We start from the raw sequence: 115343 nt of genomic DNA, 5'->3' as shown, positions 1-115343 counted from the left end.
GCTCGTGCTGATGCTCGTGGAACCGGAGCGGCTCGCGCTGCCCGCCGCGCTGCTGATGGGCGCGGGCATCGGCGCGCTGTTCCCGCTGTCGCTGATCGTCACGGTCGACCATGCGGCGACGCCGGCCGACACGGCGCCGCTGACCGGTTTCGTGCAAGGTATCGGCTACCTGATTGCGGGGCTGTTTCCGTTCGCGGCGGGGATCGTCCGGCAGCATCTCGCGGACCTGACGCCCGCGTGGATCGCGATGGCGTGCCTGTGCATCGCGCTGTTCGCGCTCGCGGCCGGCTTCGCGCCGCAGGTTGCGCGGCGCGTCGCGCGCGCGTGAGCGGAGGCGCCGCGCCGGTGCGTGAATGACGGCCGGCGCTGCCCGGCCGCCGCCGATCATTGACGGGACGCTGCTTCAGCCCGCGCTTGCGTACAGCGTCGAATCGGCAAAGCCTTCCGCATCGAGCACCCGGCCAATAAGAATCAGCGCGGTGCGCTCGATGCGCGTGCCCGCGACCTTGCCGACGATGTCGGCAAGCGTGCCGGTGACGCGCTCCTCGTCGGGCCAGCTTGCGCGGTAGATCACCGCAACCGGGCAATCGGGCCCGTAATGCGGCAGCACCTCGTCGACGATGCGCGCGAGATGGCGCACGCCGAGATGGATCGCGAGCGTCGCGCGATGCGCGGCCAGCGCGCCGAGCGCCTCGCCTTCCGGCATCGTCGTCTTGCCCGCGTAGCGCGTGAGGATCACCGTCTGCGCGATGCCGGGCAGCGTCAGTTCGCAGCCGAGCGTTGCCGCGCACGCGGCGGTGGCCGTCACGCCCGGCACGATTTCATACGGAATTCCGAGCACCTTCAGCCGGCGGATCTGCTCGCCGATCGCACCGTACAGCGACGGATCGCCGGAATGCACGCGCGCGACGTCCTGCCCTTTCGCGTGCGCGTCGGCGAGCAGCGCGACGATCGCGTCGAGATCGAGCTCCGCCGTGTTGACGACCTGCTCCGCGCGATGGCCGTCGAGCACGGCCTCGGGCACGAGCGAACCCGCATACAGGATCACCGGGCACGTGCGCACGAGGCGCTGGCCCTTCACTGTAATCAGCTCCGGGTCGCCGGGACCCGCGCCGATGAAATACACCGTCATCGAAAAAACTCCGTCAATTCGTTTGCGACCGCTTGCGCGGCATCATGTGCGGCGTCATGTGCGGCGTCATGCGCGTGCCGCCGGATCGAGCGCCTCGAGCAGCGCGGCGGGCGAGTCGAACGCGCGGTCGACATCGGGCAGCGGCGGCCGGCGCAGCATCACCACCGGCAGCCGGCGCTCGCGCGCGACGTCGAGCTTCGCTTCGGTCGCGCTGCCGCCGCTGTTCTTGCTGACGATCACGTCGATGCCCGCGAGCGCGAACAGCGCGCGCTCGCCGTCGAGCGTGAACGGCCCACGCGCGGCGACGATCTGCGCGTGCGCGTTGCCCGGATGCGGATCGAGGCAGCGCACGAGCCAGAACTGGTGCGCAGGAATCGCGTCGAGATGCGCGAGCGGTTCGCGCCCGAGCGTAAACAGCGGCCGGCGAAACGGCGCGAGCGCGGCCTCGATGCCGGCCCAGTCGTCGACCATCCGCCAGTCGTCGCCCGGCTGCGGCTGCCACGGCGCGCGGCGCAGCGCCCAGCACGGCACGCCCGCGTCGCGCGCGGCGGCCGCCGCGTTCGCGCTGATCCGCGCCGCATACGGATGGGTCGCGTCGATCACGAGGCCGATGCCGGCGTCGTGCAGGTATGCGGCCAGCCCCGCCGCCCCGCCGAAGCCGCCGACGCGGACTTCGCACGCGAGATCGGCCGGCACCTTGCCGAGCCCGGCGAGACTGTACACGTGCCGGGGCCCAAGCGCGCGGGCGATCTTCAGCGCGTCGCCGGTGCCACCGAGCAGCAGGATCCGCGCGCTCATCGTGCGCTCCCGACGAAGCGGCCCTGCCGGTCGATCGCGAACATCTCGACCGCGACCGACGCGGGCACGATGTCGCGGGCGACGTGGAGCGCCTGTGTGCACACGATGTCGCCGAGCGGCACGCCGTCCGCCTGCGCGAGCTTCAGCGCCTCCTGGCTCGTGTTCGCGGCGCGCATCGCGGCCTGCAGCGCGTCGCTCGCGCCGGCCTCGGCCGCCCATTGCGCGAGCAGCGGCAAGTCGATGCTCGAATGACGGCTGTGCAGGTCGAGATGCCCGGCCGCGAGCTTGCTGAGCTTGCCGAAGCCGCCGCACATCGACAGCCGCGCGACCGGCGCGCGCCGCAGGTGCTTCAGCACCGCGCCCGCGAAATCGCCCATCTCGATCAGCGCCATGTCCGGCAGCCGGTAGTGCGCGCGCATCGCGTCCTCGCTCGCGTTGCCCGTGCATGCGGCGATGTGGCCGACGCCGTTCGCGCGCGCGACGTCGATGCCCTGATGAATCGACGCGATGTACGCGGAGCACGAGAACGGCCGCACGATGCCGGTCGTGCCGAGGATCGACAGCCCGCCGACGATGCCGAGCCGCGGGTTCATTGTCTTCAGCGCGAGCGCTTCGCCGCCCTCGACGCCGATCGTCACGTCGAAGCCGCCCGCGTAGCCGTGCTCGGCCGCGAGCGCGGTCAGGTGCGCCGTCATCATCTCGCGCGGCACCGGGTTGATCGCCGGCTCGCCGACCGGCAGCGTGAGCCCCGCGCGGGTGACCGTGCCGACGCCCGGCCCCGCATGAAAGCGCACACCGGGCGCCGCCGCGAGCGCGACGCGCGCGAACACCAGCGCGCCGTGCGTGACGTCCGGATCGTCGCCGGCGTCCTTGATCGTGCCGGCCTCGGCGACGTCGGTCCCCGTCTCTGTCTCGGTCCCTGTCCCGGTCCCTGTCCCGGTCCCTGTCGTTAACCGGCAGAATTCGATGCGCATCATCACGCGCTGCCCTTTCGGCAACACGATTTCAACGGCGTCGTCCGCGCTGCCCGCCAGCAGCAGGCGCGCGGCCGCGAGCGACGTCGCGGTCGCGCAACTGCCGGTCGTATAGCCGAAGCGCAGCGGCGCGGGCTGTTCGGGGGTTTCGTCGCGCATCACGCGGCGTCCGTCACGTCGGCGATGTCGGCCGCCTGGGGCTTGCGCACGTCGTACAGCGTGACGGGCAACGGCTGCCGCCAGGTGTCGAAGTGGCCGAGCGGTTCCGCATGCGCGAGCGACACGCGCGTGAGCGTGCCGCCGTGCGCGTCGCGCCACGCGGCGAGCGCCACTTCACCCTGCAGCGTGACCGCGTTCGCGACGAGCCTGCCACCCGGCTTCAGCGCCGACCAGCACGCGTCGAGCACGCCCGGCACGGTCGCGCCACCGCCGATGAAGATCGCGTCGGGCGCGGCGAGCCCCGCGAGCACGTCAGGTGCGCGCCCCGCGACGAGTTGCAATGCCGGCACGCCGAGCGCGTCGCGATTGTGTTCGATGAAGCGCTGCCGCTCCGCATGCGACTCGATCGCGATCGCCTGGCACGACGGGTGCGCGCGCATCCACTCGATGCCGATCGACCCGCAGCCGGCGCCGACGTCCCACAGCAGTTCGTCCGGCGCCGGCGCGAGCCGCGCGAGCGTCAGCGCGCGCATGTCGCGCTTGGTGAGCTGGCCGTCGTGGCGGTACGCGTCGTCCGGCAGGCCGGGCGTCAACGCGCGGCGCGGGGCGTCGGGCGCCGCGCGGCAGTCGAGCGCGACGAGGTTCAGCGCGGCGGTTTCGTCAACGGACCAGTCGTGCGCGAGCGCGTCGATGCGGCGCTCGAGCGGGCCGCCGAGATGTTCGAACACGCTGATCCGGCTCGGCCCGAAGCCGCGCGCGGTCAGTTCGGCCGCGACGATGGCCGGCGTGCGGCCGTCCGCGCTCAGCACGAACAGGCGGCGGCCCGGCAGCAGATGGCGCGCGAGCGTCGCGAGCGGCCGGCCGACCAGCGACACCGCGCCGACGTCCTGCAACGCCCAGCCGAGGCGCGCCGCGGCCAGCGACAGCGACGACGGCGCGGGCAGCACGCGCCATTCGTCGGGAGAAAGCTGGCGCGCGAGCGTCGCGCCGACGCCGAACAGCATCGGATCGCCACTCGCGAGCACACAGACGGGCGACCCGCGACGCGCGAGCACGCCGGCGAGATCGAAAGGCGACGGCCACGGCTCGCGCGCGGCGGCGAGCCGCGCGGGCAGCATGTCGAGGTGCCGTGGCGCGCCGACCACGAGCGTCGCGTCTAGCAGCGCGCGGCGCGCGGCGCGACCGAGTCCCGTGTATCCGTCGTCGCCGATGCCCACCACCGTCAGCCACGCCGTCATCCGCCCTTCCTCATCGTTCAGTTCCGTCATGTTGCTGCGGGCGGCCGCGAAGCCGCCGCGCGTCTGTTCGCGTTGCGAAAAGCGGCATGGTACAGCGTTCCGGGGCGCATTTCACCCTCGCGCGCCACGAGGCTGCAAACCGTGTCCGACAAGGATTTTCGGCCGACTTGCCTCAGTTTGAAAGTGTTGGCGTGGCATGAAGGGTTCCTGGCGGCTTCGCCAACCTTACCGCCGGCGGACTGCATCTGCCGTTGTGCGTTCGACCAGGACAAGACACCCCGCTCCGGCCCCGCAATCGGCGGCACAAACCGGCCATTTTTCTGCCGAGATACTCCGCAAGGTACCAGCGCGATATGGCACGGTGCGTGGTGTACCGGCTATTGCCCCGGCGATTCGGCCATATGATTCACAGGGGAGCCAGACGACGGTTGACTGATCAGCTCGCGCCGTTGGTCGTGCATCAGCCAACGGATGAGGGGCGTTGCGATAAAGGTACTCGCGATAGCCATGATGACCAGCATCGTGAACGTCTGTTTCGGAAGCACGCCAAGGTCGTATCCGATGTTCAACGCGATCAATTCCATCAATGCCCGGGTGTTCATCGATACGCCAATCGCCGCTGCGCAACGCCGGCTTTCTCCCATGACTCGGCTGGCAATGTAGGTCCCACCGAATTTCGCGACAAACGCCAGCAGGCAAACCAAGCCACAAATCGCCCAGTCGCGGGCCGTTTCCAGTGTGCCTACGTCCGTACGCAGCCCTGTGTACGCAAAAAAAACGGGAATAAAAAATACATGCACGAAGCCGCTCACACGTTCGTTCCATTGCGCCACGAACTGTCTGTTGTCATGCAATGCAATGCCGATCACAAATCCACCGATGATCGCGAAGATGCCCAGGTTGCTGGTGATCGAGGCCGACACGAGCAACACCAATAGCACCCAGGCAATTGTCCCGTTGCTCAGGCGCCCTTCCCTTGATAACGCACGCGAGAGCCAGAATCGCAGCAGCGGACGGATGGCCAGCAGTACTGTGGCAACGTAAGCAAGCACGAATAGCGTGTTAAGTACGAACTGCGCGGGTTCAAATCGGGAAATCACCAACGTGGAGACGGCGCCCAGCAGAAGCCAGCCCAGAATGTCGTCGAATGCGGCGGAACCGATCGTCAGCGCGGCCGTTCGTGTATGCGACAAGCCCAGCTCCATGAAGATTCGGCCGAGAATGGGGATGGCGGTAATCGATATCGCAGTTGCGAAGAAGAGGCGGAATGCGAGCAGGTCCGGACGCGGCTCGCCAAGCGTTTCCCATAACCATGGCGCTACGACGAAGCCCAAGGTAAAAGGCACCACGATACCCACGACGCTGATCACCGCGATTGCCGAACGCCCGTGCCGCAACTGAGCGTTGAACTCGAATTCAAGGCCAATCTGGAACATCAGCAGAATCAATCCCACCTGGGCAATACCGATAAAAATTGCCGAAGTTTCGGGTACGAACAAGGCATCCATCAGTTCCGGAAAGAACTTGCCCAGTAGGCTCGGCCCGAGCACCAGGCCGGCCAGAATTTCGCCGGCTACGGCAGTTTGCCCGAGACAACGCCTGGCGAACCAGACGACGCCTCGCGTCACCAACAGGATGACGATGAGTTGGTAAAGCAATTGCAACACCAAATGCTCGGCGGAAGGCCCGACCGCGGATTGTGCGTGGCTTACGAGTGCAGCGGACTGTGCCGCGACACTGGACGCGACCGAGGGTTGACTCATGGATGTCTCCAAGGAAATGAATTTGAACGGGGCTGTCGGCGCAGGTTTGCGATTCAGACCGCCGGCATGAGCCAGCCCCCAAGCAGTTGCTCGATCGCCAAGGCAGCAGATAACGTCAGATGATCGCCGCCGCACGGACCGACGATTTGCACCGATAGCGGCATGCCTCTTGCACAGAATCCGGCCGGCGCCACGGTCGCCGGAAGCTCCAGTGCGTTGAACAACGCAGACAGTCCGATATCTCCCGGATGAAGCAATGCATGATGATGCCCGGGTGCCACGCCACGGACCGGCGGCAGCAGCAGCAGACCGTCACATCCGAGGGACTGCAGAAGACGACAACGCAAGTCGGTCAACGCATGCCTGCGCTGAAACTTGACGGCTGCCCGTGGCGACAGCCATCGCTCCGATGCGCAGGCCAGCATTCCCGGCACGGTATGCCGTGGCTTCCCTATCAGCCGGCGACCCAACTCACGACACAGGCTCGGAGGACGGCCTTGGCCAATCAGGGCCTGAAACGTGGGGCCATCGCTGGCTGACACTTCCGCTGCCCATAGATCGAATGCTTTCGCCAGAAGTGGATCGGACCAGGGGATGATGTGCGCGCCGATGGTTTCCAGCGCTGCGGCGGCACGACGTACCGCTGCGCCAGCCTCGGCGCTGACCGACCGCAGCCTTCCCAATGGCGGCTCGTCACACATCAATACCTGCCGACCTTTCATCTGTGTCGGCGCGGGATCCAGCAACGAGCGGGGCACCACATTGCGGTCGAGCCCGTCCGGCCCCGCGATCACGCGCAGGAGCAGCATCAAATCCTCAGCGCGCCGTGCAATCGGTCCAGGTGCGAAATACCGCGCCATGGCCTGCGCGCCGGGCAACACCCCGAACATCTCGTCGAGCGGTACGTGCCCGGTCAGGGGCACGGTTCGACTCGATGGCTTGTGACCGAACACACCACAGTAGGCCGCCGGAATGCGAATCGAACCGCCTCCGTCCGTCCCGATACCAAACACCGAGCCGCCGGCCGCCACCATGGCCGCCTCGCCGCCGCTGCTCCCGCCAGCCGTTCGTCCGATTTGCCACGGATTTTCCGTGCGACCGTAAACCAGGTTGCTCGCCGTTGGCCACAATGCCATTTCGGACTGGTTTGTCAGCCCGATGACAATGGCGCCGGCGGCCCTGATACGAGCGACAACGGTCGCGTCAGCCCGTGCACTTTGCAGGCGACGAAGCATCGAACCGGCCGTGTGCGGCAACCCCGCGAAGCCCAGCCCCTCCTTGACCGTACATGGAACACCGTGCAATGCGCCCAGCTCCTCGCCTCGCATCACCATCCGCTCTGCCTTGTGCGCCTCCCTGATGGCAGCCCGATATCGCTCGCGCACGATTGCATGAATTGTCGAATTGACGTGTCTTGCGCGCTCGATATGCGCCCTGACGACTTCCACCGGCGATAGCTCCCGCTGCCGCACATAGGAGGCAATTTGCGTCGCGCTGAGGCCGATCAGGCCGTCAGCGTCGCGTGCATCCTCTACATTGCCCCCACTCCGGATCTCCGTAGCATCCGTTGTCACGTCAGTCCGCCAGGATGACTTCATCTCTGCGGCGATTCTGCACGGATTGCCTTTCCGCCTTGGTTTGCAATGCGTTCATTGTGTTCAGCGGCGGCGTGTTCGCCCGATCGAAATCCGGAAGACGAAGAAAGCCGCCATCGGCTTCGAACGGCGAAGCGAGCACTGCCGGCGACACGCCGTACTTGTAGAACAGCGACGGCCGGATCCGCAGCGCCAAGCTCCTCGACGCATCCTTGCAAGCGCCAAGCAAATGTCGCAAAGCCAACGAAACATGTTTGAACGACGGCTTCCACGCGACATAGCGCATAAGTCTAAGGCGCAGAACCACCAGCAGCCAGAAGTAGCGCGCGGCATAGCGGGGACGCGCCGTTTCCTTAGCCCGATACAAATCGAAATTGATCGACCGATCGTAGAGATTGGGTAGCAACTCCGGCCCGATATCAGGCCGGGATTCGACAATCTCGTCCATCAGACACGGGAACGGATACGGAGCCGGCTGAGCTTCGCGGGAAAAACGCGGCAGCAAATCGGCAAGCTGGCGGGCCTGATTGCCGTCGAGGAACCCGCCATTGACGTAGGTCGGCAGCAGGATGTGGAAGTAAGCCATGTTGGCGAACAGCAACGTCCACGCCATGCGCATCGGGTCGTGCATGACCTCGTACCATTTGCTCCAGGTATCCTGCAATGCCAGCTGGGCCTGAATATGTGACTCCAGACAGTCCACATACGACTGGTGCAAGATGCCGTCCATGTCCTTCTGAATGATTGCGGCGACATGTGGAATTTGTTGTGCAAGGTAGGCCAGTCCCGCGCTGTTCGCCGGGTCGAATGTGAAGGCAGCGTCGCCGATGAGGAACCACCCGTCGGTAGAGTAGTACCGTTTCGACTCGTACATATAGTTACGGTAGGCATTCACGTCGTGCACTTCACCCGATCGCACCAGTTCGCACAATACCGGGTGTTCGGTCTCCATGCGGGCGAGAAAGTCGTCCACGCTTGACACGTCATGCTGATGCATCTCCGGCCGGTAGGTAATGCCAATACTGACCAAGTCTTCCCCTGTTTCCGAGCGAATGGGAATTACCCATATCCAATAACCCCGTCCATAGAAGTGATGGGTCACGTAATAGGCGTCGTAGCAATGATGCGCAACTCGCGTAGCTCGGATTTTCGCCAATGTCGTGCGGTCGAAGTGCTTCAATCGAAACCAGAAAGCACTCCGCTGATAGGTCGGTTCTTTCTTCAGGTCGAGCTTGCGCGCCAACAGTCGATTGCGCCCGGATGCATCGACCACCCAGTTGGCGTCTATCCACTCCGCGCCACCATCTTGATGTTTGATCTCCAGCCGATGGATCTTTCTCGCGCCTGAATTCAGTGCAAGATCGGTGACGTCACCGTCGATGCGTTTGATTCCCAGTCCGTCGTTGATCTTTCGGATATCCCGATCAAAGGTCCAGCGATTCAGATTGAACGCTGGCATGCGAATGACGCCTGGTGCCTCGTGAACCACATATTTCCTGCACTCGGGATCCGTCGACAACTTGAAATAGTACGTCAAGCCATACTTGTGATAGTGGCGCTCCTCAAGGAGCTGAGAGAGTCCCAGCCCCTTGAGGAAATGAGTGGTCAATTCAACTGTCGATTCTCCGACCATCGGTCGCTCGCGGTCATGCCTCCCAATCACTACCACCTCTACATCGGGCAATCGCTTTCGGAGATACATGGCAGCCAGGTTTCCCGACACGCCCGAACCGATGATTGCGATTCTTTCCATATGTAAGAGTCCTTATTTTATAGATAGTGATATTGAAAGCACGGGCCTCAGGTCGCTCAGAGCGTCTTGAGAACCCGCACGATCTCCGATGGTTCCATTCGCTTCGAGTAGTCACTGTCGACAAACGCATACGCGATGTGACGATCCCGACCAATGACGTAAGTCGCTGCAAGCGGAAGTTCGTAGCTGGCATCACCGTTCACGGTCGGCAAATCGGCGCCCAACTGATGGTAGATGGGGCGCATCTCGGCGGAGAGAGAAAAGACCAGTCCAAAGGCTCGCGCAACCTTGTTACCGGCATCGCTCAAAACAGGAAACTCAGTCTTGGTCGCTTTCACGGTCGCCCCCGTGGCGGCCGGTGTTTGTGGCGAGACGGCAATCAGCGTGGCGCCTGTTTTTTTGATCTGAGAAAGTTCACGCTGCAACGCCGCCAGCGTCAGGTTGCAGAACGGACACCACTGTCCCCGATAGAAGGTCAGGACGACCGGGCCGTCCTTGAGTAGATCGTTCAGCGGCACGATATGGCCGTCCGCGTCGGGAAGCTCAAAGGTCGGCGCGCGTGCGCCTACCTTCAAAGCTTTTTGCGCAATGCCTGAAGACGCAAGCGCCTGGGCCGCATTGCCCATGGCTTGCAGCGCTTCGAGCGGAACCTTGTCGGCCATCGACACCTTAAGTGTGTTGATTTTGGACGAAAGTGACATAACCATCTCCTTGAAAACGAGCTAGCGTTGAGTATTTATGTCGCGATCACGCGACCTTTTTTTCGCAGAGTCCGTAGCGCTCTGTCGACGATGCGATCGGTGGCGGGATTGCTTTCGCGCCGCCATTGTTCGCAAAGTTCAAGTACCCATTCAGGTGATGTCTTGCTGGCATCGTTAAGCCAGTTGGCGACGGAATCCTGGACGTAACGCGCCTCGTCCGCCTTCAATGCCTCAAGCAAAGGCTCCGCAATTTCAGGGGAGGTCTTAAGCCGCGCAATGTGCTCGCTCCAAACGCCGCGCGGTCGGATACTCTCGACCGCAAATCGCCTGATATTGGCGTCCGACGCGCCGGTCCAGTCGAGTAACAGCAGAACGGCGCGATCGATCTCCGCGGCGATATAGGGCCGCACTGCCATCCACGCCCATTCACGTACGCCGAAATGCACGTCCGCCGCAAAGGGGAAAATGGCGTCCAGGCGGTCGCCGAGCGTCAGCGACGAGTCGGCGCGCGTTACCGCAAATGCAGCCCAGGAGCGCACCGTATCGGAGGCATGATGGCAAAGCCGATCCAGCACGATCGCCGCTTGACGCTTCCTCATGGCCAGCAGCGTCTCGCCAATGGCCAGTCCAATTCCTGCGATCTGGTGGCTGATGCCCTTCTCGGAAACCTTTCCCTGCGCCGCAAGGACAAAATCAAGGGCGTGATCAAGCCCTATTCTCGGCAGGACGGTGGCGACCAGTACGGCCTGGTCGACTGCAAGGCATTCGGCCAAGTTCTTCGTTGCTTCGATACCGCTATCCAGTGCGGCTTTTCTCTCAGATGCCAGAAGGACCATTGCGTCACTCCGTGCGTGGTAGATGGGTGATGGGGCTGCCGTGTTTCGCCTGGGAGTCCCACCTTCCTGGTGACAGGATGTGGAGAGGATCCAAAGCGTCCTTCAGCTTTCGGGCAACCGTCCAGAATGGTTGATCCTCGTCGACCATCGAGACAGCATGACGTGCGTGTACCCTGTACGGTATGAAACCCGATCGCCTGCCTTCAGAAAGCAGCGTATCCCAACATGCCTGCGCGGCCGTGCAGGCAGCGCTGTCGGTACGATCAAACAGCAAGGGAAGCGTGCAATCAAAGCTGCGAGCCGAAACACTTGTGAACGTGATGGGTGCGTCGAAGCCATAGCGAGCGCAAACGCGACGTACCAAATCCACAAAATGCCGCGCATCGCTCCCTCGCATCGGGACGATCGGTGCATACCAGAGGAGGCCGCACCCGTCGCGCGATGGATGTCGATCCCGCTCCGGCGGCGGACCCGACTTCCAGTACGCCAGTGGCAACGCGACTTCGCCGGGTATCCCTTCCAGCAGCGACAGCCCCTGCTTCATCATGTCGACCATGCCAGCCAGCCGACGCGCTCGTGTGCCCGGTAACCATCGCATCAGGGTTTCGATTCGCCCGGCTTTCGCTGGCGTCATGAACACGATTCGACTCGCCACGCCAGTCAGCACTTGCCGAACCAATTTGCGCGTCGCCTTTACATGCCGGCTCGTTCCGTAAAGCGCGCCGGCGCCCATCCAAGGCGCTGCTCCGGCGCGTCTTGCCAGCACCTCGATATCCGATTCAGCAGCAGGGCGAGTTGGCTGCCCGCTCTCGTCGAGATGCTGCGCCGACATGGCCAGCACTCGCGCGGCGCTCATGAGATTGATGCCGCTCACGTTGGCACCCGCCTCATGCAAGATCCGTCGTGTCGCATCAACTGCCGATTCCAGTTTGAGATCGTCATCGATCCAGAAATAGAATGCCTCGACGCACTCCGGACGACGCGAGAGTGCGACTGTCATACTGGTGACGATGCCAACATGGCTCTGCGTAAACATGCCGTCGAGATACGGCCCAACGCCCCATTTGAAGCCGCTCATGGTGCCATGGGCAGACATAGGCGAGCGATACACGCTGCCGTCTGGCAAGACTGCTTCAAGCGCGGTCACGGCAGCGAAGTGATCCGCGATCGGCGTGATCCCGTAGCCGCGTTCCAGTGCATTTCCCACGATGCTGCAACCCGGACCCGCGCCGGTTGTCGGCACCATGAACGGCAAGCCATGCTGGTCAAGCCAGACACGTAATGAGCCTTGCGTCACACCTGGCTCGAGGGTGATCAATCCGAGATCTGCGTCGAACGCACGGATGTCACACATGCGAGACAAATCGACGATGACGCAATTGCTGCGATACGGGTTGGCCGTGCCATAACCCCAGTTTCGCCCTGTACTGATTGGATGCACCGGTACGCGATGCGCCGCCGCAATACGAACGACGATCCGAACTTCCTCAGTATCGGCCGGAAACAGCACCGCCAAGGCCCGTTGCGAGTAGTCGCTCGTATCCCTGGCATATCGTTCGAGGGTTTCTGCATCCTCGCGCACAGCATCCGGGCCAAGTGCAGCGCGCCATGCCAATAGAGCTGCATGCATTTCTTGTGACAAGCCTCATCCCCTTACAGTGCGCCGGAAAGACCGCCCAAACGAAGAAAAAGCGAAAGTTGCCTTACATCGGCGCGACGCGCGCGCGGCAAAGCGCGGAAGCGCCTTTTCAGCTCGCTCTCCGACACCGCACGATGTCGGGACGGACTCTTGATCACGATCTGCAGCGGACTGATGGCCGTCGCATAAACTCGCCCGCGATCGCGCAAATGGCGCCGCGCAAGGCGCTCATACTCGTCACGCGTAAATGCGGCATGCAGCGAATGGTAGTAATCGTCAACCAACTCGGAACGCTCTCCCGCTGCGGCACGGTTCACAAAATACTGAACGGATGCCGGATGGCGCAGCCGGCCGAAGTCGTTGAAATAGACCGCACCGTCGGGTTTCAGGACGCGCTCGATCTGAGCGAACGTCTTGCCCAGCGCATCCACGTCGGGCAGGTGATGGAATGCCATCGAAGACACCACGACGTCAATGCTGTGATCTTGAATGCCTTTCAAGGTAGTCATGTCGCCGTATTGCAACTCGATATTGCTCACCTCCTTCTCCGCAAATATCTTCTCAGCCCGAGCCAGCATAGTCCGCGACATGTCCAGCCCAACGAACTCCGTGCGCGGGTTGAGTTCGGCAAGCTGCCCGAGCAGGTTGCACGGCCCGCAACCTACATCCAGCACGACGTCACCCGGCCGGATCATCTGGCACATGTGCGCGAGGTGATAAAGGTAGACGCCCGACAGCGCGCCGCTTTGCCGGCCGCCGTTCGCATACGCGTCGACCGATTCCTCGCCATCCATTACAAGGAAAGGTTCCGGGGTACGAAGTAAAGGCTGGCGGGCCGTCGCCTCACGGACGATAGTTTTGAACAGTTCCGGTATGAACATCCTTCTCCCCTGCGCGATCAAGCGGTTGCCGCGAAACCAGGATGAATCGCTTCGCTTTCGTTAGGAGCCGGTTCCCCCGTGCGTGGGTAAGTCGCAAAAATGAGCCGACGCACTTGCCGGGGAAGACGCGCCACTTCGACGCCACAATCGATCAGATAGGCCTTGACCTCGTCATCCGTCCACGCCGGTGGCGAGGACAAGGTGAACGGAGGGTGCGCAAAACGAGGCAACTGAATGCAGTCCAGTACATCGTCCAAAAAGAAGCGATATAGGTTCGTGCGACGATCGGCAATAGCAACTTCCATGTCTCCGCGATCATAGATATCGCGATAGCGGGGGGCTGCTGTTGTTAGGTCGATACGCAACGGCATCGAGAGTGCCTTGTTTAACGCACCATATTCTCGTGTCAGCCCGATGCGTTCGAACAGCAGCCCGTGACAGTAGAACTCGCGCATCTTCGGATGCACGGCAATCACCAAATCCTCGATCAGGCGATGTCGGCGCGCCCAGCGGAACAGCGCGTTATAGAGCAACAATGCAATACCACGCCCACGAACATCTTGAGCGACCGACAGTGCACTGACCTCGGCAAATCGCCGACCTGTATGTCGCAATGCCGCGATGTCAGCGGCATGCACCACCTCCATCGGCAAGCCGATTGGCGAATCTTCGACGAGCGAAATGGTCCCGAGCAAACGGCCGAATCGGGTCGCCACGAAGGTCGTCGTGCCAGGAAGAATGTGATGGGGAGAGAACTTTAGACCTGATCGCGCTGGAAATGCAATGCCTCGTGCAACATAGGAATCGTGCACCAATCGAAAGGCTTGCTCGCGTTCCGCTAACGTCCCTGCAAGGCCGATCTTGATGCCATCAAGCTCGGATTTCTCGATCACCCAGCGCCGCACCATCTCCCTGCGATAAACAGCGGCAGGAATTAACCTGCGTACGAGGCTACGTCGAAACTTAACGCGGTCTCTCAAAAGACTTATGTCGGCCGCGAATCGAGATGCGCTCCGCTCTTTATTGAAATGCAACACCTAGCCCTCCTGGCTATTGGCAACCCTTCTACAAGCCATCCACCGTAGTCCAGCGCACTCCAATGAATTCAAATGCGCGTGCCACCTTCCCATTTTGATCGTCGCCATACTGTACGGCGCCTAACTATATTGACGACGCCTTCCTGACTTGTCAAGAAGTTGTAATCTGCGCGCGCAGCACACGTTCAGCGAGCAGCACGTCATTCTCGGCAGAGCAGGCCGGGATACCCGCTTCCGTTCGACCGTTACAATGCGTGTCAATGCCGCTTCTTCCCTACGCCCCCTCGTTGCTTGACCGCGCATTCCATGATCGATAAAGTTGGGCGCCGTGTAATAAGGGACGGTACCAATTCCGATGGAACAAAAATATCTGGCGCTACTGCATGAAGCAGCAAGGCGTAGCGTCCCAAATCTGGACGGGATCCGTTTGTGCTTTCAGTTGCTCTCGCTGTCGGCTGACATCGACCGCGACTGTGCGTCACTGCTGGCGCCGCATGGATTGTCTGAAGGCCGTTTCGTCATCCTGTTCCTGCTAGAGGCGGCGGGAGAAGGATTGGCCCCGAACGTCCTGGCCGAACAGGCCGGCGTGACGCGCGCAACGGTGACGGGGCTGCTGGACGGGCTGGAAAAAGATGCGCTGATCGAGCGCATGGCGGATCCGACGGATCGCCGCGCGCTGCGTATTCGTCTGACGCGCAGGGGCAAACAGCTCGCCAAGAAGATGTTCGACCAACACAGTAGGTGGATTGGGAGCTTGTTCGCCAATCTGACGTTATCGGAGCGCGAGCAGCTTGCGTTGCTGCTAACCAAAGTCACGGCGAACGTCGGCAGTGAGGCGCCACCCCAAGCGCTGCGCCAAGGTCGCGTTTAACGGGTGTTCGGCGCGGCGCACGAGGTCAGGACGAACTTTAGTCGTCCACGCCAGCGCAGCCCGCAATTCCGCAGGACGGCCGTTGCGAATCGATCGATCGGCATCATCAAAAGAACAATCCGCGGAACGGGACACAGCCGCTAAGGCCCTTCTAAAATCGGGTATCCTACGCCCGTTCGTTCGCCGGTGCCCTTCGGGGCCGAAGAGGGAACACAGGGCGCTTCGCGCTGCTGTGGCTGCCCCCGCAACTGTACGCAGCGAGCCCGTCTCCACCCGATGCCACTGGTTTCACCGGGAAGGCCTGGAGCGGGCGTCGACCTGTGAGCCAGGAGACCTGCCGGCCTGAAAGTGCGTGCGTGCCAGCCGGCATCGGGCGGGGTGTACCGATGCGTTGGCCGCGGCGCGACACAGTCCCGGTGCCCCGTTGAGTTCCGCCTCCGTTCCGTCCCCTGCTTCACCTGCCGTGCGGCCATCGGCCTGCCCGGGGCTCGTGCGCGTCGTCCCGGCCGCCGATGGCGGACTGTGCCGGGTCAAGCTGTCCGGCGGCCGCGTCGACGCGGCCCAGGCGCGCGCGATCGCGGCCGTCGCGCGTGCGCACGGTTCCGGCGTGATCGAAGCGACCAACCGCGCGAACCTTCAACTGCGCGGGATCCGCGGCGGCGAAGTCGATGCGCTCACCCGCGCGCTGCTCGATGCGGGGCTCGGCCCGCTCGTCGACGCCGGCGGCGATGCCGCCGCGCTCGCGGCGAGCGACGACGTGCGCAACCTGATGCTGAGCCCGCTCGCGGGGCGCGATCCCGCCGCGCTCATCGACAGCCGCGCGCTCGCCGCGCCGCTGTTCGACCTGCTCGCGCATGAGCCGCGCCGCTTCGAGCTGTCGCCGAAATTCGCGATCCAGCTCGACGGCGGCGAAGCGGTCGCGGCGCTCGACCATCCACATGACATCTGGCTGTCCGCATGGCGGCGCGGCGACGGCGCCGTACGCATCGCGGCCGGGCTCGCCGGATGTCCGCCGGTTTCGCGCGCCGATGCGCCCGCGTGCGTCGACGTTTCGCCTGAGGAATCGGCCGCGCTCGTGCGCGCGCTGCTGCTCGCGTTCCTCGACCTCGCGCCGACCGACGTGACGCGCATGCGCGCGTTGCTTGCGACATGTGGCGAGCAGGTGCTGCTCGAGCGCGCACAAGCCTATCTGCCGTTTCCGCTTGCAGCCGACCCCGCGCTTGCCGACTGGCGGCGCGCGCCGTCCGGTTTCGCGTTGCGCTTCGGCGCGCATCCGTCGAACGACGCGTCGCGCTGCAGCGTCGGCGCGCAGTTCGCGCTCGGCCGTCTCGACGCGGCGCGACTCGACGCGCTCGCGGCGCTCGCCGACACGCATGGCGACGGCACACTGTCGATCACACCTTGGCAAGGCGTGTTCATCCACGGCGTCGCGACAACCGACGCGCCCGCGCTGCGCGATGCGCTCGCCGCGCTCGGCCTCGTCTGCGAGCCGACAGATCCGCTCGCGCAGCTTGTCGCCTGCGCCGGCAGCGCCGGCTGCGCGAAAGCGCGTGCCGACACGAAGCAAGACGCGCTCGCGCTTGCCGCGCGCGTCGGCCATGCGCGCAGCGTGCACGCCGTGAACCTCGTGCACCTGACCGGCTGCGAGCGCCATTGCGCGCTGCCGCACCCCGCGGCGCACACGCTCGTCGCGGTCGCGCCGGCACGCTACGACCTTTACCGGCGCGACGACGCAGCGGGCCTCGGCGCCCCGCTCGCGCGCCACTTGACGATCGACCAAGCCGCGGCCCGACTGGGCGATGCGCGGCAAAGCCAGGACACCACCGATGCTTGACTACATACGCGACGGGCAGGAAATCTACCGCCAGTCGTTCGCGACGATCCGTGCCGAGGCCGACCTGTCGCGGATCCCCGCGGACCTCGAGAAACTCGCGGTGCGCGTGATCCACGCGTGCGGGATGGTCGACGTCGTCGACGACCTGCGCTTCTCCACCGGCGCGGGCGCGGCGGGCCGCGCAGCGCTGGCCGCCGGCGCGCCGATCCTCTGCGACGCGAAGATGGTCGCGGAAGGCATCACGCGTGCGCGGCTGCCGGCCGGCAATCGCGTGCTCTGCACGCTTGGCGAGCCCGAGGTGCCCGACCTCGCCCGCCAGCTCGGCAACACGCGCTCGGCCGCGGCGCTCGAACTGTGGCGCCCGCACCTCGCGGGCAGCGTCGTCGTGATCGGCAACGCGCCGACCGCGCTGTTCCATCTGCTCGATCTGCTCGACGCCGGCGCGCCGCGCCCCGCGCTGATTCTCGGCTTCCCGGTCGGCTTCATCGGCGCGGCCGAATCGAAGGCGCTGCTCGCGGCCGACAGCCGCGGCGTGCCGTACGTCGCGCTGCTCGGCCGCCGTGGCGGCAGCGCGATGGCGGCGGCCGCCGTCAACGCGCTCGCGACGGAGGTCGAATGACGGCCGCGCGCGGACGCCTGTTCGGCCTCGGCGTCGGCCCGGGCGACCCCGAACTGATGACGCTGAAGGCGGTGCGCCTGTTGCAGGCCGCGCCGGTGGTCGCGTATTTCGTCGCGAAAGGCAAGAAAGGCAATGCGTATGGCATCGTCGAAGCGCATCTGCTCGACGCGCAGGTGCAACTGCCGCTCGTCTACCCGGTGACGACCGAAGCGCTGCCGCCGCCGCTCTGCTACGAAACCGTGATCGCCGATTTCTACGACACCGCGGCCGACGTCGTCGCCGCGCATCTGGACGCGGGCCGCGACGTCGCCGTGATCTGCGAAGGCGATCCGTTCTTCTACGGCTCGTACATGTATCTGCACGATCGTCTCGCGCCGCGCTACGACACCGAAGTCGTGCCGGGCGTGTGCTCGATGCTCGGCGGCACGGCCGTGCTCGGCCAGCCGCTCGTGTACCGCAACCAGAGCCTGTCGGTGCTGTCCGGCGTGCTGCCGGAGGACGAACTGCGCGCGCGGCTCGCGCAGGCCGACGCGGCGGTGATCATGAAGCTCGGCCGCAACTTCGACAAGGTGCGGCGCGTGCTCGACGAGCTGGGCCTGGCAAAGCGCGCGCTGTACGTCGAGCGCGCGACGATGGCGAACCAGCGCATCGTGCCGCTCGACGAGGTCGACCCGATGGCGTCGCCGTATTTTTCGCTGCTCGTCGTGCCGGGGGAAAAATGGCAAGGATGACGACCCCGCCTGCGATCGTGATTCTCGGCGCGGGCGCGCTCGACACCGCGCGGCGCATCCAGGCGCGCTATCCGGGCGCGCAGGTGCACGGCCTCGCGTCGCGCGTCGCCGCCGACGTGCCGTTCGACGAGCTCGGCGCACACCTGCGCGAACTGTATGCGCGCGGCCTGCCGATCGTCGCGCTGTGCGCGGCCGGCATCGTGATCCGCTGCGTCGCGCCCGCGCTCGCCGACAAGGGCGTCGAGCCGCCGGTGCTCGCGGTCGCGGAGGACGGCTCGGCCGTCGTGCCGCTGCTCGGCGGCCTCACCGGCGTGAACGCGATCGCGCGCGAGCTGGCCGACTGGCTCGGCGTCGCGCCCGCGATCACGACGAGCGGCGAGCTGCGCTTCGGCGCGTGCGTGCTCAATCCGCCCGACGGCTATGCGCTCGCCGATCTCTCGCAAGGCAAGCGCTTCGTCTCCGACCTGCTCGCGGGCGCATCCACGCGCGTCGACGGCGCCGCGCCGTGGCTCGACGACGTCGCGCTGCCGCGCGACGACGCGGCCGCGCATGCGATCCGCGTGACGCCGCTTGCATGGCGCGGCGCGCGTGACGAACTCGTGATCCATCCGCGCAGCGTGGTGATCGGCGTTGGCGCGCGGCTCGGCGTATCGGACGCCGAGGACACCGAGGACACTGGGGACACTGGGGACACCGGGAACGCCGAGAACACCCCGCTCGTCTCGCGCGTCGGCGCGCTGCTCGACGCACATGGCCTTGCACCCCAAGCGCTGGCCGCGCTCGTCGCGCCGGCGACGATGATCGGCGACGCGACGCTCGAAGCGGCCGCTGACGCGCTCGGCGCGCCACTGCGCTTTGTCGATGCCGAAGCCGGCGCCGACGCAGCCACCATGCTGCGACAGGCATTGCGCGTGCGGCATGCGATGCGTGATTCGAACGGCACGAACGACGCGCACGACGGACTGGCCTGCGCGGTTGCCACCGAACCCGTCGATCCGGCGACGCTCGGCCGCGCGCGCGGCCGCCTGACCGTGCTCGGCCTCGGGCCCGGCAGCGCCGCATGGCTGACGCCCGCGGCACGCGCGGCGCTCGCGGAGGCGACCGACATCCTTGGCTACACGACCTACGTGAACATGGCCGGGCCGTTCCGCGCGGAGCAGCGCGTGCACGGCACGGACAACCGCGAAGAGATGCAGCGCGCGCGCCACGCGTTCGAACTGGCTGCTGAAGGAAGGCGCGTCGCCGTCGTGTCGTCGGGCGACCCGGGCGTGTTCGCGATGGCCGCCGCTGTGCTCGAAGCGCTCGACGAAGCACGCGACCCGCGCTGGGCGGCGGTCGATCTGCGCGTCGAACCCGGCGTGTCGGCGTCGCTCGCGACCGCCGCGCAGGCCGGTGCGCCGCTCGGCCACGACTTCTGCGTGATCTCGCTGTCGGACAACCTGAAACCGTGGGACGTGATCGAGACGCGCCTCGCGCATGCGGCCGAGGCCGACCTGGTGATGGCGTTCTACAACCCGATCTCGCGCGCACGGCCGTGGCAGCTCGATCGCGCGCTCGACGTCGTGCGCGCGCATCGCGCGGCCGATACCGTCGTCGTGCTCGGCCGCGACATCGGCCGGCCCGGCGCGACGCTCGTCAATACGACGCTCGGCGCGCTGCGCGCCGACCAGGTCGACATGCGCACGATGGTGATCGTCGGATCATCGACGACCCGGCGCTTCTCGGTCGGCGACGGGCGCGACTGGGTCTATACGCCGCGCTGGTATCGCTGAATGCCGCGCGGGCACGACGCCCTGCGTCGGTCCCGCGCAGCCCCGCGTCGGTCCTCGGTCGGCCCAGCCTTGCGCATGGCACCGCACGGCCTGCTCGACGAGTGCGCGCACGATCTGGTTGCGGGGATGCGCTGCCGTTCGCTAAGCTTGCGGTCGCACGACTTCCCCACGGGTCCGGAGGTTTCATGAAACGCATGCTGCTGGCCGCCATCGCGCTCGCATCGACGCTCGGTGTCGCGCACGCGCAGACCTATCAGTTCGGCGAAGGGCAGACCCAGCCGCAAAGCGACGCGCAGCCGGCGCAGCCCGCGCCGCTGCCGGGTGCGACCGAGGTTGCGCCGCTGCCGCAGGGGGCGGTGCCTGAGGCGCGACCCGCGTCGCGGCGGCACCATGTGACACCGCATCGGCACCATTACCGGCCTGCGGTCCACAAACGCCGGCATGTGCGGCACGTCAGGCATACCCGGCACGCGGCCTACCGGCACACGTGATGCGGCGGCTCATGCAGCCGGCCTGCTCGTGAATGTTCACGCGGCTGACACGTTCGAGTCATATTGGCGCCCCATCACGATCCTGTTCGGATGACGAACGATTGGAACCTGACAAATCCCCCTGAATTCATCTATGCTTGCGGCAACGCATCGATACTCATGAACTCGCAAACCGACACCACTTTGCTCGTCAAGGAACGGGCGACCATTGTGTGCCGCCAGCACAGCCGCGTGCTGCTGGTCGCGCGAACGGCGGCGCGCTGGTCGCTGCCGGGCGGCTCGATCAAGCGCGGCGAAACGCCGTTGGAGGCCGCGCATCGCGAATTGTCTGAGGAAACAGCGCTGGAGGGGCTTGCGCTTACCTATGCAGTCCAGTTCGGCGGACTCACGAAGCTGCACCACGTATTCGTTACCGACGTTCCCGTCGACCTGGCGCCGCGCGCCCGCAACGAGATCGTCCATTGCAAGTGGTTTCCGCTCGATCGACTGGCGGCACTGCGCGCCAGTGTTCCGACGCGCAAGATCATCGAGTTGCTGCAGTTCGACCCGTCGTTCAGGACAAGGTACGCCGAGACCGTTTGAGACCGCTTCAGACCTGTTACGACTGTTTGTGGCTGTCTGTGGCCGTTTATCGCCGATAGGGCCAGTCTGACGCCGTTCGTCCGAAATCCGCTGCCCAGTGAGCGTTCCCGACGCCGCGCCCCTTAGCGAGCCCGACATGATCAGCAAGTACACCTACCGCGGGTACACGATCGAAGTCCGCTGCGAACATCATCCGGCCGGCGACGCCGGCGCGACCGCGCTTGCGCCTGGCTACGTCGCCGTCGTGCAGGTTCGCGAGGGCGACACGTCGTCGATCTTCTTCTCGCCGGTGCGGTTGTCCGACGATACCGGGAAACCGTTCGCCGACACGCTGGATGCCCTCAGCGCCGGACGCGCGGCCGGCGAGATCATCGTCGACGACCTGCTGACGAACGCCGGCTTCGGTGGCGATTGAGCGCGCGGGCTATTGGCTGGCCGGCGTTCCTTTCACCGCTCCAGCCGTTGGCGGAAAAGCCTCCACGAAAGCCGCCACCTGTCGCATCTCCTGCTCCGACATGTTCCGTGAAACCGCCTTCATCGTCGCGCCGCGGGGTCTTTGGTCCGTGCGCTGAAACACGAGAAGTTGCGTCACGACGTACTGCGCGTGCTGGCCGGCAAGCCGCGGAAACTGCCCCATTCCCTCGCCGCTATGCCCGTGACATGTCGTGCAAGCCGGAACGCCCTTGTCGGGCAGGCCGGAGAAGAAGATCGCCCGGCCTTGCTCCATGAGCGCGGGATTGCTCGGCGATCCCATGACCGGTGGCTGACTTGAAAACCAGTTGGCGATTTCGCCGATCTGCGCATCGGTCAGGTGGGTGAAGCCCCACATGAACGTTTTGGCATGTGGGTCGGATCGGGCGCGGTTTCTAAGGTCCGTCAATTGATTGACAAGGTACTCCCGCTGCTGGCCCGCCAGCTTGGGGAACATGGGCGACACTGCGACGCCCGTCACGCCATGACAGTTCGAGCAAACCTGCTCTGCGATCGTCTTTCCGGAAACAGACGGATTGTCGACAGCCCGAGAATGCTCCAGATCGTGACAGGCCGTTCCGGCAAGCACGAGCCCAAGGGTGATGGTCAGCGCCAGAGCTTTCATGTCACGTGCCTCCGGTTAAGCGTTATCCGGCTGCTTGGGATCCACGTCTTCGGGACGCTCGCGCATGCTGGATCCCCGGTTGCGACAGCCGCCCGTTTCGCGCCCGGCGGGAACCCGGATTTACGCCACCGGGATGGCGTTGACGATCAATGAGAAGAGGTGGCCGAGATCTTCCTCGGCCTCGACGCCGGCGAACGGGTCGCGGTTTGCGCCAAACGCCCGATGGATTTCGTGCCAGTCTTGCGCCGTCAGCCATTTCGTTGCGGCAGGTAATATCACCTCTTCTTCCACGCGCATGTGATTTCTGTAGAACGCAGCATAGTCCTCGACCATCTTGCGCAATACCGGGAGAGCTGACTCGCCGGCCAGTTCATATCGGGTCAATGCATGCTCGATATTTCGCACGAGCGTTTCGCCTCGCACATGCTGCTCCTCCAGATCCGCAATGGTCCTATCGAGATCGTACGCACGATGCCACAGGCGCGCGAAGATATAGCGGTCCTCCTTGGGGTGATGAACCTGCTCGGGAAATTCGCGAATGTAGTACAGCATCGCCCGAAGCACCATCAACCCGGGTGCCTTCGCACCCGCGCCGAGAAGTTCGACGAAGCGCTGCATGCCCGAAATAATGGTCGACAGTTGTTGGTGTTCCCTGAGGATTGCCTGTACGGCACCTTTCGTTTCCGGCGTTTGCATATCGTACGTCTCGCGCATGCTTGTCTCCCGGCGCGATCATTTGTTGCGCGCGCTTCGCTTTCTTCAAGCGTAGTCGCCAGACACTTCGTCCGCACGACGCAGAAACCGGAGCTTGACGTGGGTCAACGGACACCGGACGGTTCCTGACACGATGGAGTCGCGCACGCACCACGGGCCGTACGCGTGGCCGCCACGGCCCCGTCGCCACGACATCGGAGCCGCGCGGTCATATCACCGGCGAACCTGCGATGAACCGGCCTCTTCCCGAATCCCTCGCACGACATCTCCCGGGGATCGCGCTGCTGGCGCACTACCGGCGCGCGTGGCTTGCGCGCGATCTGTACGCGGGCATCGCGCTGACCGCCGTGCTCGTGCCGGCCGGCATGAGCTACGCGCAGGCCGCCGGCCTGCCTGCGGTGACGGGGCTCTATGCGTCGATCGCCGCATTGCTTGCCTATGCGTTGCTGGGCCCGAGCCGGATTCTCGTACTCGGGCCCGATTCGGCGCTGGCCGCGCTGATTGCCGGCGCCATCGCGCCGCTTGCCGGCCACGACCCGCAACGCGCCGTGGCACTCGCTGCGGCGCTGGCCCTGTCGGCCGGGGCAATCTGCATCCTGATCGGCACGCTCGGGCTCGGCTTCGTGACCGACCTGCTGTCGCGCCCGATTCAGTATGGCTACCTGAACGGGATCGCCGTCACGCTCGTCGTCGGCCGGCTGCCGGAGCTGCTCGGCATGCCAGTAACGGATGGCGGCATATCGGCTACCGTCCAGCACGTCCTGCACGGCCGGTTCTCCGTGAACGATTGCGTGCTCGGCCTGGGTGTGCTCGCAGCCATTCCGCTTCTCAAGCGCGTCGCGCCAAGTTGGCCGGGAATGCTGATAGCCGTGCTCGCGGCAACCCTGATTGGACGCCTGCCGCCGTTGCACGACGTCGCGACGGTAGGTGCGTTGCCCGCCGGTGCGCCGACGCCGCATCTTCCCGCCGTCTCGCTGGCAGACGTGAGCGCACTTGCATCTGGCGCAATCGCGATTGCACTCGTTTCGTTCGCCGACATCAGCATGCTGTCGCGTGCACTCGCCCTGCGCGCCGGCGACACGCCGGATCGCAATCAGGAACTCGTCGCGCTGGGCGCCGCCAACCTGCTGGCCGGCCTGATGCAAGGCTGTGCCGTCAGCAGCAGCGCGTCGCGTACGCCCGTTGCGATGGCGGCAGGCGCGCAGAGCCAGATCACGAATCTGGTCGCGGCAGCCTGCATCGTGCTGCTGCTCGTTGTCGCGCCGACGCTGCTGATGCTGGTGCCACGCGCCACGCTGGCGGCGGTCGTGGTCTACGCGGCGGCCGGCATCGCCGATATCGGCAGTGTCGTAAGGCTGTACCGGATGCGTCGCAGCGAATGCCTGATCGCGGTGCTGTGTTTCGCGGGCGTCATTGGCATCGGCGTCGTGCCGGGCATCCTGCTCGCGTGCGCGCTGTCGCTGCTGTCGTTCGTCTGGCGGGCGTGGCATCCGTACGATGCGGTGCTCGGCCGGCTCGCGGGTGTCCGCGGCTATCACGACATTGCCCGGCATCCGGACGCCGTGCAGACACCGGGGCTCGTGCTGTTTCGCTGGGATGCCCCACTCTTCCATGCGAACGTCGAGATCTTCTGCGAGCATCTGCACGCCGCGCTCGCGCGCGCGTCGTCGCCGGTCACATGCGTCGTCGTCGCGGCCGAGCCCGTTACCGATATCGACGTGAGCGCAGCAGACCGGCTCGTCGCACTGCGCGACGAACTCGGGGAGCGCGGGATCGCACTGTGTTTCGCGGAAATGAAGGGGCCGGTGAAGGACCGTTTGCGCGCTTATGGATTGTTCGACACGTTCGGGCAACTGAATTTCTTTCCGACGGTGACGGATGCCGTCGCGCATCATGTCCAGCAGCGGAACGAAGATGTGCGAGTTGGCCATGTGTCGCACGCGCATCGCAGGCGCGTTCGGCGAAAGGTCGCGCGGCCGGGGAGACGCTGACGGGCGGCGGTATCCCGTACGCATCCAACAGACCGGCCAAGGCAGCCGCGCACTGACCAGTGGACCGATGCCGCCCCGAGCCGCGCTGGCGTCGCCCGCTACGCGCGCAGCCGCGTCACACTCGGCGCTGCGCCCGTCCACCGCTTGTAGGCCTGAGAAAACGACGACACGTCGCTGAACCCCAGTTCCTGCGCGATCTCCTTGATCGACAGGCGTCCCTCGACGATCAGCGCCTGCGCCCTTGTCTTGCGCACCGCATTCGAGATGTCCCGGAAGCAGGCGCCCTCCTCCTGAAGCCTGCGCTTGAGCGTGCGTTCGCTGGTGTTGAGCAGCGCCGCGATGTCCTTCAGCTGCGGCGGGCAGTCGAACGTGTGCGTGGCCAGGTATTCGTTCAGGAAGGACACGATATCGAGGCGGGTCCGCCGGCGCGCGAGCAGCTCGGCGCACATGCGCTCGCACATCGCGGCGGTGGCGGCATTTGCCTGGGGCAGCGGCCGCTCGAGGTGCGCATGTTCGAAGGTGATCGCGCTGGCGCGCTGGCCATACCGCACCTTGGCGCCCAGCACCTGGGTCTTCCCGCCGGGCTCGCCGTCGTAAGCCAGATCGAATGTCGCGAGTGCGAAATCGCTGCCGATCACGTCGCGCAGCACCCGGCAGGTGGCGCCCATGGCGCGCCCGACGAAGAAGCGTTGCAGATCCGCACACAGCTCAGGCGCAGGCTCGAACGTGACCACGTCGTGCGGCCCTGCGCGACGGTACGCCATCCCGACGTAGGTGTAGGTCAGCGCCAGATAGCGGCCAGCGAGGGCAATCGCCGCCATGCCCGTCGCGCTGCTCATCATCCCGTATCCCAGCAATCCGTAGGCCGACAGCTGGTACGACAGGCCGAGCTTCAGGCCGAGGTCGGCTTCGTGCCCGGTGAGCGCCAACAGGTTCGACGCGACCGTCAGCTCCTGCGCGGCCAGCACCGTGAAGTCCGGATCGGCGAGTTGCTTCTGCGTCAGTTGCGAGCCTTTGAGCAACGCCGACGGCGAGATTTTCCGGCCGCGTCCGTACGCGATCAATCCGCTCGAGCAACCGGGGCTCTCGCAGATGGTGAGTGCAATCGATGCGTTCTATCGCGACCTGACGACGCAAGCTTCCGGCGTCAGCACGCTGCGTTGAACGGGAAGTGTCGCTCCGACGGGATCCTTGTCAGCCCGCCTTTTTGTCAGCCCGCTCTTCGCCGCAATCGTCGATGGCCAGACGTCTGCCATGGCTGATTGCTGCGCGTGTTGCCACCACGCTTGCGGGCGACGCGCACTGCGTCGCCCGCGCAGTCGGGCCGTGCGTCAGTCGTCCGTGTCGGCAAACTGCTGACCGCGGAGAACCGTCGGATACGGTCGCTTGCCCTTGATGCCGGACCACAGCACCTTGTTGTATTTGGCGGGCGGCACCTGATCGGCCTCGTCGAAATTGAAACCGGCGGTGACGCGGTCCCAATAGGCGGCGTCATGCGTCGGCTTGACGTCCGGACCCCGTGCGAATTGCACGGCGCCGTCCTGCCCGCCCAGCGCCAGCGTCGTCGTCTTCAGGACGGTCGAGATGGTTGCGTCGTAGGTCCATGCCCCTGATGAATGGATGTCGAAGACATCGGTCATCGGCCGCTGATAGGCCGTGTTCAGATTGATGTGCTGCGTGCCGAGAATGTCCTCGATCGTCCGCAGCACATTGACCTGGCTGTAGCGCGTCTTGACCACCGCGTGCTGCTTGACGTACGGCCCGACCACATAAGTCGTCGCTCGATGCGAATCGACGTGATCCGGGCCATCCTGGCAATCGTCTTCGGTGACGATGATCAGCGTGTCTGCCGCATAGGGGCTGTGGGCTACGGCCTCGACGAGCCGGCCCACTGCCAGGTCGTCGTCGGCCTGCTGGGTTTCGGGCGTGTTGACGCCGGCGAGTGCGGTGCCGAAGCTGCCCGTGTGATCATGGCTGAAGCGAACCGTCGACAGGCTGGGCAGATTCCCCTGCGCGACGAACTGGTCGAATTCGCGTTTCCATTCGTTGTACCGCCACAGGTCCGGATAGTTCTGGTCGTAACCGCGGAAGTAGACGTCGGTGAACGCGGCGAGCGTCGGTTCGAGCGGGGTCGCCTGCACGATACCGGCCGCGAACGGATTCGACACCGGCGAACTCTTGGTGCCGATGCTGCCGATATTGTTGACCAGGAATCCATAATTGCGCACGGTGCCCCCTGCCTCGAGCACGGCATTGAAGATGTAGCCCTTCTGGATTCCGAACGGTGCGTCGGAGGATGCGTGGTTGCCGACGCCCGGCAACAGGTTGACCGGGCCGCCGGCCAACCCGCCGGCCCCGCTGCTGTATGCACCGTTGGTCGCGTGGTCGCGTTCCGCGACGGTTGCCAGATTGACCGGCACGTTGCGGTTCGACCCTTCGGATTCGTAGGACAAGCCACGGTTCACGGCCGCATAGTTGATCTGCTGGGTGATCGTTTCGGTATTGGTCACGCGGCCCTGCAACGCCCATGACCAGCCGTCCATGCTGCCGTCGCCCGGATCCATGAAATTGTCCAGCGTGACGAAATTGCTCGCGAGGCTGTGGAAGTTCGGCGTGATGTTCTTGCCGAACATGGTCAGTGCCGGAGCGGTGTTCGCGCCGTTGTGCAGGTCGCCGAGGATCTGGTCGAACGTGCGGTTTTCCTTGACGATGTAAATGACGTGCTTGATCCGGTTGCGCAGGAACTCGATCTTCCGCTCCCCGTGCTCGGCCGTATCGTCCGAGTAGAAGTTGTTCCGCGCGACGACCTCCGTCAACTCATGGAGCTCTTGCGCGTTGGGCACCTTCGCGCTGACGAGCGACGCGCGTTCGAGCTGGAACTGATACTGGTTCGACGCCCTCGCCGCCGCCGCGGCCGCCGCGTTGCCGCCCGGGAAGGTCACGTTGGTGACGAGTTCCGTGTGGCCATACAGATGGCCGGGGTTGGCGCCCGTGATGCTCTTGCCGTTCACGATGTACATCCAGTTGCCGTCGGCGCTGAACGTAATGTCGTGCGGTTCGTAGGCCGTCGGAATCAGGCCCGTGACCGTGTTCGCATTGGGGCCGGCGAGCGGGATCACGGCCACCGAGTTCGCGCCGGAATTCACTGCGTAGAGCGTCTTGCCATCCTTCGCAAGCGTCACCGCGAATGTGGCCGCGCCCGTGTACTTCGTGCCGTGCAGCAGCTTCGCCGGAGCGCGCGCGTCGATCTTCGCGGTGACCGTGTTGCTCGCGGTGTCGATGACAGCGACCTGGTCGGCGTTGTCCTGCGCCACGTACAGCCTGGCTTGCGACGCATCGAGCGTCATCCCGAGCGCATTGCCGTCGAGTTTGATGCGCTTGATCAGGTGGCCGGCGACAGGCGACGAGATGTCGACCACGACGACTTCGCGATCACGATCGGATGACACATACGCGGTGCCGTTGCCCTTGACGACCACCGCAAACGGAAAGGTTCCGCCGGTGCCGCCGTCGGCGCCTTCATTGTTCGCACGATAGGGGCGAAGGTCGTGCTCGTAGCGGACCGTGTGCGTGGTGGTGTCGATCACGCTGATCGAGTCGTTGTAGTTGTTGGCCACGACCAGCGTCTTGCCGTCGGCGGACAGCCCCAGGCCGCCGGCATTGGGTTGTACGCCCAGACCCAGGCCCTGGCCCGAGTGCCCGAGCGCGATTTTTGCCGTCTGCGACCAGGTTCCCCCGGTCCGCCGATACGCATACACGGCATCGTCAGCGCCACCCGCCGCATAGAGCGTGCTGCTGTCCGGCGAAAACACCAGGCCGACATACGCGTTGGCCTGCTTGATCACCTGGGTCAGCACGGGCTTGGCCATATTGGCGCCCGCCACGTTGTAGAGAAACACGTATTGCGTCGAGTTTGCCGCGTCAACGCTGCCATCGGGCGCATAGAGCGAATTCTGCCCCGCGCACAGCACCGCGAGCGTCGTGCCGTCGGGGCTCAACTGCGAACGCACCGCTTCGCCGGCAACGAAGTTCGGGTACGCGGGCAGGCCCGGGTTGAGCGGCTGCAGCACCGCGCCCGTGAGATGCCCGGGCGTGATGTACTGGCCCGTCGCCAGCGGCATCCTGCCGCTGTGTTCAGCGGCTTCCCTTTCGTTCCCGGAATCGGCGTGCGCGCCCTGTACGGCGATCAGCGCTGCCGATGCGACGATGCACAACCTGAATACGTGTCTGGATGAATGATTCTTCACGATTGCTCCTTGAAGAAAGGCGTGCCGGATGTCGGACGCGCGAGACGGTGAGGCGATGCGTTACGGAAAATTACAGGCCACGTTGAAAGATAGTGTCCGGACATGACGATGACGGGACAACTATGTGTCCGTGAGGAGGCGGCTGGATGAATCTGCTGAATCACATCGCCCGATCGACGTGGTCGCAACGTGTCGAAAGAAAATCGCTTCGACGGGCGCGTGTCACCGTAGTGCCACACCCGCCGCCTAGGCTGAATTCAGCCGCCGATCCGATCGCGTCGCGCGGATGGTCTCGACAACGTGCGCTCCGGGAGCGCTCCATTCCATGGACGATAGACAGGAGTCCGACAATGAAAACGATCAAGCCAAACAGGTTGATGTTGTCCGGGATGGCGGCAGCCATGATGTGCGCGGGGCTGTTGACGTCGATCCCGGCCCGATCGGACAGTGAATTCCCCACCAGGACCCCGATCAAGCACATTGTTGTGATCTTTCAGGAGAACGTTTCCTTCGATCATTACTTCGGCACCTATCCGCATGCGGTTCCCAACAAGGATGGATCGAGCCTCTTCGGAAAACCGCGGGGCGATACCCCAAGGGTCGACAACCTGCACAGCGCAGGCTTGCTGACCCATAACCCGAACGGCGCGAATCCGTTCCGCATCGACCGCAGCGTGCCCGTGACGTGCGATCAGGATCACGGTTACTCAGACGAACAGTTCGCGTTTCACGGCGGACTCATGGACCGCTTCCTCACGCACAGTTGCAAGGACGCAATCCTCGGCGCGAACAGCACGCTCGGCTACTACGACGGCAACACCGTGACCGCGCTGTGGAACTACGCGCAGCACTATGCGATGAGTGACAACTCGTTCGGAACGAGCTTCGGACCGTCCACCCCCGGCCTTCTGAACCTCGTCGCCGGCACGACCTACAAAGGTACGATCACCAACGGCCTGACCGCGACCGGCAATATTGCGAACGGCGTCAACAGTGGCGCGGTGATCGGCGATCCGGACCCGGCGGGCGACATCTGCTCTAATTCGAAGCGCACCCAGATCACCATGTCAGGGTCGAACATTGGCGACCGGCTGAACGCCAAAGGCATTACCTGGGGCGCATTCATGGGTGGTTTCGACAACTGCAAGCTGGCCCACAACAATGTGTCGGGTGCCAGCGCGGGCGCGGACTACATACCCCACCACGCGTTCTTTCAGTACTGGAAGAGCACGCTGAACGCGCAACATTTGCCGCCGGGATCGGATGCGGCGATCGGCAGGACCGACCAGGCCAACCATCAGTACGACCTTGGCCGGTTTCGCACTGCGCTCGCGCAGCACAATCTGCCGGCGGTCAGCTTCCTGAAAGCGCCGGCATTCCAGGACGGACATGCCGGGTATTCCGATCCACTCGACGAGCAGACCTTCATCGTCGGCGTGGTCAACGATGTCATGCGCTCACCGGAGTGGCGTGAGACCGCGATCGTGATTGCGTACGACGATTCCGATGGTTGGTACGACCATGTCATTGGACCGATCGTCTATCAGTCCAGCACGAGCGATGACCAACTGCTGGCTCCGGGCAGTTGCGGCCAGCCGGGAACGACCGACCCTGCCGGTGGCACGCAAAACGGGCGCTGCGGATACGGCCCGCGGTTGCCGCTGATGGTGATCTCGCCTTGGGCGAAAACCAACTACGTCGACCATCGGGTGACCGACCAGTCCTCCATCATCCGCTTCATCGAAGACAACTGGAGCCTGCCGCGCATCGGCGAGGGTTCCGCCGACGCGGTTGCCGGCACGCTGGACGGATTCTTCGATTTCGATGATGGCCCGCGCGCAGGACGCTGGATTCTCGATCCGCGCACGGGCGTCGTCGCAGCCTTCGATCGTTGATCGCCTTCGCCGGCCAGACGCCGTTGATGCAGCGGTGCCCCCACTCAAGCCCGCATCAGCCCTTCCGCCGCCACCCACTCCGCCCCCCACGCGGCCGCGAGCCGCTCACCGCGCCCGATCCGCACGGCCGCATCGTCGAAGTCGACGAACACGACCTGATCGGCCGCCGCCGGCCTCTCCGGCATCTCGTGTGTGCGCCCGTCCGTCAGCACCCACAACCACCGCTGCTTGTCCGGATCGCGCCGCGCATCGTGCGCGAGCAGCGTCGTGGCGGCCGCGATGCCATCCGCGAGCGGCGTGCCGCCGCCACCGCCGACCGGCTCGAGCCAGCGCGCATTCCACCAGCGCGGCACCGCCGGCCCGAAGCGCCGCTCGGCGCCGGCCCCGCCGAAGCAGATCAGCGCGGTTTCCGCACGCGCGCGCGCAGCCTGATCGAAATACGCGACGATCAACCCCTTCGCCAGTGCGAGTCGATCGAACGACAGCATCGACGCCGAGCAGTCGAGCACGAAGCAATGCAGCGCGCGTGGCGGGCCGGCCTGTTTGCGGAAACGCAGATGATCGGCATGCAACCGTTCGCCACGCGTGGCCGCGAACGTCGCCGGCCAAGCGACGGTCGCACCGGCGCGCGCCGTGCCGGGCGTTCGCCCGGTCGCGCCTTGCTGCCATCGAGGACCGCGGACCGTGTCCGCGGCGGCGCCGGCTCGATGGCTCAGCGCTTTTTTAGCGGCAGCGGCACCACGCCCTTCACCGCCTGCAAGCCAGCCGGTTCGGGCGGCAGGTAGCCCCAGTCGCGTTGCTGATCCGTTGCGTCGCGCGCGGAGGTGCCGGACGAGTCGGACGACACTGCGCGTTCCTGACGCGCGTCGCCGTGCGGGTGATCGTCGTGCGTGCGCTGCTGTGGCGCCGCCGAGGGCGACGCGGACTCCGGCACCGGCGGCGCATGACGCCGATGCAGCAGCACCGTTTCCGCGACGCGCTCGACGTGCCCGACCGTCACCGCATGCGCGCCGTCGAGCGCGGCCAGCGCGCGTGCGGCGCGCAACATCACGAGGTCCGCGCGCAGCCCGTCGACGGCCGCGTCGATGCACAGCGCGCTGACCCGCGCATGCACGGCATCGTCGAACGTGAGCGCCGGAAGCCGGTCGCGCGCCGCGCGAATCCGCGCGACCAGCTCACGCTGCGCGGCGTCGTACCGCGCACGAAACGCGTCGGGCTCGAGGTCGAACGCGAGCCGCGCCTTCACGATCTGCTCGCGCTGCCCCGCGTCGTAGCAATTCTCGAGCGCGACCATCAGCCCGAACCGGTCGAGCAGTTGCGGGCGCAGTTCGCCCTCTTCCGGATTCATCGTGCCGACCAGCACGAAGCGCGCATCGTGCGCGTGCGACACGCCATCGCGCTCGACAATGTTGATCCCGCTCGCGGCGACGTCGAGCAGCGTATCGACGAGCCCGTCCGCGAGCAGGTTCACCTCGTCGACGTACAGCACGCCACGATGCGCGCGCGCCAGCAGCCCCGGCTGGAAGCGCACGCCGTGTTCCGCGAGCGCATGCGCGAGGTCGAGCGTGCCCGTCACCTGTTCGTCGCTCGCCGACAGCGGCAGCGTCACGAACTGGCCTTCCGGCAGCAGCTCTGCGAGCGCGCGCGCCACGGTCGATTTCGCGGTGCCGCGCGGCCCGCTGACGAGCACGCCGCCGAGCGACGGATCGATCGCGGCGAGCAGCAGCGCCTGTTGCAGCGCCGTCTGGCCGACGATCGCGGCAAATGGAAATACAGCGGGAAAAACTGCTGGCGCCACCGCGCGGGCGCGGTGCGTCGTCGGATCGGTCATCGCCGTTCCCCTTCCTGAAGTTGTTCGCTCGCGAGCCACACGGATTCGATGCGCTCGCGATAGTCGCCCGGCTGTTGCCACAGCCCGCGCTGCATCGCCTCGACGAAACGTTCGCAGATACCCTGCAGCGCGCGCGGATTGTGCCGTTCGAGGAACGCGCGGGTGTCGTCGTCGAACAGGTACGCGTTGGCGACGAGCGCATATTGATGATCGGCGAGCACGCGCGCGGTCGCGTCGTAGCCATACAGATAGTCGACGGTCGCGGCCATTTCCGCCGCGCCCTTGTAGCCGTGTCGCTTCACGCCGTCCAGCCATTTCGGATTGACGACGCGCGAACGGATCACGCGCGCGATTTCCTCGCGCAGCGTGCGCATCCGCGGCGCGGCCGGGTTCGCGTGGTCGCCGTGATAAAGGCTCGGCTGCCGGCCCGACAGATGCCGCACCGCCGCCGTCATGCCGCCCTGGAACTGGTAGTAGTCGTTCGAATCGAGAATGTCGTGCTCGCGGCTGTCCTGGTTCTGCACGACGACGTCGATCGCCGCCAGCCGCTCGCCGAACACGTCCGGCGCCGCGTCGCCCGCACTGTTCTGCGCGTAAGCGTAGCCGCCCCACTGGCGGTACGCGTCGGCGAGATCCGCATCGGTCTGCCAGCGGCGCTGGTCGATCAGGTCCTGCAGGCCCGCGCCGTAGCTGCCGGGCCGCGCGCCGAACACGCGCCAGCCCGCGCGGCGCCGCGCTTCGTCGGGCGGCACGCCCTGCGCGACCCACGTCGCGCGCTCGCGTTCGATGCGCGCGCGGATCGGGTTCAGATGCTCGGGCTCGTCGAGCGCCGCGACGGCCTGCACGGCCGCATCGAACAGATGCATCAGGTTCGGGAACGCATCGCGGAAGAAGCCCGATACGCGCAGCGTCACGTCGATGCGCGGCCGGTCGAAGATCTCGATCGGCAGGATCTCGAAGTCGGTCACGCGGTGGCTGCCGTGCGCCCATTTCGGCCGCACGCCGATGAGCGCGAACGCCTGCGCGATGTCGTCGCCGCCGGTGCGCATCGTCGCCGTGCCCCACACGGACAGGCCGATCGCGCGCGGATAGTCGCCGTGATCCTGCAGATGCCGCTCGATCAGCTGCCGCGCGGATTTCAGGCCGAGCGACCACGCGGCCTGCGTCGGCACCGCGCGCGTATCGACCGAGTAGAAATTGCGGCCCGTCGGCAGCACGTCGGGGCGGCCGCGCGACGGCGAGCCGCTCGGCCCCGGCGGCACGAAGCGGCCGTCGAGTCCGCGTAACAACTGGCGCAGTTCCTCGCCGCCGCACGCATCGAGCGCAGGCATCAGCGTCGCGCGCACGCGTTCGATCACCGGCAGCGTGTGCGTCCACGTGCCCGGTGGCGGTTCATATGGCTCATACGGCGCGTGCGGCCCGCTCGCACACAGGCGGTCGAGCCACTGCTGCGCAAGCCGTTCGAGGCGCTCGCGCGTATCGCCCGCATGACGCCACGGCGACTCTTCGAGTTCCGCCAGCAGCGCGGGACGTGGGCCCTGCCACGGCGCGGCCCAGTCGGCGGCGAGCGGATCGAAGTCGTCGCCGAGCGCAAGGTCGCGCGCAAGCGCGCCGATCAGCCCCGCGCGCGCCTGCTGCCCGTCGCCGACGGAGAAGCGCGCGAGCGCGAGCAGCGTGTCGCGCCGCTGGCGATCGACCGGCGACATCCCGAACACGTGCAGCCCGTCGCGGATCTGCGCTTCCTTCAGCTCGCACAGCCACGCATCGACGCGCGTCAGCAGCGCATCTTCATCGCTCGCATCGCGCGGCGGCGCGACGCTCAGTTCGTCATGCAGACGATGCTCGGCGATCGTCGCGAGTATCGTCTTGCGCAGCAGCTTCGCACGCCGAGCGTCGACCATCATCGCTTCGTAGTATTCGTCGACCTGCCGCTCGAGGTCCTGCAGCGGGCCGTAGTTCTCCGCGCGCGTGAGCGGCGGCATCAGGTGATCGATGATCACTGCCTGCGCGCGCCGCTTCGCCTGGCTGCCCTCGCCCGGATCGTTGACGATGAACGGATACAGGTGCGGCAGCGGCCCGAGCGTCAGGTCCGGCCAGCACGCATCGGACAGCGCGACGCTCTTGCCCGGCAGCCATTCGAGGTTGCCGTGCTTGCCGAGGTGAATCACCGCGTCGACGCGGAACGCATGACGCAGCCAGAAATAGAACGCGAGATACGCGTGCGGCGGCACGAGGTCCGCGTCGTGATAGCTCGCGTAATCGTTCTCGCCGCGCGAGCGCGACGGCTGGATGCCGACGAACACATTGCCCGCGCGCCAGCCCGCGATCGTGAAGCGCCCCTGGCGCAGCGTCGGGTCGGCTTCGGGCGGCCCCCAGCGCTCGTTCAGCGCCGCGCGCACGTCGGCCGGCAGCCGGTCGAAGTGCGTGCGGTAGTCGGCCAGCGCGAAGCTCTGGAACGCGGGCCGCAGCGCGTGCATCGCCGGGTCGTTGGTCACGCCTTCGGTAAGTCGCGCGATCAGCGCGTCGCCGTCGGCCGGCAGGTCCGCGACCCGGTAGCCCGCGTCGCGCAGCGTCGCGAGCACGCCGAGCGCCGACGCGGGCGTGTCGAGCCCGACGCCGTTGCCGATCCGGCCTTCGCTTTGCGGATAGTTCGCGAGGATCAGCGCGACGCGCTTGTCTGCATTGTCGAGCGTGCGCAACCGGCACCAGCCGCGCGCGAGCGCTGCGACGAAGCCGACGCGTTCGGCGTCGGGCTGGTAGCGCACGACGTCGACCTCGGTATGCGGACAGCGATACGCGAGCCCCTTGAAGCTCACCGCACGCGTCACGATCCGCCCGTCGACCTCGGGCAACGCGATGTGCATCGCGATGTCGCGCGCGTGCAGGCCCTGGTTGTCGGCGAGCCACGCGTCGCGGTTGCCGCCGGACAGGATCACCTGCAGCACGGGCGCGTCGCCGGCGAGAATGTCGGGCTCGGGACCATCGATCGCGCCGGCCGCGAACGCGGTCGTATTCAGCACCAGCGCGACGTCGTGCGCGTCGCACAGCCGCGCGATCACTTCGCGGCTCACCGCGTCCTTCAGCGACGTCACCGCGATCGGCAGCGGATTCAGCCCTTCGCGGACCAACGCATCGGCGAGCGCGTCGAACACCGCGGTGTTCGCGGCCTGCCAGTGCGCCTTGTAGAACAGGATCGCGACGACCGGCGCGCCGGGCGTCCAGCGCGGCAGCCAGTCGTCGATGCTGGCCGGGTCGCGCGCCGGGTGATACAGCGCGGCGGCCGGTAGCGGGCGCGGCGGCTCGGGCTCGTCGCCGAAGCCGAGCGTGTGGAACGCGATGCTGCGCAGCAGCGCTTCGGCGTTGTGCGCGCCGCCTTCGCGCAGATAGCGCCACCACATCCGGCACAGCTCGGGCGCGACGGTGCTCTTCGCGATCAGGTTCGGATCTTCCTGCAGGTCGCCCGAGAACATCGCGAGCCGCTGCCGGTGCCGCGACGCGAGCGACATCGCCTGTTCGATCCCGTACGGCCAGTACGCCTCGCCGCCGAGGTGGTCGATCACGACCGCCTTCGCGTGCCGCAGCACGTCGTCGACGTAGAAATCGACCGACGCCGGCTGGCGCAGGAACGTCACGTTCGCGAGCCGCACGCTCGGGAAGCCTTCGGGCAAGCGCGGCACGATGCTCGCGAGCAGCGACAGCGTCGTATCCGCCGAGCTCAGGATCACAATCTCGGCGGGCCGCTGGTCGATCCGGACGACGCCCTGCGTATCGTCGACGAAGCCGCCCGGCGTGGTGCGCAGCAGATGCATCGTTCGTTACGCCTGTTGCAGCTCGGCCGCGAGCGCCGCGTCGAACGCGCGCTGCAGTTCCGCCGCGTCGAGGTCCTCGCCGATCAGCACGAAGCGGCTCGTGCGCGCTTCGCCGTCCTGCCAGCGGCGGTCGAAGTAGCAGTCGAAGCGGCGGCCGACGCCCTGGATCACGAGGCGCATCGGCGCGTCCGGCAGCGCGGCGAAGCCCTTTGCGCGATAGATCGTGTGCGTCTCGACCAGGCGCTTGAGCGCGGCAATCGTCGCTTCCCGCGAGCCCGCATCGCCGCTGACGACGACCGAGTCGAAGTCGTCGTGATGGTGATCGTGATCTTCGTCGTCGGCCGAGCCGTGATGGTCGTGGCGCAGGTGAATGGTGTCCTCGGACGCCGATTCGAGCCCGAGCAGCATCGCGAGATCCAGCTCGCCGCGCGTCGCTCGCACGATCTTCACCTGCGGCGGGATTTCTTCGCGGATGGCGGTCTCGACCCGTGCGAGCTGCGCGTCGTCGACGAGATCAGCCTTGTTGACGATCACGAGATCGGCAGCCGACAGCTGGTCGGCGAACAGCTCGTGCAGCGGCGATTCGTGGTCGAGGTTTGGATCGGCGCGGCGCTGCGCGTCGACCGCCTGCGGGTTTTCCGCGAACTGCCCGCTCGCAGTGGCCGGCCCGTCGACGACGGTCACGACTGCGTCGACGGTGAAGCTGTTGCGGATCGTCGGCCAGTTGAACGCCTGCACGAGCGGCTTCGGCAGCGCGAGGCCGGACGTCTCGATCAGCACGTGATCGATGTCCGCGCGGCGTTCGACGAGCGCCTCCATCACCGGGTAGAACTCCTCCTGCACGGTGCAGCAGAGGCACCCGTTCGCGAGTTCGTAGAGCTGACCGGACGCCTCGCCCTGCGCGCCCTCCGTATCCTCGCAGCCGATGCCGCAGCCCTTGAGGATTTCGCCGTCGATGCCGAGCTCGCCGAACTCGTTGACGATCACCGCGATACGGCGGCCGTGCGCGTGTTGCAGGATGTGGCGCATCAAGGTCGTCTTGCCGCTGCCGAGAAAGCCCGTGACGATGGTGACGGGCAGCTTGCGCATGGTCATGGAAGGTCCTGTGTCGAAAAAGGGAGTCAGGCGGAGATCGTCACGTCGATCTCGTCGTAGCGTTTCAGGCGATAGATCGCGGCCGACACGAGCCAGCACGCGATGAACAGGCCGATCACGAAGTAGCCGAGCATGCCGAAGTGCGATGCCACCATCGACGCGAAGTCCCACACGGGGCCTTGCAGCGACAGCTTGTCCGCGAGCAGCGCGAGCACCTCGATGCCGCCGATCAGCGCGGCGACCAGCACCGACACGAACGTGATCGTCATGTTGTAGTAGATCTTGCGGATCGGCCGCACGTACGCCCAGCGGTACGCGCCCATCATCAGGATGCCGTCGGTCGTGTCGACGAGCGTCATGCCCGCGGTGAACAGCGCCGGCAGCGCCATCACCGACCAGAACGACAGGCCGCCCTGCACCTGCGTCGCGGAGATGCCGAACAGCGCGATCTCGGTCGCGGTGTCGAAGCCGAAGCCGAACAGGAAGCCGACCGGATACAGGTGCCAGCTGCGCGACACGAGGCGGAACAGCGGCCGGAACAGGCGCGCGAGCACGCCGCGCTGGTTCAGCAGCAGGTCGAGATCGGCATCGACGATCGCTTCGCCGCGGCGTGCCGCGCGGAAGGTGCGGTACACGGAGATCAGGATCAGCAGGTTCGCGGTCGCGAGCAGCAGCAGGAAGAACGCCGACACGCACGTGCTGACGACGCCGCCCCACGCCTTCATGCTCTCGAAGCGCGCGAGCGACGCCGCCGTCAGCGCGACCACGACGGACATCACGATCACGACCGTCGAATGGCCAAGCGAGAAGAACAGGCCGGCGCCGAGCGGGCTGCGGCCTTCCTGCATCAGCTTGCGGGTGACGTTGTCGATGGCCGCGATGTGGTCGGCGTCGACCGCGTGGCGCAGGCCGAACACGTACGCGAGCACCGCGGTGCCGAGCAGCACCGGCTGGCCGTGGAACGCGATGAATGCCCAGATCCACGCGCCGACGTTGAAGGCGAAGAGCAATGAATAGATGGCAATGATCTTGCCGCGCAGCCCGGACGGGCTGTCGTTGAACAGGCGGAAAAGCGAGTCGAGCATGATGCTCCTTGGCGAACGGTCGACATGATGAATGCCAACACGGCCGGCGCCGCGTGCCCGGGCCCGCGCATGCCGCCGGATGCCGGGCCGGCCACGCGCGAAGCGCGCGGCGGATCGGAATACGGGAGACGCTCGGGCAGCCGGACGCATGGTGGCTGCGGACGTGGACGATGCGCCGCATCCCCGCGGCGCTGAACCCCTCGTCTCGGCCGGTATCCGGGCTGACGAACACGCCGCTTCGCCTTCCCGGACACGCGTGGCGTCCAGTGGCTGTCGTCCGCATGCGAGCACACATGCGGCGAAGCGGCGCTGCCTTGCGCGTGGCGCAAGGCGTTCGCTTACCGTTGCGGGGGCAGCACAGGTTGGCGCGACTGCGGTGCAGGCAGGCTCCCTGTTTCCCGTTTGACTGCGCGCGCCGGAGGGCGCGCGCGAGCACCGAAACGCGTGCGAGTGTAGGCGTCGCGGGCGGGAGCGTCAAGGCGAGGGGCAGGCGCGCACCGGCCACAAATGCGAATGATTGTCATTTTCAACCAATCAAGATAAACTTCGCCTTCAATTACCAAAATGATTCAGGCAACGGCAATGCTAGGCAGTCAATCAGTCATCCTGAAATTCTCATGGCAACACACCAGACATCCGGGCGCCGCTGCCCTGTCCTCACGCTGTCGCTGTGCTCGATCCTTTCCGTCGCCCCCTGCCCTTCCGCTGCCGCAGCGTACGAAGGCGAACTGCCGGTGGTAGAAGTGCGCAGCCGCCGCCATCCGCTGGATCCTCGCCCCGAATACGTCAGCACGGCGACCCGCAGCGCGAGCGATCCGCGCGACGTCCCGCAATCGATCGACAGCGTCCCGGTCGAGGAAACGCTGTCCTATGGCGGCCGCACGCTCGCCGACGCGCTGGCGGGCGTGCCAGGCATCTCCAATACGTCGGACACGCGCTTCGATTCGTTCCGCATCCGCGGATTTTCGAGCGCAGGCGACCTGTTGCTCGACGGCATGCGCGACGACGCGCAGTACGTGAGAAGCCTTGGCAATATCGAGCGCGTCGAAGTGCTGAAGGGGCCGGCAGCGGCACTGTACGGACGCGGCAGCGGCGGCGGCGTCGTCAACCGGATCACCAAGCAGCCGATGCCGGAAAGTTTCGGCAGCCTGTCGGCGACGACGGGCAGCTACGGCCGCCTCGGCGCAGCGCTCGACGTCAACCGCGCATTGTCGAGCGAATGGAGCGCACGTCTGAATGCCGGCCGCGAGCATGACGGCAGCTTTCGCGATCAGGTCGACGGCACACGCCAGTATGTCGCACCGTCGATCAAATGGCAGGACGCGCGGCGCAGCTGGCTGATGCAGTTCGAATACGACGAGTACGAGCGCGTGCCGGATCGCGGCCTGCCCGCGCCGGTCGCCGCGGTCGACAGCAACGGCAAGCCCGTCGCGTATGCGCTGCCGAGCGCGTCGCGCAGTACGTTCTTCGGCGCGGCGGGCCGCGACTTCATTCGCGACGCCAACATGAACTGGCGCTCGGTGTTCACGCAGCGGCTCGGCGGCGACTGGCGGGTGCAGCAAGTGCTGAGTGTGCTCGACCTGCACAGTACGTTCGACAACACCTATGTCACGCAGGGCTATCTCGCGAAGCCGCGCGACTTTCGCCGCGTGCAACGTGCGCGCTACCTGCAGGACTTGAAGCAGATCAACGTTCAGACAGGTATCGAAGCGAGCGGCAAGCTTGTTACCGGGCCGGTCGCGCATCATCTTCTGTTCGGCATCGAATACGGCTGGCAAAGGCGCGAGCCACGGCTGTGGCAGGCCGACGCGGCGCCGGTCTCGATCGTCGATCCCGACAATTTCGCGCTCGCCAGTTCGGCGCCATGGCCATTCTCGATGAACCGCCATCTCGTCAACGACTACGCGGTGTATGGGCAAGACCGGATCGACATCGGGCGGTCATGGAAACTCCTGGCCGGCCTGCGCGGCGATCGTTTCGACGTCGATTCGGCCAACGCGCTGAACGGCCTGCGCTCGCAGCGGACGACGACCGCGTGGAGCCCGCGCCTCGGCGTCGTGTGGTCGCCGCTCCACGCACATAGCGTTTATGCGTCGTACAGCAAGAACTTCGCGCCGGTCGGCGGCGATCTGATCGGCATCACGCCGAATGCGCGCGGCAATGCCAACGATCTCGGCCCGCAATACACGCGCCAATACGAGATCGGCGTGAAGAGCGACTGGCTCGGCGGCAAGTTGAGCACCACGCTCGCGCTGTTCCAGCTCGACCTGTACAACCGCCGCGTCGCTGATCCGGTACGTCCCGGATTCTTCGACCTCACCGGCCTCGAACGCAATCGTGGCGTCGAATTGGGCATCGCCGGCAGGCTGGCGGGCAACTGGTTCGTCCGCGGCGGCATTGGCTGGCAGCACGCGCGGATCATGGAAGCCGAGGCCGCGTTCATCGGCAAGCGATCGGCCGGTGTATCGTCGTCAAACGGCAATCTGTTCGTCGGCTATGCGCCGCTGCTCGGCTTCTTCGCCGAAATCGGGATGATCTACGAAGCTTCGCGGTACGTCGATCGCGACAACCTGCTCAGGCTGCCGGCATATGCACGCTGGGACGGCAAGCTCGGGTACCGTACGCGCGACCTGGAACTGACGCTCGCGGCCGTCAACCTGGCCGATCGCGACTACTGGGCCAGCGCGACGGGCCTGTCGCAGATCGTGCCCGGCGCGCCGCGGATGTTCATGCTGACGGCGGCGTACAAATTCTGACGCGACAGATCCGTTACCGCTAACGTCGAATCGAATCGCGGCGGCGGCCGTCCGGACGTTCCGCCGGCCCTTGTCCGGCGCACGCCTGTGCTATCGTATGCGCCGCGTTCGGTGCTCGCGCCTGCCCTCTGGCGGGCGCAGTTAAACGGGAAACAGGAAGTGGACCACCGCTCGGCCTGTGCTGTCCCCGCAACGGTACGCCGCCCGCGTGACACGCTTTCAAGCGCGCACGCCCATGCCGCCCTCGATGCCACTGCCCGCCTGCCTCGGGTGGGAAGGCCGCGACCTGGCAAGCGGCCAGCCCGGATACCGGCCGACGCAAGGGGCGAGCGACACGCTCGCCGAACGCCCGGTCCGCGGGGGACGGACTGTGTGCGCGTGTCTTCCGTGTTCGCACGGGCCTCGTTCGATCCGCTATGCATCGCCTGCCTGCCGGCCGCCTGTGCGCCGCCCGTTTGCCGTTTCCCCCGTCTTCGACACGGTTCGCGCCGTGCTGCCCCCGATGAGCCGCGCATGGCTGATTGGCGCAGGCCCCGGCGACGCCGACCTGCTGACCCTCAAGGCAGCGCGCGCGATCGGCACGGCCGATGTGCTGCTCGTCGACGATCTCGTGAACCCCGAGGTGCTGCAGCATGCGCGCGCCGATGCGCGGATCGAGCACGTCGGCAAGCGCGGCGGTCACGCGTCGACGCCGCAGGAAACGATCGTCGCCGCGATGCTCGCGCACCTGCGCGCGGGCCGCAGCGTCGCGCGCCTGAAAGGCGGCGACCCGTTCGTGTTCGGCCGCGGCGGCGAGGAACTGATTGCGCTCGGCGCGGCCGGATTTCCGGTCGAGGTCGTGAACGGCATCACGGCCGGCATCGCCGCGCCGGCTACGCTCGGCATTCCGGTCACGCATCGCGGCGACGCACAGGGCGTGATCTTCGTGACCGGGCACGGCGCGGGCGACGACGAGCCCGACTGGCGCGCGCTCGCCGCAACCCGCATGACGCTCGTGATCTACATGGGAATCCGCCGGCTCGGCGCGATCGCCGCCGCGCTGCAGGCGGGCGGCCTGCCGGACGACACGCCGTGCGCGGCAATCGAATCGGCAACGCGGCCCGAACAGCGGCGCGTGCTGGCGACGCTCGCGACCCTCGTCCCGGCGGTCGGCGCGGCCCGCATCGGCTCGCCGGCGATCGTCGTGATAGGCCGCGTCGCGGCGCTGGCCGCCGATCCCGCGGTGCAGGCCGCGCTGGCGAACGGCGCGCGGCCGGAGCGTGCGTGATGCAGGTCGCGCTCGGCCTCGGCTTTCGCGCGGGCATCGGCGCCGCGCAGCTCGACGCCGCGATCCGTGCTGCGCTCGCGCAGCATCCGGACGCGCAGCCGGCCGTCGTCGCGACGCTGGCCGACAAAGCCCGCACACGCGCGCTGCGCAAGCTGTGCGCACGGCGAGGCTGGCCGCTCGTCGCATTCGACGCGGCGCAGCTTGCCGCGCACCCCGAGCTCGTGGCGAGCGGCCCGTCGGCTGCGGCGCTCGCCCGCTTCGGCGTGGCGGGCGTCGCGGAGCCATGCGCGCGGCTTGCCGCGCCGCGCGGCCGGCTGCTCGGCCCGAAACTCGCACGGGACGGCGTGACGGTCGCGCTCGCCGGCCCGTTTTGAACCTTCGCGTTGAACCTTCGCATTGAACCCTTTGTTACGACAGGACGAATTCCGATGAAAACCGATCCCGAAGCGCATCAGCGGATGACCGAGCGCCGCCGCGCCGGCCACGAGAAGAAGCAGGCCGCCGCCGTCAACGAAAAGGGCCTGCTGATCGTCAACACCGGCAATGGCAAGGGCAAGAGCACGGCCGCGTTCGGCATGGCCGTGCGCGTGCTCGGCCACGGGATGCGGCTCGGCGTCGTGCAGTTCATCAAGGGCGCGCTGCACACGTCCGAGCGCGACTTCCTCGGCGCGGTCGCGCACTGCGATTTCGTGACGATGGGCGACGGCTATACGTGGAATACGCAGAACCGCGACGCCGACATCGCGACCGCGCGCAAGGGCTGGGACGAGGCGCGCCGGATGATCGAAAGCGGCGACTACCAGATGGTGATCCTCGACGAGCTGAACACCGTGCTCAAGTACGAATACCTGCCGCTCGACGAAGTGCTCGCGACGCTCGCCGCGCGCCCCGCGTCGCTGCACGTCGTCGTGACGGGCCGGCATGCGCCCGACGCGCTGATCGACGCGGCCGACCTCGTCACCGAGATGCGGCTCGTCAAGCATCCGTACAAGGAGCAAGGCGTGAAGGCGCAGCGCGGCGTGGAGTTCTGAGCGATGCCCGCCTGCCCCGCGCTGTTCGTCAGCGCGCCTGCGTCCGGCCAGGGCAAGACCTCGGTGACGGCCGGCCTCGCGCGGCTGCACCGCCGGCTCGGCCGCCGCGTGCGCGTGTTCAAGACCGGCCCGGATTTTCTCGACCCGATGCTGCTCGAGCGCGCGAGCGGCGCGCCCGTGCACGCGCTCGATCTCGGGATGGTCGGTGAAGCCGGCTGCCGCGCGCTGCTCGCCGACGCGGCACGCGACGCGGACCTGATCCTGATCGAAGGCGTGATGGGGCTGTTCGACGGCACGCCGAGCAGCGCGGATCTCGCGGTCGCGTTCGGCGTGCCGGTCGTCGCGGTGATCTCGGCGAAATCGATGGCGCAGACCTTCGCGGCGATTGCGTTCGGCCTCGCGCGGTTCCGGCCCGGCCTGCCGTTTCATGGCGTGCTGGCGAACCGCGTCGGCTCCGCGCGTCACGCGGAATTGCTGCAGCAGGCGCTGCCCGGCGATCTGCGCTGGCTCGGGCATGTGCCGGCCGATGCCGGCATTGCGTTGCCCGAACGCCATCTCGGGCTGCATCAGCCGCACGACATCGGCGACCTCGACGCACGGCTCGACCGCGCGGCCGACGTGCTGGCGAATACGGCGCTTGCGGAATTGCCGCCTGCTGTCGCGTTCGAGGAACCGCACGCGACTGAGCCGCTGCCGCGCGCGCTCGCCGGCAAGCGCATCGCGATCGCGCGCGACGCGGCGTTCTCGTTCATCTATCCGGCGAATCTCGCGCTGCTCGATGCGCTCGGCGCGCAGTTGCGGTTCTTCTCGCCGCTCGCCGACGAGCCGGTGCCCGGCGATTGCGACGCGCTGTTCGTGCCGGGCGGCTATCCGGAACTGCACGCGGCAACGCTCGCGGCCAACGCGACGAGCGCGCGGACGATTCGCGCGCATGCGGCGGCCGGCAAGCCGATCGTCGCGGAATGCGGGGGGATGGTGTATCTGTGCGACGCGTTGACGGACATCGACGGCACGACGACGCCGATGCTCGGCGTGCTGCCGGGCCGCGCGACGATGCAGCGGCGCTTCGCTGCGCTGGGCATGCAGCAGCTCGCTACGCGCACCGGGCCGATGCGCGGGCATACGTTCCACTATTCGCGGCTCGACACGCCGCTTGCGCCGGTCGCGGCTGCAGTCCGCCCGGATGGCGGCGCGGGCAGCGGCGAAGCCCTGTATCGGGCCGGCGCGATCGTCGCGACCTACATGCACATGTACTGGCCGTCGAATCCGCTGGCGACGGCGGCGCTGTTCAGTGGCGGGACAATCTGAGTTGTGCGCTGACGACAGGCACGCAATCGTGCAGTAACGGCATCGCTATAACACAGCCGAATTGCATTTTCAGCTGTGCTCCAGACCTCGGATCGTTGCGACGCTGCGCCTGCGCTTCTGCTCCCAGGCGACGACTTACAAATGGCGCTCGACGTCCATCCGCTGGTGCAGGATCCGAATCACGTCGAGGTCGTATGCCGCTTCACGATAAAACACCACGTGCGAGCCGACCGCGTACCGGAAGTATCCGTCTCGCACGGTACAAACGCGACCGCTCTTGTCGCCACGCGCAAAGGCTTCCATTGTCTCAATCAGATCGCGGTGATACTGATCGGCCTGCTCAAGCGACCAATTTGTGAAGGTGTAACGCCAGATTTCCTCAAGATCGGATTCGGCCAGCGGCGTCAGCCGGAGTTGCCTGGCCTTAACGGCCATGGGTTGCCCGCATCCGAGCCAGGAAAGCTTCGCTATCGAATGGCGCGGGTGCCCCCGACGCTTCGCCGGCTTTTAGCGCTTCTTGCAATGCGCGAACCTGCGTTTCATGTGATTCGAGGAGTCGCAGCCCGGCTCGCACGACATCGCTCGCCGAGCCGTATCGACCCGATCGAACCTGCGCGTCGACGAATTCGGCAAAGTGGTCGCCAAGCGAAACGGACGTGTTGCGTGACATGTGTAACCTCCTCTTCAACACGGCCATCATATACCAAAGTTTGGTACATTCTTGTACTGCAACCAGAGTAGCCGCAGTTGATCCGAAATCGGGGTTCCTTTGGAATGGCTGGTACGGCCGGCCCCCGCCTTACAGGTGACCGTGCTGTTTGCCGCATTGGATTGCTACGCAACGCTTGCGCAGCGCCATCCCTTCAGACCAGAAACGCCTCGGCCAGCTTCACCCAGTAAGACGCCCCCGTCGGCAGCGCCGCGTCGTTGAAGTCATAGCCGGGGTTGTGCACCATGCAGCCGCCCTCTCCATCGCCGTTGCCGATGATCAGGTAGCAGCCGGGCCGCTGCTCGAGCAGGAACGCGAAATCCTCGCTGCCGGTCAGCGGCACCATCCCGTCGATCAGATTCGCGTCGCCAACCCATTCGCGCGCGACATCCTTCGCGAACGCGGTCATCTCCGCATCGTTGACGAGCACCGGATAGCGGCGCTGGTAGTCGATCGTCGCGGTCGCGCCGAATACGGCGGCCTGCGCGTGCACGACTTCCGTGATGCGCTGCTGCAGCAGGTCGCGCACGTCCGGCTTCAGCGCGCGCACCGACAGGCGCATCTGCGCGCGGTCGGGAATCACGTTCGGCGCATCGCCCGCATGGATCGCGCCGACCGTGACGATCGCCATGTCGAGCGGCGACACGTTGCGCGACACGATCGTCTGCAATGCAACGACGATCTGCGCGCACACGACGACCGGATCGATCGCCCTATGCGGCACCGCGCCGTGACCGCCGCGTCCCTGCACGTCGACGATCACCGTATCCGACGACGCCATGAACGGCCCCGGCAGGAAACCGAACTTGCCCGTCGGGAAGCCCGGCATGTTGTGCATCGCGAAGATCGCATCGCACGGGAACTGCTCGAACAGGCCGTCGTCGAGCATCTTCTTCGCGCCGCCGAGCCCTTCCTCGGCCGGCTGGAAAATCAGGTTCAGCGTGCCCAAGAAGCGCCGCTCGCGCGCGAGATGCTTTGCCGCCGCGAGCAGCATCGCCGTGTGGCCGTCGTGGCCGCACGCATGCATCTTGCCGGGAATCGTGCTCTGGTACGGCAGGCCGGTGGTTTCGTGAATCGGCAGCGCGTCCATGTCGGCGCGCAGGCCGAGACGCTTCGCGCCGTCGCCGACCTTCAGCTGTGCGACGACGCCTGTGCCGCCGAGCCCGCGATGCACCGTGTAGCCCCATGCCTGCAGGCTTTCGGCAACGAGGTCGCTCGTCGCGAGTTCCTCGAAGCCGAGTTCGGGGTGCGCGTGGATGCGGTGCCGGATCTCGATCATTTCGTCGGCGAGGCCTGCGGGGATCACGCTGTGCGTCACGGTGTCGTCTCCAGTGTCGGCGGGAGCGCGTGCTTGGGCACCGACTCCGGTCCATGGTTTGCGAGGAATGTGCGGGCAAGCATAGCCGCTCGACAGGCAACCGGATAGACGAATAGTCGTAAACGCGGCAACCGGCGGTTGCCTTTCATTTCGCGTTTCGCCGAGCCCCGACTCGGGGTGATTCCTTCGGGCACCGATGCTCGGGAGATATGCGGATCGGGTCGCGACTGGCGACTGGCGACAGCCGCAACCTCGCCACTGCCGAAACGATCCATGACCGATACCTCGCCCGGCCCGGCGCTTGAGATCGCCGCAAGCCGGCCGCTCGAGCCGTCGACCGTCGCAATGCTCCGGCACATCCGGGAGGCCTGCGCGCACGTCGACACCGGCTTCGACGTGGCCGGCGCCACCGCGCTCAGACCGCCCAGTCCTCGAGCGCCAGCCCACCGACGCGACTGAATTCACGCGTATTGTTCGTCACCAGCACTGCGCCGGCCGCGATCGCGTGCCCCGCGATGGCCGCATCGTTGGCGCCGATCGGCGTGCCGCGCGCAGCGAGATCGGCGCGAATGGCGGTCGTCGCCTCGATCGCCGCCGTGTCCCACGGCAGCACGCCATCGAGCCGCGCAACGAATCCGGTCACGAGGTCGGCATGCTTCGGCGACGCCTTCCTGCCGACCGCACCGAAACGCATTTCCGCATACGTGACGGCCGACACGACGATCCGATGCTGCGCGTTGACGCACGACTGCAGCCGGGACAGGACCGCCGCCGGTCGCTCGCGCACGATGAACGAACAGATGTTCGTGTCGAGCATGTAGAGCTTCGTCACCGGCCGGACTCCGTCGGCGCGTCATCGGCGCCGGAGAGGTCGAAGCGACCGGATTCGACCACTTCCGTGCGCTCGGCGAGGAAATCGGCATCCGCGAGCGGCTCGCTCGCGAACGACATCCAGCTCGGCCGCACGGGACGCAGCAGCAACGTGTCGCCCTCGCGACGAATCTCGAGTTCCGTCACCCCTTCGAACTCCATGTCCTTCGGGATGCGAATCGCCTGATTGCGGGCATTCTTGAAAATGGAAACGGTGCGCATGATCCACCCCCGGAAAAAACGATGCGCCCACTCCAAACATATGTCGGCATATGTCAACGCCGATTTGCGTCTCCCGGGAGTCCATTGGCCGGATGGCCAATGAGCGCACGCCGCCGCAGCTCGCGTGCGCCGGCTCGCGCCGGCCGGCCTGCAAGCCGCGGCGCACGCCGTCACCAGTTGTATTTCGCGGTCGCGAGCACGGTGCGCTCGTTGCCGAACAGGCAGACGGACGACGACTGGCAGCCGCTGACGTAGTGGCGGTTGAACAGGTTCGTCGCGTTCACCGCGAAACGCCAGTTGCGCACGTCGTAATGGATCGCCGCGTCGAACAGCGTGTAGCTCGCCACCGTCAGCGAGTTGTCCGGCGCGCCGGCCGACGCGCTCTGGTAGCGCACGCCGCCGCCGAGCCCGAAGCCCGCGAGCGGCCCTGCGTGCCACGTCCAGTCGGCCCACAGCGACGCCATCTGGCGCGGGCGCGGGATGTCGACCGGCCAGTTGTTCAGCGACGCGTCGTTGGCCTGCACGTTCTTCACGTCCTGATACACGTACGACGCGATCACCGACAGGTTCGGCGTGACCTTGCCGGTCGCGCTCAGCTCGATCCCGCGCGAGCGCACCTCGCCCGTCTGCACCGACGTCGTGTTCGTATCGTCGAGGTTCGTCGGCGTCGGCGTGAGCACGTTGGTCTGGTTGATCTGGTAGATCGCCGCATTGAGCATCAGGTTCTTGCCGGGCGGCTGCCAGCGCAGCCCAAGCTCGATCTGCTTGCCGCGCGTCGGTTGCGGCAGGCCGCCGCCGAACATCTTCACGCCGATCAGCGGATTGAACGACGTCGCGTAGCTGACGTACGGCGACAGCCCGTAGTCGCCCTGGTACGTGAGCCCGACACGCCCGGTGAACGCGCTGACGTCCGCCTTCGACTGCGTACCGGCCTCGCGGTCGTCCTGCCGCAGGTTCACCCAGTCCTCGCGGCCGCCGAGCGTCAGCGTCCAGCGGTTCCACCTGACCTGGTCCTGCGCGTACACGCCGAACGTGTTCATCGCCGTGTACGTGTTGGTGCGGAACGTGGTGGCCGGATCCGAGAACACCGCGGTCGTCACCGGCGTGTAGACGGGGTTGTAGAGGTTCAGCACGGGCGCCGCCGCAAGCCACTCGCTGTCGGTCGCCGTCTGCCGCGTGTACTGGAAGCCGAGCAGCAGCGTATGTTCGAGCGGACCGGTGCCGAAGCGCGCCTGCGCATTGTTGTCGATGTCGAAGCGGCTGTAGTTCATCTGGAACACGCCCGCCCAGCGCGAGATGTCGGTCGTGCTGCCGTCGGCGAAGCCGTTGCCGAACACCGAGCCGTTGTCGAGCGACAGGTGCATCCAGCGGACGTTCTGGCGTACCGTCCACATCGAATCCAGGTTGTGCTCGAACCGGTAGCCGAGCGACCACTGCTTCTTGCGGTAATAGTTGAAATCCGGATCGCCCGAATAGACGTCATGGTCGAGCTGCCCGTTCGGGTTCGGCAGCACCGTGCCCTGCGCCGGCAGGAAGTTCGACGAGATGTCGCCCCAGTCCTGCAGGTAGGTCGCCGACACCGTCAGCGACGTGTCCGCGTTCGGCCGCCAGCGGAACGACGGCGCGAGCGCGACGCGCTGGTCCGCGTTCGGGCCCGTTAGCGCGTTGCCGTCGCGCGCGACGCCGACGAAGCGGTACGCATACTTGCCGTCCGCGTCGAGCTTGTCGCCGATGTCGAACATGAACTGCTTGCGCGCATAGTTGCCGACCTCCACGCCCGCTTCACGCACGCGCTCGCCGTCGGCCTGCTTCGTGTGCACGTCGACGATCGCGCCCGGATCGCCCGCACCGTACAGCACCGACGTCGGCCCGCGCAGCACGGTGATGCTGTCGATCATGGTCGGATCGACGCGCCAGCTCGCGAGGTTGATCGTATTCGGCACCTGCAGCCCGTCGACATACGCGGTCGGCGTGAAGCCGCGCAGCGCCGCATACCAGTCGGAGCGGTTGTCCGAGCCGAACGACGAGAAGCCCGGCACGTAGCGCAGCGCCTGGTTCACGTCGGTCGCGCCGGTCATCTCGATCTGCTGCGCAGTCACGACGTTGATCGTCTGCGGAATCTCGTTGATCGGCGTATCGGTTTTCGTGCCGGTCGCGCTGCGCCGTGCGACGAGACCGACCGTGCCGTTGCCCTCCGACGCCGCGTTGACGTTGATCGCCGGCAGCGTGTCGCTCCGCGCACCGTCTTGCGTGTCGCCTCGCGTGCCGCCCTTCGCACTGTCTGCCAACGCCGCAGCGCCTGCGTTCGCGGCCGGCGCCGTCTGCGCGACGGCCTGCCCTGACGACGCACCGAACGCCACACTCGCCGCGGCCGCGATCGCACGCAAACGCGTGCCTGTTGCCCACTCCATCTTGCTCTGCTCCACTTGTCATGCGGTCTCCCGACCGCGCCCTTGTCAAAGCGCGAAGGCCATCCGGCCCGCGCTCACCCCGTTTTCGTGTCGTGTCCGGGCCGCGACGTCGCCGTTCGCGTGCCCGGCTTCGTTTTCGAGCAACACGCAGATCTCGTCCGCGCGGCGCGCTGGGCCGCTTCACAGGTGTGACGAACGACGCCGCCGTTTTTTTACCCGCCCTTTTTCCGTCTCGCATGCAATCCGCTTGCGACGGCCACCCGGGCCGCGTCGCGCGAGCCATTTCATGGGCGCCAAATCGCGGGCGCTAAAAATTTGCGGCGCCCATTCGTCTATTCGTCAGAAAAGCTGCGAGTCCATCGCGCCACCGTTCGCAGTTTCCGCATTCATTCCCGCTTTCACTCCCGCTTGTTTTCCTGACCGACGTTGCCGATGACAGCCGCCCACGAGCCTTCTCCCCCACCGTCCCACCAGTCTGCCGCCGATGCCGCCGATGCCGCCCCGCCCGCGCGTCCGGCCGCACGCCTGATCCTTGCGCTGCTGCGCGAAAGCCGCGCCGCGCTCGCACTCGCGCTCGTCGCGTGCGTGCTGAACGGCGTCGCGAGCGTGCTGCTCGTCGCGACGCTGAACCGCGCGCTCACGCCGACGGCCTCGGCCGACGCGGCGCTCGCGTGGCGCTTTGCGCTGTGCGCCGTGATCGCGCTCGTCACGCGGATCGTGTCGGGCGTGCTGTTCGCGCGGCTGTCGCAAGACACGATGGCGCGGCTGCGCGCGCATCTCGCGCGCCGCGTCGGCGCGGCCGAGCTGCGCGACATCGAGCGCGTCGGCGCGGCGCCTGTGCAGTCGGTGCTGACCGACGACGCGACCAATGTGTCGATGCTGTTCTTCGCGCTGCCGAACCTCGTGATGCACGGCTCGATCGTGTTCGGCTGCCTCGGCTACCTCGCGTGGCTGTCGTGGCCCGTGTGCGTGCTCGCGCTCACGGCGATCGTCGCGGGCTCGCTCGGCTATCACACGGGCGACCGCCGCGCGATCGCGTCGCTCGAAGCGGCCGGCCGCGCGCAGGACCGCCTGTTCGGCTATCTCGGCGCGCTCTTCTCCGGCGCGAAGGAGCTGAAGCTGCACGACGCGCGCGCGCGTCAGTTCGTCGACGGCCAGCTCGGCGCGGCGATCGGCGAAGTGCGCGACCATCGCCGCCGCGCGTTCAGCGCGTATGCGGTCGGCGTCGGCTGGATCATCTTCCTGTTCTATGCGTTCCTCGGTGCGGCCGCGTTCTGGCCGCAGCTCGGCGTGCATGCGGATCCGGGTGCGGCAGCCGGCTACGTCGTCGTGTTCCTGTTCATGCTGGTGCCGCTCGACGGCCTGCTGAACAACCTGCCGACCGTCAACGCCGCGCGCGTGTCGCTCGCGCGCATCGAGGACGTGATGGCCGAGTTCGCCACGCTACGCACGGCGCCGCCCGCGAGCAGCACGCCCGACGTCGCACCTGAAATCGCACCAAACATCGCATCCAACATCGCGCCCGCCGCGACGGTCGCGCTGCGCGGCGTCACGCACGCGTATTTCCACGAGCGCGACGAGCGGATGTTCCGCATCGGGCCGATCGACCTGACGCTCGCGCCGGGCGAGCTCGTGTTCATCGTCGGCGGTAACGGCAGCGGCAAGACCACGCTCGCGAAGGTGCTGACGGGGCTCTACGAGCCCGAGGAAGGCACGATCGAGGTTGACGGCCGGCCGATCGGCTGGCGCGAGCGCGCCGCGTACCGGCAACGCTTCAGCGCGGTATTCAACGATTTCCACCTGTTCGATGCGCTGCTCGGGATCGTCGATCCGGACGATCCGGCGCGCGCGCAGGCCGATGCGCGTGCGAACGCGCTCGTCGCGAAGCTCGCGCTCGATCACAAGGTGCGGGTCGTCGACGGCGCGTTCTCGACCCGCGCGCTGTCGACCGGACAGCGCAAGCGGCTCGCGCTCGTCGTCGCGTATCTGGAAGACCGGCCGTGTTACCTGTTCGACGAATGGGCGGCCGATCAGGACCCGGCATTCAAAGCCGTGTTCTACGAACAGTTGCTGCCCGAGCTGCGCGCGCGCGGCAAGGCCGTGGTCGTGATCACGCACGACGACGGCTATTTCGATCGGGCCGACCGCGTGCTGAAGCTCGACAACGGGCGGATCGTCAGCGATACGCGGCCGGCGCGGCAGCGCGCCGATGCAGTGAACGAAGTGAGCGCGTAGTCATCATGCCGGCGGCAGCCCGAGCAGCGTATCGGTCATCACGTCGGCGAGTTTCAGCGCCGACGTCGGGCCGCCGAAACCCCAGATGTTGCGCTCGACGAGCGCGATCCGGCGGGCACGCCGCGCGGGCACGTATTGCCAGACTGGCGAATCGAGTTTTGCGGCGAGCGGCACGTCAAGCCCCGACGCGGTCACGAACAGCACCGCCAGGTCGCGCTGCGCGAGCAGGTCCGCCGACGTCACGTAGAGCGTGCCCTCGCGGGTCGGCTTGTTCGGCCACAGCTCGAGACCCAGTGCGCGCGCGAGCCCGGCCGCCGTGCTGTTGCCCGTATACGCCCAGTAGCGGTCGGGCAGCCCGAGATCCTGCAGCAGCGCAACGCGCTCGCCGCGCCGGCCCGCTGCCGCGAGCCGCTGCGCGTTGCGCGCGAGGCCGGCGTCCAGTTGCGCTTCGACCGCCCGCGCGCGCGCACTGCTCGCGGTGACCGCGCCGATCGTGCGGAAGATCTGCCGGGTCCAGTCGAGCTGCGTGACGGGCACGCCGCGCTCATTCACATTCGGGCTGAACTGGAACAGGATCGTCGGCGCGATCCGGTCGAGCGCGTCGAAAATCGGCGCATGCCGGAAGCCGACGCCGATGATCAGGTCGGGCTTCACCGCGGCAATCGCCTCGAGCCCCGGCTCCTGCCGCGAACCGACGTCCGTCACGTGCACGAATCGTGCGTTGTCGTAGCCGAGCCAGCCCGGATAGAACGCGGTGTCGACCATCCCGACCGGCGTGATGTCGAGCGCCGCGAGGCTTTCCGCGAACATGAATTCAAGCGCGACCACGCGCCGCGGCCGCGCCGGCATCGCCGCGCTCGCCTGCGAAACGACCGGGTTGCCGGCCAGCGACACACCGGTCGCCGGATACCGGGCAGACACGGCATCGACTGCGCGCAACCCGCCACCCTGCCCGCGCGCCGCGTCACCCGTATTGCCTGTGTCAGCCTGCGCGCCGGGCGCCAGCCAGCCAGCGGCGCCCAGCGTCGCAAGTTGCACGAGTTGCGCGAGCGCGTGGCGCCGCCCGGGCTGCGCCGGCGGCGTCAGCGAATCGCGTCCTGCCCGGCCAGCGCCGCGTCGTCCATCGTCAGTAGCAAGGGGCAGCTTCCACACAGTTGCGTTTCTCCAGGGATTTCGTAGCGCAGGCAGCACACGCGGCGCGCGCGGAACGGCGTCGGCAGCAGCGGTGAGCGCGGCACGGCATCGCGCACCGGCGTGCGCAGCGGATTCGGTTCGCCATCGATACACGCCGGGCGGAACAGCCACGCGGCATCGCGCTCGGGATCGGCCGCACAGCGCTGTGCGCGGCAGACATCGAGCAGGTAGTCGAGCAGATTGCCGGCGTTACTCCACAGCACGCGCGGCGTGACGCGCCCCATCTCGGCCAGCAGGTCGATCACCGCGCCGAGATGCGCGACGAGTCCCGCATAGCGCGGCGCCGGATCGTCGCAGGGTTCGCCGAGTGCGTGCGGCGCGAACACCAGCCCGGCCGGCATCCCGTCGTCGAGCACGACGAACGTCCGCTCGGGCGCCATGTCGAGCGGACGGCCGAGCAGTAGCGCGGCGACCACGCCTGCGGTCGCCGCGCGGCCGAAGTAGTACTTGCTCCATTGCGATAGCAGCGCGCGCGCATGCGCGGCCGGATCGCCGCCGTAGTGGCGGACCATCGCGTCGAGCAGCGCGTCGCGATGCCCGGGCAGCGCGGTCACTGGCACGAGCAATGTGCCGCCGCACGCGCGCGCGTCGCCGGGCATGCCGAGCCAGACCGCGTCGAGATACGGCGCGAACTCCGCCGGTGCGAACGACGCAAAGCACGTCGCGTGTGCATCGATGGCCAGCGGCGGGACCGGCGGCTCACGCAGCTCAGGCGGCACGGGCAGCTCAGGCAGCTCAGGCAGCTCGGGCAGCGTCATCGTCCCGCGCGCAGCGTCATCGTCCCGCGCGCCGCGCACGGCGCGCCTCGACGATCAGCAGTCCGAGCAGATACGGCGCACCGATCAGCGCGGTGAGCACGCCGGCCGGCACCTCGCGCGGCGCGACCGCCGTGCGTGCCGCGACGTCCGCGAACCCGAGAATCAGCGCACCGCAAGCAGCCGCGAGCCACAGGCGCGTGCGATGGCGCCGCGCGCCGAGCATCGACGCGACGTGCGGCGCCATCAGCCCGATGAAGCCGACCGGCCCGACCGCGGCAACCGCCGCGCACGCGGCGAGCGTCGCGATCACGAGCGCGAGCGGTCGCAATGCGGCGATCGGCAGGCCGAGCGCGGCCGCCTGGTCGTCGCCGAGCGCGAGCATGTCGAGCGGCTGCGCGAGCCACGCGAACACCGGCACCGCAAGCACGCACCACGGCAGCAGCATCGCGACCTCGCCCCAGCTGCGTCCGTAGGTGCCGCCAACGAGCCATACGACGAAGCGCGCCGGCTGCACGCTTTCCTGCGTGATCAGCCATTGCGCGAGCGTCGTCCACAACGTGCCGATCACGATCCCGGTCAGCGCGACCGTGAGCGGCGCGTAGCGATGCCGATGGTTCAGGCCGAGCGTGATCGCGAGCGACACGCCGCCGCCGAGCAAGGCCGCGCCCGCGAGCACGCCGTGGCCCGCGAGCGGCCAGCGGGTCAGCGCGAACAGCGTGACGAGCGCCGCGCCCTGCGTGACGCCGAGCACTTCCGGTCCCGCCAGCGGATTGCGCACGACGCTCTGCATCGCGACGCCGCTCGCGGCGAGCAGCGCGCCGGCCAGCATCGCGCACAGCAGCCGCGGCACACGCAGGTCGATCAGCATCCGTGCGACCGGGTCGCCGCCCGACAGCGCCGCGTGCCAGCGCGCAGGCGTCAGCCATTCAGGGCCGGCCGACGCGCCCGCGACCAGCACGAGCGCGCCCGTCAGCGCAAACAGCGCGGTGCGTCGCGGCCAGCGCAAGTCGTCGAGCCAGCCGACGACGCGCGTTGCGCGCGTGCCGGCCGCGCGCTCGGGGCCCGCATGCAGCACGCCGGACCATGCGGCGCCGCGGCGAATCAGCGCGAGCATCAGCGGCGTGCCGACGAGCGCGATCGCGACGCCGGTCGACAGCGTCGCGTCGAGGCCCGACGCGAGCACCGCGCTGTCGGTCACGAGCACGAGCGCGCCGCCCGCGAGCGCGGACAGCGGCACCAGCGCGGCGAGCCGCGCGGCGCGCGCGCCGCGGATCTGGCGCAGCAGGTTCGGCGCAACGAGGCCGGCATAGGACAGCGGCCCCGCGATGCTGACCGCGACGCTCGTGAACGCGACCGCGACGACCGTCGCGGCGAGCCGCGCCGCATCGACGCGCACGCCGGCCGCGGCCGCTGCGTCGTCGCCGAGCGCGAGCGGATCGAGCGGCCGGATCACGAACGGCAGCGCGGCGAGCGGCAGCACGAGCCAGCTCGCCGCGAGCCTCAGACCGGTTGCGCCCGGTTGATAGAGGCTGCCGTTCGCCCACAGCGCGGCGCCCGCGATGTTCTGTTCGAACAGCGCGAGCAGCAGCGTCGACAGCGCAGCGAACAGCAGCATGCAGACGCTGCCCGCGAGCACGAGCCGCAGCGGCGTCGCGCGCCAGCCGCCCGCCGCGAGCATCGCGCACGCGGCGGCGGCCAGCCCGCAGACGAACAGCAGCGGCACCGACGCGACGCCCGCGAGCGCCGGCACGAGCATCGCCGCGAGCAGGCCGAGTTGCGCGCCACCGGTCACGCCGAGCAGGTCGGGTGACGCGAGCGGATTGCGCGTCGCCGACTGGAACAGCGCGCCGGCGATGCCGAGGCAGCCGCCCGCGACGAGCGCGGCCGCGATGCGCGGCAGGTTCAGGTCGAACAGGAACACGTGCGCGAGCGCGCCGGCGTCGCTGCCGGGCGCGGCGCCCCACCACGCGCGCAGGTCCGGCGCTGCGCGCAGCGCGGCGACGCCCGCGATCAGCAGCAGCATGCCGATCGCAAGCGCCGCGGCGCGGCTCGGCTGCGCGACCCGGCCGCCGACGGCTGCCGTGCGGCGCTTGCGCATCGCGAACGTCGTCATGTGGCGAGATCCCGGTCGAATACGGCGGCCGCCGGCGACGCGTCAACGACGGACGGCCCGTACGCGGGCACGCACATCGGCGCGCCGGTCTGCGGATGCGCGAGCTTCAGCATCTCGACGCCGAACGCCACGCGCAGCCGCGCGGGATCGAGCATCGCGTCGGGCGTGCCCTGCGCGACGACGCGGCCCGCGCGCATCAACACGATCTCGTCGCTGTATGCGGCGGCCTGGTTCAGGTCGTGCAGCACCCACACGATCGTCAGCCCGCGCGCACGGTTCAGCTGGCGCAGCGCGTCGAGGATGTCGAGCTGGTGATGGATGTCGAGATAGGTGGTCGGCTCGTCGAGCAGCACGATCGGCGCCTGCTGCGCGAGCGCCATCGCGATCCATGCGCGCTGCCGCTCGCCACCGGACAGCGCACCGACGTCGCGGCTCGCGTCGCCGGCAAGCCCGCTCGTCGCGAGCGCCTCGTCGATCGCGACGCGATCCGCGCGCGACAGCCCGCGCAGGAAGCCGCCATAGGCATAGCGCCCGTACGCGACGAGCTCGCGCACCGTGAGGCCGGATGGAATCTGGTTGAACTGCGCGAGCATCGTCAGCTCGCGTGCGAGCGCGCGGCGCCTGAACGACGCCAGCGGACGGCCGTTGACTTCGACATGGCCGGCGAGCGCTGGCTGCAGGCCCGCGAGCGTGCGCAGCAGCGTGCTCTTGCCGCAGCCGTTCGGGCCGCACAGCGCGGTCACGCGACCGGCCGCGATCGACAGGTCGAGGCTGTCGAGCACGACGTGGTCGCGATAGCCGACCGTCAACCCGCGCGCGGCGAGTGCAGCGGAAGGCGTCATTGCCCCTCCGTGCCGTCGCGTACCGGGCTGCAACTGTGCGCCATCGCGACGACGACCGTGCAGACGTGATCGTCGATGTCGGCGGAAGGCGGCGTGGTTTGCGTCATGGTCGGGAATCGCAGGGGGCGGTTGAAGAAAGCGGAGCGAATCGTCCGCCCCTGTCGAACAGACGATAGGCCAGCACGATTTATTACCGGCGGCGCGCGCGACCACCGCAGAACGCCGGGCACGCGACGCCGCGATGGCACGCGTCAAGGCATTCCGCGCAATGGCGCTCGGCGTCGCGCACCATGAAATGCACGAGCGTCTGCGACACGTTCAGCGCGCGCGCCGCACTCTGCAGCGTTTCCTCGCGCAGCCGCACCATCTCGAACGCCGCGCGGCTGCGCGCCGGCAGGTCGTCGAGCGCGGCCCACACGCGCCGCAGTGCGTCGCGCGTCATCAGCACCGCTTCCGGCGTCGGCGTCGGTGACGGCACGTCGAAACCGTCGCCCTCGTCCGCGCGATAAAGGCTCTCGAGGTTCTGGCGGCGACACGCGTCGATCGACGCGTTGCGCACGATCCGCGTCACATACGCAACCGGCTGGCGCACCGCATCCTGGTTCGGGAAATCGACAAGCTTCACGAACACGTCGTGCACGACATCCTCGGCGCGGCTCGCACAGCCGACGAAACCGCGCGCGACGTTGACGAGCATCGCGCGGTGGGCGATCAGCACGTCGAGCAGCGCGCCCTGCGCGCTCGGCCCGACCGCGCGGCACGCCTGCGGCGCGGACCTGGACGGCCGAGCGGATGGACGGCCGCGGAACGGGTTCGCCGCTGCCGTGACCGGTCGTTCGGGCACTTCGGCCATGGCCATCGATTCGCTCCGTCAAATTTCGAGATAGCAAAATTTAACGTAAACGCAAATCATTCTCAATGCGATTCCCGAATACCCCTTTGGAACGGTCGGATTTGTATGAATAATCCCGCCATCGCACGACGCACAACGCACGACGCGGCTCAATACAGGAATATCCGCACCGTCGCCGACGCTTCGAATCTCCCGATCTTCGGTCGTCCGAACGACTTCAGCACCGCGTCGAGCATCACGCTCCGGCTCGCGACGCGCCTGCCGGGCATCCGCAGCGCCACCCCGCTTCGCATGCCCCCGCTCATTTCTTCACGCTCTTGCACACACCCGCATCACACGCATACTCGATCGCCACCTGGCCATATGAATGTTGCGCAGTGGCGTGCAGATCGACACACGCGGCGATCGCGAATCGCCGCGCGTGTACGACTGCAGACAGGAGTGGAAAAGAAGGAATCAGCGGGTGTGCTGCGCCGCGCCGAGTGCACCGGGCGACGCGAACAGGCGGGCCGCAGCATGGCCGACGCCCGGACCCAACGCGCCGCCGCGCCTTTGCGACGACGGCGGTCAGATCACCGGATATGACGAACGCGGCGCGGCGCCGTCACGCGTCGGCGCCGGCCGCCTCCGCAGCCTGCGACCAGCCGCCGCCGAGCGCACGGTACAGCGCGATCGCATTGTCGAGCCGAAGCTGCTTCAGCCCGATCAGCTCCTGCCCGGATTCGTACGTGCTGCGCTGTGCGTCGAGCAGTTCGAGATAGGTCGCGACGCCGCTGCCGTAGCGGCGTTCGGCGAGCTTCAGCCGCGCGCTGTCCGCTTCGACCACAGCCTGCTGCGCGGCAAGCTGCGTGTCGATCCATTCGCGCGCGGCAAACGCGTCCGCCACTTCGCGGAACGCGACCTGCACGCTCTTCTCGTATTCGGCGACCGCGATGTGCTTGCGCGCGGTCGCAACGTCGAGATTCGCGCGATTGCGACCGCCCGCGAAAATCGGCAGCGTGATGCTCGGCGCGAACGTCCACACGCTCGTGCCGCTCGCGAACAGGCTCGAGACCGCGTCGCTGACCGAGCCGACGTCGGTCGTCAGCGCGATGCGCGGGAAGAACGCCGCGCGCGCCGCGCCGATCTGCGCGTTCGCGGCCTTGAGCCGCGCCTCGGCTTGCCGGATGTCCGGCCGCCGCTCGAGCAGTTCGCTCGGCGCACCCGGCGCGACGGGGGCCATCGCGATCGTGTCGAGCGTCAGCCCGTCGCCGGGCGCTTCGCGCGCAAAGTCGCCCGCGAGCAGCTGCAACGCACGCACGGCCTGGTCATGCGCGCGCTGCAGCGCGGCCTGCGACGCACGCGCGGCCGCCACCAGCATTTGCGCGGAGCGCAGCTCGATCGCGTCGCTCGTGCCGGCCGCGTAGCGGCGCTGCGTGAGCGACGCGATGCGCTCGCGCGCGTCGAGCGTGCGCCGTGCCAGCGCGAGCTGCTCGTGCAGCGCACGCTCCGCGACGTACGCACCCGCGACTTCGGCGATCACGCCGATGCGGACCGTGCGCTGCGCGTCGGCAGTCGCGAAGTAGTCGGCAAGCGCCGCGTCGGACAGGCTCTTCACGCGGCCGAACAGATCGAGCTCGTACGCGCTGATGCCGACGCCCGCGCGATACAGCCCGCTTATCGCGCTCTCGCGCACCACCGGGTCGTACTGGCGCGTGCGCGCATAGCCGAGGCTCGCATCGACTGCCGGCAACCGCTCCGCACGCTGCACGCCGTACATCCCGCGCGCCTCGTCGAGCCGGCCGGCCGCGATCCGCAAGTCGCGATTGTTCGCGAGCGCCGCGTCGATCCACGCCTGCAGCGCGGGATCGGTGAAGTAGGCACGCCAGTCGTCGAGCAGCGCTGCACTTGACGTCGTCGACGGCTTCGACGACTGTGCCGCCGCCGCGCCATCGGCCGGCGCGTAGGCGGCCGGCACCGGTGCCGCCGGGCGCTCGTAGCGCGGCGCGAGCGAGCAGCCGGCAAGCGCCAGCGCGGCGGCCAGCGCAACCTGAGCGCGCAGGCATGCGCGCGCCTTCAGTCGAAACATCATGATGACGTACCCTCCATCGTCGGTTGCGCGCCGCCGCGGCGGCGCGCGCCGACCTTGAACAGCCGGCCGACGATCACGAAAAACAGCGGGACGAGGAACACCGCGAGCACGGTCGCCGAGATCACGCCGCCGAGCACGCCGGTGCCGATCGCCATCTGCGCGCCGGATGCCGCGCCCGATGCGAACGCGAGCGGCAGCACGCCGACGCCGAACGCAAGCGACGTCATCACGATCGGCCGCAGCCGCAGCCGCGCGGCCTCGAGCGCCGCATCGACGAGCGACATTCCCTGCGCGACGAGATCCTTCGCAACCTCGACGATCAGGATCGCGTTCTTCGCGGACAGCCCTATCGTCGCGATCAGCCCCACCTTGAAATAAATGTCGTTCGGCATCATCCGCAGCGTCACGCCGAGCACCGCGCCGATCAAGCCGAGCGGCACGACCAGCATTACCGCGAACGGAATCGACCAGCTCTCGTACAGCGCCGCGAGCGCGAGGAACACGACGAGCACCGACAGCGCGAACAGCATCGGCGCCTGCGCGCCTGACAACCGTTCCTCGAACGACTGCCCCGACCACGCGTAGCCGATGCCGGCCGGCAGCCCGCCCGCGATCTGCTCGATCGCGGCCATCGCCTCGCCGCTGCTGTGGCCGTGCGCGGCCGAGCCGTTGATCGTGAACGACGGGAAGCCGTTGTAGCGTGTGAGCTGCGGCGGGCCGAACGTCCAGTGCAGCGTCGTGAACGCGGCGAGCGGCACCATCTCGCCGCGCGCATTGCGCACGCGCAGCTTCTTCACGTCGTCCGGATCGAGCCGGTGCCGGCCGTCCGCCTGCACGATCACGCGCCGCACCTGCGCGCCATGCATGAAATCGCCGATATAGTCGGAGCCGAACATCACCGCGAGCGTCGTGTTGATCTCGTCCATCGACACGCCGAGCGCGGACGCCTTCGCGCGATCGATGTCGAGCTTCAGTTGCGGCGCGTCCTGCGTGCCCGCGAACATCAGGTCGGTCAATGCCGGCTGCTTGCCGCCTTCGGCGAGCAGCCGCTCGCGCGCGGCGACGAATGCCGCGTAGTCGAGCCCGCCGCGGTTCTGCAGCCGGAAATCGAAGCCGCCCGTCGAGCCGAGATCCGGCAGCGGCGGCGCGTTCATCGCGAACACCGTCGTGTTCGGCGTCGCCGCGAAGTGCTCGTTGATGCGCTCGACGATCGCCTGCACCTGGTCGCGTGCGGACTTGCGCTCCTTCCAGTTCTTCAGCGTCACGAAGATCATCCCGCCGTTCGCCCCCTCGCCGTACGTGTTGTAGCCGCCGAGCGCGAACGTGTACGCGGCCGGCTCCTGCGTGCGCACGTAGGTATCGACCTCGCGCACGCTCTGCATCGTTTCCGCGAGCGGCGTACCCTGCGGCCGGATCACCATCACCGTGAAGTTGCCCTGATCCTCGTCCGGCAGGAACGCGGTCGGCAATTGCGTCAGCATCAGTGCGGCGGCCGCGGTCAGCGCACCGTACACGACGAGCCAGCGCACGGGCTTCTTCAGCACGCCGCCGACCCGCAGCGCATAGCGCTCGGTCGCGCGCGCGACGAAGCGGTTGAACCCGCCGAAGAAGCCGCCTTTCTCGTGATGACCGTCGGCGACCGGCTTGAGCAGCGTCGCGCACAGCGCAGGCGTCAGCGACAGCGCGAGGAACGCCGAGAAGCCGATCGACACCGCGAGCGACAGCGCGAACTGCCGGTAGATGTTGCCGACCGCGCCACCGAAAAACGCCATCGGCACGAACACCGACGTCAGCACCACGGTGATGCCGATGATCGCGCCGCTGATCTGCTTCATCGCCTTGACGGTCGCTTCATACGGCGCGAGCCGTTCCTCGACCATCAGCCGCTCGACGTTCTCGACGACGACGATCGCGTCGTCGACGAGGATCCCGATCGCGAGCACCATCCCGAACATCGTCAGCACGTTGATCGAGAAGCCCACCGCGAACATCACGCCGAACGTGCCCGCGAGCGCGACCGGCACGACGAGCGTCGGGATCAGCGTTGCACGCAGGTTCTGCATGAACAGGAACATCACGAGGAACACGAGCACGCCCGCCTCGATCAGCGTCGTGACGACCTTGTTCATCGACACGCGCACGAACGACGACGTCTCGTACGGAATCTGGTACTTGACGCCCGGCGGGAAGAACTTCGCCAGCTCGTCCATCGTCGCACGCACGCGCTTTTCGGTCGCGACTGCGTTCGAGCCCGGCGCGAGCTTGATGCCCATCCCCGCCGCGGTCTTGCCGTTCACGAAGGACGGATAGTTGTAGTCGTTGCCGCCGAACTCGATGCGCGCGACGTCGCGCAGGAGCAGCGCGGAGCCGTCGGGCTGCGAGCGCAGCGCGATCGCGCCGAAATCGGCCGGTGTCTTCAGCGGCGCGTCGGCAAACACGGTCGCCGCGATCGGCGCGCTGTCCGGCACCGCGCTGCGGCCGATGTCGCCAACCGTCACGCGCGCATTGTGCGCGCGCACGGCCGACGCGATGTCCGACGCGGTGAGCCCGTGGCCGGCCAGCTTGACCGGGTCGGGCCAGATCCGCATCGCGTATTCCGAGCCCCAGAACTGCACCTTGCCGACACCCTCGACGCGGCGCAGCGCCTGCACGACGTTCGCCGACGCATATTCGCCGAGCTGCACGTCGGTCATCCGGCCGTCCTCGGACGTCAGCGACACGACGAGCTGGATATTGTCGGCGGCCTTCTCGACCGAGATGCCGTCGCGCCGCACGGGCTCGGGCAGCCGCGCCTCGACCGTCTTCAGGCGGTTCTGCACCTCGACCGCGGCGAGATCGGCATTCACGCCCTGCTTGAACGTCAGGTACAGCGACGCCGAGCCGACGCTGCTCGTCGCGGATGTATACAGCAGCCCCGGCGCGCCGTTCATCTCGCGCTCGATCAGCGCGGTGACCGATTCCTCGACGACCTGCGCGGACGCGCCCGGATACGTCGCGTAGATGCTGACGACAGGCGGCGCGATGTCCGGGTACTGCGCGACGGGCAGCGCGCGGATCGCGAACACGCCGCCCAGCATGATGAAGATTGCGATCACCCACGCGAACACGGGGCGATCGATGAAGAAACGTGCCATGTTGGTTCGAACCGGTCAGGTTTGACGGGCGGCCGCCGAAGCAGCGGCCGCGGGGGGCGCGGTAGCGGGCGCAGTGGCGGACGACGTGGCCTCGGCCGGCCGCGCGTGACGCGGCCCCGCCTCAGCCGGCCCCGCCCGCTCGACAGGCGTGACCGCGGCACCAGGCGCGAACTGCGCGGCGTTGTCGACGATCACGCGCTCGCCGCCCGACAATCCGCGCGCGATGCGCCAGTCGCGGCCGGTCATGTGGTCGGCGACGACTTCGACGTCCTTGACCTTGCCATCGGCGCCGACGACCCGCACCGACGCGCGGTCGGCCGTGCGCAGCAGCGCATCGCGCGGCACGAGAATCGCCTGGCGGTCGATCGCGCTGTCGAGCGCGATCCTCACATACGCGCCCGGCAGCAGCTCGCGCCCGGGATTCGGAAACAGCGCGCGCATCGCGACGGTGTCGGTGGTCGGATCGACCGCGAGATCGCGAAACAGCAGCTTGCCCTTCAGCGGATACGCGGTGCCGTCCGCGCGCATCAGCGTGACCGCAATGTCCTGCTGCGCAATGCCGGTCGCGTGACCGCTCTGCACTGCATGGCGCAGCGCATCGACGTCGGCGGCCGGCTGCGAGAAGTTCACGTAGATCGGGTCGAGCTGTTCGACGGTCGTGAGCGGCGTCGCCTGGTCCTGGCCGACGAGCGCGCCCTCGGTGACGAGCGCGCGCCGCGCGCGACCCGCGATCGGCGCGGTGACGGTCGCATAGTCGAGCTCCAGCTGCGCACGCGCGAGTTCTGCCTTTGCCGACGTGACTGCGGCCTTCGCCTGCGCGTCGTCGGCAACCGCCTCGGTGTGATCGCGCTCGCTGACTGCGCGGTCGCGCACGAGATCGTCGTAGCGGCGGCGCTTGTCGCTCGCCGCGAGCGCCGCGGCCTGCGCCTTCGCGAGCGTGCCTTGCGCGGCATCGCGCGCGGCCTTCAGCGGCGCCGGGTCGATGCGGAACAGCACCGCGCCCTGCTTCACCTCCTGGCCTTCCTCGTAGGTGCGCGCGGTGACGATGCCCGCCACCCGCGCCCGCACCTCGGCCTGCCGGTACGCCTCGAGCCGGCCGGGCAACTCGATGGACAGCGGCAGCGCGGTGGGCCGTACGGTCACCACGGTCGCGCGCTGCGCGGCCTCCGGCGCGGCGTCGGGTTCGCCCTTTCCACATCCGGCGACGGCCAGCGCGGCCGCGAGCGCGAACGGCGCCAGCCAGCAGCGGCGCGACAGGAAACGATTGTTGTTCTTCATATGGACCTCGGATCGTGCACCGCCCTTAAAATGCGGCGGCTCAGAGCGGCCGATTATAATCAGTCACGACTGATTAATTACGCCAAGCTTTAAACTTGTCGTCATGTTGTCTCAATAAAACGACAGCAAACCGTAAGGAAACTCGCAATATGGCCCGCAAGACCCGGGAAGAATCCCTTGCCATCAAGCACCGGATCCTCGACGCCGCAGAACTCGTGCTGCTCGAGCGCGGCGTCGCACAAACCGCGATGGCGGACCTCGCGGAGGCCGCCGGGATGTCGCGGGGCGCCGTCTACGGCCACTACAAGAACAAGATGGAAGTGTGTCTCGCGATGTGCGACCGCGCGTTCGCGCGTTCGTCCGAGGGGTTCGACGCCGGCGACGGCCTCCCCCCGCTCGACACGCTGCGGCGGGCCGCGTCGCACTACCTGCAGCAATGCGGCGAGCCGGGCTCGATGCAGCGCGTGCTCGTGATCCTGTATACGAAGTGCGAACAGAGCGAGGAGAACGGCGCATTGCAGCGGCGCCGGATGCTGCTGGAGATGCAGATGCTGCGGATCACGAAGGCGCTGCTGCGGCGCGCGATCGCGGCCGGCGACATTGCGGCCGATCTCGACGTGCATCTCGCGGCCGTCTATCTGGTGTCGCTGCTCGAGGGCGTGTTCGCGTCGATGGTCTGGACCAACCGCCTGCGCGGCAATCTGTGGAACGACGCCGAGGCGATGCTCGACGCCGGTTTCGACGCGGTGCGGGGGTCTGCCGCGCTCCGGCGTCACGCGCAAAAATTGCCGAAATAAGGTTCGGATACGCAAAACGTTCTGATTTATCCTGATTTTCCGCACTACGGAACGAAGAAACCGACCCTTATTTAAATTTTTTTACAATTTGCGGAACATCGGTAGACTGGCGCTGTCACTTTTCTTTAGCGTCTTCGTGATAACCGGGTCCTGACCCGGCAATCACGATGCCGTTCGAAGCGGGCTGCCGCCCGCGCCGCTGGGTCGAACGGAAACGACACGGGCCCCGAACGGGGCCTGTTTCGTTGCACGCCCGCCATCCGTCCCGTCGCCACCTGACGCGCGTACGACCGGCGGCCTGGAGTCTGTTCAAGCGAATGACAGACCCTGTCCCACACCCTTTCATCGAAACGTTTCCCTGGATGTGGACACCCTTGGTCAAGTCTGCCCCGTACCCTGAATTTTCCGCAGCGCGCCCTGTCCGTGCGTGGCATCTCGTGCGCGCAATGCTGCCCGCCGCCGTGCTCGGCGCGCTCGCCGCGCTCGGCCTTGCCGTGACGCCGCCCGCCGTGTCGCAGCTGCCGGGCGCCGTCGATACGGGCACCACCGCGCTGCCGCAGCGCGTGCTGTCGGACACGCCGTTTCCGACCGCGCAGCATTTCGTCACGAACGAGCTCGCGCAGACGATCGACGAGCGCACCGCGCAGCCGGGCCTGTTCGCGCCGCTCAGCGCGCATCGCAACGACATGCTCGGCTACGCAAGCCTGTTTACGCTCGCGACGCCCGAACCCGAACCCGAGCGCGGCTTGCGCGCGGGCAGCATCGAGCTGACGCTGTCTGACGCGCTGAACCGCCTCGACCTGCCGCCGGAAGTACGCATCCAGCTCGGCGATCTCGTCAGCGGCAAGGTGCCGATGCGCGAAAGCGCGCATCGCGGCGACTATTACCGCCTCGCGTTCGATGCGCACGATGGCGCGCCGCGCCTGACCGCGCTCGAGCTGCGCGTCGCTGGTCACACGTACGGCGCGATCTGGTTCAAGCCGCCCGGCGCCGACAAGGGCGCGTATTACACGCTCGACGGCGCGCCGCTCGAAGCCGCCGCATTCACGATGCCCGTCAAGTGGACCCGCATCAGCTCGTTCTTCGGCGAGCGCATCCATCCGCTGTCGCAGGCGATGGCGTTCCATACGGGCGTCGATCTTGCCGCGCCGACCGGCACGCGCGTCGATGCGGCCGCCGACGGCACGGTGGCATTCGTCGGCACCGATCCGGGCGGCTATGGCCGCTACGTGATCATCGATCATGCCGACGGCTATTCGACCTACTACGCGCACCTGTCCGCGTTCGCGCACGGCCTCAAGGTCGGCGAGCCCGTCAGGCAGGGCGAGCGCATCGGCTCGGTCGGCATGACCGGCGCGGCGACGGGCCCGCACCTGCACTTCGAAGTGCGGATCGCCGACCAGCCGGTCGATCCGCTCGTCACGTTAGCGGAAGCGCAGACGGGCCTGTCCGACATGCAGCTCACCGCGTTCCGCCAGGAAGCCGCGCAATGGCGCTTCCGCCTCGCGTCGATCGACACCGCGCCATTCGCGTTCGCGCAGACCGACGGCCCGCTATGGGGCGACTTCGCCAGCGACAAATCGACGCTGCGCGCGGTCTTCAACACGCACTACACGGCGTCCTGACGCCCGCCGCGCGCCGGTTGCGCGCTTCCGGCCGCCGCGCGTGCGATGCGCTCCGCGCGCGGGCGGCGCGACAGCAGCCAGCGTGCGGCACCATCGAGCGACGTGCACAGCACGAGATAGATCGCCGCGACGAACAGGAAGATCGGCGCCGGATACACCATCAGCCGGTTGTTCACCTGCGTCGCGACGAACGACAGCTCCGGCACGCCGACGATGTACGCGAGCGACGTGTCCTTCACGAGCGACACCCACTGGTTCACGAACGACGGCGTCATGATCCGGATCGCCTGCGGCAGCAGCACGTAGCGCACCGTCTGCCAGCGCGTGAGCCCGAGCGACAGCCCGGCCTGCCACTGCCCCGCGCCGGCCGCGACGATCCCCGCATGCACCGCGTGCGCGAGATAGGCGCCGCCGATCAGCGCGAGCGCGCACACGACCGTCGCGAGCCCCGGCACATCCGTATGCAGCAGCATCGGCATCAGGAAGTACGTCCAGAAGATCAGCATCAGCACCGGAATCGCGCGGAAGAAGCCGATGAACGCGAGCAGCAGCACGCGCGCCCAGCTGCGCGCGAGCGCCATCGCGACGCCGAGCGCCACGCCCAGCAGCGCCGACGCGCATGCGGACGCGATCGCGAGCACGAGCGACAGCGCGGCGCCGCCGAGTGGCCCGTCCGGGAACGCGCCGACGAGCAGATACGGGAGATTGTCGGCAAGCAGCGTGAAATCCATCTTCGATCCTCCGCCGTCAGCCGGCCGGCCCGAGTCGGTCGCGCCATCGCGCCGCTGCATACGCGATCGCCTCGATCGCGGCCGCCGCGGCGACATACAGTACGGTCGCGACGCCGAACGCGGCGAACGTCCTGAACGTCTCGGTCTCGACCTGTCGCGACGCGTACGACAGTTCGGCGACGCCGATCGCCATCGTCAGCGACGAGTTCTTGACCAGGTTCATGTACTGCCCGAACAGCGGCGGCAATGCGAGCCGCACGGCCTGCGGCAGGATCACGTAGCGCAGCGACTGCAGCGGCGTGAGACCGAGCGCCGCAGCCGCGTCGTGCTGCGCGGCACGCACGCCACGCAGCCCGGCCTCGCACTCCTCGGCGACGAACGCGGCCGTGTACGCGCTCAGCCCGACCCAACCGGCGACAAATTCGAACGACGGCCAGGCGAGCGTGATCGGACCCGCATGCCACGCATGGCGCGCGTTCAGCCATGCGACCCAGGTATCGGGCAGCAGCGACGCGACGCCGAAATACCAGAACAGCAGTTGCACGAGCAGCGGCGTGTTGCGGAACGTGACGATATAGCCCGCCGCGACGGCGCGCAGCGCGTGCCGGCGCGCATGGCGCAGGATCGCGAGCGCGAGCCCGCCGGCGGTCGCGGCTGCGGCCGACGCGGCCGCGAGGCCGAGCGTCAGCAGGAAGCCCTGCCACAGCCAGCACAGGTATTTGGGAGCCAACCCGAGCATGTGTGTCGTGCGGGCGCGCGACGCCCGCGATCATAGGAAGGAAACGGGATGCGCCGCGCGTCGCGTGCCGGCCACGCCGCGCAGCGCGGAGATGCCAGGATCAGGTCTTGTCGCCGATCCGGAAGATGCGCGAGAGCGGCGTCTTCGTCGTCGGGCCGAACCACGCGTCGTAGATCTGCGCGGCGCGCCCGCTCGTCTCGAGCCCCTTCAGCGTGTCGTTGACGAAGCCGAGCAGGCGCGTCTCGCCCTTCGGCACGCCAACACCCATGTAGTCGTTCGAGATCGTAAACGCCGGGATCTCGTAGTTCTGCTTGTCCGGCACGTTCGCGAGCAGGCCGATCAGCTTCGGCCCATCCTGCGTGATCGCCTGCACGTTGCCGGCGCGCAGCGCGGCGAACGCGAACGGCGTGTCGTCGTACGCGACGATCGTCGCGTTCGGATACTTCTCGCGCAGCGTGATCTCGTTCGTCGTGCCCTTGTCCGCGCCGACTCGCAGCCCGTTCAGCTGGTCCGCGGATTTCAGCACGCCCTTCTTCGCGAGGAACTGCTGGCCCGACGAAAAGTACGGAATGCTGAAATCGACCTGCTTCGCGCGCTCGTCGGTGATCGTGAAATTCGCGAGCACGAGGTCGACCTTGCCGGACGTCAGGAAAGGAATGCGGTTCGCCGGGTTCGTCGGCTGCAGTTGCAGCTTCACGCCGAGCTTGTCGGCGAGCGCTTTCGCGTAGTCGACGTCGAGGCCGACGATGTGGTGGTTCTTCGCGTCGACGAAACCGAACGGCGGGTTGCTGTCGAACGTCGCGACGCGCAGCACGCCGGCTTTCCTGATGTCGTCCAGGCGGTCCGCGTGCGCAGCAGTGCCCGCGGTGACGAGCGCAGCTCCGACGAGCCACGCGGCGAGAGTGTGGAATTTCATGAGCACGACCGAATTGTTATGAGCGCCGCCACGGATCACGCGGGGGGCCGGTTCGAGGAAGTTCACGGCGGGTGCTGCCGTGAAGCCGCTAACGTATCAGCGGGTCGTGTGAATTCGAACCAAGAAATGCTGCTTTGCTCTGCGGGTTTCGTGATGACGGCGGTGACGCGCGTCGACGACCACGCGCGCGTTCGCATCGTTGTCGGTCACGTACAGGCGCTTGCCGGTCGGGCCCATGACCATTGCGGATGACGCCTGGCCGACCGGGATGACGGTGCCTGCGGCCCGCTACGGCAATACGGGCGCGGGCCGATGCTGTTCGTCGTCACGACTTTGCGCGACGATCGCGCCGGCTTCGTGCGGGTCGTTCTGCTGTGCGCAATCGCGCTCGCGGTCGACGTCGATGTGCATCTCCTGCAGATCGGCGCTGGACGCGTACTGCGCCGCGCCGCGCATCACGGAAAGGTGAACGTGAATTCCGCCGCGCCACCCGCGTAGCCCGGCTTGAGCTCGCCGGCCGCGCCGGTCCGGATGTATTGCGCGCGCAACGGCATCACGGCCGTGGTGCCGCTGCGCTGCATCGGATATTGCCGCGCCGCCCCCGGTTCGCCAAACGCGATCCGCTCCCCGGTCAATACGTTCGTCATCACGATGTTGAATCCGCTCGCGAGCGCGGTTCCGCTCGGGCCGCTCAACTGCAGCAGCGTCGGGTCCGCGTTCGGCTTGCCCGACTTGTCGCGGAAACTGATCGCCGGTTTGGCCGCGGCCGCGCACTGGCTCAACTCGATGTTGAACTCCACCGGCGGCGAAACCGCATTCGGCGTCGGGAACTGGCTGATCGCGACATGGCCGAGATTGACCGGGATGATCCAGTTATCCTCGATCTCGCATTTCTTCGGCACCACGATCGGGCCGCCACCGATCGTGAGGTTACCCATCCCGCGATAGGTCCTCGACAGCTTGCAACTACCCGGCGGGTCCATGACTGCGGGTACATCCACCTCGCCGCCGATCGACGCGGTATTGACCGGCAGATCGAGCGCGTAGAGCGTAACGGTCGGATTGCCCGGCAGATCGTTGATGACGAGATCGCCGGCCGGCAGTTCCGATGCTGACTTCTGAAGAATCAGCCTCTGACGATAGATTGCCATCGCGGCGTCGCTAGGCGTCCACGACCCGGGCCGCAAAATGGCGTGCTTCGAAAATGCGACAGGACGGCTGCGCTGCCGCAACGTATGCTCTTCGCTGTCATCCGAAACGCCGACCCATTGAAAACCGATTCCATCGACGTTCGTCTCCGCGATACCATTCGCGACCATGCTGCCCACCGGCAACCAATGCCCGGCGCTCACCAGCTCGTGCTTCTCCCGAGCCCCCGGGCCGTAGTTGTAGTTGATGAAAAGCGATATGTTGCGCTCATACAGGACCGTCCCGGTCGCCGTCGAGTTGGTCAGGCTATTTATCTCGAGCCATGGTCCCGCTTTGACGTTGTCGAACGTGCAGTCGACCGCCGTCGCGTCCCGCGTCTGCGCATGCGCACTGCACAGGAGCGTGCACCCGCCTGCGACGAGCCCGAGCAAAGCCGCGCGGGCTCGTCGCCCTGTCGTCTGAAAAAGAGTCTTCATGCTGTTTCCCGTCATGGTGCGGCGGGCGCCGATCCGCCGATGGCGCCCGCATTGCACGGCGTTACTCGATCGAACCCTGGTTGAGGCCCACCAGTTGCACCGCCGCGGCGTACCCTGAGGTGCCGCTGTAACGGATCTCGCCGCGATTCACGCCGACGAGCCCGCCATAGGTCTGGCGCCAGGACGACAGGTTCGAGCCGTTGACGCGGCCGCTTGCGACCGAACGCTTGACGGCGCCCGAATTCAGCCCGATCAGACCGCCGAGCGTCGCATAGCAGCCGCCGGTGACCGGACCGGATGCCGACGCGTCGGACACGTGCCCGTCGTTGACGCCTGCGAAGCCGCCGACCTCGCTCGACGTGCCCCCCCGGACGTCGCCGGTCGCCGCGGCGAACTTGATCGAGCCCGACACCGAGTTCACGCCTGCGAAGCCGCCGACCGACGAATACGAGCCCGCGACGACGTCTCCGCTCGCATCGACGTCCGCGAGATTGCCTTCGTTGAGGCCGACGAAGCCGCCGATCTTGCTGTAGCTGCCGCCCGTGGTCTTGCCGCGCGCCACCGAGTGCGAGATCGTGCCGTCGACGTTCCGGCCGACGAAGCCGCCGACGCTGCCCTGGCCGCCGGACACCGTGCCATGCGCCTCGGCCATGTCGATCAACGAATCGCGGCCCTCGTTGATGCCGACGAATCCGCCCATCGCACTCGTCGATGCTGACGACACCGCGCCCATTGCCTTGCTGTCGGTGATCTTCCCCAGGTTCAGGCCGACGAAGCCGCCGATCGCAGCCGCGTAGCGGCCGTCGACCACGCCGGTCGAGTTCGAATGAACGATGTCGCCGCCGTTGAAGCCGGCGAGACCGCCTACCGAACCGCCCGTGCCGCCCGTGGTTCGCCCCGACGCGGACACGTTGTCGAGCTTGCCGGACAGGTTTGTGCCGACGAAGCCGCCAACGTTCACGCCGGTAAGAGACGCCCCGTTCGTGTTGCCGAGGCTCGACGAATCGCGGATCTTGCCGCCGCGGTTCAAGCCGACGAAGCCGCCGATCGCCGCCACGTTCGACTGGCCGCCCGACACCATCGCGTTTGCCGTGCTGCCGGACACGTCGCCGCCGTGGAACCGCGCGTCGTTCTCGCCGATCAGGCCGCCGGCCGCATAAGTCATGCTGTTGCCCGACACCGTTCCGGTAAACGACGCCCCGTCGACCTGACCGCGGTTGACGCCGACCAGACCGCCCAGCGCGTTGCTGCGGGTCGCGCCGGCGCTCACCTGCATGCCAGTCGCCGTCACGTTCGCGATCGAGCCGCGGTTTTCGCCCACGAGTCCGCCGATTGCGGTCGCACCAACGCCCATGCTCGCGCTCACGCGCAGCGACTTCAGGTTGAGGTTCGCGAGCCGGCCGGTGTTGCTGCCGAACAGGCCTGCATACGGATCGCTGCTCGTGATCGTCAGGTTGCTGAGCGTGTTGCCGAGGCCGTCGAATACGCCGGCAAACGACCTGCTGCCGCCGAGCGTCTGGAACGAGGTTCCGTAGTACGAGCCTGCGATGTCGTTGCCGAGCACGTAGAGTCCGTCGAGATTCGCATTGACGGCCTGCAACTGGTTGAGGTTATGAATCACGGTGTAACGGAGGCCGTTCGACTCGAAACCCGCACCGAGGCCCGACAGCGTCACCGCCGCGTCCTTGCCGATCGCGTACGCGCCGCCGTAGTCGAGCGTCATCTTCGCGTTCACGCCGGTCAACGCGATCGGCGCCGCAATCAGCACGTCCTTCGCGGCATCGAGCGCAACGCCCGCGTTCGCGCCGCTCGCGCGCAGCGCGCCGTTGACCGTGACATTTCCCTGCCGGCTGACGAGCTTCAGTTGATGATCGCTCGCCCAGGTCACCGGGCCATTGGCGGACAGGTTGCCGCGCTCGGAAACGAGCTCGACGTTGGTCGTGCCGAGATTGCGCGACAGTGTGTCGGCGACGATCGTTCCCGGCTGGTTCGCGCCGGGCTGAATCGTCATGTCGGACGATGCGATGCGCCACACCCCCGTCCGGCCGTTCGTCGCCCGCGTGTCGACCATCGCGCCGAGCGCAACCCTCACGTCGGCGCCGCGGGTCTCGACTGTGCCACCGTCTCCCATCGGCATGCCCGCGCTCGCATTCAGCGAGCCCGCGACGTTGACGACGCCCGCGTCGTTGCCGTCCAGCACGATCCGGCCGGCGGTATTCCGTAAGGTCCGCGCCTCGATGCTGCCCTGGTTGTTGACGACGGTGCTCAGCACCGTGTCGGCGGCCTTCGCGCTCATCAGCACCAGCCCGCCATCGGCCTTCAGCAAGCGGTTGTTGCTGACGAGTGCGTCGACGACCCCTTTGTCGATCTGCACGCCGAGCAGCTTGCGCCCGTCGAAGTTCAGCGTCACGTCGCTGCCCGCGCCCAGCGCGATCGTTCCCATCTGCGCGAACACCGTCCCGCCGTTCATGACCTGCGCGCCGAGCAGCGCGATCGCGCCGCCCTCGCTGGCTGTCAGTTGGCCATGGTTCGTGACCGTGCGCGTGGAGTCATTCGGCCAGGCGCCGACGAACCGGAAACGACCCGCTTCGAAATCTTCGTTCTTGATGCCGAGCGTCGACGCCACGAGCCCGCCCACATTGACCTGGGCCGAACTGCCGAACAGGATGCCGTTCGGATTGACAAGAAACACGCGGCCGTTCGCGTCGATGTTGCCGCGGATCTGGCTCGCGTCCCGGCCAACGACCCGGTTGAGTGCGATCGACGACGTCGACGGCTGGTTGAACGTGACGCGCTGCCCGCCGTCGACGCTGAACGACGTCCATTCGGTGATCAGCTTGTCGGTATGCTGGTTGATCGACATCTGACGATCGTTGTCGAAGCGGTGAATGTCCGCCTTCCCCGACACGACATTCTCGCCCACCGGCAGCGCATGTGCGCTGGTCAGCACACTGCCCGCGAGCCACGCAAGCACGGCGACGATACTCGCGCGCGTCGACGACTTGCCGCGCCGGCGCACCCGTTCGCCGGCCACCTGCCAGATTCCCTGGCTGCCATTCCAGACCAGAACGTAGGTCTTGTTCATTATCGTTTTTCCTCGTCATGATTGAATCTCTGCCGATCCCGGGCAGCACGGGTACTGCAAACGTTCACGCGCAACGTTTCGCGGCGGTCATGGCGGCGCGAGCGGCGCGCGGCGCGTGCGCACTACGCCGTTGTCGCCAACCGCGTCGAACACGATCTCGTCCTGCTGTGTGCCGGGCGGCGTGCCAAGCGGAATCTCGACCTGGCCGAACGGCGCGACGTCGATCGCGCCGCCCGCGAGCGCGACGGCCGCGCCGCGCATCTCGACGCGCGTCAGCGTCACGTAGTACGGCGTCGGATTGGTCGCCACGAGCGACGGCTGCGGCTGCGCGGCCGCGAGCGTCCAGCGCAGCCGGTCCGGCGCTTCCTGCGGCGTGCCGGCGAGTCCGGTCGGCCGGAACAGCACCTTCATCCTCAGCCGATAGGCAATGCGCAACGTGTTGTCGTCGTGCGCGGCGGAAGGCGGCACTTCGAGCAGGTTGATCCAGTAGCGCGATTCCCGATCGGCCGCGAGTTCGTGCCCGACCGCTTGCACGCGAAACGCCAGCCGCTGCTTCGGCTCGACTCGCACGAGCGGCGGCGTCACGACGAACGGCACGCGCATCACGCTCGGATCGGCGTCCGCACGCCCGTCGTCGAGCCAGGCCTGCACGAGAATCGGCCCATCGCCGAGGTTGCGCGCGGCGATCGCCAGCGCCCTCGCATCGCCCGCGTAGACAAAGCGCGTGCCGACGACGGACAGCGCGGCATCCGCGGCGCACGGCAGCGCGGATACGGCCAGTGCGACGGCCGCCGCAAGCGTGGAACGGCATGCAAAGCAGCTTGCGAAGCGGCGTATGCGACGGTTGCACGAATTGCCCGCACGCCGGAGCACCTGCAATGCAAAACGAAGGAATGCGGCACGCATCGGCTTAAGGCTCCGCGACGGCCGCGCCCGCCAGCGGCAGCAAAGCGGCGGGACGGCACACGCGCGTGAGCGTGACGTAATTGGTATCCGCCAGACGGTCGTACGGCACCGCGTAGTCGAGTGCGCACTGCTGATCCGGGCGATCGCCCCATTTCACCTGAATCTGCCCGTCGGCCTCGCCGCTGCGGATGAACAGGCGGCTGCCCTGCCCGACGACGCCGAGCTGCGCGCCGCTTTTCGCGTCGAACGCGCGGGCGGCAAACGGCAGCGGGCGGCCGTTTTGCAGCGTCGCATCGATCAGCAGCGCGCGCGCCTTCAGTGTGTCGTACGACAGCATCACGACCGCGCCCGCGCGCGGCGCGACGCTGCGCGTCGAGACTTTCAGCTCGACGTCGTCCGGCACGGCGCTCGGATCGAGATCGACGTTGTTCAACTGGTACGGCACGAGGCTCGGCACGATCGCATAGCCGGATCGATTCACGTAGGCGTTCGTGCTGCCGATCCGCGCGCCGCGCGCATGTGGCGCGCTCACGACGCCGATCGTCTCGCCGAGCGTCGGCCCGGGCGTCAAGCCGCCGCGGTGCAACACGAGGCCGCCCGCCGCGCTGGCCGACGTCTGCTGGTAGCCGCTCCCGATGCTGACGTTCGCCGCAACCGTCGCGACTGGCAACCGGTAGCCGACCCCGAAGCTGCCGGACGTATTCCGGTTGTTGCCGTCGTACGACGCCGACATCGAATACGAACCGTCACCCGCCGCACCGAAGCGCCCGGACAACCCGGTCGCCGCGCTGGTCCCGGCCTGGCTGTCGTGTGTCGTGAGCAGGTTCAGCGTCGGCGCGTAACGGGAATTGCGGCCAAGCGGGATCGACAGGCTCACGCTCCCGAGCGTGGCGGTCGAATCGCGCGCGAACGCCGCGGGGCCGGAGGAGACGTTGCGCACGCGCTGCAGTGACGTGGTCAGTGTCATGTCGCGCCACTGCGTGCTGTAGCCGAGCGTGAAACTGAGCGTTTGCCCGGAGCGCGCCCAGTAGCTGATCGCGGAGCCGTTCAGGTAGACGTTGCCGGCGCGCCCGAGCTGTTGGCTCAGGTTGACGTCGACGCGATTGCGCATCCGCGAGAAGCGCCCCATGTCGTCGATCCGCCAGTCGCGCGTGTTCAACTGCAGCGCGTCGCGCAGGCTCAGAAACCCCTTCGTCGAATAGCGATACGCGAGCAGCGAGAAGTTCGTGCCGCTGTTCGGCAGGTTCTTGCTGTACGACACGCGCACGCTCGTGCCGTTGAGCCGCTCGGCGCCGTGCGGCTGGGTGCGCGCCATGGTCACGTCCGCCGAGATGCCGCCGATCGCCGTGTTGAGCGAGACGCCGGCCAGCACCGACTGGTAGCGGGTCGCGAACGCCGCGCCGCCATAGGCGGTCATCGCGTTGCTGATGCCATGCTGGAGCGTGAACTGCGCCGCGTACTGCTCGCCGATATTCGAGCCCAGGTCGATCGCCCGCCCCGCCATCGCGCTGAAGCGGGTCGTGCCGGGCCGCAACTGTTGCACCGTCGTCGCGAACGGCACGACGAAACTGCGCGTCTCGCCGTTCGCCTCGGTGATCGTGACGTTGAGGTCGCCGCCATAGCTCATGACCCGCAGGTCGTCGAGCGCGAACGGGCCGGGCGCCACGGTCGTCTCGTGGACGAGATAGCCTCGCTGGTAAACCGACACCTTCGCGTTCGACTGCGCGACGCCACGCACCACGGGCGCGTAATAGCGCTGCAGGTCGGGCATCATCCGGTCGTCGCTTTCGATCTGCACGCCGCGAAACGAGATCGAGTCGAACAACGCGCCGCTTGTCGAGCTTTCGCCGATGAGCAACTGCGCCCGCCAGTACGGCAGGTCGGTCTGCGCGTAGATGTTGCCGCGCTGATAGCGCGTGCCGCCGGACCGCGACCAGGTCAGGTTCCCGTTGTGCCGGAAACGCAGCGCACCGATATTCAGGCCCATATTGAGGCCTGTGTACAGCTGCGCGAAGTCGTAACCGTGCGAACGCGAGTTGAACACGTTCGCGTTGTAGTTGAGCATGCCGGCCGGCATGCCGGTCGTCCAGTTCGCCGGATCGACGTAGGTCGTCGCCGTCGACAGGCGCAGATAGAACTGCGGCACCGTCACGTACAGCTTTTGGTCCGCCGCATCGAACGACATTTCGCCGCCCGGCACGTAGCGGACGAGCGGGTCGCAGACGAGCCCGTCGGGCATCGGGTTGGGCGTCGCGTCGTCTCCCTGGCCGCGCGCGCTCCGCTCGAGATCGATGCCGACCCGCTGCAGCAATGCGCGGTCGTAGCACGGCAGCGCACTCTCGCTGCCGTCGACGCGTTCAAACGTGACTTCCTCGATGCCGCGCCACTGCCCGTTGACGACGATGTCGATCCGATAACGGCCCGGCGTCACGACGTTCGCCTTTTCGAACGGCTTCGTGTCGATCGGCGTGCTGTCCGCACCATACATCATCATCGATTCGTCGAAACGGACCGTTTTGGGCGCCGACGCGACGCGTGGCAAGGCCCCGACGAGGTTCGCGTCGTCGTGCAACACCTCGTCGCGCGACATCGTGTCGTCCGCCTTCGGCCTCGCTTCCGCCACCGTGCCCGAGATCGTCCCCGCCATCGCCATCGGCGTGAAGATGGAGGCGATCGCCGCGGCAATCGCGCGAGGATGCGCTGCGCGGCGACACCGGAACGCAGATTGTCGTCCGTCCGGCAACGGAAATTCTGCTAAGTTTCGCATGCAAACCCGAGATATTATGGATGACGAAACGTTTCGAGCTGTGCTCGCCGGCGTTTCGAAAATGCGCTGTCGTTCCTAGATCAGTGCTGCTTCTCCGAATCGATCAGTCGGCCAGCGCTCTGGTTGTTGTCGTTCGGCCGCCGAAATCGTCGATCGTCATGAAGCGCACGGACGCATGACGCTGCTTGCGTGCGGTCACGCCCGGCAAAGGAAACCGTGCGGTCCCGAACGGAGCGACCATGCCGCCCCCGCCCGATACGTACGTGCCGCCAATATCGCTCTCGACCAGGCCGAACGATATGTAATACGGCGTCGGATTCGACACCTCGAGCGCCAGGTCCTTGGAGCCGCCGTGCTGCCCGTTGGCACGCAGTTCGGCCGACGCCAGCTTCCAGACCAGTTGGTCGGAAGCCATGTCGGCGCCTTCGCGCAACGCCGTGGGCCGATAGAACAGCTTGATGCGCGTGCGGAACGCGAAACGCAGCCGGTTCTCCTCTTCCGCGTCGACGGTGGGCACCTCGAGCACGTTGATCCAGAACACCGATTCGCGATCCTCAGGCAGAGGCTCCTGCATGTGCGTGATACGCAATGCGAGACTCTTCGCGGGTTCGATACGCGCGACCGAAGGCGCGACGATGAACGGCACCTGCAATTTCTCCGGTGGCACGTCGACCCGGCCGTCATCGATCCAGCTCTGCGCGAGCACGGGCCGGTCGCCCGTGTTCTCGACCCGCAGCGTCACGTCGCGCGCCTGCTCGGGAAAGACGACGCGGGTTCCCTGCAGCACGAGTGCCGCCTGCGCCGGCGAGGCGCAGGCGACCCATGCCACGATACAGGCCGTCGCGACGAGTCCGAGAAAACGCCTTGACGGCGTCATGGCATGAGTAAGCGAAATCACGATCAGTAGTACGCGAGCGAGTAGCGGATGAACGAATTACCCGAACCCGTCGTGATCGAATCCTTGGCGACCGTCGAGACATAGGCGGCCGAATAGGACAGCGTCGCGGTGTTGTTCTTGACGGTCGCCACCTGGACGTCGTCCTGGCTCTGCGGCTTGCCGAGCCAGATCTTCTTGTTCTTGCCGTTGCCGGCGTCGCTGATCTGGATCTCTACGCCCGTTGCCGGGTGCGTGCCGACGAGCTTCAGGTTGCCGGTCGCCGTATTGATATTCACCGAAGCCGGATCGAAGTCGATCACGACCTTGGTGTCGTTGGTGCAGTTCGCATTGCCGCCGATCTTCAGATCGAATTTGACAGGCCTCGGCGTCGAGCCGACCGTGGTGAACTCGGACGGGCTGATCCGGTCGCCGAGCGAAACCTCCGTCCGGTTGCCCAGGCCGGGCGCCTCGCCGTTGATGTTGCAGGTGACATCCGAAATGCTGCCGGTGAAGTCGATCTGGCCGTCGTACGCATGCGCCAGCGACGGAACCCCTACAGCGCCGGCAATGCCGAGCGCCACACAGCAACGAACAAAGTCTTTTTTCATTTCTCTGCTTCCATGTGGATTGATTTTCGACTTGAAACACCGCCGATCGAGCCACGCCCCCGTCTCTTTCCTGAAATTGGAAGCATGATTGGCATCAATCGGGCCGACGATTCAGGAAACAAGCACTTCGAGTACCGCACCCCGAATTCGACGACGAAGCAATTGTATTTACTGTCAACCCGTTTTTATATAGTACAAGTTTGAAATTTGGCGTCGATTTCACACCCACGCGAAAGCCGCTCGATAGCGAAGTAATCGCAGACTTTCATATGCGATCCTTTTGAATCCCCGACTACGCCTGCCTGCTGCTGCATCGCGGCCGCACGGCGGGTCGATCGCTTGCTGCCGTGCACGCTGACGGCCGCCCAGCGCGCCCACGAGCGCTGACGATGTGAACGGGTTCCTTTCGGATATCACGACTGACCAGACGACCGAACGAATCCACGCGTGATTTTCATGAATTTTTTTGCCGAGAAAGCGATTTAACAAACAGTAATCATGAAATCTGCGACAAATACTAAATCAACACCAATACCCAAGGAGTAAAATAAGACAGATCTTAATAAAGCAATCTAAATCCCTTCAGAATCCCAATGAAGGTCATAATTTCGTTTGCCGCGTCGCCATTTGACACGCCAATAAAGGTGGCATATGCAAGTTGTGCGGCGGCCAGAGATGTGTTACGGGCGAGGATTGGGCGACGGGAATCAGCAGGAAACGTGCACGCGTAGCACGATTGCGCCGGCGGCTGGCACCGTTCAGCGGGCAGCCGCACCATGCACGCAAAAAAAACGCCCACTGCAAGCAGCGGGCGCGAATCCCAGTCAAGGAGGTGTCACACGAACTACGGGTTCAGATTAAGCGGATCGCCCAGCGCCGGCAACAAAGCGATTTCGATATCCTTATCGCATGCGGCGCGATGAGCTTGCGCGGGTTCGCGCCATCGGGCTGCCCGCCCCCTCAAAAAAAACGGCGTCCCGCATCGCGCGGAACGCCGTTCATGTATCACCGAAGCGCGGCGCGCCGGATCACGGCTCGTGACGCAGATACCCCTCCTTGCTCGGGTCGCGCATCAGGTACGACACGATCAGCGAGATCCCGCACAGCACGGTCACGTACCAGTAGAACGTCTCCTCGCTGCCGATCGACTTGAACCACAGCGCAACGTACTCGGCCGAACCGCCGAAGATCGCGTTCGCGACCGCATACGACAGGCCGACGCCCATCGCACGCACTTCGGGCGGGAACATCTCGGCCTTGATGAGGCCGCTGATCGACGTGTAGAAGCTGACGATCGCGAGTGCGACCGTGATCAGCACGAACGCGGCGACCGGGCTCTGCACGTCCTTCAGCGCATGCATCAGCGGCACCGTACCGATCACCGAGCATGCGCCGAACAGGAGCATCGACGTGCGGCGGCCGATCCGGTCGGACAGCGCGCCGAACACCGGCTGCAGCAGCATGTAAACCAGAAGCGCGACCGTCATCACGTTGCTGGCGGTCTTCGCATGCATGCCGGCCGTGTTCACGAGGTACTTCTGCATGTACGTCGTGAACGTGTAGAAGATCAGCGAGCCGCCGGCGGTGAAGCCGACCACCGTGAAGAACGCGCCCTTGTGCTGCCATACGCCGCGGATCGTGCCGGCGTCCTTCTTGTCGCGTGATTCGCTCGTCGACGTCTCGTCGAGCGACTTGCGCAGGTACAGCGAAATCAGCGCGGCCGCCGCGCCGACCACGAACGGAATGCGCCAGCCCCACGCCTTCAGCTCGGCATTCGACAGCGTCTGCTGCAGGATCACGAGCACGAGCAGCGCGCACAACTGGCCGCCGATCAGCGTCACGTACTGGAACGACGCGAAGAAGCCGCGCCGCCCCTTCAGCGCGACCTCGCTCATGTAGGTTGCGCTGGTGCCGTACTCGCCCCCCACCGACAGCCCCTGGAACAGACGCGCGATCAGCAGCAGCAGCGGCGCGAACGCGCCGATCTGCGCGTAGGTCGGCATCACCGCGATCACGAGCGAGCCGCCGCACATCATGAGCACCGAGATCATCATTGCGGTGCGGCGGCCGTGCCGATCGGCGATGCGGCCGAACAGCCAGCCGCCGATCGGGCGCATCAGGAAGCCCGCCGCAAACACGCCGGCCGTGTTCAGCAACTGCGTCGTCGTGTTGCCGCTCGGGAAGAACGCGGGTGCGAAGTACAGCGCGCAGAACGAGTAGATGTAGAAGTCGAACCACTCGACGAGGTTGCCCGATGAGGCGCCGACGATGGCGAACACGCGCCGCCGGGTATCGTGCGCGGACAGCACGGCTTGGTCGGTCTGAACGTCCATGGGATGGTCTGTTCCTTGTAAGTTCTTTGGGACGTGGCGGCTGCGAAACCACCGCGCGCGGATGTGCGTGGCACCGGTTCCGGCGCATCGCGCCCCGGGATTCTAGCGAAATGCACAGTAACGGGCTTTCGGGGTTCGTCCGGATGGCGAAGCGTTTTCTCAGGCCTGAGCATCATCAATTGAAAACGCCAGCCCGCAGGCTGGCGTCCGATGCAGGGTCCGCGCGCGCGGCCACGCTCACAGGCGGATCTCCGGCGGCGTGTACCGGCACTCGTAGCGCTTGCGCACGGTGCCCGCCTCGTCGACGCTTTCCAGGTATACGTCGAACTGCCACAGCCGCGCCATGTGCTTGAGCACCTCGTCGCTGTCGTTCGACAGATGCCGGTTGTCGGTCATGAAGTGGCGCAGCGTGAGGCTGCGGTCGCCGCGCGTGTTGACCGCCCACACCTGGATGTTCGGCTCGCGGTGGTGGATGTCGTACTGCCGCGACAGCGACTGCCGCACGTACTGGTAGCCGAAGTCGTCGTGAATCGCGGACACTTCGAGCGAATCGCGCATGTCGTCGTCGAGCACCGAGAAGAGCCGCATCTCGCGGATCAGGTGCGGCGACAGATACTGCGCGATGAAGCTCTCGTCCTTGAAGTTGCGCATCGCATAGTGCAGCGCCGGCAGCCACGGGGTACCCGCGATCTCGGGGAACCACTTGTAGTCCTCGTCCGTCGGCGCTTCGCAGATCCGCCTGATATCGCTCATCATCGAGAAGCCGAGCGCATACGGGTTGATCCCGCTGTAGTACGGCTTCGTGACGGGCGGCTGGTAGATCACGTTGCTGTGCGAATGCAGGAACTCCATCATGAAGCCGTCGGCCAGCTTGCCCTGGTTGTACAGCGTGTTGAGCAGCGTGTAATGCCAGAACGTCGCCCAGCCTTCGTTCATCACCTGGGTCTGCCGCTGCGGATAGAAGTACTGGCCGATCTTGCGCACGATGCGGATCACTTCCCGCTCCCACGGCTCGAGCAGCGGCGCGTTCTTCTCCGCGAAATACAGCAGGTTCTCCTGCGGCTCCGGCGGATAGCGCTCTTCCTGCTCCTCGGCCAGCTCGGGCTTCTTGTTCGGCAGCGTGCGCCACAGTTCGTTGATCTGCGACTGCATGTACGCCTCGCGCTCGCGGCGCAGCGCCGCTTCCTTCGACAGCGACGGCTTCTGCGGCCGCTTGTAGCGGTCGACGCCGTAGTTCATCAGCGCGTGGCACGAATCGAGCAGCTCCTCGACGCGGTCGAGGCCGTAGCGCTCCTCGCATTCGGCGACGTAGTTCTTCGCGTAGACGAGGTAATCGATGATTGCGTGCGCATCGGTCCACAACCGGAACAGGTAGTTGCCCTTGAAGAACGAGTTGTGCCCGTATGCCGCGTGCGCGATGACGAGCGCCTGCATCGTCATCGTGTTCTCTTCCATCAGGTACGCAATGCAAGGATTCGAGTTGATGACGATCTCGTACGCGAGACCCATCTGGCCGCGACGGTAACTCTTCTCGGTCGACAGGAAATGCTTGCCGAACGACCAGTGCCGGTAGTTGACTGGCATCCCGACCGACGCGTACGCGTCCATCATCTGCTCGGCGCTGATCAGCTCGAGCTGGATCGGGTAGATGTCGAGCTCATACTGCTCGGCGACCTGCGCAATGTGCGTGTCGTACTCCTCGAGCAGCTCGAAGGTCCAGTCGGACGGACACGGCAGCGGCCTGCGATCGGCAACGTTCATACGCGCTTCCTTCTGCCCGGCACCGGGCATATCGGCGGACGGCGTCGACGGTTCGGCCCGGCCGCGTTGCTGCGTTGCGGCATGGCCAGCGGTGTCTCCGCCGGATCGACGCGGCTCGTAGCCGCGCGATTCGCTGTGCAGATGGCGGGTGGTCATGACGTTTCCACCTGCTTTTCGAACAATTCGCGAAACACCGGGTAAATGTCGGCAGCCGATTCCACTTTTTTCATCGCGAGATGCGGTTGCGACTGCATCAGCTGCGCGTACTCCAGCCACAAATTCTGCTCTTCCGGCGCGACCTGGATGTACGCGAAGTAACGCGTCTTCGTGAGGATATCCTGTTCCAGGATTTTGCGACACTTCGGCGAATCGTCGGTCCAGTTGTCGCCGTCGGACGCCTGCGCGCCGTAAATGTTCCATTCAGTCGGCGAGTAGCGCTCGTTCATCACCTTGCGCATCAGCTCGAGCGCGCTCGACACGACCGTGCCGCCGCTTTCGGTCGAATGGAAGAACGTATCCTCGTCGACTTCCTCCGCACGTGTGTGGTGGCGGATGAACACCACCTCGATGCGCTCGTAGTTGCGCTTGAGGAACAGGTACAGCAGGATGAAGAAGCGCTTCGCGAGATCCTTGCGCTGCTCGTCCATCGAGCCGGACACGTCCATCAGGCAGAACATCACGGCCTGGCTCGACGGCTGCGGCTGCTTCACACGGTTGATGTAGCGCAGGTCGAACGGGTCGATGAACGGGATCCTCCAGATGCGACCCTTCAGGTGATGGATCTGGTCCTCGAGCGTGGCGATTTCCGCTCGCCGATCCTCGGTGTCGTGCTTGAGCGCCTCGAGCTGCGCTTCGAGCTCGCGTAGCTCGTTGACGAGCGGCGAGCCGAGCGCGATGCGGCGCCCGAGCGCGCTCCTCAGCGAACGCACGATATCGATGTTGTTCGGCGTGCCTTCCGCCGCCCAGCCCGCGCGCACGTTCTTCCAGCTCGGCACCGTCAGCAGGTGCGTCTTCACGAGGCGCGGCAACTCGAGATCGTCGAAGAAGTACTGCATGAACTCGTCGCGCGACAGCTCGAACACGAAGTCGTCCTGCCCTTCGCCCTCGTTGCTGGCCTGGCTGCCGCCGCCACCCGCGCCGCCTTGCGGACGCGGGATCTTGTCGCCGCGCACGTAATCCTCGTTGCCCGGATGCACGTACTCGCGGCGTCCGCCCGGCCCGTGCCGGAACGTCGGTTCCGCGATGTCCTTGCGCGGAATCGTGATGCTCTGCGTGCTCTGGATATCCTTGATGCTACGGTCGCGCACCGCGTCCGACACGGCGCGACGAATGTAGTTCTTGACGCGACGCAGAAAGCGTTCGCGATTGGCAATGCTCTTGTTCTTGCCGGCTAGCCTGCGGTCGATGATTTGATGAAGCACGCCCGGTCTCCCGCTCGAATGTCGATATGGCGGGACGCTCGCCGCACATGCCATCTCCCGTCATGCGGGCGGCGTCTCTGAAGATGCCCGTGCGGCCCGGCCGCACGGGCGCTGCGTGACGCAGGTCATGACGACTTGCGTACCCGCAGGTACCAGTCGCAAAGCAGCCTCACCTGCTTCGGCGTATAGCCCTTCGCGACCATCCGGTTCACAAAGTCCTCATGCTTGCGTTGCTCCTCGGCCGAGCCCTTCGCGTTGAACGAAATGACCGGCAACAGTTCCTCGGTATTCGAGAACATCTTCTTCTCGATCACGACGCGCAGCTTTTCGTAGCTCGTCCACACCGGGTTCTTGCCGGCGTTCGCGGCCCGCGCGCGCAACACGAAGTTCACGATCTCGTTGCGGAAATCCTTCGGATTGCTGATGCCCGCCGGCTTCTCGATCTTCTCCAGCTCCGCGTTCAGCGCCGCGCGGTCGAAGCTCTCGCCCGTGTCGTGATCGCGGAATTCCTGATCCTGGATCCAGAAGTCCGCATACGTGACGTAGCGGTCGAAGATGTTCTGCCCGTATTCCGAATACGATTCGAGGTAGGCCGTCTGGATCTCCTTGCCGATGAAGTCCGCATAGCGCGACGCGAGCACGTCCTTCACGAACGACAGGTACTTCTGCTCGGTTTCCGGCGGGAACTGCTCGCGTTCGATCTGCTGTTCGAGCACGTACATCAGGTGCACGGGGTTCGCCGCGACCTCGGTCGAATCGAAGTTGAACACGCGCGACAGGATCTTGAACGCAAAGCGCGTCGACACGCCCGTCATACCCTCGTCGACCCCCGCGTAGTCGCGGTACTCCTGGTACGACTTCGCCTTCGGATCGGTGTCCTTCAGGTTTTCGCCGTCGTACACCTGCATCTTCGAGAACAGGCTCGAGTTTTCCGGCTCGTGCAGGCGCGACAGCACCGAGAACTGCGACATCATCTTCAGCGTGCCCGGCGCGCACACGGCTTCGGCAAGCGACGAGTTGCGGATCAGCTTCTCGTAGATCTTGACCTCTTCCGACACGCGCAGGCAGTACGGCACCTTCACCACGAAGATCCGGTCGAGCAGTGCCTCGTTGTTGCGGTTGTTCTTGAACGCCTTCCATTCCGACTCGTTCGAGTGCGCGAGGATGATCCCGTCGAACGGAATCGCGCCGAAGCCCTCGGTGCCCTTGAAGTTGCCTTCCTGCGTCGCGGTCAAGAGCGGGTGCAAGACCTTGATCGGCGCCTTGAACATTTCGACGAACTCGAGCAGGCCCTGGTTCGCGAGGCACAGGCCGCCGGAGTAGCTGTACGCATCGGCGTCGTCCTGCGCATATTGCTCGAGCTTGCGGATGTCGACCTTGCCGACGAGCGACGAGATGTCCTGGTTGTTCTCGTCGCCCGGTTCCGTCTTCGAGATCGCGATCTGCCGCAGGATCGACGGATAGCGGCGCACGACGCGGAACTGGCGGATGTCGCCGTTGTACTCGTGCAGGCGCTTGACGGCCCACGGACTCAGGATGTTCCTCAGGTAGCGGCGCGGAATGCCGTACTGTTCCTCGAGTATCGGCCCGTCCTCGTCGTAGTCGAACAACCCGAGCGGCGATTCGTTGACGGGCGAGCCCTTCAGCGAATAGAACGGCACGCGTTCCATCAACTGCTTGAGACGCTCGGCGATCGACGACTTGCCGCCGCCCACCGGGCCTAGCAGATAAAGGATCTGCTTCTTCTCTTCGAGCCCTTGCGCGGCGTGGCGGAAGTACGCCACCACCTGCTCGATCACCTCCTCCATTCCGTAGAACTCACGGAATGCGGGATAGACCTTGATGACCTTGTTCGCAAAGATCCGCGACAGGCGCGGCTCGATGCGGGTATCGATGTGTTCAGGTTCCCCGATTGCAGCCAGCATGCGTTCGCCAGCCGTAGCATACGCGGATGGATCGTTCTTGCAGAGCGCGAGATACTCCTCCAGCGAGAATTCTTCCTCTCGCGTTTTTTCGAAGCGGTTCGCGAAGCTGCTGTAAATATCCATGCTACCTCCCTCGCCTGAGTCTGAAGACGTGCCTGCCTTCATGCGACTGCGCAGAAGCAAGCGCGTTCGAATTCATCCTAAACCCTTTCTTAATTTTTTTCACGAACTCGTTGTATGAACTTCGTCATCGACGACACACGGCTTGGACAACTTTTTTCGTCGCCCTACAATCGATCTCCCGAGCAGACGAAACTGCATCCGTCGTGTCTCGTCGAACACCGGAACGTCTGATGCGTTGGACGCGCCGGCCGTCGCGAAATTCATCACCGCCTCCCCTGCTTCCCTAGACGTTCGAGCCTGCGTTTCCGACGACACGCAGAACCCGCCGTTACAAATTTTTTTTGCGTGGGACCCTTACGGAAATACCCGTATGACGTATGGGGCGATGCATGCGCGCGTCGTCGTCGACGTCGCATCCGCCGTGCATGCACGCGCTTCGCTTCGGCGATGAATGCAAAAACGCCCGCGTGAAGCGGGCGTTTCGAGTGATGCAAATGGGGGATAGATGCATCAAGCGCGCATCGTTCCACTGCATCGGGATATCAGAACGTCTCCCAGTCGTCGTCGCCCGCAGGTGCGAGCGCGGGAGCGGCAGCCGGCGATGCGGCCGCCTTCTTGCGATCCGGTGGCGGCGTAACGGCTGCGCGCGGCGCGGGCACGTCGACGTTGTCGCGCGCTGCCGCGGGCGACGGCGCAGGTGCGCGCGGCGCTGCATGAACGACCGCTGGCGCCGCATGAAGGACCGCTGGCGCTGCGTGAACGACCGCCGGCGCGGCAGCACGACGCTGCACCGCGCCGTCGTCGAGCTGGAACACCGCGACCGTCTCGCGCAGGCGCGCGGCCTGCTCGTCGAGCGATTGCGCGGCGGCCGCCGCTTCCTCGACGAGCGCCGCATTCTGTTGCGTGACCTCGTCCATTTGCGCGACCGCGCGCGCGACCTGGTCGATCCCGACGCTCTGTTCTTCCGATGCGGCCGCGATCTCGCCCATGATGTCGGTCACGCGCTGCACCGCGCCAATCACGTCCGTCATCGTGCGCCCTGCGTCGTCGACGAGCGTCGAACCGGAACGGATGCGTTCGACCGACGCATCGATCAGCGCCTTGATCTCCTTGGCCGCCGCCGACGAGCGCTGTGCGAGGCTGCGCACCTCGCCCGCGACGACAGCGAAGCCACGCCCCTCCTCGCCCGCGCGCGCGGCCTCGACGGCCGCGTTCAGCGCAAGGATGTTGGTCTGGAACGCGATGCCCTCGATAATCGTGATGATGTCCGCGATCTTCGCGGAGCTCTGGTTGATCTCGCCCATCGTGCCGACCACCTGGCCGACGACGACATTGCCCCTGTTCGCGATCTCCGACGCGTTCGCAGCAAGCGCACTCGCCTGGCGCGCGTTGTCGGCGTTCTGCTTCACGGTGCCGGTCAGCTGCTCCATGCTCGACGTGGTTTCCTGCAGCGCCGCCGCCTGCTCCTCGGTACGCGACGAAAGGTCGATATTGCCGGCCGCGATCTGCCTGGCCGCGGTCGCGATCGACTCGCTGCCGCCGCGCACCGTGCCGACGGTCTCGACGAGCCCACGCTGCATCCTCGCGAGGCCGTCCAGCAGTTGGCCCATTTCGTCGTGGCGCGTCACGTCGATGCGGCGCCGCAGGTCGCCCGCGGCGATCGCGTCGCAATGCGCGAGCGCGTCCGCGAGCGGGCGGCCGATCGCGCGGCTCAGCGCGACGTACGACAGCAGCGCGGCACCGAGGCCGGCGGCCAGCGCGACGATCGATACGATCCGCAGCGTCCCGTAGACGGATTCCGCATGACTGTAGCCTGCCTGCGCGTCGGTGAACTGGAAGTTGCGTAGCGCCTCGCCCGACACCGAGAGATCGTTGTAGAGCACCTGCAGCTGTTTCACGCCGCTGGCAAGCCCGTCGTGATCGTTCGCCGCGATGACGGGCGCGAACGCATCGAACGCGCGCTGCAGCGCCTGCCGCTTCGCAGCGACATCCTGCGCGAGCCGGTCCTCCTCCGCGCCGCGCGGCAGGTCCAGGTACTTCTGCCACCATGCGTCGGACTGTACGCGCAACATGCGGCTGCGCTCGACGGCCGTCGCCGCATCAGGCGTGCCGGCCAGCAATGCAGCACGATCGAGCGCGAGGCGTTCGCGCGCGGCGAACAGTTCGGCCGACGCGACGTCGACCGCGCTCGGCATCTGGTTCGTGAAAATCTCGTGGCTCGCGTCGTTCGCGCGCCCCATGCCGAACAGGCCCAGTACGCCGATCACGCACAGCAGCCCGGCCAGAAACGCCATCGTGAAACCGATGCGCGCGCGGATCGTCAGGTTTTTGAACACTATCTTCCTTCCTGTCTTGCGTCGTCATGAACGGGCCGAGCCCGTCGCCCGGGAGCGTTCGCTTCTCCCGATTCATTTACGACAATAAAACGTGCGACTTGATAGTGTTCACAGCAATTTTATGAGCGATTCGTCTGCCGATTTCGAAAGAAGAAACAATCGCCACGTATACGTGACGAATATTGAACGGGATGACAGTGGCAGATCACGCGGGAACGCGGCGCCGGCGCATGCGTGCGGCGAATGCGAGGCAAATGCGTGGAGAACGCCCGGGGCGCCATGCCCGCGGGCGCTCACAACGCATGCCCCGGCCGCACTAGTCGGCGAGTTCGGCGAGCGTCGGGATCGACGGCTGCGCCCCTTCGCGGGTGACGGAGATCGCCGCCGCGCGCTGCGCGAAGCGGATCGCGGTGTCGATGTCCGCGCCGGCCGCAAGCCGTGCGGAAAAACCACCGATGAACGTGTCACCGGCCGCCGTCGTATCGACGGCCTGCACGGCCGGCGCCGGATAGTGGCGCGCCGTGCCGTCCGCCGTCAGCGCGAGCACACCGCGCGCGCCGAGCGTAATCAGCACGTTGCGCGCGCCGCCCGCCTGCAGCGCGCGGGCAGCCGCCTCCGCATCGGCCGGCTCGCGTACCGGCAGCCCGGTCAGCGCAGCCGCCTCGACTTCGTTCGGAATCAGGTAATCGACCAGCGGGAGCCAGCCGGCCGGCAGCGGCGCGACAGCCGGCGCGGGATTGAGCACGACCGTGCGGCCGAGCCGCCGCCCGGCGGACAGCGCGGCAAACACGGCGTCCGCAGGCGTCTCGAGCTGGCAGATCAGCACGTCGGCCGCGCCGATCGTCGCGTCGTGGCGCGCGATCGTGTCCGGCGTCACTTCGCCATTGGCGCCCGCGACGATCACGATCGCGTTCTGGCTCGCGTCGTCAACGACGATCAGCGCGACGCCGGTGGCCGCCGACGCGCTCGTCGCCAGCCCCGCGCAATCGATGCCTTCGGCCTCGAGACCGGCACGCAGCGCCTCACCATGCGCATCGGCACCGACGCAGCCGATCATCGCGACCTGCGCGCCGAGCCGCGCGGCGGCGACGGCCTGGTTGCCGCCCTTGCCGCCCGCCGCCTGCGCGAACGCGTGCCCGGCCAGCGTTTCGCCCGGCAGCGGCAGCCGCGGCGCGCGCACGACGAGATCCATGTTGAGGCTGCCGACGACGGCCACGCGGCCGGCGCCCGTTTCTCGCGTCGTCATGTGCGTCGTCATGTGCGCCGTCATGCGCGGCCGCCGGCCGGCGCCGGCTCGCGGTACACGGCCGTCGATTCGCGCAGCACGAGACGCGGCGACACGACGCGCCTGCGGCTCGGCGCGGCCGACGAGCCGCCGCCGATCCGCTCGATCAGCGTCTGCGCGGCCATCTCGCCGAGCGCGCGCACCGACTGTCCGACCGTCGACAGCGCCGGATACGTGTAGCGGGAGAATTCAATGTCGTCGAAACCGATGATCGAGCACTCGTCGGGCACGCGAATGCCACGCTCGGCCGCCGCGCGCAGCGCGCCGACGCCCATCAGGTCGTTGCCCGCGAAGATCGCGCTCGGCCGCACCGATTCGAACAGCCGAGACGCCGCGTGATAGCCGCCGAGGCACGAGAAATCGCTTTCCGCGATCGCGCCCGGCACGATGTCGATGCCGCGCTCGGCCATCGCACGGATGAAGCCGTGCACGCGCATCGCGCTGACGGCCGTGTCGGTCGGCCCCGTGATGCAGCCGATCTTCGCGTGGCCGAGCTCGAGCAGGTGGCGGGTCGCAAGATAGGCGCCGCGCTCGTGGTCGATCTGCACGAGGTCGGCCGCGAGCCCCTCGATGTTGCGGTCGACGACGACGAGCGGCGCGTACGTGTCGGCGAGCGTCTGCGCGAGCACCGCGTCCTCGCCGGCCGACGCGACGATCAGCCCGTCGATGCGCTTTTCCTGCAGCACGCGCAGGTAGTTGCGCTGCTTGACGGGGTCGTCGTCCGAGTTGCAGAAGAACACGCAATAGCCGTTCGCCGCGCATTGATCCTCGATCCCGCGCGCGAGCTCGGCAAAGTACGGATTCGTGCTGTTCGGCACGACGAGCCCGATGGTCGCCGTCGCGCGCGCCTTCAGCGAGCGTGCGACCGCCGACGGCACGTAGTTCAGCTCGCGAATCGCCCCTTCGACCTTCGCGCGCACGTCCGCGGACACCGGCCGCGAGTTGTTCACCACGTGCGACACGGTCGTAAACGACACGCCCGCCATGGCCGCAACATCCTTGATCGTCGCCATTTCCCGTTTCTCTCTGGTCTGCTCTGTTGTTTTTACCGGGCGCGTGCGCGCCGGCTGCGATACGTGTCGAGCACGACCGCCACCACGATCACCGCTCCGGTGATGATCCGCTTCGTCGGTTCGTTCGCGCCGATCTGCGCGAGCCCCGCGGCCAGCACGGAGATGATCAACACGCCGAAGAACGTGCTGATCACCGATCCGCGGCCGCCCATCAGGCTCGTGCCGCCGATCACGACCGCCGCGATCACCTGCAGCTCGAGCCCGATGCCGGCGTTCGGATCTGCCGCCTCGAGCCGCGAGATCTGGAACAGCGACGCGAGCCCCGCGAGCGCGCCCATCAGCGCGAATACGAGGATTTTATACGGGTGCGGGTTTACCCCGGCCAGCCGGACCGCTTCCTCGTTCGTACCGATCCCGACGAGGTAGCGGCCGAACACGGTGCGCGTCAGCACGAACTGCGCGACGACCATCACCAGCACCGCGATCACGAACGCCGGCGAAATCCCGACCGCGATCGGGTTCGACAGGAAGTCGAACGCATCGCCGATGTACGCGGTGCGCGAATTCGTCAGCTGATACGCGAGCCCGCGCGCGGCTTCGAGCACGCCGAGCGACACGATGAACGACGGAATCCGCCAGCCGACCGTCACCGCGCCCGTCAGCGAGCCTGTGACGGCCGCGGCCGCGATCCCGAGCAGCGCGGCGGGCAGCGGCCCCCACTGCCACTTGAGCGCGGCGACGCTGACCACCGATGCGGCCAGCGCAAGCACCGAGCCGACCGACAGGTCGATCCCCGCGATGATCAGCACGAAGGTCATCCCGACCGACATTACGACGAGATCGGGAATCTGGTTTGCGATCGTGCTGAACGTGTCGTAGCTCAGGAAGTGCGAACTCAGCGACGAGAACAGCGCGATCATCGCGGCGAGCGCGCCGGCAAGCCCGAGGTAGTTCGACACGCCGAGCCGCGTGCCGGACAGCGTGCGCGCGCGGCGCCCGCGCGCGGGCTGCGAAGCTGCGTCGGTCGGGGTAACGGGGGTTCGGGTCATTGCGGTCGTCCTGTCGTTGAAGCGCCGGGCTCCGTGCGCGGCACCTGCCACGCAGCGGGATCGCGCGCGGCCTCGTCGCGGCCGAAGCCCGCGAACGCGGCGGCCAGCAGCGCGTCCTGGGTCCAGTTGCCGCGCTCGAACACGGCGGTCATGCGGCCGGCCGACATCACGCCGATCCGGTCGCAGATCAGCATCAGCTCGCGCAGGTCGCTCGACACGACGACGAGCGCGCGGCCTTCGCGCGCGAGCGCTCCCATCAGAGTGTAGATCTCGAACTTCGCGCCGACATCGATTCCGCGCGTCGGCTCGTCGAACAGCAGCACGCCCATGTCCCGCGCGAGCCAGCGGCCGATCACGACCTTCTGCTGGTTGCCGCCCGACAGCTCGCCGACCGGCTGCGACGCGCCGTGGGTGCGGATGCGCAGCGCGTCGATCTGCTGCTCGGCGAGCGCCGCCTCGCGCGCGCCGTCGACGATGCCCGCGCGCGCGAGCCGGTCGAGCTGGCCGAGCGACAGGTTCGCGGTGACCGACTGCGACAGCAGCAGGCCCTCGCCCTTGCGGTCCTCGGTGATCAGCGCGATCCCGTGCTTCACCGCGTCGACCGGCGAGCGGATCGTGGCCGGCTCGAGCGGCTCACCGGTCGCGATCATCCCGGCGTCCGGCGTATCGGCGCCGTAGATCAGCCTCAACAGCTCGGTCCGGCCGGCGCCAATCAGGCCCGAGATGCCGAAGATCTCGCCCGCGCGCACCTCGAGCGACACGTCGCGCACGGCCGGCTCGCGCGTCATCCCCGACACGACGAGCCGCGGCGCGCCGAAGTGGCGCGCGCCCAGGTCGATGTGCTCGCCAACTTCGCGGCCGACCATCAGCGTGACGAGGCGCTCGGTCGTCGTCGCGGCCATGTCGCCGTGATGCACGAGCCGCCCGTCGCGCAGCACGGCAACCCGCTCAGCCACGCGCGCGAGCTCCTCGAGCCGGTGCGAGATATAGACGATGGCGACGCCGCGCGCCTTCAGCCGGTCGACCTGCTCGAACAGCAGCTCGACCTCGCGCGCGGTCAGCATCGCGGTCGGCTCGTCGAGGATCAGCACACGGCAGTCGCCGATCAGGTTGCGCGCGATCTCGACCATCTGCTGGTGGCCGATCCCGAGCGCGCCGACCGGCGTGTCGGGATCGACGTCGTCGAGCCCGACCTGCGTCATCGCGGCGCGCGCGTCATCGCGCAGCCGCTGCCGATCGATGATGCCGAAGCGGCGCGGCAAGCGGTTCAGGAACAGGTTCTCGGCGACCGACAGCGTCGGCAGCAGGTTCAGCTCCTGCATCACCATCCTCACGCCGAGCGCTTCGGCGTCCTTGCGGCTCGCGGGCGCATACGCGCGGCCGTCGAGCTGCAGCGTGCCGGCCGTCGGCGCGACGAGCCCGCCGACGATCTTCGACAGCGTGCTCTTGCCGGCGCCGTTCTCGCCCGTCAGCGCGAGCGCCTCGCCCGCTGCCAGCGTCAGCGAGACGTCCGCGAGCACCGGCTCGGCATAGGTCTTGCCGATGCCGGAGACGGTCAGCACGGGGACGGCTGAACGGGAAGGTTCGAAGGTCGGTTCCATCGCGATCCTGGTTGCGGCCGCACGCGGCGGGGGCGCGCGGGATTGACGCTCACAAGTGGCACGCTGGGGCCGTGATCGCGCTCACCCCGGATAACGGCCGCCGCGCCGCTTTCTTGAGGGCGGCGGCCGCAACCGGGCGGGCGTTACCGGGTCACGAGGTCCACCGGCGTCTCGACCACGCCGGACATGTCGGCCTGCTTGCGGTGCTCGGCGATCGCCTTGAGTGCGGTGTCGATGCCGAACACGGCCTGCTTCGCCGCGTACTGGTCGGCGGTCGCGAGCACGCGGCCGTCCTTCAGCATCGGCTTGATCGCGTTGATGTTGTCGTAGCCGACCACGGACACCTTGCCCTGCTTGCCGGCCGCGCGCACCGCGGACACCGCGCCGATCGCCATGTTGTCATTGCCGCACAGCAGTGCCTTCAGGTTCGGGTATTCGTTGAGCATCGCGGAAGCGACCGCGTTGCCCTTGTCGATCTCCCATTCGCCCGACTGCACCGACACGACCTTCATCCCGCCCGCCTTCATCGCATCCTGGAAGCCGGCCGTGCGCTGCTGCGCGTTGGTCGTCGTCGACACGCCCTCGACGATCCCGACCTGGTCGCCGGCCTTCAGCTTCTTCGCGAGGAAGTCGCCGACCTTGCGCGCGCCCTTGCGGTTATCGGGGCCGACGAACGGCACGTTCAGGTTCTTCGACTTCACCACGTCCGGATCGAGCCGGTTGTCGATGTTGACGACGATGATGCCCGCGTCGACCGCCTTCTTCACGACCGGCACGAGCGCCTTCGAATCGGCGGGCGCGAGCACGATCGCATCGACCTTCGATACGATCATCTGCTCGACGATGCGGATCTGGCTCGCGGTGTCGGTCTCGTCCTTGATCCCGTTGGTGACCAGGTCGAACTGACTCGCATTGTGCTTCTGGTATTCCTTCGCGCCGGTTTCCATCGTCAGGAAGAACTCGTTCGCGAGCGACTTCATCACGAGCGCGACCTTCGGCTTGCCAGCGGTCTCGGCATGGACGATCGGCGCGGCGGCAAATGCGACGGCTGCGAGCGCGGCGGTCAGGAAGCGACGGCGAAAGGCGACATTCATACACATCTCCTGGCGACTGGCCCGGTGGGGCCAATTGTTGTTTTATAGCGAGCAAACGTTTGCGCTACACGTCCCGCCCAATGGCCATCGATGCTGTCGGTACCACGGATAGAGATGCGGGGCAGACGGCCGGCTGCCGCACGCGCCGGGCGTTCACACGCCACCGCCGGCAGGTCGCCGGCGGAGTGACGGCTATGCTGGACCGTTTCTCGCGCACGCGCAACCTGTCTGATCAATATTTAAGGGTTTTTTCGGAGCACGCGGGGAAAGGCGCCGCGCGAGCCGCGCGCGATCGCTCCCGGTGCCCGGCTGCCTACTGTTGCGCACTGTCACGCGGGCGATGCCGGATCCTGCGGGGCGCGCCGGCAACATCATGAGGTCGAACGGCGCGGCGCCTGCCGCGCCACATCCGGGCGCGGCGAGCAACACGCGCGCGGTGTCGTCAGACGGCTTCGCGCAGTTGGCCTGCGATCTCCGCCTCGTTCAGGTGCGGCGCGAACATCTCGATCAGCCGGTATGCATACGCACGCAGGAACGCGCCCTTGCGCAGACCGACCCGCGTCGTGCTCGCCTCGAACAGGTGCTGCGTATCGAGCGCGACGAGGCCCGTGTCGCGCTGCGGATCGTACGCCATCGCCGCGACGACGCCGATCCCCATCCCGAGTTCGACGTAGGTCTTGATCACGTCGGCGTCGATCGCGGTCAGCACGACATCCGGCACCGCGCCCGCTTGCGCGAATGCCTGGTCGATGTGCGAGCGGCCCGTGAAGTCCTGGTCGTAGGTGATGATCGGATATTCGGCGATGTCGTCGAGCGACAGGTTCTCGCGGCCGACGAGCGGATGCCCGTTCGGCACGACCACCGTGTGATGCCACGAGTAGCACGGGAACGTGACGATGTCGGAATAGCGGTCGAGCGCCTCGGTCGAGATGCCGAGATCGGCCTCGCCGTTCAGGATCATCTGCGCGATCTGCTGCGGGCTGCCCTGGCGCAGCGCGAGATGCACCTTCGGGAACACCTCCTTGAACTGGCGGATCACCTTCGGCAGCGCGTAGCGCGCCTGCGTGTGGGTCGTCGCGACGACGAGGTGGCCGCTGTCCTGGTCCGCGAACTGACGCGCGACGCGGCGCAGGTTCTCCGCATCGAGCAGCATCCGCTCGATCAGTTGGTGCACGGCCTTGCCGGGCTCGGTGAGTCCGGTCAGCCGCTTGCCGCGCCGGATGAAGATGTCCACGCCGAGCTCGTCCTCCAGGTCCTTGATCTGCTTCGACACGCCCGACTGCGACGTGTACAGCACGTTCGCGACCTCGGTCAGGTTCATGTTCTGGCGCACGGCCTCGCGCACGAAGCGCAGTTGCTGAAAGTTCATGGGTATGCCTCTTGGGCTGTCTTTTATCTGGTTGTTTGATGAATCCGTTGCCTGCCGCGGTGCGCGACGCGTTTCGCCACGCGTTGCCCGGCGTCAGCGTGCCGGAAACACGCGCACTGCGCGCGGCACGGCCGTCGCGCCATCGCCGACCTGCAGCGCGAGCGCGCGCCACGCGTCGCGATCGAGTTCCGCCTCGAGCGCGCCGCCGGCCCGTGCCTCGAGCTCGACGCGCACCGAGCCGCCAAGCGGGACGACGCGGCGCACGTCGACTGCGATGCCTTCCCGCTGCCCTTCGCCCGCCGGCCGGAGCTGCAGGTCGTGCGGACGCACGTACGCATTCGCCGGCCCCGCGAAATCGGCATCGACCGCGATCGGCGCGGCCGCGCCTTCGGCGACGAAGCCGCGGTTGGCGACCGTGCCCGGCAGCCGGTTCGCCGCGCCGAGGAATTCGTAGACGAACGCGCTTTGCGGATGATCATAGACGTCCTGCGGGCTGCCGACCTGCTCGACGCGGCCGCGGTTCAGCACGACGATCCGGTCCGCGACCTCGAGCGCTTCCTCCTGGTCGTGCGTGACGAAGATCGTCGAGATGTGCAGGTCGTCGTGCAGGCGCCGCAACCAGCCGCGCAGTTCCTTGCGGACCTTCGCGTCGAGCGCGCCGAACGGCTCGTCGAGCAGCAGCACCCTCGGCTCGACCGCGAGCGCGCGGGCAAGCGCGATGCGCTGCCGCTGCCCGCCCGACAGCTCGGACGGATAGCGCTGCGCGAGCCAGTCGAGCTGCACGAGCTTCAGCAGCTCATGCACCTTGTCGCGGATCGCGGCTTCCGACGGCCGCTCGCGGCGCGGCTTCACGCGCAGCCCGAACGCGACGTTCTCGAACACGGTCATGTGGCGGAACAGCGCGTAGTGCTGGAACACGAAGCCGACCTGGCGGTCGCGCGCGCCGACCGACGCGACGTCCTGCCCCTGCAGCACGACCTGCCCCGCGTCCGCGTGCTCGAGGCCCGCGATCACGCGCAGCAGCGTGGTCTTGCCGCAGCCCGACGGCCCGAGCAGCGCAACGAGCTCGCCCGCCGGAAAATCGAGCGACACGCTGTCGAGTGCCGTGAAATCGCCGAAGCGCTTCTGAAGATGACGTACGGTGATGCCCATTCTGGTTGCCTCTTTACGAATTCGACGAAGTGACGGCGGGGCCGGCATGTGCGGCAACGGCATCGCGCGCGCCGGCGAGATCGGCCGCGAGGTGGCGCTCCGCGAGGAGCTTCAGCGCGAGCGTGACGAGCGCGAGCAAGGCCAGCACCGATGCGACGGCAAACGCGGCCGCGAAGTTGTATTCGTTGTACAGGATCTCGACGTGCAGCGGCATCGTGTCGGTCTGCCCGCGGATGTGGCCGGACACGACCGACACCGCGCCGAACTCGCCCATCGCGCGCGCATTGCACAGGATCACGCCGTACAGCAGCCCCCACTTGACGTTCGGCAGCGTCACGCGGCGGAAGATCTGCCAGCCGGTCGCACCGAGCACGCGTGCGGCCTCCTCCTCGTCGCTGCCCTGCGCCTGCATCAGCGGGATCAGTTCACGCGCGACGAACGGGAACGTGACGAAGATCGTCGCGAGCACGATGCCGGGCACCGCGAAGATGATCTGCACGTCGTGCGCCTGCAGCCACGGCCCGAGCCAGCCCTGCGCGCCGAACAGCAGCACGTAGACGAGGCCCGAGATCACCGGCGACACGGAGAACGGCAGGTCGATCAGCGTCGTCAGCAGCGCCTTGCCGCGAAATTCGAACTTCGCGATCGCCCACGATGCACAGACGCCGAACACGAGGTTGAGCGGCACCGCGATCGCCGAGACGATCAGCGTCAGCTTGATCGCCGACCATGCATCCGGATCGGCGAGCGACTCGATATAGAAGCCGACGCCCTTGTGCAGCGCCTCGGCGAACACAGCGGCGAGCGGCACGACGAGGAACAGGCCGAGGAACACGAGCGCGATGCCGGTGAGCAGCCAGCGCACCGCGCGCGGCTCGCTGACGGGATCGATCTGTCGGGTGGCGCGCTCACGCGCCACGGCGGACGGGTTTTTCAGCACGGCGGTGGTCTCCTCGCTCATTGCCGGCCTCCTGCAGTGACGGTGGCGGCAGTAGCGAGCGCGGGCGCGGGACCGCTTGCGCCGCGGCTCGTACGACGCTGCAGATACCACTGCAGCGTGTTGATCAGGAGCAGCATCAGGAACGACACGACCAGCATCACGACCGCGAGCGCGGTCGCGCCCGCGTAGTCGTACTGCTCGAGCTTCGTGATGATGAGGAGCGACGTGATCTCGGACTTCATCGGCACGTTGCCGGCGATGAAGATCACCGAGCCGTATTCGCCGAGCGCGCGCGCGAACGCGAGCGCAAAGCCCGTCAGCAGCGCCGGCAGCACGGCCGGCAGCACGACGCGGCGGAACGTCAGCCAGCGCGACGCGCCGAGGCATGCGGCGGCCTCTTCCTGTTCGCGCTCGAAATCCTCGAGCACCGGCTGCACGGTGCGCACGACGAACGGCAGGCCGATGAAGGTCAGCGCGACCAGCACGCCGACCGGCGTGAACGCGATCTTGATGCCGAACGGCACGAGGTACTTGCCGATCCAGCCGTTGGTCGCGTAGACGGCCGCGAGCGAGATGCCGGCGACCGACGTCGGCAACGCGAACGGCAGGTCGACGATCGCGTCGACCACGCGCTTGAACGGGAACGTGTAGCGCACGAGCACCCACGCGACGAGAAAGCCGAACACGGCGTTGATCAGCGCGCCGCCGAGCGCGGCCGAAAACGTCAGCCGGTACGACGCGAGCACGCGTGGCGACGCGACGGCCGCGATGAACTGGTCCCACGACAGCGTCGCGGTTTTCAGGAACGTGGCGGCGAGCGGGATCAGCACCACGAGGCTCAAATACGCCACCGTGATGCCGAGTGTCACGCCGAAGCCGGGCAGCGCGCTCGGCTTGCGAAAGGTGTACGTCGTCATCGGATGCTCTTGCTGGGTCGAATCACATGGGTCCGGCGCGAACGCCGGGAGTGCGGCGCGCTCGATGTGGCGCGCCGCTGTCGTTATGTCTGCTGCCGTCAGGTCGTTACTGCGGCTTGTAGATCGAGTCGAACACGCCGCCGTCCGCGAAATGCGTCTTCTGCGCATTCGTCCAGCCGCCGAACGTGTCGTCGACCGTGTACAGCTTCAGTTTCGGGAACTGCTTCGTCAGCTCCGCCGGCACGTTCTTCGAACGCGGCCGGTAGTAGTTGCGCGCGGCGATCTCCTGGCCCTGCGGGCTGTACAGGAAATTCAGGTACGCATCGGCGAGCTTGCGCGTGCCCTTCTTGTCGACCACCTTGTCGACCACCGCGACCGGCGGCTCCGCGAGGATGCTCACTGACGGCACGACGATCTCGAACTTGTCGGGGCCGAATTCCTTCAACGACAGGAACGCCTCGTTCTCCCACGCGATCAGCACATCGCCGATGCCGCGCTGCACAAAGCTCGTCGTCGCACCGCGCGCACCGGAATCGAGCACGCCCGCGTTCTTGTAGAGCTTCGTGATGAAGTCCTTCGCGCTCTGCTCGTTGCCGCCCGGCTTGTGCACCGCGTACGCCCACGCGGCCAGGTAGTTCCAGCGCGCGCCTCCCGACGTCTTCGGGTTCGGCGTGACGATCGACACGCCCGGCTTCGTCAGGTCGTCCCAGTCCTTGATGCCTTTCGGGTTGCCCTTGCGCACCAGGAACACGATCGTCGACGTGTACGGCGACGCGTTGTCCGGCAGGCGCTTCTGCCAGTCCTTGCCGACGAGCCCCTTGTTCGCGAGCGCGTCGATGTCGTACGCGAGCGCGAGCGTGACGACGTCCGCCTGCAGCCCGTCGAGCACCGAGCGCGCCTGCGCGCCCGAGCCGCCATGCGACTGCTTGAAGTTGACGGTCTCGCCCGTCTTCGCCTTCCACTCCTTGCCGAACGCCTGGTTGAAATCCTGGTACAGCTCGCGTGTCGGGTCGTACGACACGTTCAGGAACGTCGTATCGGCATGGGCGTGCGCCGCGACGCCGAGCGCAGCGGCCGCGCCCAGCGCGAATGTCGTGATCAAGCGGCGTACCCCGCTCGCCAGCCCCGTGTTGCGCTTCATCATCCGTGCTTCTCCCGTGTTGTCGGTGATCTTGTCTGTCTTGCGATCTGCGGGCCAGTCTAGCGAACGGGTTACATGATTAAAAATAATCGTTCCTTATTTTTTAATATTGAAAAGTGCTAACGCAGCCCGAATCGACGGTTGCAACGAACGAACCGGCGTCCGGACGTCGCGCGATCGCGACGGAATCGACGCGATCGCGACGAACCTCACGTAACACTTGAAATTCGCGAAGTACTGTATAAAAATACAGCTCACTGTCTATCCATACAGTTCAGCCATGACCAAACTCACCGCCCGTCAGCAGCAAGTATTCGACTTGATCCGCCGCGCGATCGAGCGCTCCGGCTATCCGCCCACCCGTGCCGAGATCGCGGCCGAGCTGGGCTTCAGCTCCCCGAATGCGGCCGAAGAGCACCTTCGCGCGCTGGCGCGCAAAGGCGTGATCGAGCTGGCGGCCGGCGCGTCGCGCGGCATCCGCCTGCTCGGCGGCGACGACGCGCCGCACCAGTTCACGCTGCCGCATGCGGGCCTGATGCAGTTGTCGCTGCCGCTCGTGGGCCGGGTCGCGGCAGGCAGCCCGATCCTCGCGCAGGAACACATCTCGCAGCATTTCGCGTGCGATCCCGCGCTGTTCTCCAGCAAGCCCGATTACCTGCTGAAGGTACGCGGGCTGTCGATGCGCGATGCGGGCATCCTCGACGGCGACCTCCTCGCGGTGCAGAAGCGCACGGAAGCGAAGGACGGCCAGATCATCGTCGCCCGCCTCGGCGACGACGTCACCGTCAAGCGCCTGAAGCGCCGCCCAGGCGGCCTCGAGCTGATCGCGGAGAACCCTGATTACGAAAACATCTTCGTCAAGGCCGGCAGCGCGGAATTCGCGCTGGAAGGCATCGCCGTCGGGCTGATCCGCTCAGGCGAATTCTGACCATCCGTCTCGCTCAGGAGAACACCATGGAACGCCTTGCCCGCCTGCTGCCTTTCCGTCAATTCGGCCGTCTGCGTCACCTGCGCGGCCGCACGCCCTGCGCGCCGCTGTCCGCGGTGCCCGTCGGCCAAGAAGTCGCAGCCGAACAGCAGGCGTCGCTGCTGCCGTCGGCACTGCCCGCGTTCGCACGGGTGTCGCTGAACGCCGGCCTGAATCACGCGGAACCCGCGCGTCGTGCGCCGGTGCGCGTCTATCACGGCCGGTCGCGGCTGATCATGGTCGGGACGATCGATGCGGTCTGTCGGATGATCGATCGCTGCATTGCCGAGGAACATTCGGCCGCGCACGGTGGTCTCTGATTGCGGATCGTTCCCGCACCGGAGGCACCGTGAATCACGCAGCGGGCCGCTCGAAGCGGCTCAAACCCCTGTTGATCGTCGTGCTGGTGGCCGCCGTGCTGGCGGTGATCGGCTACGGATATGCGTCACCGTACGTCGCGCTCGGTCGCCTGAAAGCGGCGATCGACGCGCGTGACGCGCAAGCGGTCAGCGAATATGTCGATTTCCCGGCGCTGCGCACCAGTCTGAAGCAGCAGGTCACCGACGAGTTGATGCACCGGATCGACGCAAAGTGGCAGGACAACAATCCGTTCGCGGTGATTGGTGCATTGATCGGCTCTGCGTTGATCGGGCCGCTGGTTGACGCGTATGCGACGCCCGAAGGCGTCGCTGCGCTGATGAGCGGCATTCCGCCGCGCGGCAATCCGGGCGAGCGTCCGCCTGAATGGATGGCCCGACCGTCGGGCAGCGCCTCCGGCACGCAGGCCGCCAGTGGTGCAACTCCGCCTGCTGGCAGCGTACCGGCCGCCTCGCCATCGACGGCGACCGACCACGCGCAAGCAATCCCGCCCGAGCGACGGCCAACAAGCGCCGGATACCGGAATATCGACGAGTTTGTCGTGACCTACCAGCGTAACGTCGACGGCGCGCGTTACGCGGCGATCTTCCACAGAGAAGGCCTGTTTTCGTGGAAGCTGGCCGCGATCGATCTGCACGGCTGAGCCGGCAGCTAGCCGCTGCCGGCCGCAACCCGCGCGCGGGCGTGAGCCGGCACCGGTCAGACGGGTCATTTGGTTGCCGCGGCAGCGTCGCGTTCGCGGGCGATTTCGGCCTTCTGTTCCTCGGCCGACGAGCAGGCCACGAGGATGCTGCAATTCACCCGATCGAGCAGTTGCGTATTGCCCGACCCCATCCACCATCTCGACAGCCCGCTGCGGCAGCGGTGCCCGACCACGATCAGGTCGACTTTCAGTTCCGACGCGAGATTCGCGATCTCGTCGATCGGGTAGCCGAACGCGAAATGGCCTTCGGCCTGCAATCCCCGCTCGCGCAGCCAGTCGACCCCTTCCTGCAGGATTTCGCGTGCGGTTTCCTCGAAGCGGCCGCACGCGACGTCGGTCAGCAAGCCCGCGCTTTGCGCGATGCTCGAACGCATGTCGACGACCGACAGCAGATGCGTCTCGGCCTTCAGGTCCAGCGCGAGATTGGCACCGCACCGCAACGCCTTGCGTCCCTCGAGCGTGCCGTCGTAGCACAGCAGAATCTTGTTGTAGCTAGCCATGAAACCTCCCTATCGCGACATCGAGCCCTACGCAATCATCATGGTGCGCCGCAATTCAGGACGCAAGGGATGGAAAACGCTGATTTGCCCCATGCGGCCTGTTCGCGATGCTGCAATGCATGATCCACCGCACACCGCCCGCGCATCGTGCATGTGCGCCCTGAAGAGACGCAGCCGATGCACTAGAATGGCCCGTCGGTATCGCACTTTCGCAATGCGCGTGCGCTTCGCGAAATCTCGCCGGCCGCACCGCGAACCAGACCGTTCATGCACCGGTTTTCGCGGACGCGCTCACCGGACACAATTGCACGCTACACCTCCAACGACAATCTCGCTCATGGCTGTCGCACCGATCGATTTTCAGAACGTCGAAAAGCGCTATGGCGACAAGCTCGTCGTCAATGGTCTTTCCTTTCGCGTGCATGCCGGAGAGTGCTACGGTCTGCTCGGACCGAACGGCGCCGGCAAGACCACGACGCTGAAAATGCTGCTCGGCATCGCATACCCGGATGCCGGCGCAATCTCGCTATGCGGCGAACCGGTTCCGTCACGCGCACGTCATGCACGGCAGCGCGTCGGCGTCGTCCCCCAGTTCGACAATCTCGATCCGGATTTCACGGTTCGCGAGAATCTGCTGGTGTTCAGCCGCTATTTCGGCCTGTCCGCGCACGATGCGCGCGCACTCGTGCCGTCGCTGCTCGAATTCGCGAAGCTCGAAAACAAGGCGGACGCGAAGGTCAGCGAGCTGTCGGGCGGCATGAAGCGGCGCCTGACGCTCGCCCGCGCGCTCGTCAACGATCCGGATGTGCTGGTGCTCGACGAGCCGACGACCGGGCTCGATCCGCAGGCACGGCATCTGATGTGGGAACGGTTGCGCTCGCTGCTCGCGCGCGGCAAGACAATCCTGATCACCACGCACTTCATGGAGGAAGCCGAGCGTCTGTGCGATCGCCTGTGCGTGATCGAGGAAGGCCGGAAAATCGCCGAAGGTGCGCCGCACGCGCTGATCGAATCTGAGATCGGCTGCGACGTGATCGAGATCTATGGCCCCGAACCGTCCGCGCTGCGCGACGAGCTTGCCGCCTATGCGGTGCGCACCGAAATCAGCGGCGAGACGCTGTTCTGCTATGTGAGCGATCCGGAGCCGCTCAATGCGCGGCTCAAGGGCCGCGCCGGATTGCGCTATCTGCACCGCCCCGCCAATCTGGAGGACGTGTTCCTGCGGCTGACCGGCCGCGAAATGCAGGACTGACCGATCATGGACGTACGCGACTATTCCACTTCCGCCCCGTCCGCGCCACTGCGCGAATCGCGCTTCGCGATCGCGATGCCGTCCAATGCGACCAACTGGTTCGCCGTCTGGCGCCGCAACTACCTCGTCTGGCGCAAGCTCGCGGTCGCGTCGATGATCGGCAACCTCGCGGACCCGATGATCTATCTGTTCGGGCTCGGTTTCGGCCTGGGCCTGATGCTCGGGCACGTCGACGGCGTGTCGTACATCGCGTTCCTCGCGGCCGGCACGGCCGGGTCGAGCGTGATGATGTCCGCAAGCTTCGAAGCGATGTATTCGGGTTTTTCGCGGATGCACGTGCAACGCACGTGGGAAGCGATCATGCATACGCCGCTCGCGCTCGGCGACATCGTGCTCGGCGAGATCGTCTGGGCCGCCAGCAAGGCGATGCTGTCGGGCGCCGCGATCATGGTCGTTGCCGGCCTGCTCGGCTACGCGAGCTTCCCGTCGATGCTCGCGGCGCTGCCGGTGATCGCGCTCGCGGGCCTTGCGTTCGCCAGCGCCGCGATGATCGTCACCGCACTCGCGCCGTCATACGATTTCTTCATGTTCTATCAGACGCTCGTGCTGACACCGATGCTGCTGCTGTCGGGCGTGTTCTTCCCGCTCACGCAATTGCCGGAGATCGCGCAGCATGCGGCGTATGCGCTGCCGCTCGCCCACACGGTCGAGCTGATCCGGCCCGCGATGCTCGGCCGGCCCGCGTCGCACGTCGGCACGCACGTCGCGGTGCTGGCCGCTTATGCAATCGGCGGCTTCCTGCTGTCTGCGTGGCTGTTCCGGCGGCGGATGATGCGCTGAGGCCCGTGCATCGCGCTGCGGGATCGTCCGCTCCCGATGCGCTCGCGGGCCTCATGCGGCCCCTTATGCGGCCCCGCATGCGTGCATTACTCGTCGTCGTCGCTCCACGGAATCTCGACGTCTGTCAGGAACGCGACCGTCGCGAGCGGGCCGCCCTCGTGGCGGCCGAGCTTGCCGTCGGCGCGATGCCATTCGATCCGGAACTGCGTGCCCGGATCGTCCGCCACCAGATAGACCGAGCGCAGCTCTTCCGGATCCGCTTCCTCGATCGGGCCGTCGAACGACACGAGCATCTTCTGCGGCCACAGACCATTGACCGGATCGTAGACGCGATCGCCCTGCGGAATGTCGATGCTGGCTTCGACGCCGATCGTCGCGGACGCCTCGACGATCATCGTGCCAAGTGCGCTCAGCACGGCAGTCGCGCGCGCCGAATTGGCCTGACGAATCGCGAGATCGCCGCGCGTCAGCGCCTTTTCGAGTCGAGGATGAATCTTGGGTTGGGTCATGCGTTTTCCTGATTGCTTCTTGTGAGTGGCGCCGCACGCACGATGCGGCGGCGCCGGATGAATATGACGATTACTTTGCCGGTCCGCGCGGCGCGGACTCGGCGCTCCTGACTGCACGCCGCAAACCGCCCGGCCCGGGCCCGATGCCCTGGCTCTCGCGTTCGCGAACGGCTGCCTGATCGGTTGTCTTCGATGACATGCCGTCCTGCCGGGCGATCGTGGCGACGCTTCCGGGTCATGCGCGCCGATCTGGCACCCCCGTCGGGATTCAGCCGTACCACGCACGGTGCCTGACCGCTCCGACGACGCGCGCCGCTAGAACCCCAACGCGATCGCGAGCAGCCCGCCGACGATCCCGAACACGACGACGAGCGCCGTGACGATCGCCAGCATGGTTGGCTTGAACGAGCGCGCGAGCATCGCGAGCGACGGCACGCTGACCGGCGGCAACGTCATCAGCAGTGCACCGGCCGGACCGACGCCCATGCCGAGCGACAGCATCGCCTGGATGATCGGCACCTCGCCCGCCGTCGGAATCACGAACAGTGCGCCGACGACCGCGAACGCGACGATCCAGCCGAGGTGGTTGCCGATTTCCGGGCCAATGTGCGGGAACAGCCACGCGCGGGCCGCGCCGAGCAGCAGCACGAGCACGATGTACTCGGGCACGAGGCGCGCCGTCATCCGAGCGAGGAGCTTGATCCAGCGCACGAACGCGTTGCCGGCCGCCGCCTGTTCGGCCACCAGCGCCGCGAGCCGGTTGTCGTCGATCCGGTCGTCGGGGCGCGCGATGCGGTTCAGCAGGTAGCCGATCCCGAACACCATCGCGATGCCGAGCACGAGCCGCAGCGCGCTCCAGTGCCAGCCGAGCACGAAGCCCATGAACACCAGCGCGGCCGGGTTCAGCACGGTATTGCCAAGCCAGAACGCGACCGCGCCACCCGGCGACGCGTGCCGCTCGCGCAGGCCAGCGACGACGGGCGCCGCGCAGCAGGTGCACATCATCCCCGGCAGCGACAGCAGGCCGCCTGCGGCAACGCTGCCGAAACCCGTCTTGCCGAGCACGCGCGCGACCCAGTGCGCGGGCAGCAGCGCCTGCACCGCGGAGCCGAGCAGCAGGCCGAGCACCATCGCTTGCCAGATCGCCTTGCCATACGCCCACGCGTAGTCGAGCGCGGCTTTCAGCGACGGTTCGGGCGCCGCCGACGACGCGCCCATCAGGATCGACTGGCCGATCGAGTGATGCCCGGCGGCGACGAATGCCTTGTTGTAATACGGAAACCATTTCACATAGAACAGTCCCGAGACCGCAATCAGCAGGAAGGTCATCCAGCCGAGCGCCGGATTGGGTCGAGTGCGTGTGTTCTTCATGTTCCGGCCTGACGATCTGGAGTGGGCGCCGCGCTGGCTGCCGTCGCCGGCAGGCCCGACTGCGCGAGTTGCGCGAGCAGCGCACTCGCCTGTTCGCGGGCGTCGCCCGCATTCGGCCGGAACTGGAACGTGAGCGCCCGGTTCGGCTTGCCGAAATGCTCGCGGTAGGTCCGCGCATAGGCAGGGTCGTAATGCCGGTCGATCAGTTCGCCAAACAACTCGGCACGCGCATCCGCATCGATCATTGCGCCCCAGCGGGCGATCTGTTCGCGGCTGTGCAGGCCGATCAGCCGTGCGAGCTGCGCCCTGAACGCATCCGGCGCGTCGAACAGGTGGCCGTAATCGTCGAGCAGGAACGCGATGCGCTCGTCGCGCGCGGCGTCGACCTGGACCCACGGCCCTGTCTGGATCGCCTGCAGCAGCGCGAGCGGCAACTGCACGAGGCCGATCTTGCGGCTCTCGGATTCGACGAATACCGGCCAGGCCGGATCGAAGCGCTCGAGCGCCTCGACGAGCGCCGAGTCGAATGACTTCTGCGTCGGCTGCGGCACGCCCGGCAGCGCACCGAGCAGCGAGCCGCGATGGCATGCGAGCGCCTCGAGATCGAGCGTCTGTGCGCCTGCGTCATGCAGCGCCTGCAGCAGCCGCGTCTTGCCGCAGCCCGTGTGGCCGACGAGCGCGATATAGCGCAACCGCGCGGGCAGCGCGTCGAGCGACGCGCAGACCGAACGGCGGTATGCCTTGTAGCCGCCGTCGAGCTGACGCGCCTGCCAGCCGATCAGGTTGAACCACGTCGTCATCGAGCCCGAGCGCTTGCCGCCGCGCCAGCAGTAGATCAGCGGCCGCCAGTTGCGTGGCCGGTCGGCGAACGTCGTGTCGAGGTGACGGGCGATGTTGCGCGCGACGATCGCCGCGCCGACGCGCGTCGCCTCGTACGGCGACACCTGCCGGTACATCGTGCCGACGAGCACGCGCTCTTCGTTGCTGAGCACGGGCGCGTTCAGCGCGCCGGGGATGTGATCCTCGGCGAATTCGAGCGGCGTGCGCACGTCGATGATCTCGTCGAACTCGCCGGCGCGATCGAGGGTGACTATCAGGTTCTTCAATTTGGCGTCAAACGGAGGCGGCGCGACGTCGCGTGCCGCATGGGCGCAGAGGGCGGATCGCTGATTATCTCACGCGGCGGGCCGGCGGGCGTCGCGCGGGCGACGGCCCCGCCGGCACCGCCGTGATCGCGCCGATCAGATGATCGCGGAACGCGCGCACCGAGGCCGGCAGATCGCGCCCCGCCATCGTCTGCACCTGGATGCTGCGCTCGCGCAGTTGCGGGTTCGACACCGGCACCACGACGAAGCCGTCCGCGTCGCAGCGGTCGCGCACCGACAGCAGGCCGGTGAACATCACGGCGCCCGTATGCTGCGCGTAACGGTACATCGACGCCGTATTGTTGCTCGTCAGCTCGGGCTCGAGCAGCAGCCCGTCGAGCGCACATGCGATGTCGATCAGCTGGCGCACGGTGGTGCCGGCCTCGGGCAGCACATGGGGGTAATGCGCGACGTCGGCGAGCGACACCGTGTCACGCGCCGCGAGCGGATGATCGCGGCGCACCAGCGCGTAGATCGGCGCGCGCTCGGTGTGCTCGACGCGCACGCCCTTCTCCGGCGCGAGGCTGAAGGTCAGCGCGACATCCGCGTCGCCATCGCGCACGCGCCGCGTCGCGTCGGCCGGCGACACGACCCACACCGAGAAGTCGACGCCCGGATGGCGCGCCTTGAAGCTCGCGAGCGCGCCCGGCAGGAAATCGATCGCAAACCCCTCCGAACACGCGATCTTCAGCAGGCTGCCGTGCAGCGCGTCGAGCCCGCCGATCTCCTTCATCACGTGCTCGGCCTCGAGCAGGCTGCGCTGCGCGAAGCTCAGCAGCCGCTCACCCGCCTCCGACAAGGCCATGCCGCGCGGCCGCCGCTCGAACAGCGGCGTGCCCAGATCGCTTTCGAGCTTCGCGATCTGGCGGCTGACCGCCGACACCGCGACGTGCAGCCGCGCCGACGCGTCGCTGAGCGAACCGGTGCGCGCCACTTCGACGAAATACCGCAATCCGAGGCCGTGCAGGAAAGCCGCCATTGTTCTGTCCCCTGGCCGCCGGTGGCGGTCCCGTTTTGCCTTTTCGGCAAGGAAAGGTTCGAAATTCGATCATTGTGACAAATAAAACGGCTTTCTAGAATCGATCGCATTTCAGGCCACCAGCATCCACGGCCTGCCACCGGACAGCTTTGCATGCGACTCGTGTGCGAAGCATGAGACCAGAGCAAGCGCTGAAGCGCTAACACAGGAGACACGTCTTGAGCCGCACCGCCGCCATCCAGCACGCGCATAACCAGTTCGAATCCGGGGCGTTCTTCGCAACCCTCAGCCGCCGCGTCAACCTGCGCACCGAAAGCCAGGAAAGCGGTTCGGCCGCCGCGTTGCGCGCGTACCTGACCGACGAGATCGCACCCGAGGCCGAACGCCTCGGTTTCGCGATCCGCTTCGCGGACAACCCCGTCGACGGCGGCGGCCCGTTCCTGATCGCGTCGCGGCACGAGGACGACACACTGCCGACCGTGCTGATTTACGGCCACGGCGACGTCGTGCGCGGCTACGACGCGCAATGGCGCGCGCCGCTGTCGCCGTGGTCGCTGACCGTCGACGGCGACCGCTGGTACGGCCGCGGCAGCGCCGACAACAAGGGCCAGCACTCGATCAACCTCGCAGCGCTCGCAAGCGTGCTGGCTGCACGTGGCGGCCGGCTCGGCTTCAACGCGAAGCTGCTGATCGAAATGGGCGAGGAAACCGGCTCGCCTGGCCTCGACGCACTGTGCCGCCGCGAGCGCGACGCGCTGGCCGCCGACGTGCTGATCGCATCCGACGGACCGCGCATCGCCGCCGACCGGCCTACCGTGTTCCTCGGCTCGCGCGGCGCCGTCAATTTCAGGTTGAGCCTGCGCGCGCGCGATGGCGCGCATCATTCGGGCAACTGGGGCGGGCTGCTGCGCAACCCGGCGATCGTGCTTGCACACGCGCTGGCGAGCCTCGTCGACGCGCGCGGCGCGATCCGCGTCGCCGGCCTGCGTCCGCCGCCGATTCCCGCCGCCGTGCGCGACGCGCTCGCCGATCTGACGGTCGGCGGCGAGCCCGGCGACCCGACGATCGACGCGGACTGGGGCGAACCGGGTCTCAGCGCCGCAGAGCGCGTGTTCGGCTGGAACACGCTCGAGATCCTCGCGTTCAAGGCCGGCAACCCCGAGCACCCCGTCAACGCGATCCCGCCCGCCGCTCATGCGCACTGCCAGCTGCGCTTCGTCGTCGGCACCGACTGGGAAGCGCTGCACACGCACCTGCGCGCGCACCTCGACGCGCATGGCTTCGCCGACGTCGACGTCGACGTCGAGCGCGGCGCGCCGGCGACACGCCTGCCGCCCGACGATCCGTGGGTGCGCTGGGCCGTCGCGTCGCTCGCGCGCACGACCGGCAAGAAGCCCGCGATCCTGCCGAACCTCGGCGGCACGCTGCCGAACGAAGTGTTCTCCGACACGCTCGGGCTGCCGACGCTCTGGGTACCGCACTCGTATCCCGCGTGCGCGCAGCACGCGCCGGACGAGCACCTGCTCGGCAGCGTCGTGCGCGAGGGTCTCCGGATGATGGCGGGACTCTTCTGGGATCTCGGCGAACACCCGCCGTCCTGGCATCGTGCCGCACTCGATGCCACCGGCGCCGGCCACTGACTCGACGCGGCCGTCGAGATTTCATGCATCGCCAGTCGTCCACACCTCCACCGGACACGCACACACGATGACCACCACTACGCTGACCACTCCTGAAGTCGTCCGCCCGAGCGCCGCGAAGATCCGGCGCATCATCCTCGCCGCGTCGATCGGCAACGCGCTCGAATGGTTCGACCTGATCGTCTACGGTTTCTTCGCGGTGACGATCGCGAAACTGTTCTTCCCCGCGACGAGCGAAGCGACGTCGCTGCTACTCACGCTCGGTACGTTCGGACTGTCGTACCTGATCCGGCCGATCGGCGGCTTCGTGCTCGGCGCGTACGCGGACCGCGCCGGACGCAAGGCATCGCTGCTGCTGTCGATCGGGATGATGATGGGCGGCACGCTGCTGATCGCGGCCATGCCGACCTATGCGTCGATCGGCATCCTCGCGCCGCTCGGGATCATGCTGTCGCGCCTGATGCAGGGCTTCTCCGCGGGCGGCGAGTTCGCGAGCTCGACCGCGTTCCTCGTCGAGCACGCGCCGCAGCGGCGCGGCTTCATGTCGAGCTGGCAGTTCGCGAGCCAGGGGCTCGCGACGCTGCTCGCATCAGGTTTCGGCGCGCTGCTGACGAGCACGCTGACGCCCGCGCAGCTCGAGAGCTGGGGCTGGCGCGTGCCGTTCCTGTTCGGTCTCGCGATCGGGCCGGTCGGCCTGTACATCCGCCGCTACGTCGACGAAGGCGTCGAGTTCAAGACGCAAGCCCGTTCGGAGGCGCCCGTGCGCGAGCTGTTCGCGGGCCAGAAGATGCGCGTGCTGCTCGCGATCGGCGCACTCGTGATCTCGACCGCGGTCAACTACATGGTGCTGTACATGCCGACTTACGCGATCAAGCAGCTCGGCCTGCCCGCATCGACCGGCTTTGCGGCGACGCTCGCGACCGGCTTCGTGCTGACGCTCGTCACGCCGCTCGTCGGCCACTGGTCGGATCGCACCGGGCGGATCCGCGTGATGACGGTCGCGGCGCTGCTGTTGTTCGTCACCGTCTGGCCGACGTTCGCGTGGCTCACGCATCATGCGTCGTTCGCGACGATGCTTGCCGCGCTGATCTGGATCGGCGCGCTGAAGGCAATGTATTGCGGCGCGCTGCCCGCGTTGATGGCGGAACTGTTCCCGGCGCAGACGCGCGCGACGGGGCTTGCGGTCAGCTACAACACGGGCGTCACGCTGTTCGGCGGCTTCGCGCCGTTCGTCATCACGTGGCTCATCAGCGCAACCGGAAACCGCCTGTCGCCGGCGCTCTACCTGATGGGCTGTGCGCTACTGAGTCTCGCGGCATTGTTCGTCGCGCGCACGCGGCTGCGGATGCGCTGATCGACGCGGTCGACGCGGTCGTCACGGCCCGCGCGGCGATGCGCGCTGCGGGCCGTGACAGGTGTCGAGACGTCGATTACGGAACGTCCCTTACGGGGCGGGGTTCGGCTGCAGTTCGTGCAGCGCGTCGATCTCGGCGAGGATCTCGTCAGACAGCTTGACGTCGACGCTGCCGATGTTCTCCTTCAATTGCTCGAGCGAAGTCGCGCCGATCAGGTTGCTGGTCAGGAACGGACGGCTGTTGACGAACGCGAGCGCGAGCTGCGCAGGCGACAAGCCGTGCCGCTTCGCGAGCGCGACGTAGCGCGACGTCGCCGCGACCGCCTGCGGCTTGCTGTAGCGCTGGAAGCGCTCGAACAGCGTGATGCGCGCGCCGGCCGGACGCGCGCCGTTCTCGTACTTGCCGGACAGCCAGCCGAACGCGAGCGGCGAATACGCGAGCAGGCCGACGCCGTCGCGGTGCGTGAATTCCGACAGCCCGTTCTCGAACGTCCGGTTCAGCAGGCTGTACGGATTCTGGATGCTGGCGATGCGCGGCAGCCCGAGCTTCTCAGCCGCGCGCAGGAATTGCGCGACGCCCCATGGCGTCTCGTTCGACACGCCGATCGCGCGCACCTTGCCTGCCCTGACGAATTCCGCGAGCACGCCGAGCGTTTCCTCGATCGGCACCGTGTATGCGTCGTCGACCCACGGATACGCGGGACGGCCGAACGTCGTCGTGCTGCGGTCCGGCCAGTGGAGCTGGTAGAGGTCGACGTAGTCGGTTTGCAGGCGCTTGAGGCTGCCGTCGAGCGCCTCGGTCAGGTTCTTGCGGTCGAACTGGTTGCCTTCGCCGCGAATGTGGCGCGGGTTGTGCGGCTGCCGCGCGGGGCCGGCAATCTTCGTCGCGAGCACGATCCTGTCGCGCAGCGCGCGATGCTGCGCAAGCCAGGTGCCGATGTATTGCTCGGTGCGCCCCTGGGTTTCGGGCTTCGGCGGCACCGGATACATTTCCGCTGCGTCGATCAGCGTGACGCCTTGCGCAATCGCATAGTCGAGCTGCTCGTGCGCGTCGCGCTCCGAGTTCTGCTCGCCCCAAGTCATCGTACCGAGACCGATCAGGCTGACTTCGATGCCCGAATCGCCAAGTGTGCGGTATTCCATGCTGTTCCTGTCGCGTCGGTGGAAAGCAGGAAAGCTATCACGTTGAAGCGTCTGCTTCAGACCGGCGCCGCAATCGCTTACAAGCGGCCTTCGAGAACAAATGCGACGTTCCGGAGCCGGTGCGAGCCGGCCCGCCCACCTCGCCGCTTCGGCAGCGCACACGCCGGGTCCAACGGACACCCACCCTTCCCGCGTCGCCGCCCCGCTCGGTCACTGCGGTCGCTGAATGAAACAGGTCGCCGACGCGTGCGCGACGATCTTGTCGTCCGGCGTCTTCAGCGTGCCTTCGGCGACGCCGAGCGAGCGCGACAGATGAATCACGCGGCCCTCCGCGATCAGGTCGACGTCGCGCGGCACGGGCCGCAGCATCTTCACATGCAGGTCGATCGTGCCATAGCCGATGCCCGCGTCGAGCATCGAATGCACCGCGCAACCGGTGACCGAATCGAGCACCGTCGCCGCGAATCCGCCATGCACGCCGCCGAGCGGGTTCAGGTGCCGGCCGTCGGCGCGCGCCGACATCTTCACGTAGCCGAGTTCGACCGCCACGAATTGCATCGGAACGGTTTCGGAGATCGACGCGCGCGGCACGTCGCCCGTCGCGGCCGCGCGCAACAGTTCCAGACCGGACATGGAAAGCGGATTCATCGGGTGTCTCCTGATGGCAAGCGCGTTGCCGCGCGAGTAAGTTCCAGCTAGTCAGTTCCAAATTGGAACTGATTATTCACAACGGAAAACCAGCTGTCAATGCCGGCGCCGGCCGATGCATCCGAGGGTCGGTTCTATAATCGAACCCGCTCTTTCCTGAACCGACTCACGGAGCCCGACGATGAAATGGGATGACATCGGCTCGCTGAACTGCTCGGTCGCGCGCACGCTCGCCGTGC

At 66.9% G+C, this 115343-nt stretch carries 95 protein-coding genes, 1 pseudogene and 3 riboswitches (2 of these 99 cut by a window edge); of the genes and pseudogenes, 28 read left to right on the top strand and 68 right to left on the bottom strand.

Annotated features, from left to right (window positions below; translation table 11 throughout):
• Positions 1-328, top strand: partial view of an MFS transporter gene (locus tag DID96_RS04115; RefSeq protein WP_124597973.1) — the end only. 845 nt of this gene lie to the left of the window's left edge; the window shows 328 of its 1173 coding nt (coding positions 846-1173); the start codon falls outside the window, past its left edge; the stop codon is at positions 326-328.
• Positions 329-403: 75 nt separating this feature from the next.
• Here the strand turns inward: DID96_RS04115 and cobM are convergent, their stop codons facing one another.
• The 12 genes from cobM to DID96_RS04055 all read right to left on the bottom strand — a co-directional run bounded on the left by cobM (position 404) and on the right by DID96_RS04055 (position 14506).
• The gene (gene cobM / locus DID96_RS04110; protein WP_124597972.1) at positions 404-1132 is read right to left on the bottom strand and encodes a precorrin-4 C(11)-methyltransferase; all 729 of its coding nucleotides are present in this window, start codon (positions 1130-1132) and stop codon (positions 404-406) included.
• A 66-nt stretch (positions 1133-1198) separates the two neighbouring features.
• Complete coding sequence (locus DID96_RS04105; RefSeq protein ID WP_124597971.1) at positions 1199-1930, bottom strand: cobalt-precorrin-6A reductase; 732 nt, start codon at positions 1928-1930, stop codon at positions 1199-1201.
• Positions 1927-3063 (bottom strand): cobalt-precorrin-5B (C(1))-methyltransferase, encoded by a 1137-nt coding sequence (locus tag DID96_RS04100; protein WP_124597970.1) that lies wholly within the window; start codon positions 3061-3063, stop codon positions 1927-1929. Before DID96_RS04100 ends, DID96_RS04105 begins: the two co-directional genes overlap by 4 nt.
• Positions 3063-4301: a precorrin-6y C5,15-methyltransferase (decarboxylating) subunit CbiE gene (cbiE, locus tag DID96_RS04095; protein WP_124598053.1), complete on the bottom strand. Its 1239-nt coding sequence runs from the start codon at positions 4299-4301 to the stop codon at positions 3063-3065. Before cbiE ends, DID96_RS04100 begins: the two co-directional genes overlap by 1 nt.
• Before the next feature lie 377 nt (positions 4302-4678).
• The gene (locus DID96_RS04090) at positions 4679-6064 is read right to left on the bottom strand and encodes a cation:proton antiporter (RefSeq protein WP_124597969.1); all 1386 of its coding nucleotides are present in this window, start codon (positions 6062-6064) and stop codon (positions 4679-4681) included.
• Between the two features lie 53 nt (positions 6065-6117).
• Positions 6118-7662 carry an amidase gene (locus DID96_RS04085; RefSeq protein ID WP_124597968.1) on the bottom strand — a complete coding sequence of 515 codons (1545 nt, stop codon included), beginning with the start codon at positions 7660-7662 and terminating at the stop codon, positions 6118-6120.
• On the bottom strand, positions 7640-9412 hold the full coding sequence (locus tag DID96_RS04080; protein ID WP_124597967.1) for an NAD(P)/FAD-dependent oxidoreductase: 1773 nt from the start codon (positions 9410-9412) through the stop codon (positions 7640-7642). The genes DID96_RS04085 and DID96_RS04080 overlap by 23 nt, the downstream gene beginning before the upstream one ends.
• Before the next feature lie 56 nt (positions 9413-9468).
• Positions 9469-10113 (bottom strand): peroxiredoxin-like family protein, encoded by a 645-nt coding sequence (locus tag DID96_RS04075; protein WP_124597966.1) that lies wholly within the window; start codon positions 10111-10113, stop codon positions 9469-9471.
• 35 nt (positions 10114-10148) lie between these two features.
• Positions 10149-10949: a DNA alkylation repair protein gene (locus DID96_RS04070; RefSeq protein WP_221624570.1), complete on the bottom strand. Its 801-nt coding sequence runs from the start codon at positions 10947-10949 to the stop codon at positions 10149-10151.
• Between the two features lie 4 nt (positions 10950-10953).
• Entirely contained in the window at positions 10954-12591 is a 1638-nt protein-coding gene (locus DID96_RS04065; RefSeq protein ID WP_124597965.1) for an FAD-binding oxidoreductase, read from the bottom strand.
• Between the two features lie 11 nt (positions 12592-12602).
• The gene (locus DID96_RS04060; RefSeq protein ID WP_124597964.1) at positions 12603-13469 is read right to left on the bottom strand and encodes a class I SAM-dependent methyltransferase; all 867 of its coding nucleotides are present in this window, start codon (positions 13467-13469) and stop codon (positions 12603-12605) included.
• 17 nt (positions 13470-13486) lie between these two features.
• On the bottom strand, positions 13487-14506 hold the full coding sequence (locus tag DID96_RS04055) for a GNAT family N-acetyltransferase (RefSeq protein WP_124597963.1): 1020 nt from the start codon (positions 14504-14506) through the stop codon (positions 13487-13489).
• A gap of 349 nt (positions 14507-14855) precedes the next feature.
• Here DID96_RS04055 and DID96_RS04050 point away from each other — a divergent pair, with 349 nt between their 5' ends.
• The 8 genes from DID96_RS04050 (at position 14856) to DID96_RS04015 (ending at position 21821) form a co-directional block, all read left to right on the top strand.
• The gene (locus DID96_RS04050; RefSeq protein ID WP_124597962.1) at positions 14856-15377 is read left to right on the top strand and encodes a MarR family winged helix-turn-helix transcriptional regulator; all 522 of its coding nucleotides are present in this window, start codon (positions 14856-14858) and stop codon (positions 15375-15377) included.
• Positions 15378-15544: 167 nt separating this feature from the next.
• Positions 15545-15734, top strand: a riboswitch (cobalamin riboswitch).
• A 67-nt stretch (positions 15735-15801) separates the two neighbouring features.
• A complete protein-coding gene (gene cobG / locus DID96_RS04045) occupies positions 15802-17211 on the top strand; it encodes a precorrin-3B synthase (protein ID WP_311767720.1) in 1410 nt (469 codons plus the stop codon).
• A complete protein-coding gene (locus DID96_RS04040) occupies positions 17204-17830 on the top strand; it encodes a precorrin-8X methylmutase (RefSeq protein ID WP_124597960.1) in 627 nt (208 codons plus the stop codon). Before cobG ends, DID96_RS04040 begins: the two co-directional genes overlap by 8 nt.
• Entirely contained in the window at positions 17827-18561 is a 735-nt protein-coding gene (locus DID96_RS04035) for a precorrin-2 C(20)-methyltransferase (protein ID WP_124597959.1), read from the top strand. Before DID96_RS04040 ends, DID96_RS04035 begins: the two co-directional genes overlap by 4 nt.
• Positions 18558-20333, top strand: a complete 1776-nt coding sequence (cobJ, locus tag DID96_RS04030; RefSeq protein WP_124597958.1) for a precorrin-3B C(17)-methyltransferase — start codon at positions 18558-18560, stop codon at positions 20331-20333. Before DID96_RS04035 ends, cobJ begins: the two co-directional genes overlap by 4 nt.
• Positions 20334-20518: 185 nt before the next feature.
• Positions 20519-20824: a hypothetical protein gene (locus DID96_RS04025; RefSeq protein ID WP_124597957.1), complete on the top strand. Its 306-nt coding sequence runs from the start codon at positions 20519-20521 to the stop codon at positions 20822-20824.
• 159 nt (positions 20825-20983) lie between these two features.
• On the top strand, positions 20984-21406 hold the full coding sequence (locus tag DID96_RS04020) for an NUDIX hydrolase (RefSeq protein ID WP_124598051.1): 423 nt from the start codon (positions 20984-20986) through the stop codon (positions 21404-21406).
• Between the two features lie 136 nt (positions 21407-21542).
• Positions 21543-21821, top strand: coding sequence for a hydrogenase maturation factor (locus DID96_RS04015; RefSeq protein WP_124597956.1), 279 nt, complete (start codon positions 21543-21545; stop codon positions 21819-21821).
• A gap of 9 nt (positions 21822-21830) precedes the next feature.
• On the opposite strand, the gene DID96_RS04010 is transcribed toward DID96_RS04015, so the two are convergent.
• Both DID96_RS04010 and DID96_RS04005 read right to left on the bottom strand, forming a co-directional pair.
• Positions 21831-22502, bottom strand: coding sequence for a cytochrome c (locus tag DID96_RS04010; protein ID WP_124597955.1), 672 nt, complete (start codon positions 22500-22502; stop codon positions 21831-21833).
• Between the two features lie 120 nt (positions 22503-22622).
• Positions 22623-23216, bottom strand: a complete 594-nt coding sequence (locus DID96_RS04005) for a hemerythrin domain-containing protein (RefSeq protein ID WP_260463800.1) — start codon at positions 23214-23216, stop codon at positions 22623-22625.
• Positions 23217-23446: 230 nt separating this feature from the next.
• Between DID96_RS04005 and DID96_RS04000 the strand changes: the two genes are divergently transcribed.
• On the top strand, positions 23447-25207 hold the full coding sequence (locus DID96_RS04000) for a SulP family inorganic anion transporter (protein WP_124597954.1): 1761 nt from the start codon (positions 23447-23449) through the stop codon (positions 25205-25207).
• A 98-nt stretch (positions 25208-25305) separates the two neighbouring features.
• On the opposite strand, the gene DID96_RS03995 is transcribed toward DID96_RS04000, so the two are convergent.
• Positions 25306-26229, bottom strand: a complete 924-nt coding sequence (locus tag DID96_RS03995; protein WP_260463799.1) for an AraC family transcriptional regulator — start codon at positions 26227-26229, stop codon at positions 25306-25308.
• On the opposite strand from DID96_RS03995, the gene DID96_RS38795 reads away from it, so the two are divergent.
• Positions 26222-26371: a hypothetical protein gene (locus tag DID96_RS38795; protein WP_260463798.1), complete on the top strand. Its 150-nt coding sequence runs from the start codon at positions 26222-26224 to the stop codon at positions 26369-26371. The two genes, DID96_RS03995 and DID96_RS38795, sit on opposite strands and share 8 nt — an antisense overlap.
• Before the next feature lie 167 nt (positions 26372-26538).
• Here the strand turns inward: DID96_RS38795 and DID96_RS03990 are convergent, their stop codons facing one another.
• Positions 26539-29454, bottom strand: a complete 2916-nt coding sequence (locus tag DID96_RS03990) for a bifunctional YncE family protein/alkaline phosphatase family protein (RefSeq protein WP_124597952.1) — start codon at positions 29452-29454, stop codon at positions 26539-26541.
• A gap of 350 nt (positions 29455-29804) precedes the next feature.
• On the opposite strand from DID96_RS03990, the gene DID96_RS03985 reads away from it, so the two are divergent.
• Positions 29805-31349 carry a phospholipase C gene (locus tag DID96_RS03985; protein ID WP_124597951.1) on the top strand — a complete coding sequence of 515 codons (1545 nt, stop codon included), beginning with the start codon at positions 29805-29807 and terminating at the stop codon, positions 31347-31349.
• A gap of 44 nt (positions 31350-31393) precedes the next feature.
• On the opposite strand, the gene DID96_RS03980 is transcribed toward DID96_RS03985, so the two are convergent.
• The 5 genes from DID96_RS03980 to DID96_RS03960 all read right to left on the bottom strand — a co-directional run bounded on the left by DID96_RS03980 (position 31394) and on the right by DID96_RS03960 (position 39169).
• On the bottom strand, positions 31394-31921 hold the full coding sequence (locus DID96_RS03980; protein WP_124597950.1) for a VWA domain-containing protein: 528 nt from the start codon (positions 31919-31921) through the stop codon (positions 31394-31396).
• A 140-nt stretch (positions 31922-32061) separates the two neighbouring features.
• Entirely contained in the window at positions 32062-33180 is a 1119-nt protein-coding gene (locus DID96_RS03975; protein ID WP_124597949.1) for an ATP-binding protein, read from the bottom strand.
• Entirely contained in the window at positions 33177-36989 is a 3813-nt protein-coding gene (gene cobN, locus DID96_RS03970; RefSeq protein WP_124597948.1) for a cobaltochelatase subunit CobN, read from the bottom strand. Before cobN ends, DID96_RS03975 begins: the two co-directional genes overlap by 4 nt.
• 6 nt (positions 36990-36995) lie before the next feature.
• Positions 36996-38084, bottom strand: coding sequence for a cobalamin biosynthesis protein CobW (cobW, locus tag DID96_RS03965; RefSeq protein WP_124597947.1), 1089 nt, complete (start codon positions 38082-38084; stop codon positions 36996-36998).
• Between the two features lie 26 nt (positions 38085-38110).
• Positions 38111-39169: a HoxN/HupN/NixA family nickel/cobalt transporter gene (locus DID96_RS03960; RefSeq protein WP_124597946.1), complete on the bottom strand. Its 1059-nt coding sequence runs from the start codon at positions 39167-39169 to the stop codon at positions 38111-38113.
• A 189-nt stretch (positions 39170-39358) separates the two neighbouring features.
• Positions 39359-39624, bottom strand: a riboswitch (cobalamin riboswitch).
• A 162-nt stretch (positions 39625-39786) separates the two neighbouring features.
• Here DID96_RS03960 and DID96_RS03955 point away from each other — a divergent pair.
• The 5 genes from DID96_RS03955 to DID96_RS03935 all read left to right on the top strand — a co-directional run bounded on the left by DID96_RS03955 (position 39787) and on the right by DID96_RS03935 (position 45531).
• Positions 39787-41925: a TonB-dependent siderophore receptor gene (locus DID96_RS03955; protein ID WP_124597945.1), complete on the top strand. Its 2139-nt coding sequence runs from the start codon at positions 39787-39789 to the stop codon at positions 41923-41925.
• 92 nt (positions 41926-42017) lie between these two features.
• A riboswitch (cobalamin riboswitch) is annotated at positions 42018-42258 on the top strand.
• Positions 42259-42427: 169 nt separating this feature from the next.
• Positions 42428-43192 carry a uroporphyrinogen-III C-methyltransferase gene (gene cobA / locus DID96_RS03950; protein WP_124597944.1) on the top strand — a complete coding sequence of 255 codons (765 nt, stop codon included), beginning with the start codon at positions 42428-42430 and terminating at the stop codon, positions 43190-43192.
• Positions 43192-43566: a cobalamin biosynthesis protein gene (locus DID96_RS03945; protein ID WP_124597943.1), complete on the top strand. Its 375-nt coding sequence runs from the start codon at positions 43192-43194 to the stop codon at positions 43564-43566. Before cobA ends, DID96_RS03945 begins: the two co-directional genes overlap by 1 nt.
• Positions 43567-43620: 54 nt before the next feature.
• A complete protein-coding gene (gene cobO, locus DID96_RS03940; protein WP_124597942.1) occupies positions 43621-44223 on the top strand; it encodes a cob(I)yrinic acid a,c-diamide adenosyltransferase in 603 nt (200 codons plus the stop codon).
• 3 nt (positions 44224-44226) lie between these two features.
• On the top strand, positions 44227-45531 hold the full coding sequence (locus DID96_RS03935) for a cobyrinate a,c-diamide synthase (protein WP_124597941.1): 1305 nt from the start codon (positions 44227-44229) through the stop codon (positions 45529-45531).
• 135 nt (positions 45532-45666) lie between these two features.
• Here the strand turns inward: DID96_RS03935 and DID96_RS03930 are convergent, their stop codons facing one another.
• From DID96_RS03930 to DID96_RS03900, 6 genes are all read right to left on the bottom strand, one after another.
• A complete protein-coding gene (locus tag DID96_RS03930; RefSeq protein ID WP_124597940.1) occupies positions 45667-45966 on the bottom strand; it encodes a type II toxin-antitoxin system RelE/ParE family toxin in 300 nt (99 codons plus the stop codon).
• On the bottom strand, positions 45956-46201 hold the full coding sequence (locus DID96_RS03925) for a type II toxin-antitoxin system ParD family antitoxin (RefSeq protein WP_124597939.1): 246 nt from the start codon (positions 46199-46201) through the stop codon (positions 45956-45958). Before DID96_RS03925 ends, DID96_RS03930 begins: the two co-directional genes overlap by 11 nt.
• Positions 46202-46394: 193 nt before the next feature.
• Positions 46395-47558: a M20 aminoacylase family protein gene (locus DID96_RS03920; RefSeq protein ID WP_124597938.1), complete on the bottom strand. Its 1164-nt coding sequence runs from the start codon at positions 47556-47558 to the stop codon at positions 46395-46397.
• Between the two features lie 415 nt (positions 47559-47973).
• The gene (locus tag DID96_RS03910) at positions 47974-48390 is read right to left on the bottom strand and encodes a PIN domain-containing protein (RefSeq protein WP_124597937.1); all 417 of its coding nucleotides are present in this window, start codon (positions 48388-48390) and stop codon (positions 47974-47976) included.
• Positions 48387-48650, bottom strand: a complete 264-nt coding sequence (gene vapB / locus DID96_RS03905) for a type II toxin-antitoxin system VapB family antitoxin (RefSeq protein ID WP_124598049.1) — start codon at positions 48648-48650, stop codon at positions 48387-48389. The genes DID96_RS03910 and vapB overlap by 4 nt, the downstream gene beginning before the upstream one ends.
• A 170-nt stretch (positions 48651-48820) precedes the next feature.
• The gene (locus tag DID96_RS03900; protein WP_124597936.1) at positions 48821-51061 is read right to left on the bottom strand and encodes a TonB-dependent siderophore receptor; all 2241 of its coding nucleotides are present in this window, start codon (positions 51059-51061) and stop codon (positions 48821-48823) included.
• A gap of 432 nt (positions 51062-51493) precedes the next feature.
• Between DID96_RS03900 and DID96_RS03895 the strand changes: the two genes are divergently transcribed.
• Positions 51494-53296, top strand: coding sequence for a cyclic peptide export ABC transporter (locus DID96_RS03895; RefSeq protein ID WP_124597935.1), 1803 nt, complete (start codon positions 51494-51496; stop codon positions 53294-53296).
• Positions 53297-53299: 3 nt separating this feature from the next.
• On the opposite strand, the gene DID96_RS03890 is transcribed toward DID96_RS03895, so the two are convergent.
• From DID96_RS03890 to DID96_RS03850, 9 genes and pseudogenes are all read right to left on the bottom strand, one after another.
• Complete coding sequence (locus DID96_RS03890; protein WP_260463797.1) at positions 53300-54334, bottom strand: ABC transporter substrate-binding protein; 1035 nt, start codon at positions 54332-54334, stop codon at positions 53300-53302.
• A gap of 44 nt (positions 54335-54378) precedes the next feature.
• The gene (gene fhuF / locus DID96_RS03885) at positions 54379-55167 is read right to left on the bottom strand and encodes a siderophore-iron reductase FhuF (protein ID WP_409333757.1); all 789 of its coding nucleotides are present in this window, start codon (positions 55165-55167) and stop codon (positions 54379-54381) included.
• Positions 55168-55264: 97 nt separating this feature from the next.
• On the bottom strand, positions 55265-57361 hold the full coding sequence (fhuB, locus tag DID96_RS03880; protein ID WP_124597934.1) for a Fe(3+)-hydroxamate ABC transporter permease FhuB: 2097 nt from the start codon (positions 57359-57361) through the stop codon (positions 55265-55267).
• Complete coding sequence (locus DID96_RS03875) at positions 57358-58203, bottom strand: ABC transporter ATP-binding protein (RefSeq protein WP_124597933.1); 846 nt, start codon at positions 58201-58203, stop codon at positions 57358-57360. The genes fhuB and DID96_RS03875 overlap by 4 nt, the downstream gene beginning before the upstream one ends.
• Before the next feature lie 190 nt (positions 58204-58393).
• Complete coding sequence (locus tag DID96_RS03870) at positions 58394-59062, bottom strand: RNA polymerase factor sigma-70 (RefSeq protein WP_124597932.1); 669 nt, start codon at positions 59060-59062, stop codon at positions 58394-58396.
• Between the two features lie 143 nt (positions 59063-59205).
• A pseudogene (locus tag DID96_RS03865) lies at positions 59206-59310 on the bottom strand (fimbrial protein); the annotation flags it as partial.
• A gap of 350 nt (positions 59311-59660) precedes the next feature.
• Entirely contained in the window at positions 59661-61124 is a 1464-nt protein-coding gene (locus tag DID96_RS03860; RefSeq protein ID WP_124598046.1) for an efflux transporter outer membrane subunit, read from the bottom strand.
• A complete protein-coding gene (locus DID96_RS03855; RefSeq protein WP_124597931.1) occupies positions 61124-64261 on the bottom strand; it encodes a multidrug efflux RND transporter permease subunit in 3138 nt (1045 codons plus the stop codon). Before DID96_RS03855 ends, DID96_RS03860 begins: the two co-directional genes overlap by 1 nt.
• 15 nt (positions 64262-64276) lie before the next feature.
• Positions 64277-65539: a MexX/AxyX family multidrug efflux RND transporter periplasmic adaptor subunit gene (locus DID96_RS03850; protein ID WP_124597930.1), complete on the bottom strand. Its 1263-nt coding sequence runs from the start codon at positions 65537-65539 to the stop codon at positions 64277-64279.
• Between the two features lie 149 nt (positions 65540-65688).
• Between DID96_RS03850 and DID96_RS03845 the strand changes: the two genes are divergently transcribed.
• Positions 65689-66336, top strand: a complete 648-nt coding sequence (locus DID96_RS03845; protein ID WP_124597929.1) for a TetR family transcriptional regulator — start codon at positions 65689-65691, stop codon at positions 66334-66336.
• A gap of 362 nt (positions 66337-66698) precedes the next feature.
• A complete protein-coding gene (locus DID96_RS03840) occupies positions 66699-67961 on the top strand; it encodes a M23 family metallopeptidase (RefSeq protein WP_260463795.1) in 1263 nt (420 codons plus the stop codon).
• Here DID96_RS03840 and DID96_RS03835 read toward each other — a convergent pair.
• The 25 genes from DID96_RS03835 to DID96_RS03710 form a co-directional block, all read right to left on the bottom strand.
• Complete coding sequence (locus tag DID96_RS03835) at positions 67946-68692, bottom strand: amino acid ABC transporter permease (RefSeq protein WP_124597928.1); 747 nt, start codon at positions 68690-68692, stop codon at positions 67946-67948. The two genes, DID96_RS03840 and DID96_RS03835, sit on opposite strands and share 16 nt — an antisense overlap.
• A 16-nt stretch (positions 68693-68708) precedes the next feature.
• Positions 68709-69431: an amino acid ABC transporter permease gene (locus DID96_RS03830; protein WP_124597927.1), complete on the bottom strand. Its 723-nt coding sequence runs from the start codon at positions 69429-69431 to the stop codon at positions 68709-68711.
• A 100-nt stretch (positions 69432-69531) separates the two neighbouring features.
• Entirely contained in the window at positions 69532-70347 is an 816-nt protein-coding gene (locus DID96_RS03825; protein ID WP_124597926.1) for an ABC transporter substrate-binding protein, read from the bottom strand.
• Between the two features lie 288 nt (positions 70348-70635).
• Positions 70636-70803, bottom strand: a complete 168-nt coding sequence (locus DID96_RS38200; RefSeq protein WP_185732165.1) for a hypothetical protein — start codon at positions 70801-70803, stop codon at positions 70636-70638.
• Positions 70803-71972 carry a fimbrial protein gene (locus tag DID96_RS03815; protein WP_124597925.1) on the bottom strand — a complete coding sequence of 390 codons (1170 nt, stop codon included), beginning with the start codon at positions 71970-71972 and terminating at the stop codon, positions 70803-70805. Before DID96_RS03815 ends, DID96_RS38200 begins: the two co-directional genes overlap by 1 nt.
• A 61-nt stretch (positions 71973-72033) precedes the next feature.
• Entirely contained in the window at positions 72034-75057 is a 3024-nt protein-coding gene (locus tag DID96_RS03810) for a GLUG motif-containing protein (RefSeq protein ID WP_124597924.1), read from the bottom strand.
• Between the two features lie 87 nt (positions 75058-75144).
• Positions 75145-75963 (bottom strand): molecular chaperone, encoded by an 819-nt coding sequence (locus tag DID96_RS03805; protein ID WP_124597923.1) that lies wholly within the window; start codon positions 75961-75963, stop codon positions 75145-75147.
• A gap of 4 nt (positions 75964-75967) precedes the next feature.
• Positions 75968-78610: a fimbria/pilus outer membrane usher protein gene (locus DID96_RS03800; protein ID WP_124597922.1), complete on the bottom strand. Its 2643-nt coding sequence runs from the start codon at positions 78608-78610 to the stop codon at positions 75968-75970.
• Positions 78611-78833: 223 nt separating this feature from the next.
• Positions 78834-79517: a molecular chaperone gene (locus tag DID96_RS03795; RefSeq protein WP_260463794.1), complete on the bottom strand. Its 684-nt coding sequence runs from the start codon at positions 79515-79517 to the stop codon at positions 78834-78836.
• Between the two features lie 113 nt (positions 79518-79630).
• A complete protein-coding gene (locus DID96_RS03790; protein ID WP_124597920.1) occupies positions 79631-80215 on the bottom strand; it encodes a fimbrial protein in 585 nt (194 codons plus the stop codon).
• A 1028-nt stretch (positions 80216-81243) separates the two neighbouring features.
• Positions 81244-82548 carry an MFS family transporter gene (locus tag DID96_RS03785; protein ID WP_124597919.1) on the bottom strand — a complete coding sequence of 435 codons (1305 nt, stop codon included), beginning with the start codon at positions 82546-82548 and terminating at the stop codon, positions 81244-81246.
• 237 nt (positions 82549-82785) lie between these two features.
• Entirely contained in the window at positions 82786-84465 is a 1680-nt protein-coding gene (locus DID96_RS03780) for a SpoVR family protein (RefSeq protein ID WP_124597918.1), read from the bottom strand.
• Positions 84462-85730, bottom strand: coding sequence for a YeaH/YhbH family protein (locus DID96_RS03775; protein ID WP_124597917.1), 1269 nt, complete (start codon positions 85728-85730; stop codon positions 84462-84464). The genes DID96_RS03780 and DID96_RS03775 overlap by 4 nt, the downstream gene beginning before the upstream one ends.
• 125 nt (positions 85731-85855) lie before the next feature.
• Positions 85856-87778: a PrkA family serine protein kinase gene (locus DID96_RS03770; RefSeq protein ID WP_124597916.1), complete on the bottom strand. Its 1923-nt coding sequence runs from the start codon at positions 87776-87778 to the stop codon at positions 85856-85858.
• 542 nt (positions 87779-88320) lie between these two features.
• Complete coding sequence (locus DID96_RS03760; protein WP_124597915.1) at positions 88321-90117, bottom strand: methyl-accepting chemotaxis protein; 1797 nt, start codon at positions 90115-90117, stop codon at positions 88321-88323.
• Positions 90118-90430: 313 nt separating this feature from the next.
• Positions 90431-91360, bottom strand: a complete 930-nt coding sequence (gene rbsK / locus DID96_RS03755; RefSeq protein ID WP_124597914.1) for a ribokinase — start codon at positions 91358-91360, stop codon at positions 90431-90433.
• Positions 91361-91380: 20 nt separating this feature from the next.
• Positions 91381-92412 carry a LacI family DNA-binding transcriptional regulator gene (locus tag DID96_RS03750; RefSeq protein WP_124597913.1) on the bottom strand — a complete coding sequence of 344 codons (1032 nt, stop codon included), beginning with the start codon at positions 92410-92412 and terminating at the stop codon, positions 91381-91383.
• A gap of 32 nt (positions 92413-92444) precedes the next feature.
• A complete protein-coding gene (locus tag DID96_RS03745) occupies positions 92445-93461 on the bottom strand; it encodes an ABC transporter permease (RefSeq protein ID WP_124597912.1) in 1017 nt (338 codons plus the stop codon).
• Positions 93458-95062 carry a sugar ABC transporter ATP-binding protein gene (locus DID96_RS03740; RefSeq protein WP_124597911.1) on the bottom strand — a complete coding sequence of 535 codons (1605 nt, stop codon included), beginning with the start codon at positions 95060-95062 and terminating at the stop codon, positions 93458-93460. Before DID96_RS03740 ends, DID96_RS03745 begins: the two co-directional genes overlap by 4 nt.
• 143 nt (positions 95063-95205) lie before the next feature.
• Complete coding sequence (locus DID96_RS03735; RefSeq protein ID WP_124597910.1) at positions 95206-96156, bottom strand: sugar ABC transporter substrate-binding protein; 951 nt, start codon at positions 96154-96156, stop codon at positions 95206-95208.
• A gap of 442 nt (positions 96157-96598) precedes the next feature.
• Positions 96599-97525, bottom strand: coding sequence for a CysB family HTH-type transcriptional regulator (locus tag DID96_RS03730; protein WP_124597909.1), 927 nt, complete (start codon positions 97523-97525; stop codon positions 96599-96601).
• 93 nt (positions 97526-97618) lie between these two features.
• Positions 97619-98677 carry a sulfate/molybdate ABC transporter ATP-binding protein gene (locus tag DID96_RS03725; protein WP_124597908.1) on the bottom strand — a complete coding sequence of 353 codons (1059 nt, stop codon included), beginning with the start codon at positions 98675-98677 and terminating at the stop codon, positions 97619-97621.
• Positions 98678-98690: 13 nt separating this feature from the next.
• Entirely contained in the window at positions 98691-99638 is a 948-nt protein-coding gene (gene cysW / locus DID96_RS03720) for a sulfate ABC transporter permease subunit CysW (RefSeq protein WP_124597907.1), read from the bottom strand.
• The gene (gene cysT / locus DID96_RS03715; RefSeq protein WP_124597906.1) at positions 99635-100534 is read right to left on the bottom strand and encodes a sulfate ABC transporter permease subunit CysT; all 900 of its coding nucleotides are present in this window, start codon (positions 100532-100534) and stop codon (positions 99635-99637) included. Before cysT ends, cysW begins: the two co-directional genes overlap by 4 nt.
• Before the next feature lie 106 nt (positions 100535-100640).
• Positions 100641-101678, bottom strand: a complete 1038-nt coding sequence (locus tag DID96_RS03710) for a sulfate ABC transporter substrate-binding protein (RefSeq protein WP_124597905.1) — start codon at positions 101676-101678, stop codon at positions 100641-100643.
• Positions 101679-101955: 277 nt separating this feature from the next.
• Between DID96_RS03710 and lexA the strand changes: the two genes are divergently transcribed.
• From lexA to DID96_RS03690, 3 genes are read left to right on the top strand one after another with little or no spacing between them, the layout of a single operon-like run.
• Entirely contained in the window at positions 101956-102603 is a 648-nt protein-coding gene (lexA, locus tag DID96_RS03700; RefSeq protein WP_124597904.1) for a transcriptional repressor LexA, read from the top strand.
• A gap of 26 nt (positions 102604-102629) precedes the next feature.
• Complete coding sequence (locus DID96_RS03695) at positions 102630-102962, top strand: hypothetical protein (RefSeq protein WP_124597903.1); 333 nt, start codon at positions 102630-102632, stop codon at positions 102960-102962.
• 29 nt (positions 102963-102991) lie between these two features.
• Entirely contained in the window at positions 102992-103663 is a 672-nt protein-coding gene (locus DID96_RS03690) for a DUF2939 domain-containing protein (RefSeq protein WP_124597902.1), read from the top strand.
• A 65-nt stretch (positions 103664-103728) separates the two neighbouring features.
• Here DID96_RS03690 and DID96_RS03685 read toward each other — a convergent pair whose 3' ends face one another.
• Entirely contained in the window at positions 103729-104223 is a 495-nt protein-coding gene (locus DID96_RS03685; RefSeq protein ID WP_124597901.1) for a universal stress protein, read from the bottom strand.
• A gap of 337 nt (positions 104224-104560) precedes the next feature.
• On the opposite strand from DID96_RS03685, the gene nodI reads away from it, so the two are divergent.
• Together nodI and DID96_RS03675 are read left to right on the top strand one after the other, a co-directional pair.
• On the top strand, positions 104561-105475 hold the full coding sequence (nodI, locus tag DID96_RS03680; RefSeq protein WP_124598043.1) for a nodulation factor ABC transporter ATP-binding protein NodI: 915 nt from the start codon (positions 104561-104563) through the stop codon (positions 105473-105475).
• A 6-nt stretch (positions 105476-105481) separates the two neighbouring features.
• Positions 105482-106315, top strand: a complete 834-nt coding sequence (locus DID96_RS03675; RefSeq protein WP_124597900.1) for an ABC transporter permease — start codon at positions 105482-105484, stop codon at positions 106313-106315.
• An 86-nt stretch (positions 106316-106401) separates the two neighbouring features.
• Here the strand turns inward: DID96_RS03675 and DID96_RS03670 are convergent, their stop codons facing one another.
• From DID96_RS03670 to DID96_RS03655, 4 genes are all read right to left on the bottom strand, one after another.
• Positions 106402-106824: a hypothetical protein gene (locus DID96_RS03670; RefSeq protein WP_185732164.1), complete on the bottom strand. Its 423-nt coding sequence runs from the start codon at positions 106822-106824 to the stop codon at positions 106402-106404.
• A gap of 315 nt (positions 106825-107139) precedes the next feature.
• Positions 107140-108195, bottom strand: coding sequence for a permease (locus DID96_RS03665; RefSeq protein ID WP_124597899.1), 1056 nt, complete (start codon positions 108193-108195; stop codon positions 107140-107142).
• Complete coding sequence (mnmH, locus tag DID96_RS03660; RefSeq protein ID WP_124597898.1) at positions 108192-109301, bottom strand: tRNA 2-selenouridine(34) synthase MnmH; 1110 nt, start codon at positions 109299-109301, stop codon at positions 108192-108194. The genes DID96_RS03665 and mnmH overlap by 4 nt, the downstream gene beginning before the upstream one ends.
• 64 nt (positions 109302-109365) lie before the next feature.
• Positions 109366-110319, bottom strand: a complete 954-nt coding sequence (locus tag DID96_RS03655) for a LysR substrate-binding domain-containing protein (RefSeq protein WP_124597897.1) — start codon at positions 110317-110319, stop codon at positions 109366-109368.
• A 218-nt stretch (positions 110320-110537) separates the two neighbouring features.
• Here DID96_RS03655 and DID96_RS03650 point away from each other — a divergent pair, with 218 nt between their 5' ends.
• Together DID96_RS03650 and DID96_RS03645 are read left to right on the top strand one after the other, a co-directional pair.
• Positions 110538-111959, top strand: coding sequence for a M20 family metallopeptidase (locus tag DID96_RS03650; RefSeq protein WP_124597896.1), 1422 nt, complete (start codon positions 110538-110540; stop codon positions 111957-111959).
• Positions 111960-112026: 67 nt separating this feature from the next.
• Positions 112027-113313 (top strand): MFS transporter, encoded by a 1287-nt coding sequence (locus DID96_RS03645; RefSeq protein ID WP_124597895.1) that lies wholly within the window; start codon positions 112027-112029, stop codon positions 113311-113313.
• 90 nt (positions 113314-113403) lie between these two features.
• Here the strand turns inward: DID96_RS03645 and DID96_RS03640 are convergent, their stop codons facing one another.
• Both DID96_RS03640 and DID96_RS03635 read right to left on the bottom strand, forming a co-directional pair.
• Entirely contained in the window at positions 113404-114456 is a 1053-nt protein-coding gene (locus DID96_RS03640; protein ID WP_124597894.1) for an NADP(H)-dependent aldo-keto reductase, read from the bottom strand.
• Positions 114457-114666: 210 nt separating this feature from the next.
• Positions 114667-115104 (bottom strand): PaaI family thioesterase, encoded by a 438-nt coding sequence (locus DID96_RS03635; RefSeq protein WP_124597893.1) that lies wholly within the window; start codon positions 115102-115104, stop codon positions 114667-114669.
• A gap of 181 nt (positions 115105-115285) precedes the next feature.
• Between DID96_RS03635 and DID96_RS03630 the strand changes: the two genes are divergently transcribed.
• Positions 115286-115343 carry the 5' portion of a helix-turn-helix domain-containing protein gene (locus DID96_RS03630; RefSeq protein ID WP_124597892.1) on the top strand. It continues 434 nt past the right edge of the window, so the window shows 58 of its 492 coding nt (coding positions 1-58); the start codon lies at positions 115286-115288; the stop codon falls past the right edge of the window.

It is taken from the genome of Burkholderia sp. Bp8963, from assembly GCF_003854275.1.
GTDB lineage: Bacteria > Pseudomonadota > Gammaproteobacteria > Burkholderiales > Burkholderiaceae > Burkholderia.
This window is presented reverse-complemented; position numbering and strand designations above follow the sequence as displayed.

What these genes read in the sequence shown, in the direction of transcription:
- DID96_RS04100 (WP_124597970.1), bottom strand. Translation starts at nt 3,063, where the DNA reads ATGCGCGACGAAACCCCCGAACAGCCCGCGCCGCTGCGCTTCGGCTAT.
- DID96_RS03740 (WP_124597911.1), bottom strand. Translation starts at nt 95,062, where the DNA reads ATGGAACCGACCTTCGAACCTTCCCGTTCAGCCGTCCCCGTGCTGACC.
- cobM (WP_124597972.1), bottom strand. Translation starts at nt 1,132, where the DNA reads ATGACGGTGTATTTCATCGGCGCGGGTCCCGGCGACCCGGAGCTGATT.
- DID96_RS03975 (WP_124597949.1), bottom strand. Translation starts at nt 33,180, where the DNA reads ATGACCGATCCGACGACGCACCGCGCCCGCGCGGTGGCGCCAGCAGTT.
- vapB (WP_124598049.1), bottom strand. Translation starts at nt 48,650, where the DNA reads ATGCGCACCGTTTCCATTTTCAAGAATGCCCGCAATCAGGCGATTCGC.
- DID96_RS03955 (WP_124597945.1), top strand. Translation starts at nt 39,787, where the DNA reads ATGGCAACACACCAGACATCCGGGCGCCGCTGCCCTGTCCTCACGCTG.
- DID96_RS04010 (WP_124597955.1), bottom strand. Translation starts at nt 22,502, where the DNA reads ATGAAAGCTCTGGCGCTGACCATCACCCTTGGGCTCGTGCTTGCCGGA.
- DID96_RS38200 (WP_185732165.1), bottom strand. Translation starts at nt 70,803, where the DNA reads ATGCGCGGCGCGGCGCAGTACGCGTCCAGCGCCGATCTGCAGGAGATG.
- DID96_RS03675 (WP_124597900.1), top strand. Translation starts at nt 105,482, where the DNA reads ATGGACGTACGCGACTATTCCACTTCCGCCCCGTCCGCGCCACTGCGC.
- DID96_RS03930 (WP_124597940.1), bottom strand. Translation starts at nt 45,966, where the DNA reads ATGGCCGTTAAGGCCAGGCAACTCCGGCTGACGCCGCTGGCCGAATCC.
- cysT (WP_124597906.1), bottom strand. Translation starts at nt 100,534, where the DNA reads ATGACGACGTACACCTTTCGCAAGCCGAGCGCGCTGCCCGGCTTCGGC.
- DID96_RS03785 (WP_124597919.1), bottom strand. Translation starts at nt 82,548, where the DNA reads ATGGACGTTCAGACCGACCAAGCCGTGCTGTCCGCGCACGATACCCGG.
- DID96_RS03730 (WP_124597909.1), bottom strand. Translation starts at nt 97,525, where the DNA reads ATGAACTTTCAGCAACTGCGCTTCGTGCGCGAGGCCGTGCGCCAGAAC.
- DID96_RS03710 (WP_124597905.1), bottom strand. Translation starts at nt 101,678, where the DNA reads ATGATGAAGCGCAACACGGGGCTGGCGAGCGGGGTACGCCGCTTGATC.
- DID96_RS04085 (WP_124597968.1), bottom strand. Translation starts at nt 7,662, where the DNA reads ATGAAGTCATCCTGGCGGACTGACGTGACAACGGATGCTACGGAGATC.
- DID96_RS03895 (WP_124597935.1), top strand. Translation starts at nt 51,494, where the DNA reads ATGACAGCCGCCCACGAGCCTTCTCCCCCACCGTCCCACCAGTCTGCC.
- cbiE (WP_124598053.1), bottom strand. Translation starts at nt 4,301, where the DNA reads ATGACGGCGTGGCTGACGGTGGTGGGCATCGGCGACGACGGATACACG.
- DID96_RS04020 (WP_124598051.1), top strand. Translation starts at nt 20,984, where the DNA reads ATGAACTCGCAAACCGACACCACTTTGCTCGTCAAGGAACGGGCGACC.
- DID96_RS03790 (WP_124597920.1), bottom strand. Translation starts at nt 80,215, where the DNA reads ATGAAAAAAGACTTTGTTCGTTGCTGTGTGGCGCTCGGCATTGCCGGC.
- DID96_RS04075 (WP_124597966.1), bottom strand. Translation starts at nt 10,113, where the DNA reads ATGTCACTTTCGTCCAAAATCAACACACTTAAGGTGTCGATGGCCGAC.
- DID96_RS03830 (WP_124597927.1), bottom strand. Translation starts at nt 69,431, where the DNA reads ATGCTCGGGTTGGCTCCCAAATACCTGTGCTGGCTGTGGCAGGGCTTC.
- cobJ (WP_124597958.1), top strand. Translation starts at nt 18,558, where the DNA reads ATGACGACCCCGCCTGCGATCGTGATTCTCGGCGCGGGCGCGCTCGAC.
- DID96_RS04090 (WP_124597969.1), bottom strand. Translation starts at nt 6,064, where the DNA reads ATGAGTCAACCCTCGGTCGCGTCCAGTGTCGCGGCACAGTCCGCTGCA.
- DID96_RS03750 (WP_124597913.1), bottom strand. Translation starts at nt 92,412, where the DNA reads ATGGCGACGATCAAGGATGTTGCGGCCATGGCGGGCGTGTCGTTTACG.
- DID96_RS03670 (WP_185732164.1), bottom strand. Translation starts at nt 106,824, where the DNA reads ATGACCCAACCCAAGATTCATCCTCGACTCGAAAAGGCGCTGACGCGC.
- DID96_RS03645 (WP_124597895.1), top strand. Translation starts at nt 112,027, where the DNA reads ATGACCACCACTACGCTGACCACTCCTGAAGTCGTCCGCCCGAGCGCC.
- DID96_RS03870 (WP_124597932.1), bottom strand. Translation starts at nt 59,062, where the DNA reads ATGGCCATGGCCGAAGTGCCCGAACGACCGGTCACGGCAGCGGCGAAC.
- DID96_RS03900 (WP_124597936.1), bottom strand. Translation starts at nt 51,061, where the DNA reads ATGGAGTGGGCAACAGGCACGCGTTTGCGTGCGATCGCGGCCGCGGCG.
- cysW (WP_124597907.1), bottom strand. Translation starts at nt 99,638, where the DNA reads ATGAGCGAGGAGACCACCGCCGTGCTGAAAAACCCGTCCGCCGTGGCG.
- DID96_RS03840 (WP_260463795.1), top strand. Translation starts at nt 66,699, where the DNA reads ATGTGGACACCCTTGGTCAAGTCTGCCCCGTACCCTGAATTTTCCGCA.
- DID96_RS03935 (WP_124597941.1), top strand. Translation starts at nt 44,227, where the DNA reads ATGCCCGCCTGCCCCGCGCTGTTCGTCAGCGCGCCTGCGTCCGGCCAG.
- DID96_RS04035 (WP_124597959.1), top strand. Translation starts at nt 17,827, where the DNA reads ATGACGGCCGCGCGCGGACGCCTGTTCGGCCTCGGCGTCGGCCCGGGC.
- fhuB (WP_124597934.1), bottom strand. Translation starts at nt 57,361, where the DNA reads ATGACGACGTTCGCGATGCGCAAGCGCCGCACGGCAGCCGTCGGCGGC.
- DID96_RS03925 (WP_124597939.1), bottom strand. Translation starts at nt 46,201, where the DNA reads ATGTCACGCAACACGTCCGTTTCGCTTGGCGACCACTTTGCCGAATTC.
- DID96_RS03960 (WP_124597946.1), bottom strand. Translation starts at nt 39,169, where the DNA reads ATGCTCGACTCGCTTTTCCGCCTGTTCAACGACAGCCCGTCCGGGCTG.
- nodI (WP_124598043.1), top strand. Translation starts at nt 104,561, where the DNA reads ATGGCTGTCGCACCGATCGATTTTCAGAACGTCGAAAAGCGCTATGGC.
- DID96_RS04060 (WP_124597964.1), bottom strand. Translation starts at nt 13,469, where the DNA reads ATGTTCATACCGGAACTGTTCAAAACTATCGTCCGTGAGGCGACGGCC.
- DID96_RS03945 (WP_124597943.1), top strand. Translation starts at nt 43,192, where the DNA reads ATGCAGGTCGCGCTCGGCCTCGGCTTTCGCGCGGGCATCGGCGCCGCG.
- DID96_RS03665 (WP_124597899.1), bottom strand. Translation starts at nt 108,195, where the DNA reads ATGAAGAACACACGCACTCGACCCAATCCGGCGCTCGGCTGGATGACC.
- cobW (WP_124597947.1), bottom strand. Translation starts at nt 38,084, where the DNA reads ATGACCATGCGCAAGCTGCCCGTCACCATCGTCACGGGCTTTCTCGGC.
- DID96_RS03845 (WP_124597929.1), top strand. Translation starts at nt 65,689, where the DNA reads ATGGCCCGCAAGACCCGGGAAGAATCCCTTGCCATCAAGCACCGGATC.
- DID96_RS03985 (WP_124597951.1), top strand. Translation starts at nt 29,805, where the DNA reads ATGAAAACGATCAAGCCAAACAGGTTGATGTTGTCCGGGATGGCGGCA.
- DID96_RS04005 (WP_260463800.1), bottom strand. Translation starts at nt 23,216, where the DNA reads ATGCGCGAGACGTACGATATGCAAACGCCGGAAACGAAAGGTGCCGTA.
- DID96_RS03735 (WP_124597910.1), bottom strand. Translation starts at nt 96,156, where the DNA reads ATGAATGTCGCCTTTCGCCGTCGCTTCCTGACCGCCGCGCTCGCAGCC.
- DID96_RS03685 (WP_124597901.1), bottom strand. Translation starts at nt 104,223, where the DNA reads ATGGCTAGCTACAACAAGATTCTGCTGTGCTACGACGGCACGCTCGAG.
- lexA (WP_124597904.1), top strand. Translation starts at nt 101,956, where the DNA reads ATGACCAAACTCACCGCCCGTCAGCAGCAAGTATTCGACTTGATCCGC.
- DID96_RS03770 (WP_124597916.1), bottom strand. Translation starts at nt 87,778, where the DNA reads ATGGATATTTACAGCAGCTTCGCGAACCGCTTCGAAAAAACGCGAGAG.
- DID96_RS04070 (WP_221624570.1), bottom strand. Translation starts at nt 10,949, where the DNA reads ATGGTCCTTCTGGCATCTGAGAGAAAAGCCGCACTGGATAGCGGTATC.
- DID96_RS03805 (WP_124597923.1), bottom strand. Translation starts at nt 75,963, where the DNA reads ATGCGTGCCGCATTCCTTCGTTTTGCATTGCAGGTGCTCCGGCGTGCG.
- cobN (WP_124597948.1), bottom strand. Translation starts at nt 36,989, where the DNA reads ATGCATCTGCTGCGCACCACGCCGGGCGGCTTCGTCGACGATACGCAG.
- DID96_RS03875 (WP_124597933.1), bottom strand. Translation starts at nt 58,203, where the DNA reads ATGACGCCTTCCGCTGCACTCGCCGCGCGCGGGTTGACGGTCGGCTAT.
- cobO (WP_124597942.1), top strand. Translation starts at nt 43,621, where the DNA reads ATGAAAACCGATCCCGAAGCGCATCAGCGGATGACCGAGCGCCGCCGC.
- DID96_RS03780 (WP_124597918.1), bottom strand. Translation starts at nt 84,465, where the DNA reads ATGACCACCCGCCATCTGCACAGCGAATCGCGCGGCTACGAGCCGCGT.
- DID96_RS03640 (WP_124597894.1), bottom strand. Translation starts at nt 114,456, where the DNA reads ATGGAATACCGCACACTTGGCGATTCGGGCATCGAAGTCAGCCTGATC.
- DID96_RS04015 (WP_124597956.1), top strand. Translation starts at nt 21,543, where the DNA reads ATGATCAGCAAGTACACCTACCGCGGGTACACGATCGAAGTCCGCTGC.
- DID96_RS03810 (WP_124597924.1), bottom strand. Translation starts at nt 75,057, where the DNA reads ATGAACAAGACCTACGTTCTGGTCTGGAATGGCAGCCAGGGAATCTGG.
- DID96_RS03825 (WP_124597926.1), bottom strand. Translation starts at nt 70,347, where the DNA reads ATGAAATTCCACACTCTCGCCGCGTGGCTCGTCGGAGCTGCGCTCGTC.
- DID96_RS04025 (WP_124597957.1), top strand. Translation starts at nt 20,519, where the DNA reads ATGAAACGCATGCTGCTGGCCGCCATCGCGCTCGCATCGACGCTCGGT.
- DID96_RS03835 (WP_124597928.1), bottom strand. Translation starts at nt 68,692, where the DNA reads ATGGATTTCACGCTGCTTGCCGACAATCTCCCGTATCTGCTCGTCGGC.
- DID96_RS03725 (WP_124597908.1), bottom strand. Translation starts at nt 98,677, where the DNA reads ATGGGCATCACCGTACGTCATCTTCAGAAGCGCTTCGGCGATTTCACG.
- rbsK (WP_124597914.1), bottom strand. Translation starts at nt 91,360, where the DNA reads ATGACGACGCGAGAAACGGGCGCCGGCCGCGTGGCCGTCGTCGGCAGC.
- DID96_RS03800 (WP_124597922.1), bottom strand. Translation starts at nt 78,610, where the DNA reads ATGGCGGGGACGATCTCGGGCACGGTGGCGGAAGCGAGGCCGAAGGCG.
- DID96_RS03695 (WP_124597903.1), top strand. Translation starts at nt 102,630, where the DNA reads ATGGAACGCCTTGCCCGCCTGCTGCCTTTCCGTCAATTCGGCCGTCTG.
- DID96_RS03850 (WP_124597930.1), bottom strand. Translation starts at nt 65,539, where the DNA reads ATGAAGAACAACAATCGTTTCCTGTCGCGCCGCTGCTGGCTGGCGCCG.
- DID96_RS03655 (WP_124597897.1), bottom strand. Translation starts at nt 110,319, where the DNA reads ATGGCGGCTTTCCTGCACGGCCTCGGATTGCGGTATTTCGTCGAAGTG.
- DID96_RS04105 (WP_124597971.1), bottom strand. Translation starts at nt 1,930, where the DNA reads ATGAGCGCGCGGATCCTGCTGCTCGGTGGCACCGGCGACGCGCTGAAG.
- DID96_RS04000 (WP_124597954.1), top strand. Translation starts at nt 23,447, where the DNA reads ATGAACCGGCCTCTTCCCGAATCCCTCGCACGACATCTCCCGGGGATC.
- cobA (WP_124597944.1), top strand. Translation starts at nt 42,428, where the DNA reads ATGAGCCGCGCATGGCTGATTGGCGCAGGCCCCGGCGACGCCGACCTG.
- DID96_RS03815 (WP_124597925.1), bottom strand. Translation starts at nt 71,972, where the DNA reads ATGAAGACTCTTTTTCAGACGACAGGGCGACGAGCCCGCGCGGCTTTG.
- DID96_RS04040 (WP_124597960.1), top strand. Translation starts at nt 17,204, where the DNA reads ATGCTTGACTACATACGCGACGGGCAGGAAATCTACCGCCAGTCGTTC.
- DID96_RS04080 (WP_124597967.1), bottom strand. Translation starts at nt 9,412, where the DNA reads ATGGAAAGAATCGCAATCATCGGTTCGGGCGTGTCGGGAAACCTGGCT.
- DID96_RS03855 (WP_124597931.1), bottom strand. Translation starts at nt 64,261, where the DNA reads ATGGCACGTTTCTTCATCGATCGCCCCGTGTTCGCGTGGGTGATCGCA.
- DID96_RS03860 (WP_124598046.1), bottom strand. Translation starts at nt 61,124, where the DNA reads ATGTTTCGACTGAAGGCGCGCGCATGCCTGCGCGCTCAGGTTGCGCTG.
- DID96_RS03635 (WP_124597893.1), bottom strand. Translation starts at nt 115,104, where the DNA reads ATGAATCCGCTTTCCATGTCCGGTCTGGAACTGTTGCGCGCGGCCGCG.
- DID96_RS03745 (WP_124597912.1), bottom strand. Translation starts at nt 93,461, where the DNA reads ATGACCCGAACCCCCGTTACCCCGACCGACGCAGCTTCGCAGCCCGCG.